Source organism: Stenotrophomonas sp. A3_2 (assembly GCF_036624925.1).
In the GTDB taxonomy this organism is placed as follows: domain Bacteria; phylum Pseudomonadota; class Gammaproteobacteria; order Xanthomonadales; family Xanthomonadaceae; genus Stenotrophomonas; species Stenotrophomonas hibiscicola.
The window spans coordinates 1-84,991 of the sequence record NZ_JAZKVY010000333.1 but is presented as its reverse complement, the minus strand read 5'-3'; the positions used below and the strand labels follow the sequence as shown (position 1 = coordinate 84,991).

Sequence of the window (84,991 nt, the reverse complement as noted above, 5' to 3'; positions counted from 1 at the left end):
GGGGAGCCCGGCCCCCCCCCCGGCCCGCCCCCCGCGGGGGGGTGCGCCCATCCCGCGGGGCGGGCCCCGGCGCTACCCGATGAATTGCAGTTCGGCGGTCATTTCCCTGCAACGCCGCTGCGGCCCAATACGCCCACGCGGCCTGGCCGTGGGAAGGGACCGGACCGGCCTCCCCACCCTGGGCCCGACCAACTTTCCATGGGCGAGGGTGTCATGCGCAATCGAGTGACGCGGCGGTACTTCCAGCAGTTGTTCGCGCTGTACGCCGGTTTCGTGCAGTCGCGCTGAGGCCGCGATGCGGTAGCGCCGGGCAATGCCCGGCGAACGTAAAGTGCGTTGGGGCTCAGCGCCGCTTGCCGCGGCGCGCTGGTGCCGGCGGCGGTGCATCCGAACGCGGCTTGGCATACTGCGTCCACAGCGCAGGCAGTGCCTTGCCGGTGTGCTTCTGCCACAGCGCCGGTGCATAGCGGCCGTCGCGCAGGGCCTTGTCCAGTGCCAGCACCAGGCCCGGATGTTCGGCGTCGGCCCATTTCAGAAACGCACCGGTGACCCGGTAGCCGCTGTCGAAGTTCTGCCCCTTCTCGACCTTGCCCGGCAGTGCCCAGCCCGCAGCGGCATTGTCCATGCCGTAGCGGTCGCGTGCGTAGTCGGCGATGCCCTCCACCAGCCAACCCGGCACCCGTGCGTCGCCATAGCCCGGATAGCCCTGCACGATGTGCATGGCCTCATGGGTGACCAGGTCGATGTCGTTGGGGTGCTGCGCAAGCCAACCCGGGTTGATGGTGATCGTTGCGGCCTGGTCCTTGTCACCGACGAAGGCGATGCCGGTGTAGGCCGGGTCGATCACGATGCGCACCATCGCCGGCGCAGCCGGGTGGAAGTCCGCACGTTCGCGCAGGTAGGCGAAGAAGAACGTATCGATCACCCGCTTGCGCTGCGGCGCGGCCAGGGCGCCACGGGCGTCCTGGTAGTTCAGCGTCACGCCGTCGCGGGTCAGCTGCGTATCGAACGCCTGGGTCTGGCCGAAACTGGAGAAGGACAGGGCAACAATGGCCAAGGGCAGAAAACGGAAGCGCATGCCGCTCATTGTACGGTGCCGGCCGCCAGCAGTTCGATCTCCGCCAGCGGCAGTCGTCCCGGTGCCGCCAGGCGCAGGCGGTATTCGCTGTAGCGACCGGGTTTTGCAATGCGGAATGGACGGGTCTGGCGGGCGGATTCGAAGTCTTCGCCGCTGCGCTGGTCGAGCACGGCCCAGCTGCCGCTGCCGTTGCGCGCCTCCAGTGTCCACTCACCGCCCTGGATACGGCTGTCACCGCTGGTCAGCGTGTACATCGTCGGGGTGCCCTCAGCCAGGCCGGTCAGCGCGATGGTTGCACCGCCGCCCAGGCCCACCGTCGTGCCGGCATCGTCATCGACCAGCGCGGGCAGGGCGCGGCCATCGGCCAACGTCGCCTTCGCGCCGCTGCCGAGCAGGTCGTGCAGCAGCTGCGGGCGCTGGCCGCGTGCGGTCAACGAGCGCGGCACATCATCCACGCCACTGCCCCAGCGCGAGGGACGGGGGCCCATCACGAAGTCGAGGGTCGCGCCCTTGGCGATCAGCTCGTGCGGCACCCAGGTCTTCGTCCACGGTTTGCCGTTGATCGTCAACGACTGCACGTAGACGTTCTCACGCGAGTTGTTGGCCGCGTTCACGGTCAGCACGGCACCACCCTGCAGTTCCACGCGCGCATGTTCGAAGGCTGGCGAGCCGATCACGTACTCCGGTGCGCCCATGCGCAGCGGGTACAGGCCCAGCGATGCCAGCACGTACCACGCCGAGGTCTCGCCGTTGTCCTCGTCACCGGGATAGCCCTGGCCGATCTCACTGCCCACATACAGCCGCGACAGGATCTCGCGCACATGCTGCTGGGTCTTCCACGGCTGCCCGGCGTACAGGTACATCCACGGGATGTGGTGCGCCGGCTGGTTGCTGTGCGCGTACATGCCCATGCGCACGTCGCGCGCTTCGGTCATCTCGTGGATGGTGCCGCCATAGGAGCCGGCCAGTGCCGGGTCGGCGGTTTCCGGCGTGGCGAAGAAGGCATCCAGCTTCGCCGCCAGCTTGTCGCGGCCACCGTACAGCGCGGCCAGGCCTTCGCCATCGTGGGCGGCGGTGAAGGCGAAGGTCCAGCCATTGGATTCGGTGTAGTCGTGGCCCCATACGCGCGGGTCGTAATCCTTGGCGTCCACGCGCCAGCGGCCATCGGCCTTGCGGCCCTGGAAGAAGCCGGCGGCCGGGTCGAACATGGTCGCGTAGCTGGCGGCGCGATAGCGGAAGTACTCGGCCTCGGTGCTGTAGCGCTCGCGTGCGGCCGGCGTGGTCGCGCGCTTGGCCAGAGCGTCGGCCATGTTGGCGATGCCGAAGTCATTCAGTGCGCCTTCCATCGTCCACGACATGCCTTCGTGCACGTCCGCGCTGGCGTAGCCACGGAAGGTCGAACGGTCCATGCCCTTGCGGCCGACATGACGGTCGGGCGGGACCACGGTCGCGTTCTTCAGCGCGGCGGCGTAGGCCTCGGCCGGATCGAAGCCGCCGATGCCCTTCAGCCAGGCATCGGCGAAGGCCACGTCCGAGCTGGTGCCGACCATCAGGTCGGCGTAGCCCGGCGACGACCAGCGCGCGATCCAGCCGCCGGCGCGGTACTGCTCGATGAAGCCTTGCACCAGCTGGCCGGCATCGTCGGGCGTAAACAGCGCATAGGCCGGCCAGGTGGTGCGGAAGGTATCCCAGAAGCCGTTGTTGACGAAGACCTTGCCGTCGCGCACGGCCGCATAGCTGCGGGTCGCGCTGCCATCGGTGTTGTCATCGCTGGCGCTGGCCTGGTTGGCGTAGCGCCAGTCGGGTAGGGCCGCGCTGCCCACGTTTTCATGGCCGGAGTTGGGGTACAGGTACAGCCGGTACAGGCTGGAGTACAGCGTGGTCTTCTGGTCGTCGCTGGCGTTGCCGATGTCGAAACGGGCCAGGCGCGCGTCCCATGCATCCTGCGCACGGCTGGCCACGCTCTCCAGCGTATCGGCAGCGCTGATTTCCAGTGCCAGGTTGTGCCGCGCCTGCTCGACCGAGATCAGCGAGGTGGCGATGCGCATCGTCACCCGCCGGTCGCTGCCGGCGTCGAACTTGATGTAGCCGGTCGGGCGGCCGGTGTCGAGGCGGCCGCTGCTGCGCCACGGCTTGTCGAAGCTGGCCACCACGTACATGCGGCTGGCACCGTTGGACAGGCCGCTGCGCGTATCGGTGTAGCCGGACAGCGTCTGCGTGGCGGCGTCCAGGGTCAGGCCACCACGCGCATCGACATTGTCGAACAGCAGGTTGGCGTCGCCGCCCTCGGGGAAGTCGAATCGGAACAGTGCGGCATGATCGGTCGGCGCGATGGCGGCAGCGATGCCATTGTCAAAGCGCACGTCGTAACGGTACGGGCGGGCGCTTTCGTGGCGGCGGTCGAACGACAGCGCGCGTTTGCGGCGGTCGGCGTCCGGCGCGCCACGGCTGGCCGAAGGCATCACCTGGAAGGTCTGGCGGTCGCCCATCCACGGGCTGGGCTGGTGGCTCAGTGCCAGCGCCTGCAGCTGCGGGCGGTTCTGCGCATCGTTCTGTTCGTTCCAGCGGTACAGCCAGTTCAGTGCGCCGGCGTCGGTCACCGGGGTCCAGAAGTTGAACCCGTGCGGCACCGCCGTGGCCGGGAGGTTGTTGCCGCGCGAGAACGTTCCGTTGGCCTGGGTGCCGCGTGTGGTCAGCACCCAGTCCGAGACGCGCTGCGGCTGCTGGCGCGGTTGGGCATCCAGGCGCACGTCATCAATCCAGCCAGAGACCGGCGCGCCCTCGGCACTGGCTACCTCCAGCTCGATCGCCACCACGCGGCGGCCCTTCAGCGTGGGCACGTCGCCCAGCCGCACTGCCTTGCGGGCCCATTGTTGCGGGTACAGCGTCTTCGATTCGCCCTGCGCGCGCGCGCCGATCGCCACGCCATGCTGGTCGCGTGCCGCACCGGCCGAAACGCGGCTGCCATCGTCCAGCAGCAGGTCCAGCGATACATAGGTCGAGGCGACGGTGTCCTTGCCGACGATTTCCGGCAGCACCAGCCACGACAGCGTGGTATCGGCCTCGATGGGCAGGTCGGCCTTGAACAGTTCGCGCCGCGCGCTGCCGCCTTCGCTGCTGTAGCGCAGCGCGTGCAGGCCGCTGTAGCCGGCGTTGCGCTTGGCGGCGTAGGGCGCGGCCGGTCCATTGCCGATCGTGACCTGTAGCGCACCGGTGGCCTGCGCCGGTACAGGTTCGCCCGGTTCGAACGAGGTCTGCAGCCCCTGCGCCCGCGCCGGCATCGCAGTGGTCGCACAGGCCAGGGCCAGGGCGAGCGGAAGCAGGGCGCGGCGCGGATCGGACAGGGTCATGCAAGGGTCTCCCGGAAGGGCTGGCGGCGGGCGAACCCGCATCGGCGGACACCACGGACAGCATCGCTCCGCCCGCCAGGCTGGCAGTGGAAGAGGCGATGCCGGTCCGGTGGGGGCGGGCCATGCGATCGGGTTGGATTGGGTGGGTCGGGGTGCGACCTGGCCCGATCCTGCAACAGCCACCGCGCGCTGGCAAGTGCCATTTAGTTCGATCCAAATGCGGGAAATATCGCTGGAGTCGATTCTGGCGAGCGAACCTGCCGGAACGACCGCGAAATCCCCGGAGTCGCCGCCGCCCGGCGTGCGGTGGGGAGATGCGAGGCATCGGCGGCGGCGTGCAAAGGCGCGTTGCGGGGCAATGTCGTTGCGGCCCAGATGCTAGAATCACGGGCCTCGCAACCCGTTCACCGAATCCGCCATGAGCCATACCGCCACCGCGCCCGCCAACGCCGAGAAGCGTTACACCGTGCACCGCAGCGATCTGCCGTTGAGCTGCCCGACCCCGGAAATGGCGCTGTGGAACTCGCATCCGCGCGTGTACCTGCCGATCGAAGACGAGCCCAACGGCGAAGCGCAGTGCCCGTACTGCGGTTCCGTGTTCGTGCTGGCCGACTAAACGGCGGCCCCTTCGATGCGCCGATTGACCGTGGTGCAGTTGCTGCCGGCGCTGCACTCCGGCGGTGTCGAGCGCTCGACCCTGGAAATCGCTGCGGCCCTGGTCGCTGCCGGCCATCGTGCGCTGGTGGTCTCCGCCGGTGGCCGCCTGGTGCAGCCCCTGCTCGATAGCGGTGCCGAGCACCTCACCCTCGACATCGGCCGCAAATCGCTGCTGACGCTGCGCCACCTGCCGACCCTGCGCCGCCTGTTCGCTGAAGTCGGCGCGGACATCGTGCACGCCCGTTCGCGGCTGCCGGCATGGCTGGGCCTGTACGCGATCCGTGCCATGCCCGCCGCCCAGCGCCCGCACTGGGTAACCACCGTGCACGGGTTGAATTCGCCCAGTCGCTACAGCGCGGTGATGACCAGCGGTGAACGCGTGATCTGCGTGTCCAACACCGTGCGCGACTACGTGCAGCGGCACTATCCGACGGTACCCGAAGCGAAGCTGCAGGTGATTCCGCGCGGCGTCGATGTCACACAGTTTCCGCGCGTGGCCAGCGCCGACCGCCGGCCACGACTGGCGCTGGCAGCCGACTACCCGTGGCTGGCGCAGGTTGGGGGCCCGCTGCTGCTGCTGCCGGGGCGGGGCACCCGGCTGAAGGGACATGCCCATGCGCTGCAATTGCTCGCCGATGTACGTGCAGCTGGTGTGCCGGCACAGCTGTGGATGCTGGGCACCGATGAACCGGGCCGCGAAGCCTACGTGGCCGACCTGTGCCGGCAGGCCACTGCCTTGGACGTGACCGACGCCGTGCAGATCAGCACGCCGACCGCGCGCATCGCCCAGGCCTATGCGGCCAGCGATCTGGTGCTGCAGCTGTCGGACAAACCGGAAGCGTTTGGCCGCACCGTGGTCGAGGCGCTGTCGGTCGGCCGTCCGGTGCTGGGCTGGGATCATGGTGGCGTCGGCGAACTGCTTCGGCAGCTGCAGCCCGCTGGCGCGGTGCCGCTGGGCGATGCACGCGCGTTGGGTGAACGTGCGCTGGCCCTGCTGGCGCAGCCGCCGTCCCTGCCGACCCGCATCCCGTTTACGCTGCAGGCCATGCAGCGCGATACCCTCCGCCTCTATGCCGACCTCGCTGGCTGACTCCGCCGTCACCGTGCGCGACGACCGCGCCGGGCGCTGGGCGCCGTGGTGGGTGCTGACGTACGTAGCGCTGTGGCCATTGCCGGGCATCGCGGAGACCGTGCTGGGCCTTGGCGCGGTCTACGCCGCCGCGCGCATGGTCATGCGCCGCCTGCAGCGCCGCCCGCATCTGTTGAGCACGGCAGCGTGGGCGCTGACCTCCATCCTGTTCCTCGGCTATTGGCTGCCGCAGGCGTTCTCGGCGTTTGATGCAATCGATCCGGCAGCGTCGTGGACGAAGGCGGCTGCCGGCCTGCGCTACCTGCCCTTCATGTGGCTGGTGGCGATCGCGGTGGCCACGCCGGAACGCAGGCGGCTGACCTTCGGCGGCCTGGCGCTGATCACCGGCGCATGGACGCTGGATGCGCTGGTGCAGGCGCTGGCCGGAACCAGCCCGTGGTTCTGGTCGCTTGAGCAGCTGAAGCTTGCGGTGAGTGGTCACGCGTTGTGCCCGGCCACTGAGGCAGCCGTGGTCGATCGCCTCAGTGGGGCACTCGGGCCGTGCAACCTGAAGTTCGGCCAGGTCCTGGCCAGTCTCTCACCGTTCCTGTTGTTGCCGCTGGCGCGTCGCTTTGGCAATCCGGGTTGGGTACTGGCCGCGGCGGCGCTGGGCTGCGTGCTGCTGCTGGCCGGCTCGCGCGCGTCGTGGATCACCTTCGCGCTGGTGCTGGCCTACAGCGGCGTGCGCCAGTTCGGTGTGAAGCGGATGCTGCTGCTGGCGCTGCTCGGCGTGCTGGGCGCCGGCGTGCTCACCGCAGGCGTGCCGCAGCTGCGCGAACGCCTTGCGCGTACCGCGATGGCGTGGGATGGAAGCGAACGCGGTGTCGACGAGGCACTGTCGGGGCGCGCGCGTATCTGGGAAGCCGCCGTCTGCATGATCGAAGAACACCCGTTCAACGGCGTCGGCGCACGCGGTTTCCGCGATGCCTATCCCGCCTGCGTGGCCGAAGAGGGGCTGGCGGTATGGGGGGATGCTCCCGCCCTGCACGCGCATCAGATCGTGCTGGAAATCCTGGCAGAAACCGGGGTGATCGGCCTGCTGCTGTGGCTGGCAGCCGTGGCCCAGGCCTGGCGGGCCTGGCGCTATGCACCGACGGCCGCGCGTGACCGGGCCCGCCCTGCGATGCTGGCGCTGGCGGTCACCGTGTTCCCGCTCAACACGCATCTGGCGTTCTATTCCGCGTTCTGGGGCGGCCTGACCGTGCTGCTCGCTGCCTTGTTCGCCGGCAGCCTGCTGGCCCGCGACGCAGATGATTCCCCGCCGGTGAAGTGACCGCGCATCCGCGCATGGTAGGGATCAACCATGGAGTCGATCAGTAGATCCACGCCATGCGTGGATGAGGCTTTCCCGACCTGAACACGGTGACATCTCCACTATCGGTGCCCCGGCAGTTCGCGCACGCTGGAGGCATGGCCAGCCCCAGACTTCGCTACGGTCGGTATTCCCGATCCGGCAACGTTTATTCATTGACCACAGCAACCCTCGGCCGCGAACCGTTGTTCGCCGATGCGGCAAACGTGGCGATCCTTATCGACACCCTGCGCTTCGTCGAGCGTAGGGGCTTCAGCCACAGCCTCGCCTGGGTGGTCATGCCCGACCATCTGCACTGGCTGATGGAGCTGCGCGGAGGAACCCTGGCCGAGTGTATGGCCCTGCTCAAATCACGCAGCAGCCGACTGCTGAACCGGCGATTGGAGCGACGAGGGGCGCTGTGGCAGCACGGTTACCACGATCATGCCGTACGCAGCGATGAATCCCTTCATGAGAAGGCGATGTACATCCTGGCCAATCCGGTCCGTGCGGGCCTGGCCGGCACGTTGGGTGAGTACCCGCACGCATGGTGCCGTTGGCCGTTGTAGGTGCCGGCACCCGGATGTAGAGCATCCACGCATGGCGTGGATCTACTTCAGAATGCTCCGCGTCATCAAATTCACGCCATGTGTGGACGAAACCCTCCCGCCCCACCATTATTTGTAGAAATCACTCCGGCCGCCGGGCTGGCGCTTGAAGCGGCGGTGGATCCACAGGTACTGGTCGGGAGCCTCGCGCACCATCGCTTCGATGGCCTGGTTGACCCGCGTGGTATCGGCTTCCACATCCTCGCTGGGAAAGTTCTCCAGCGGCGCGCCGATCTTCAGGAAGTACTTTCCGCCCTCGCGGCGGTGGAAGTACGGAATCACCGCGCAGCCGGTCATGCGCGCCAGCTGGTGGGTGGCCGTAATAGTGGACGCGGTATGGCCGAAGAACGGGACGAACACGGTGTCCTTGCCACGCATGTCCTGGTCCGGCGCATACCAGAGAAAGCCGCCCTTCTTCAGGTGGCGCACGGTCGCGCGGATGTCCTCGTTGGCGAACATCGCCTTGGCATAGCGCAGGCGGCCGAACTTCACCGCCCACTCGTACACCGGGTTCTTGTGCTTGCGGTACATGCCTGAAAGATCGACGTAGTCGCACAGCAGGCGGCCGCACATCTCCAGGGTCATGAAATGGCCGGACACCAGCAGTACGCCGCGGCCTTCGGCCTGCATCCGCCGCAGATGTTCCAGGCCTTCGATCTGCACCTGTGGGCGGATGCGGACGATGCTGCCCCACCACGCGCGGATGCACTCGAACACGCCCACACCCAGTGCGTCGAAGCTGTCGCGCACCAGGCGCTGGCGCCAGGCTTCGTCCTTTTCCGGGAAACACAGCCGCAGGTTGACTTCGGCGGCGCGACGGCGGCTGCCGAGCAGGCGCCAGCTGATCCAGCCCACGCCACGACCGAGCGCACGCTGCAGCATCCACGGCAGGCGGGCGATGGCGAAGGCGCCGAGCATGGCGGCGAACATCGGCCAGTTGCGGGGATCGCGCAGCGACGGACGGACGGCGGTGGTGGCATCGGACATGGCGCCATTCTACCAACCCGGCAGCGTGTCTTTCCCGGGGGGCTCCCGTATCCTTGCCGCATGCGCAAAGACCCTGCCGAATGGATCCTGCGCGGCCTGTACTCGGCCGTGCTCTACATCCTGCTGCCGATCACCGTGTACCACCTGGTCTGGCGCGGTTTCCGGGTCCGTGAATACTTCCGGCGCTGGGACGAGCGCTATGCCTCGTATCCGCAGCCGACCGGCCAGCCGCGGGTCTGGCTGCATGCGGTCTCGGTGGGCGAGGTCAATGCCGCCGCGCCGCTGGTGAATGCCCTGCGCCAACAGCGTCCGGACATCCGCTGGGTCATCACCACCATCACCCCGACCGGTTCGGAGCGCGTGCGTGCGCTGTGGGGGGACGCGCTGGACCACGTCTATCTGCCGTACGACGTGCCGGGCAGCGTCAACCGCTTCCTCGGCCACTTCCAGCCCAGCCTGGCGCTGATCCTGGAAACCGAGCTGTGGCCGAACATGCTGTTCGGCTGCCGCGACCGCCATATTCCGGTCTATATCCTCAACGCCCGCCTGTCTGCGCGTTCGCTGCGCGGTTACCGGGTGCTGGCGGCGCTGATCCGCCGTGCGCTGCGCACGGTCACCTGCGTGGCCGCGCAGTCGCAGGACGACGCCGCGCGCTTCGTGCAGCTGGGGGCGGCGCGGGAACAGGTGCAGGCCCTGGGCAACCTCAAGTTCGATATCGCCACGCCGGATGTGCAGGGCTTCGTCGAGCAGTTCCACGCCTGCGTGCCCGCCGGGCGCCCGGTGTGGATCGCGGCCAGTACCCATGATGGCGAGGAGCAGGCGGTGATCGACCTGCATCGGCGCCTGCGCCAGCAGCACCCCGACCTGTTGTTGCTGTGGGCGCCGCGGCACCCCGAGCGCTTCCCGAAGGTGGAGGCGCTGGCGCGCGAGCAGGGCTGGAGCGTGGCGACCCGTCGTGCGAAGCAATGGCCCGAGGCCGGCACGGGTGTATTCGTCATCGACACCCTGGGCGAGCTGATGCCGTTCTATGCCTGCGCGCAGGTTGCCTTCGTCGGCGGCAGCCTGCAGCCGATCGGTGGCCACAACCTGCTGGAACCGGCGGCAATGGGTACTGCGGCTGTGACCGGCCCCCACCTGCACAACTTCGCCGAGATCTCCCGCCGCATGCGTGAGGCCGGTGCCTTGCTGATCGGCGATGACGTGCAAGCGGTGGGTGACCTGCTGCAGCACCTGCTCCAAGACCCGCAGGCGCGCGAGGACATGGCGCGGGCAGGCTGCACGTTGATCAGCAATGGCCGTGGCGCTTTGCAGCGCACGCTGGCCCTGGTCGCGCCACATCTGCCGCCGCCGCGCGGCTGAGTCCACCGGCCGCACAGGCCTGCGCCCAGTCCGTCGACTGACGTGATCGACTGCATCAATTCTGCTTAGCGGGCGGAGTTCTGTCGCGACAGAACCGGGTGCGCGTCGCTGGGCGTGTCTGCGGTCACATCGCGGCGCGCACGGCAAGGATTCTGATATCGCCCTTCGGCGCAGGCTGCCAGCCTGCTGTCGACCGCGCTTGGACGGATATCAAGGGAGCTTGCGATGGATGGGGGCAGCAGGCCGGAGGGCATCGGTGATGCCCGGCCCGGCATGGAGCATCTTGCAGTGGTGGCGCTGACGCTGCTGCTGGGGGGCAATGTGGTCGCGCTGATCGGCCAGCACACGGCGGCCGAGGCTGGGCCGGCCATCGTGCTGAGCCTGTTGCTGGCCGCACTGGGTACGATGCCACTGCTGTATTGCCTGCACGCCCTCAACCAGCAGCTGCCGGCTGTCGATGGCCTGCAGGGAGTGTTGCGTGCGTGCTGGGGCCGGGCATCCGCCGGTGTGCTCGGCGGCGCGCTGTTGTTGGAACTGGTGGCGACCATGGGTGGCGTGGCGCAATCGCTGGCCCGTCATCTGCGTGCACTGCTGGCCTATTGTGGCGTCGAGGCCGACTACGCGGTGCCGGGTCCGCTGATGGCCAGCCTGGCGGTGCTTCTGATTGGTGTGGTCGGGTTGCTGCCGTGGCGACGAATGGTTCTGGTGGCGTGTGCGCTGTTGACGATGAAGATCGGGACCGGCCTGCTGCTGGTGGCACTGGCAGCCCGTTACATGCACTACGCGCACTGGATTCCCTGGCTGCCGGAGGCGACGGCTCCCTATCGCTTTGGGCTTGGTGGTGTATTGGCGGCGAGCGTGCCGCTGCTGGGTGCGTTCGCCAGCGTGGGCCTGGCGGTTGGATTTCCCGGCTTGGGCGGGCAGGTGAAGGCGCGCCAGTCGCGGCTGCTGGCGGGCATGCTGCTGCTGGCCATGCTGTTGCTGATCGTGGTCGCTGCATTGCAGGCCGGGCTGGTCGAGTTCCCTGCATTGGACAGCACGCGACCGCTGGCGGTAGCCCTGCAACCGCACCCGCAGCTGCAGTGGCTGATGCCGTTGCTGCCGCTGGCCGGCGCGGCCGGATTGGCCGCGCTGCTGCTGGTGCTGCTGCGGGTGGGCCTGTGCTTGGCGATGCAGCTGTGGCCGGCACGGCATGACGAAGCAATCGGCATGCATGTGCGGGCGGTGCCGGTCGCGTTGATTCTGTCAGCGGCGGTGCTGGCTTTCGGCGTGCCCGCGGGCATCCTGCCGGTGCTGCCCGGCCCGGTCGTGCTGGTGGTGATGGCCGCCCTGTGCCTGGCCGTACTGCGCGGGCAGTCACCGTTGGCACGTGGCCTTGCGCTGCTGGCGCCTGTGGCCGCCGGACTGTGCATGCTGGCCGCCATCGGGTGGCTGCGGGCCTGGCCCGGCTGATGGCCGTGCATCGCGCACAAAAAAGCCACCCTCGCGGGTGGCTTTTCGTTGCCGGCAGGCGACGGCTCAGTGCGTCGTCGTTGCCGGATTGCCCGCGTCCTGGGTCAGCAGGCGGTTCACGTCCTGCAACTCGGCCACGTCCAGTGCGCCCAGCGACTGGCTCAGCAGCAGGCGGTTCTGCAGGAAGGTGTAACGGGCCTGGGCGTAGTCCAGCTGCGCCGAGAACAGGATGCGCTGGTTCTGGATCACATCCAGCACGGTACGGGTGCCGACCTCCAGGCCGACCTGCGAAGCGTCGTACGCGCTCTGCGCCGAGACCACCGCCAAGCGGCGGGCTTCCACTTCGCTGATGCCCTGCACCAGGGTCTGGTAGGCATTGCGGGTATTGCGGTCCAGGGCACGCTTCTGCTGCTCGTAGCCGTCCTGGGCGATGTCACGCTGGGCCAGCGCCTGGCGCACGCCGGACTGGGTGGCACCACCGGAGAAGATCGGCACGCTCAGGGTCAGGCCGATGCTGTTGGTGCGTGCGTCCGGCGACAACGAGCCGGCGCCGGTGCTGTCGCCCCAGGTCGCGCTCTTGCCCCAGCTGCCGCCCAGCGACAGGGTCGGGTAATGGCCACCGCGGGCAGCCTGCACGCCAGCTTCGGCCGCACTGACCTTCAGCTCCTGCGCCTTCAGCGCCGGATTCTGGGTGGTGGCCTGCTGCACCAGCTCATCGATGTTGCCGCGGTTGGCCGGCACTTCCGGGCGGAAGTCCGCCGGCAGGCCACGCAGGTTGGTCACCGGCTGGCCGGTCAGTTCGGTCAGGGCCTGGTAGTTATCGGCCAGGGTGTTCTGCGCAATGATGGTGTTGGCACGCGCCTGGTCGTACTGGGCGCGTGCTTCGTGCACGTCGGTGATCGGCGCCAGGCCCACTTCCAGGCGCTTGTCGGCGAAGTCGAACTGCTTCTTCGCGGCCGCTTCGTTGGTCTGCGCGGCGTTCAGCGATTCGATCGCCACCAGCACGTTGAAGTAGGCCGCCGAGGTGCGCACGATCAGGTTGTCGTTGGCCGATTCGAGGGTGAAGTCCGCCGCCTTGCTCAGCTCACGCTGCGAGCGCAGGTTGTTGATCTGGGTCCAGTTGAACAGCGTCTGGCTGCCGTCGATCGTGTAGGTGCGGCGCTTGTTGGTGAACGAGCCGGAGTTGGCGTCGGCGTTCGGCTCGCTGCGCGTGCGGTTCAGCGCGGCCTGGCCGTTGATCTGCGGCAGCAGGGCGGCACGCGCCTGCACGGCGCCTTCCTTGTCGTACAGCCGGGTCGATTCGGCGGCCGACAGCTGCGGATCGCCGTTGCGGGCCATTTCGTAGACCTGCAGCAGGTCGGCGGCATGGGCGGACAACGGCAGCAGGGCAGTGGCCAGCGCAACAGCGAGGGATCGGCGGATCATTGCGGCTTCCTTGGACTCAGAGGTGGAACTGGGGGGCCGGGGCGGCACCACGCAGGTAATCGATATCGGTCTCGAACAGGGACTCGGAGCTGCCGTCGGCCTTGACCAGCAGGGCCTCCATCGCCGGCGAGCGGCCGTGGATCACGAACAGGCGGCCACCCGGACGCAGCCACGAGGCGAACTGTGACGGCACCACGTCGACCGCACCAGTGACACAGATCACGTCAAAGCGGCGTTCGGTCTGCCAGGACAGGGCATCGGCCACTTCCACGCGGACGTTGCTGCCCAGGCCGGAAGCGTCCAGGCGGGCACGCGCGGCGGCGGCCAGCTCCGGGTCGATTTCCAGGCTCAGCACATCGCGCGCCAGCGCGCCGATGCAGGCGGCCAGGAAGCCGCTGCCGGTGCCGATTTCCAGCACTTCGTCACCCGGCTGCAGGTCCAGCGCCTGCAGGGTACGGCCCTCGATGACCGGCTTCATCATCTTCTGGCCGTGGCCTATCGGCAGTTCGACATCGGCGTAGGCCAGTGCCCGGTGTGCATCGGCGACAAAAGCCTCGCGCGGCAGGCGGGCCAGGACGTCGAGCACCTTGATGTCCAGCACGTCCCAGGGACGGATCTGCTGTTCCACCATCAGTTCGCGGGCGTGGGCGTAATCAATCGTCATGAGGTTCAAATCCAGCGCAGTGGGCCGGCCATTTTACCGGTGCCGGAGGCCGGCGGCGCGCCCAGAGCATCAGCTGCCGGGGGCCGGGGTCGCAGTGCCGGAAGTCATCGCGACCTCCGGTTCGTTCAGTTTTGGTTATTCAGCTGTTCCGGCCCCTCGCGGCGCGTAGGCGCGCAGGAAGAAGTCGATGCTGGCGGTCACGTGGGCAAGAGGGTCGCATTCCACCGGTGACAGTGGCATGCCGCACATCATATGCATGTGCACTTCGCCCTTGACCAGGGTCAGGAACTGCTCGCCAGCCAGCGAATAGTCGGTGATTTCCAGCTCGCCGCGCTCGGCGCGTGCCCGCAGGAAGTCAGCCAGGGCCTCGCAGGTACGTTCCGGTCCTGCCTTCCAGAACAGCTCGCGCAGGCGTTCGTCGGTCTCCGGCGCCATCATCATGCGCTGGATCGAGATCGCCGCGTCGGAGGTGATCAGTTCGAAGAAGGCCAGACCGATGCCGATCAGCTGGTCGCGCAGCGGGCCGTCCGTGTCGGCCACGAACAGGGCATCGGGCAGCATTTCAATGCACTTTGACTGCACGGCCTCGGAGAACAGGGTCTCCTTGTCGCCGAAGTGGCTGTACACGGTCAGCTTCGAGACGCCGGCCTGGGCGGCGATGGTGTCCATGCTCACGCCGGTATACCCCTGTTCGATGAACAGTACCTTGGCTGCTTCAAGGATCGCCGCGCGCTTGCCCAGATCCTTGGGGCGCCCGGGTCCGGCGGCCTTGGCAGCAGGCTTGGCCGACGGCTTGCGGGAAGTGGAAGAACTCATCGCAACAATACTAGACCAAGCGGTTCGATATTTATACTATACCGGCCGGTTTATTAAATTGGGCCGGCAGTCGCGGCTCCCCCTTGTTGCAACCCTGTGTTTTCAGGACGTTGACCGATGAAGATCGTGCGCTGGATGGGCGGTATGGTGTGGGTGGCTGCGCTGGCAGCCTGTTCGGGACAGGAACAGGCGCCGCAGGCGGCCGTGCCGGTACTGGTGGTTCACCCCGGCGAACAGGCCGGACAGGCGCCGGCGGCATTCCCGGGCACGGTGCGTGCCCGCCAGGAAAGCCCGCTGTCGTTCCGCGTCGGAGGCAACCTGGTCAAGCGCCACGTCGATGCCGGCCAGCGGGTGAAGAAGGGCGACGTGCTGGCCGAACTGGACGTGGCTGACTTCGCGCTGCAGGCCCGTGCCTCACAGGCGCAGCTGGCTGCGGCCGAGGCCGACCTGGTGCGTGCCCGCGATGACCTCAAGCGCTACCAGGTGCTGGCCGACCAGCAACTGGTCAGCCGCTCGCAGCTGGACCAGCAGTCCGCGGCGTTCAAGGCCGCGCAGGGCCAGGCCAATGCGGCCCGCGCCAACCTCGATGTGCTGCGCAACCAGGCTGACTACGCGCAGCTGCGCGCGCCGGCCGATGGCGTGATCGCCAGCCGCGAGGCCGAAGCCGGGCAGGTGGTGTCCGCCGGCCAGACCATCTTCAACCTGGCCGCCGATGGCGGCCGCGAAGTGCTGATCGACCTGCCTGAAGCCACCATCCGCGACTACGCGGTCGGCCAGCCGGTCGAGGTGGAACTGTGGAACCGCCCGGGCCAGCGCCTGCCCGGTACGATCCGCGAGATCGCCGCCGCCGCCGATCCGCAGGCACGCACCTATGCCACCCGCGTCAGCCTGGCCGCCGATGCGCTGGCCGATGTCGAACTGGGCCAGAGCGCGCGCGTCTACAGCAGCGCCGGTCGCCACGGTACCCTGCAGCTGCCGCTGGGCGCGCTGCAGCGCGGTGCCAACGGTGCCGCCAGCGTGTGGGTGGTCGATCCGGCCAACAGCACGCTGAAGGCCGCCTCGGTCACCACCGGTGCGTTTGGCAGCGAGACCGTGCCGGTGCTGTCCGGCGTGAACGCGGGTGACTGGGTGGTTGCCGCCGGTGGCCACCTGCTGCGAGCGGGCCAGCCGGTGATCGCCGTGGACCGGCAGAACCGCCCGGTGCTGAAGCCGGCCGCGCCGGCCGCTGCCGCCAAGGCCAGGGAGTAAGCCGGTGCGCCGCTTCAATCTTTCCGAGTGGGCGCTGGCCAATCGCCCGCTGGTGCTGTTCGCGATGCTGGCCTTCGCGCTGATCGGCGCGTGGTCGTACAAGCACCTGGGCCAGTCCGAGGATCCACCATTCACCTTCAAGGCGATGGTGGTGCGCACGCTGTGGCCGGGCGCCACCGCCGAGCAGGTCTCGCGCCAGGTGACCGAGCCGATCGAGAAGGCGCTGATGAACACCGGCGAGTACGAGTTCATCCGCTCCTATTCGCGCCCCGGCGAATCGCAGGTCATCTTCATGGCCCGCGACAGCCTGCGTTCCAGGCAGATCCCGGACCTGTGGTACCAGGTGCGCAAGCGCGTGGGCGACATCCGTGCGACGCTGCCGCGCGAGATCGTCGGCCCGTTCTTCAACGATGAGTTCGGCGACACCTACGGCAACATCTATGCGTTGACCGGCAAGGGCTTCGACTACGCGGTGATGCGCGACTACGCCGACCGCATCCAGCTGGAACTGCAGCGCGTGCCCGATGTCGGCAAGATCGACCTGGTCGGCCTGCAGGACGAGAAGGTCTGGATCGAGCTGTCCAACACCCGCCTGGCCACGCTGGGTGTGTCGATGCAGCAGGTACAGCAGGCGCTGGCCGACCAGAATGCGGTCACCGGCACCAGCTTCTTCGAGACCGCCACCGATCGCGTGCAGCTGCGCGTGACCGGCCAGTTCAACGACATCGAAGCAATCCGCCAGTTCCCGATCCGTGCTGGCGACCGCACCGTGCACCTGGGTGACATCGCCGAGGTCAAGCGCGGCTTCGCCGATCCGGCGTCGCCGAAGATGCGCTTCATGGGCGAAGAGGCGATCGGCCTGGCGGTGGCGATGAAGGATGGCGGTGACATCCTCAAGCTCGGTGCCAACCTTGATGCCGAGTTCCAACGGCTGCAGAAGACCCTGCCGGCCGGCATGCAGCTGCGCAAGGTGTCCGACCAGCCGCAATCGGTGGAAGAGTCGGTCGGCGAGTTCGTGCAGGTGCTGACCGAGGCGGTGGTGATCGTGCTGCTGGTCAGCTTCTTCTCGCTGGGCCTGCGCACCGGCCTGGTGGTGGGCGTCACCATTCCGCTGGTGCTGGCGATGACCTTCTTCGTCATGCACTACTTCGACATCGGCCTGCACAAGATCTCGCTGGGCGCGCTGGTGCTGGCGCTGGGCCTGCTGGTGGACGATGCGATCATCGCGGTGGAGATGATGGCCACCAAGATGGAGCAGGGCTACGACCGCCTGCGCGCGGCCAGTTTCGCTTGGGAATCGACTGCGTTCCCGATGCTGACCGGTACGTTGATCACCGCAGCCGGCTTCCTGCCGATCGCCACGGCGGCATCGAGCACCGGTGAATATACGCGTTCGCTGTTCCAGGTGGTGACCATCGCGCTGGTGGTGTCGTGGATCGCGGCCGTACTGTTCATTCCCTACCTGGGTGACAAGATGCTGCCGGACCTGTTCAATCCGCAGCCGCCCAAGCCGGGCAGCCTGTCCGCGCGCTGGCATGCCAAGCGCCAGCAGTGGGCCGACCGCTACCCGGCGCTGGCCAACCTGATTGCGCCGCCGCAGCATGGGCACGACCATGATCCGTACCAGCGCCCGTTCTATCGCAGCTTCCGCCGCTTCCTCGATACCTGCCTGCGCCATCGCTGGTGGGTGATCGCCGCGACCATCGCCCTGTTCGTGTTCTCGCTGATGATGTTCCGCTTCGTGCCCCAGCAGTTCTTCCCGGACTCGACCCGGCCGGAGCTGATGGTGGACATCGAGCTGGCCGAGGGCGCCTCGCTGCGCTCGACCCAGGCCCAGGCCGAGAAGCTGGAAAAGCTGCTGTCCCGCCGCGAGGGCATTGCCAACTACGTGTCCTATGTGGGCACCGGTTCGCCGCGCTTCTATCTGCCGCTGGACCAGCAGCTGCCGGCGACCAACTTCGCCCAGTTCGTGGTGTTGGCCAAGGACATCAAGGCGCGCGAGAGCACCCGCGACTGGCTGCTGCACGAGGTGATCCCGAAGTTCCCGGACGTGCAGATGCGCGTGACCCGCCTGGAGAACGGACCGCCGGTCGGCTATCCGGTGCAGATGCGCATCTCCGGCGAGCACATCGAGAAGGTGCAGGCGATCGCGCGCCAGGTCGAGGCCAAGGTGCGGGAGAACCCGCACGTGATGAACGTCAACCTGGACTGGAGCGAGCCGAGCAAGGTGGTGCGCCTGGTGGTCGACCAGGAGCGCGCCCGTGCGCTGGGCGTTAGCAGCGCCCAGGTCAGCCAGTTCCTGTCCAGTTCGTTGGCCGGGCAGTCGGTGAGCGTGTATCGCGAAGGCAATCGCCAGATCGAGATGCTGCTGCGCGGGCCGGCCGATGAGCGCAACCAGCTGGAGCTGCTGTCCAGCCTGTCGATGCCCACCGCCAACGGTGGCAGCATCACGCTGTCGCAGGTGGCGACGATGGAGTACGGCTTCGAGGACGGCATCATCTGGCACCGCAACCGGTTGCCGACGGTGACCGTGCGCGCCGACATCAGTGATGGCATGCAGGCGCTGGACGTGGTTCATCAGATCCTGCCCACACTGGATGGCATCCGTGCCGAGCTGCCCAGTGGTTACCTGCTGGAAACCGGCGGTACCGTGGAGGATTCGGCACGTGGCCAGAACTCGATCAAGGCCGGCATGCCGCTGTTCCTGGTGGTGGTGGCCACGCTGCTGATGCTGCAGCTGCGCAGCTTCTCGCGTGCAGCGATGGTGCTGGTGACCGCGCCGCTGGGCATCATCGGCGCGACCCTGTTCCTGCTGCTGTTCCGGGCGCCGTTCGGCTTCGTCGCGCTGCTGGGCACGATCGCGCTGGCCGGCATGATCATGCGCAACTCGGTGATCCTGATCGACCAGATCCAGCAGGACATCGATGCCGGGCATGACCGCTGGCATTCGATCATCGATGCCACGGTGCGCCGTTTCCGCCCGATCGTGCTGACCGCGCTGGCGGCGGTGCTGGCGATGATTCCGCTGTCGCGCAGCGCGTTCTACGGCTCGATGGCGATCTCGATCATGGGCGGCCTGATCGTCGGTACGGTGCTGACGCTGGTGTTCCTGCCGGCGCTGTATGCGGCGTGGTTCCGGGTGAAGCCGGACGAATCCGGGGCGTAACGCCGACCGGGGTCGGATCCCTCTTCCTCCGGGAAAAGGGTCTGGCCCCACCCATGCCGGTTGGTCCCTTCCCAGGTGGGGGCCAACCTTGGTTGGCACGGATGCCCCATCCACGCATGGCGTGGATCTACTGCAGCTGCAGGCCGGCCCTCAAGACCGGCAGCAGCCATTCGATGAACACCTGAACACGCTGCGCGCGGTGTTGCCGATGCGGTTGCAACAGCGTCACCGGCAAGGGCTGCGCCACGTGCTGTGGCATCACCTCCACCAACGCGCCGGATTGCAGTTCGGCCTGCACGTCGTAGCGCGGAATCTGCAGCAACCCCAACCCCGCCACACAGCACGCAATCGATGCCTCGGCGCTGTTCACACGCACCCAGCCGGGCATCGGCAGCGTGCGCAGTTGGCCGCCGTCCTGCCACTCCCACGATTCCACCCGTGCCGTGGTCGGCGACGCGTAGTTCACCGCGCGGTGCTGCGGCAGGTCGGCAGGATGCTGCGGCACGCCGTGTTCGCGCAGGTAAGCGGGCGCGGCGACGTTGACGAAGTCGAGCTGGCCCAGCGTGCGCGCCACCAGGCTGGAATCGCCCAGTTGACCGACCCGCAGCACCGCATCGCAACCGTCCTCGATCAGGTTTACCGCGCGGTCGGTCATGCCCAGGTCCACTTCCACCTGCGGATACTGCGCGAAGAATTCGGGCAGCGCCGGTGCGATGATGCGGCGGCCGATGCGGCTGGGCACGTCGATCTTCAGCAGACCGACCGGTTGCGCATCGTCTTGACGGAACAGCGATTCGGCGTCCTCGACCTCGGCGATCAGGCGCAGGCAGCGGGCATGGAACACGTCGCCATCATGGGTGGTGGACACCCGGCGGGTCGAGCGCTGCAGCAGACGGGTGCCAAGACGCTGTTCGAGCTCGGCCACCGCCGCCGAAACGGTCGAGCGGGGCAGGCCGAGCTGGTCGGCGGCGCGGGTGAAGCTGGCGCACTCCACGACCCGGGTGAAGATGCGGAAGCGATCGATCCGGTCCATTGTTCGCTGGCTCTGGAAAGTTAAGTCAATGTGGCGGGCTTTATCCGCTTTTTCTGCACGATATCGTCGTCAGGGCAGGGTTGCCACCCCGGGTAGCCCCCTCCCGAGACCGAAGCCATGACCGAGCATTCCCTCAAGGGCAAGACCGTGCTGATCGCCGGTGGCGCCAAGAACCTGGGCGGCCTGATCGCCCGCGACTTCGCCGCACAGGGCGCCAAAGCCATCGTCATCCACTACAACAGTGCCGCTACCCAGGCCGATGCAGAAGCGACTGTAGCCGCAGTGCAGGCCGCCGGCAGCAAGGCGGTGGCCCTGCAGGGCGACCTGACCTCGGCGGCAGCGATGGAGCGCTTGTTCGCCGATGCCGTGGCCGCAGTCGGCCGTCCCGACATCGCCATCAATACGGTCGGCAAGGTATTGAAGAAACCGCTGCTGGACATCAGCGAAGCGGAGTACGACGAGATGAGCGCGGTCAACGCCAAGGCGGCGTTCTTCTTTCTCAAGGAAGCCGGCCGCCACGTCAACGACGGTGGTCGCATCTGCACCCTGGTCACCTCATTGCTGGGTGCCTACACGCCGTTCTATTCCAGCTACGCCGGTACCAAGGCGCCAGTCGAGCACTTCACCCGCGCGGCGTCGAAGGAGTTCGGTGAGCGCGGCATCTCGGTGACTGCGATCGGGCCCGGCCCGATGGACACGCCGTTCTTCTACCCGGCCGAGAGTGCCGATGCGCAGGCGTACCACAAGACCGCGGCCGCGCTCTCGGCGTTCACCCGCACCGGGCTGACCGACATCGCCGATATCGTGCCGTGGATCCGCTTCCTGGTCACCGATGGATGGTGGATGACGGGGCAGACCATCCTGGTCAATGGTGGGTACACCACCAAATAATGCAGCCACGCCAGGCGTGGCTGCCTGCTACCTGTAGAGTCGAGCCATGCTCGACTGCTGTTGCATGAGCCGAGCATGGCTCGGCTCTACAGGTATTGCCCGATGGGTCAGCGCAGCTTGGCGAGCACGGCGTCGGTGGCAGCGGCGGTACTCACCGCCTGGCCCTTGGCGGCCAGATCGGCGGTGAACACGCCATCGTCCAGCACGGCGTGCACTGCAGCTTCCACCGCCGCAGCCTCGGCTTCCAGCCCCAGCGAATGGCGCAGCAGCATCGCGGCGCTGAAGATCGTCGCGTACGGATTGGCGATGCCCTTGCCGGCGATGTCCGGGGCCGAACCGTGGATCGGTTCGTAGATGCCGACCGCACCCGGCTCACCCAGCGAGGCCGACGGCAGCAGGCCGAGCGAGCCGGCCAGCATCGAGGCTTCGTCGGTGAGGATGTCGCCGAACATGTTCTCGGTGACGATCACGTCGTACTCGCGCGGCTTGGCCAGCAGGTGCATGGCCATCGAATCGACCAGCTGGTGCTCCAGCGCCACCTCCGGGAACTCCTCGCGGCCGATGCGAGCGGCCACGTCACGCCACAGGCGCGAGGTCTCCAGCACGTTGGCCTTGTCCACCGAGGTGACCTTGCCGCGACGCTGCTGCGCCAGGCGGAAGGCACTGCGCAGCACGCGTTCGATCTCGGCCACGGTGTAGCGGCACAGGTCGCTGGCGCTGTCGGCGTCGCGGGTCTTGTCGCCGAAGTAGATGCCACCGGTCAGCTCGCGCACCACCACGAAGTCCACGCCCTGCAGCAGCTCGGCCTTGATCGGCGAGGCATGCAGCGCGGCTTCATGGGTACGCACCGGGCGCAGGTTGGCATACAGGCCCAGTGCCTTGCGGATTGCCAGCAGGCCCTGTTCCGGACGCACCTTGGCGTTCGGGTCGGACCACTTCGGGCCGCCGACCGCGCCCAGCAGCACGGCGTTGGCGGCCTGGCAGGCTTCCAGGGTCGACGCCGGCAGCGGTTCACCGTGGCGGTCGATGGCAACGCCACCGATGTCGTGCTCGCTGAAGGTGAAGGTGTGGTTGAAGCGCTCGGCGACGGCCTTCAGGACGGCCACTGCCGCGGCGGCCACTTCCGGGCCGATGCCATCACCGGGCAGGACAACAATTTCAGCGTGCATGCTCACTCTCGTAACGTTCGATTTCAGGGACACGGCCCAACAGATACCCCAACTGGTCCACGCCTTCCAGCAGGCAGGTCTGCGAGAAGCCATCCAGCGGGAAGGAATAGACGCGGCCATCGGGCGTGCGCAGTTCGCGCGCAGCCACGTCGATGGTCAGCGCATCGTCCGGGCGCTGCATCAGCGCCTGCACGTCGGCCTCGTCCAGCACGATCGGCAGCAGGCCGTTCTTCAGCCCGTTGCCGCGGAAGATATCGGCGATCTCGCTGCTGACGATGGCACGCAGGCCCAGGTCGGTCAGCGCCCACGGCGCATGTTCGCGCGAAGAACCGCAGCCGAAGTTGCGGCCCGCCAGCAGGATGCTGCGGCCGGCGTTGTGCGGCTGGTTGAAGGCGAAGTCGGCCACCGGCGAACCATCAGCCTGCCAGCGCCAGTCATTGAACGCGTTGCGGCCCAGGCCGGCACGCTCGGTGGTGGACAGGAACCGTGCCGGGATGATCTGGTCGGTGTCAATGTTGGTCTGGCGCAGCACCACGCTGGCCGAGGTCAGGGTACGGAAACCGGCCATCACGCCACCTCCTGTGCGAACAGTTCGCGGGTATCGGCCACGTGCCCGTTGACCGCGGCCCACGCCGCGCTCATCGGCGAAGCCAGCAGGGTGCGCGAACCGGGGCCTTGGCGGCCCTCGAAATTGCGGTTGCTGGTGCTCACGGCCAGCTGGCCGGGCGCGACCAGATCGCCGTTCATGGCGATGCACATCGAACAGCCCGGCTCGCGCCACTCGGCCCCGGCAGCGCGCACGATCTCGTGGATGCCCTCGGCCTCGGCCTCGCGCTTGACGATCTCCGAGCCCGGCACCACCAGCATGCGCACGCGGTCAGCGACGCGGCGGCCGCGCAGGACCTGCGCGACTTCGCGCATGTCGCTCAGGCGGCCATTGGTGCACGAACCGACGAACACCACGTCCACCGGCGTACCGGCCAGCGCCTTGCCCGCCTGGAAGTGCATGTAGTCCAGGCCCTTCTGTGCGGCGGCATCGTTGGCCGCCGGAATCGGCGCGTCCACTGCGATGGCCGTGCCCGGATGGGTGCCCCAGGTCAGGGTCGGGCGGATGTCGGTGGCGTCGATGCGTACTTCGCTGTCGAAGCGCGCGCCGTCATCACTGCGCAGCTGCTGCCAGCGCGCCACCGCAGCCTCGAAATCGGCGCCCTTTGGGCCGCGCGGGGTGTTGGCGACGAAGTCGAAGGTGACCTGGTCGGGCGCGACCATGCCGGCGCGTGCACCGGCCTCGATCGACATGTTGCACAGGGTCATGCGCTGTTCCATGTCCATCGCTTCGATGGTGCTGCCACGGAACTCGATGACGTGGCCGGTGCCGCCGTTGACGCCGATCACGCCGATGATGTGCAGCACCACGTCCTTGGCGCCGACGCCGGGCGCCAGCGGGCCATCGACGGTGATCGCAAAGGTCTTCGCCTTGCGCTGAAGCAGGCACTGCGTGGCCAGCACATGGCCGACTTCGCTGGTGCCGATGCCGAACGCCAGCGAACCGAAGGCCCCGTGGGTGGATGTGTGGCTGTCACCGCAGACGATGGTCATGCCCGGCTGGGTGAAGCCCTGTTCCGGCGCGATCACGTGGACGATGCCGCGATTGTCCGAGGCCATGTCGAACAGCTCGATGCCGTGCTCGGCGCAGTTGCGTGCCAGCGTGGCGACCTGTGCCTCGGAGGCGGCGCTGGCATAGGGTAGCGTGCCGTCCGCGGCGGCCGGCAGGGTCGGCGTGGAGTGGTCCATCGTCGCCTTGGTGCGGTCCGGGCGGCGCGGCGACAGGCCGCGCTCGCGCAGCTCGGTGAACGCCTGCGGCGAGGTCACCTCGTGGATCAGGTGCAGGTCGATGTACAGCACGGCGGGCGCGCTGTCGGATTCGGGAACCACCACGTGGGCGTCCCACAGTTTGTCGTACAGGGTGCGGGGAGCGGAAGTCATGCGTATGCCTGGCAGAAGTACGAAATAGCGAACATCAGTAAAGAAGGCGGAACGGTCAAGTCAGCGACGGCGGGCGAGCACGCGCAGCCGCACATAGTCCGCCAGCGGCTGGCCGGCGGCGTTGCGCGGCAGCTCGGCCAGCAGCGCGCTCGCGGCCTCGCGCACCGTAGCGCGTGCCTCGGCTGGCAGGTCGTCCAGCAGCGGCGCGGCGAACACGCGCAGCCAGCCGGCCACGCCGGTCGGCAATGCCGTTGGGCGCGGCGTGCACTCGATCAGCTGCACCTGGAAGCCATGCTGGCGCAGGCGGTCGGCGTAGGCATCGGCCGTCGGGAAGTACCACTGGAAGGCGCTGGCGCCATGGCCGTGCGCCACGCGTGCGGCCTGCACGGCCGCGATGATCGTGGCCACGTTGCCATGGCCGCCGAACTCGGCGACGAAGCGGCCACCGGGGCGCAGGGCGCGGCGCACGCCTTCCAGCACGCGGTCGGGAGTGCCCATCCAATGCAGTGCCGCGTTGCTGAACACTGCATCGAACTCGCTGTCGAACGACAGTGCGTGGCCGTCCATCACCTGGGCATCGACACCGCGCGCGCGGGCGGCGATCACCAGTTCCGGCGAGGCATCCACGCCGTGGATGCGCGCACCGCTCAGCGCCAGTTCGGTGCTGAGCACACCATCGCCACAGCCCAGGTCGAGGATGCGTTCACCCGCGCGCGGTTCGAGCAGGCGCGAGACCGCGCCGCCGAGCAGAGGCACGAAGCCGGCATCGATCGCATAGTCCCGGGCATTCCACTGCTGGCCAGCGGCGCTGGCCGGGGTGGGGGTGTCGAAGGCGCTCATGGCGGGTTCCTCAGGCGGTGGCGGGGGTGGGAACGTCGGTGCTGCTGTGGGCGGCGGCCTGGCGCTGGCGCAGCAGACGATTGGCAACATCCAGCCAGGCCAGCGCGGAGGCTTCGATGATGTCCTTGCTGGTGCCGGTGCCGTCGTACTCCACGCCCTCGTGGCGCACGCTCAGGTTGGCTTCGCCACGCGCATCCGCGCCGATGCCGACGCTGTGCACGTGGTAGCTGTCCAGCATCAGCTGCACGCCGGTGGCGGCCGACAGCGCGCCGAACAGCGCATCGACCGGGCCGTCGCCCTGTGCGGTTTCGGCCACGCGGTTTCCGTCCGGGTCGGACAGTTCGACCAGCGCGTTGGCGCGGCTGCCCACATCGCTGATGGTCATCGAGGCCAAGCGGTAGCCCTGTGCATTGGAGCCGCCCTGCATCAGCGTCTGCAGGTCGGCATCGGTGACCACGCGCTGCTGCTCGCACAGGCCCTTGAACTGCTCGAATACCAGCTTCAGTTCGTCTTCGTCCAGCCAGAAACCCAGCGCGCGCAGGCGCGCTTCGACGGCGGCGCGACCGCTGTGGCGGCCCAGCACCATCTGCGAATCCTCCCAGCCCACGTCTTCCGGACGCATGATTTCGTAGGTGCCGCGATGGCGCAGCATGCCGTGCTGGTGGATGCCCGATTCGTGGGCAAAGGCATTGGCACCGACGATGGCCTTGTTGCGCTGTACCGGCATGCCGACCAGGCGCTGCAGCAGCTGCGAGGTGCCGACGATGCGCGGGGTGTTGATCGAACTGTCCTGCTCGTAGAAGGCCTGGCGCACCTTCAGCACCATCGCGATCTCTTCCAGCGAGCAGTTGCCGGCGCGCTCGCCGATGCCGTTGATGGTGCACTCGACCTGGCGCGCGCCACCTTCGATGGCGGCCAGCGAGTTGGCCACGGCCAGGCCCAGGTCGTTGTGGCAGTGCGCGCTGAAGATAACATTGGCGGCGTTCGGAACGTCGGCCACGCCGGCGATGACCTGCTGGAACATCGCGCGGATTTCTTCCGGCGTGGTGAAGCCGACGGTGTCGGGCAGGTTGATGGTGGTGGCGCCGGCGGCAATGGCCACGCGCGAGACTTCGATCAGGTAGTCCAGCTCGGTGCGGGTGGCATCCTCGGCCGAGAATTCGACATCGTCGATGTACGAGCGTGCCAGCGATACATGCTTGCGTACCGATTCCAGCACCTGCTCGCGGGTCATGCGCAGCTTGTGCTCGCGGTGCAGCGGGCTGGTGGACAGGAACACGTGCAGGCGCGGGTTGGCCGCAGCTTCCAGGGCACGCGCCGAGGTCTCGATATCGGCCTGCAGGCAGCGCGACAGCACCGCCAGGCTCAGGCTCGGGCGGCCCAGCTCACGGCCGATCAGGGCCATCGCCTCGCGGTCGGACTGCGAGCTGGCCGGGAAGCCAGTTTCGATGACGTCCACGCCCAGTTCGTCCAGCGCACGCGCCATCACCAGCTTCTGCGGCGGGCTCATGCTGCAGCCGGGGGACTGCTCGCCGTCACGCAGGGTGGTGTCGAAGATGCGGATGCGCGGGGTGGTAATTCGTTCGATGGTGGTCACAGGGAAATCTCCTCGACAGCGGGCGTTGCGGCTTGCAGGTGGGAAGGGGAAGAGGTGGGGGAGGACGGCGCGCTGGCCCTGGCGGGCGAGCGGGGTGTTTCGCTGCGCCGTCGCCGCGGTTTGCGCGGCGGGCGCGGCCGGATGTCGGTGAGCAGGCCGGCCAGCACGCCGGCATCGATGTTGCCGCCGGACACCACCGCGCACTTGCGGCGGCCGGCGACGCGGCGGCCGGCAGCCAGCGCCAGCGCGCCGGCGCCCTCGGCGATGATGTGTTCTTCCAGCGCCAGCCGCACCAGGGTTTCGCGCAGCTCGGCTTCGCGCACGATCACCACGTCGTCCAGCAGCGAGGTGCACAGGCGGCGGGTCAGGAAGCCGGGGATCTTCACCCGCACGCCGTCGGCCAGCGAGGCGACGGGGGCGATCTCGCGGGCATCGCCGCGGATCGCACGTGCCATCGAATCAACGCCTTCCACCTGCGCGCCGACCACGCGCACGCCCTGTGATTTCAGTGCCAGTGCAACGCCGGAGGCCAGGCCACCGCCACCGATCGGCACGATCACCACGTCCGGCGCGTGCGCGGCCAGCTCGATGCCCACCGTGCCCTGGCCGGCAATCACATCGGCATCGTCGAACGCGGACAGGAAACGGTAGCCGTGGCGCTGCGCCAGTTCGACCGCGAAGGCGTAAGCCTCGTCATAGCTGGTACCGTGCTGGCGCACGGTGGCGCCCCAATGGGCGACGCCGGCGATCTTGGTCGCCGGCGCGCCATGCGGCATCACCGTGATCGCCGGCACGTCCAAGCGATAGGCCGCCCACGCAACGCCCTGGGCGTGGTTGCCGGCCGAAGCGCAGATCACCGGGCGGGTGTCGCCGCGCTCGCGACCGGCCAGCAGCGCGTTCAACGCGCCGCGCACCTTGTAGGAACCGGTGCGCTGCAGGTTCTCCAGCTTCAGCCAGGTACCGAAGCGCTCGGCATGGTGCAGCGGGGTGGGCGGCAGGAAGCGGCGCAGGCGGGCCTGCGCTGCCAGAACGTCGGCAACGCTTACGTCGCCGACATCGCTTTCCTGGCTGGCATCAGCGGCCGGCATGGGCCACCAGCGCGGTGCCGAAGACCGCCGCGTGCGGGCACGGGCGGCGAAGAAGACGCCTCCGTACCGGCACCGTGGTCGCTACGGTACGGGTGTTCATGGCGATACTCCTTCCACGGCGGTGACCTGTACGGACACGCAGTCGTAGATCTTCTCGATCTGCCGGCACAGCGTTTCCGCCGGGCGCTGGCCATCCACGACCAGCTGCAGGTGCCAGCGGCCATCGTCGGCAGCTACCGGCGCGCCGCTGATCGCACGCGGCGCGAAGCCGCGACGTTCGGCCATGCCGATCACGCGCAGCAGCGCGCCTTCGGCCGGGTGCAGCACCAGGTCAAGCCGGTATTGCATTGGGGGTCTCCTGGCGGGCATGGGCGGGGTTGCTTTCCAGCATCGTGCTGTTGGCGGTGTTCGGCGGCACCAGCGGCCACACGTTGGCGCGTGCATCGATGGCCACGTGCAGCAGGGCCGGGCCCGGCTCGGCCAGCAGCGCGGCCAGGCCGCCTTCCACGTCGTCGCGGTTGTCGATGCGGGTGGCGGCGATGCCGAACACCTGCGCCAATGCCACGAAGTCCGGGTTGTCGGACAGGTCGATCTCGCTGTAACGCTCGGCGAAGAACAGCTCCTGCCACTGCCGCACCATGCCCAGCGAACTGTTGTCCAGCAGCACGATCTTCACCGGCAGGCGGCAGCGGGCGATGGTCGCCAGCTCCTGCACGTTCATCATGAAGCTGCCATCGCCGGACACCAGCACCACGGTGCGGTCGGGGCAGGCAAACTGCGCACCCATCGCCGCCGGCAGGCCGAAGCCCATGGTGCCCAGCGCGCCGCTGGTCAGGTGGTTGCGCGGGTGGTTGAAGCGGCAGTGCTGGGCCACCCACATCTGGTGCTGGCCGACATCGCAGGCGATCACCGCATCGGCCGGGGCCAGCTCGCTCAGGCGCTTCAGCAACGCCGGTGCGTAGATGTGCTGGCCCGGTGCGTCGTAGCGTGCGGCGAAGCGATCGCGATGCTGCGCACAGCGCTTGCGCCACGCCTCCTGGTGGGCCTTGGGGGAGGGGAAGGCCGCACGCAGGGCGCGGATGGCGTGACCGACGTTGCCAGGCACGGCGACATCGGCGCTGCGCAGCTTGGAGATCTCGTAGGCGTCCGCATCGATGTGGACCACACGGGCGAACGGGGCGAACTCGGCCAGCTTGCCGGTGGCACGGTCGTCGAAACGCGCCCCCAGCACCAGCAGCAGGTCGCTTTCCTGCACCGCCATGTTGGCCGCGCGAGTGCCGTGCATGCCCAGCATGCCCAGCGACTGCGGATGGCTGGCCGGCAGGGCACCCAGGCCGCGCAGGGTCATCACGGTGGGGATGGCACTGGCCTCGACGAAGTCGCGCAGGTCCTGCACGGCATCGCCCAGCGCGATGCCGCCACCGGCGTAGACCACCGGCTTCTCGGCTGCGGCCAGCGCGGCGATGGCCTCGGCGATGGCGGCCTCGGCCGGCGCCGGCGGCGGTTCGACGCTGCTGGGCACATGCGCCGGCAGATGGCTGGCATCGGCCAACTGCACATCCTTGGGCAGGTCGATCAGCACCGGGCCGGGGCGACCCTCACGGGCAATGCGGAACGCATCGGCCACCACGCGCGGCAGGTCATCGACGCTGCGCACCAGCCAGCTGTGCTTGACGATCGGCATCGTCAGGCCGAACACATCCAGTTCCTGGAAGGCGTCGGTGCCCAGCAGCGGCGTGCCGACCTGGCCGGTGATGCAGACCATCGGTACCGAATCGAGCATCGCATCGGCAATGCCGGTGACCAGGTTCGAGGCGCCCGGGCCGGATGTGGCCACGCAGACGCCGACCTGGTTGCTGGCGCGGGCGAAGCCGTTGGCGGCCAGAGCCGCGCCCTGCTCATGGCGTACCAGGATGTGCTTCAGCGACGAATCCACCAGCGCGTCGTAGAACGGCATGATGGTGCCACCTGGATAGCCGAACAGCGTGCGGACGCCTTCGGCCTCCAGCGCCTGGGTCAGCCAGCGCGCGCCGTTGGGCGGCGCGCTGCGATGTGTCGAAGAGTTCATGGGGGAACCTTGCAAAGCGGGTGGGGGAGGGCCGCGCGTTTACGCGGCCTGTCCTTGCAACCAGACCATCTTGGCGCGCAGTTCCTTGCCCACCTTCTCGATCGGGTGCTCCAGGTCGGCCTGCTTGAACCTGTTGTAGTTCGGCAGGCCCGCTTCGTACTCGGCCACCCAGTTCTTGGTGAAGGTACCGTCCTGGATGTCCTTCAGCACTTCCTTCATGCGTGCCTTGGTGCCGGCATCGATCACGCGCGGGCCGCTGACGTAGTCGCCGTACTGCGCGGTCTCGGAGATGAACTCCAGCATGCGCGAGATGCCACCTTCGTAGAACAGGTCCACGATCAGCTTCAGTTCGTGCAGCACTTCGTAATAGGCGATTTCCGGCTGGTAACCGGCTTCCACCAGGGTCTCGAAGCCCGCCTGCACCAGCGCCGAAGCGCCACCGCACAGCACCGCCTGCTCGCCGAACAGATCAGTTTCGGTCTCTTCCTTGAAGGTGGTCTGGATCAGGTTGGCGCGGGCGCCGCCGAGGCCGGCTGCATAGGCCAGGGCGTACTCAGCCGCCTTGCCGCTCTTGTCCTGGTAGACCGCCCAGATGCACGGCACGCCGCGGCCGATTTCATACTCGCGGCGGACCAGCGCGCCCGGGCCCTTGGGCGCGACCAGCACCACGTCCAGGTCCTCGCGCGGCTTGATCATGTCGAAATGAACGTTCAGGCCGTGCGCGAACAACAGCACCGCACCCTGCTTCATGTTCGGTGCCAGCACGTCGTCGTACAGCTTCTTCTGCACCATGTCCGGGGTCAGCACGGCGACCAGGTCGGCGTCCTTCACTGCATCGGCAGGCGCCTTGACGGCGAAGCCATCGGCCTGCGCCTTCACCTCGGTCGGGCCGCCCGGACGCAGGCCTACCACCACGTCGAAGCCGGATTCGCGCAGGTTCAGTGCGTGGGCGCGGCCCTGGCTGCCGTAGCCGATGACGGCGATCTTGGTCTGGGGCAGGTCGTTGGTGCTCATGGGGGAGGTTCCTTGCGGTGGGAAGAAAAAAGAACGGCCGGTCGTCGAGGTGACGTACCGGCCGGTCAGGGGAAAGCGGTGGAGGAGGCGCTGCGCATCGCACAGGCACAGCCACCACGAGGCGTGGTGGTGGTCTGGGGCCGGGCGTTGCACTGAGCGTTGGTCATGGTGGTTGCGTCTGAAACCAGGTCCTGAAATGAAAAAACCCGCACCGGGGCGGGTGCGGGTTTTGATGAGTTCCGGTGTGTTTGTTGCTTACACGCTGGCTCGTCCCGCACCTGGTGGCTGGGTAATAAGTACGAGCACAAGAATCGAACGCAGCGAGGCGGCGCCGGTGTCGGCGGCTTCAATGTGGGTTCGCAGTGGCGTGTTGTGATGCAACATGTGATCGAGAGAAACACAGCCGTTTTGGCGGTGTCAACCCTCGCGCCGGTTTTTTTATCGGTTTCCAGTGAATCCAGCGCAATCGCTTGCGGCACAAGAATGGTTGCTGCTGAAAGTGTTTCGGTGAACCCGAATTCACTCCTTTCTGGGCGGTTTTTGCGCGGAATCCGTTGGATTCTTCCACCCCAGGATCAACGTCCATGACGTCTGTCCGATACCGCGTGAAGGCCGCAGCGGCGAAGATCGGGGAACCACCCGTCCATCGGAACCCGACCGTGTCCCGACGCCTTGCCCGTTCCCTGATCGCCGCCGCCGTGCTGGCTGCCGTGCCCGCGCTGTCCTTTGCCGCCGACCGCATTACCGGCCACACCTTCGCCACCCGTTCGGAGGTGATCGCCCCCCATGCGATGGCCGCCACCTCGCAGCCGCTGGCCACCCAGATCGCGCTGGACGTGATGAAGGGCGGTGGCTCGGCGGTGGATGCCGCCATCGCGGCCAACGCAGCGCTGGGCCTGATGGAGCCCACCGGCAACGGCATCGGCGGCGACCTGTTCGCCATCGTCTGGGACCCGAAGACGCAGAAGCTCTATGGCTACAACGGCTCCGGGCGCTCGCCGAAATCGCTCACCCTGGCCGAGTTCCAGCGCCGTGGCCTGAAGGACATCCCGGCCACCGGCCCGCTGCCGGTGTCGGTACCTGGCGCGGTCGACGGCTGGTTCGCACTGCACGATCGCTTCGGTCGCAAGCCGATGGCCGACAACCTGGCGCCGGCCATCCGCTACGCCCGCGAGGGCCACCCGGTGGCCGAAGTGATCGCCTACTACTGGGACCGCTCGGTACCGAAGTTGTCGCAGTACCCGGGCTTCAAGGAGCAGTTCACGATCAACGGCCACGCCCCGCGCAAGGGCGAGATGTGGAAGAACCCGAATCTGGCCAGCACGCTGCAGAAGATCGCCGATGGCGGACGCGACGCCTTCTACAAGGGTGACATCGCCCGCACCATCGGCGCCTATTTCAAGGCCAACGGTGGCTACCTGAGCTATCAGGACTTGGCCGAGCACCACGGTGAATGGGTCGAGCCGGTCAGCAGCAACTACCGTGGCTACGACGTGTGGGAGCTGCCGCCGAACAGCCAGGGCATCGCTGCGCTGCAGATACTCAACGTGCTGGAAGGCTACGATTTCTCGAAGATCCCGTTCGGTTCACCGGAGCATGTGCACCTGTTCGTTGAAGCGAAGAAGCTGGCCTTCGCCGACCGTGCACGCTTCTACGCCGACATGGCATTCCAGCCGGCACCGGTGCAGAAGCTGATCTCCAAGGAGTACGCCGCGCAGCGCCGCGCGCTGATCTCGATGGACAAGGCGTTGAAGGAAGTGCAGCCGGGCACACCGAAGCAGCTGGAGGAGGGCGACACGATCTACATGACCGTGGCCGATGCCTACGGCATGATGGTCTCGCTGATCCAGTCCAACTACCGCGGCATGGGCAGCGGCATGGCGCCGCCGGGGCTGGGCTTCATCCTGCAGGATCGTGGCGAGATGTTCGTGTTGCAGAAGAATCATCCCAACGGTTATGCGCCGGGCAAGCGCCCCTTCCAGACCATCATTCCGGCGTTCATTACCAAGGGTGGCAAGCCGTATGCCAGCTTCGGCGTGATGGGCGGCGCGATGCAGCCGCAGGGCCACGCGCAGATCGTGATGAACCTGGTGGACTTCGGCATGAACCTGCAGGAAGCCGGTGATGCGCCGCGCATCCAGCACGAAGGCTCGACTGAACCGACGGGTCAGGCCACGGCGATGACCGACGGTGGTGAAGTGAATCTGGAAACCGGCTTCCCGTACGAGACGGTGCGCGCGCTGATGCGCAAGGGGCATCGCATCGTGTTCGCCGATGGCCCGTATGGCGGGTACCAGGCGATCATGCGTGATCCCGAGACCGGGGTTTACTACGGTGCTTCGGAGAGCCGCAAGGATGGGCAGGCGGCGGGGTATTGAGGTTTTCCGGCCACCGGGCTGGGCCCCCTCTGCGGTGGTGAGGGTTTCAGTGATGCTTGGTTTGGCCGGGCGGGTGGATTGTCTGGGGGCCGCTGCAAGTACGTCCATGTAAGCTCGGTCGCCGCTTGCTCGTGTGCACTGTCCTGCGCACACGGCAAGACCGGGGTTGGGCATCCGGCCCAACCCGCCCGAGGCATGCCTCGGGCCCATGCGGCTCACGCCCCCAGCCAACCCACCCGCCCGGCCACGGACAGTTTCCTGCGGCCGCCACCTCAGGAAGAGAAAGAAGAAGATCAAGAGCAAAGGCAACAGCAACAGCCGCGCGCTGTGGGTTGGGGTCGGACCCGTTTTCCGAAGGAAAACGGATCCGACCCCTTCTTGTTTTCCGATACACCTGATCCATGCATGGCGTGGATCTACTGCCGTCACCGGGAAATTGTCGGAGGCGGTGAGGGGGCCGATGGCGGGACCGTCCACGGCATGGATGCCGTGGCCGAGCCTACAGGGACGTACTTGCGGCGTGTCCCGCCATCGGCCCCCTCACCGCCAGACCAGCAGAAATCCAGAGCCGCTTTTGAAGTTGTTGTTGCCGTTGCTTGAAAAAAGCGGTGCAGCCGCAGGCTGCAAAACCCCCTCAATCCTGATCGTGCGCGCGCGCTGCCTCCGCCTGGGTTTCCTCCTGCGCCGCCATCTCGCGTGCAATCCACGCATCGATCATGTGCCGCTGGCGCTGCGCCTGCCGCCGCTCCCGGGTGTATTCCTGGTCCAGCACCCGGTACAGGGACACCATCACAAGAAGCATCAGCAGCGCGAACGGCAGCGCAGCGATGGTGATCATGCCCTGCAGCGCCTCCAGTCCCCCTGCCAACAGCAAGGAACCCGCCACGAGCGCAATGCCGACACCCCACGCCACTTTGTGCTTGCGCAATGGCTCGCCCGCGTCGTCCGTGGACATGCTGGCCAGCACAAGTACCGCAGAATCAGCCGAGGTCACGAAGAAGATCATCAGTAGCACCAGCGCAATGCACGACAGCAGCAACGGCAGCGGCATGCTGTCGAACATGGTGAACAGCACCGTTTCATAGCCGTTGCCCAGTGCCTGCAGCAGGTCGGCCTGGCCGAAGATCTGCATCCAGATCGCGGTGCCACCGAACACCGAGAACCAGAAGAAGCCCAGCAGCGTCGGTGCCAGCACCACGCCGATCACGAACTCGCGCACGCTGCGCCCGCGCGAGATGCGCGCGATGAACGAACCCACGAACGGTGCCCAGGAGATCCACCAGGCCCAGTAGAAGATCGTCCAGTCCGCGACCCAGGTGCTGGACGAGAACGGTGACATGCGCAGGCTCATCGTCACCAGCTGATTGAGATAGGAGCCCAACGTCGTCGTGAAGGTGTTGAAGATCGCGCCAGTCGGGCCGAGTACCAGCACCAGCGCGAGCAGCAGTGCAGCCAATGCAAGGTTGAAGTTGGACAGCCATTTCATGCCGCGGCCGACGCCGCTGAGCGTGGACGCCATGTACAGTACGAAAGCCACTGCGATGATGGTCAGCTGCAGCGGCACGCCCGCCTGCACGCCGAACACGCGTTCCACGCCGGCCGCGATCTGTACCGTGCCGAAGCCCAGTGCTGTAGCCACGCCAACCGCGGTGGCGACGACCGCGGAGATGTTGACCATATGCCCGATCCAGCCACGATGGTGACGGCCGATGATCGGTTGCAACATATCGCTGATCTGGCCACGGCCGTTGCGGTTGAACTGGAACCAGGCCATTGCCAGGCCGATCAGCGCATAGATGGCCCAGGGGTGCAGGCCCCAATGGAAGAACGCATAGCGCATGGCGGCGCGCGCGGCGTCCATGCTTTCGGGCGCCAGCCCCTCCGGTGGCTTGCTGAAGTGCGAAATGGGCTCGGCGGCGCCCCAGAACACCAGACCGATGCCCATGCCAGCGGCGAACAGCATCGACATCCAGCTGGCCCGCGAGAACTCCGGTTCGGCGTCCTCTCCGCCGATGCGCAGGTTGCCGAAGCGGCCGAAGGCCAGGTACATCAGGAATACCAGGGCCAGGAACACGACCAGCAGGTAGAGCCAGCCGATGCCGCGGATGAGTTCGCCGAGGATGCTCTGCACCACGGTATTGAAGGGACCTGGTGCAACACCGGCGAGCAGCACCAGCAGCAGAACCAGTGCAATGGAAACGCGAAACACCATGAAGGGGCTTCTCCGATCAAGGGATTGAGGGGAGCGAGCAGAGCTTGCTGCGAGGGGCCGGCGACATGCAGCACAGACCGGGCAGGGGCCGCGAAGGCGGCGAGGAAACACCGGCCGCAGCGGCACGATGCGCGTGCACGTTACTGAATGCGATGTCACGGTTCTGTTAATACAGAAACAGCGGATCCACGCCGTGCGTGGATGGAACAGCCATGGGCTACAGCACGTTCTGTGCTCTAATGCACACCAAGAAGCGGGGGTACCGGGCCATGTGGCCACGGTTGAGACAGTCCCTTGGAACCTGATCCGGCTCATACCGGCGTAGGGAAGCTTTGCAGTGCAGCCATGCCCGGATTCCGCCCAAGGACCGTCCGCGCGGGGTCGCAGTGCGCCGCCGCTTCGTCCCTGACCTTCCTGGACGATGCCCGATGAACGCACAGCTCTCCGCCCTGCAGCAACAGGCCCAGCAACTCTCCGAATCCGTGACCCGGCCCATTCCCGGATCGCGCAAGATACACGTGGCCGGCTCGCGCCCGGATCTGCTGGTGCCGATGCGCGAGATCGCGCTGACCCGCACGCCGACCCTGTTCGGCGGCGAAGAGAACGCACCGGTCACGGTCTACGACACGTCCGGTCCGTACACCGATCCGGAGGTGCGCATCGATCTGTCGGCCGGTTTGCCGGCGCTGCGCCGCGGCTGGGTGGAGGAACGCGGCGATACCGAACAGCTCGAAGGACTGAGTTCTTCGTTCGGCCGCGACCGCGAGCATGACCCGAAACTCGATGCCGTGCGGTTCCCTGCGCGCAGCCTGCCACGCCGTGCGCGAGCCGGCGCGAACGTCACCCAGATGCACTATGCGCGGCGCGGCATCATCACGCCGGAAATGGAGTTCGTCGCCATCCGCGAGAACCAGCGGCTCGACGCGGTCCGCGATGCCGGCCTGCTGCAGCAGCACCCGGGCGAGTCGTTCGGTGCTTCAATCCAGAAGGTGATCACACCCGAATTCGTGCGCGACGAGATCGCACGCGGCCGCGCGGTGCTGCCCAACAACATCAACCATCCGGAAAGCGAGCCGATGATCATCGGCCGCAACTTCCTGACCAAGATCAACGCCAACATCGGCAACAGTGCCGTGTCCTCCGGCATTGCCGAGGAAGTGGAAAAGCTGGTGTGGGCGATCCGCTGGGGCGGTGACACGGTGATGGACCTGTCCACCGGCAAGCACATCCACGAAACCCGCGAGTGGATCATCCGCAATTCGCCGGTGGCGATCGGTACCGTGCCGATCTACCAGGCGCTGGAGAAGGTTGACGGCCGTGCCGAGGCGCTTACCTGGGAGATCTTCCGCGACACGCTGATCGAGCAGGCCGAGCAGGGCGTGGACTACTTCACCATCCACGCTGGCGTGCTGCTGCGCTACGTGCCACTCACCGCCAAGCGCGTGACCGGCATTGTCAGCCGGGGTGGCTCGATCATGGCCAAGTGGTGCCTGGCGCACCACAAGGAGAATTTCCTCTACACGCATTTCGAAGACATCTGCGAGATCATGAAGGCCTATGACGTGACCCTCTCGCTGGGTGACGGCCTGCGCCCGGGCTGCATCGCCGATGCCAACGACGCCGCGCAGTTCGGTGAGCTGGAAACGCTGGGTGAGCTGACGAAGATCGCCTGGAAGCATGATGTGCAGACCATGATCGAAGGCCCCGGCCATGTGCCGATGCAGCTGATCAAGGAGAACATGGACAAGCAGCTGCGCGAGTGCGGCGAGGCGCCGTTCTATACGCTGGGCCCGCTGACCACCGACATCGCGCCGGGCTACGACCACATCACCAGCGCGATCGGTGCGGCGATGATCGGCTGGTTCGGCACGGCGATGCTCTGCTACGTGACGCCGAAGGAGCACCTTGGCCTGCCCAACCGCCAGGATGTGCGCGACGGCATCATGGCCTATCGCATTGCCGCGCACGCAGCCGACCTGGCCAAGGGGCATCCGGGCGCGCAGGTGCGCGACAACGCGCTGAGCAAGGCACGTTTCGAGTTCCGCTGGGAAGACCAGTTCCACCTCGGCCTGGATCCGGAGAAGGCCAAGGAGTTCCATGACGAGACGCTGCCGAAGGATGCGCACAAGCTGGCCCACTTCTGCTCGATGTGCGGCCCGCACTTCTGTTCGATGAAGATCACCCAGGATGTGCGTGACTACGCCGAAGCCGGCATGAAGGAGAAGTCGGCGGAGTTCCGCGCGGCCGGTGCCGAGGTCTACCGCCAGGGGTGATGCGGAAGCGGGGGTGCCGGCCAGCGGCCGGCACTACCGCTCATCACGCCGCTCCCGGCTATCCTCCGCCCATCTTCCTGGGGAAAGGACGCCATGCCTGTTGCCATCACCACCCGTTGGCTGGCCATTGCCCGCCGTCATCCTTCGGCCTGGCTGTTGGGCGCCCAGCTGATCGCGGTGCTGCTGTACCCCGCGCTGGATGACACCGCTGCGGGCCGCGCGGCGCTGGGCATGTTCGGCATGGCGGTGCTGGGCCTGGCATTGTGGGTGGTGCAACGCAGCCCGCTGGGCACCTGGCTGGCACTGCTGCTGGCCATTCCCTCGGTGGTGTTCTCGCTGGCCGGTGCACTGCTGGACCGCACTGCGCTGCTGACCACCGCGCAACTGCTGGAGAGCCTGCTGTACTTCTATACGGCCGGTGCGCTCATTGCCTACATGCTCCAGGACCATAAAGTCACCCGCGATGAACTGTTCGCCGCAGGCGCCACATTCACGCTGCTGGCCTGGGCCTTCGCATTTGCTTTTGCCGTGTGCCAACAATGGTATCCGGGCAGTTTCCAGGGCTCCGGCGGCGGTGCACAGCGCACCTGGATGGAACTGCTTTATCTGAGCTTCAGTTTGCTCTCGGGTGTTGGCTTGAGCGACGTAGTACCCCTGCATCCGCAGGCGCGTGCCCTGGTCATGCTGGAGCAGTTTTCAGGCGTGATGTACGTGGCTTTGGTGGTTTCGCGACTGGTTGGATTGACCATGCTGCGGCGCGTGTGAAAATGAACGCCAGATAAAAATTCCGCGCCCCGCAGGGCGCGAATGGTGCAGCAAATTATGTGAATGCGTCGGCGAGAGAGAGCCTGGATGTCGACCACGCGATAGGCGAGGTAACCCGCATAGGCTAGTATTCGCCCGCTTCATTGTTTTTGCGGTATGCGCCGATGCTGTGTGCGGAATCTGGCTTTTTGTTGTCCCCGGTTGGGGGCGGTATTGCTGGTGAAACCTGCCCAGGCCCGTCCCTACTGTATCCCGGAAAATGAACAGCAGCGAAATCCTGCCGCCCGAGGCTGACCGTATCCAGGTTGGCGAATGCGTCGTCACTTTGTCCTCGCGAGAGGTCGAAGTTGAAGGTGCGCGTCGTCCGCGCCGGCTGACGCCGAAAGCGCTGGGTGTGCTGCGCGTTCTGCTGCGGCAGCCCGGCCGCGTGGTCACCCGCGAGGAGCTGTTTGCCGAAGTGTGGCCCGACACGCTGCCCACCAATGACGTGCTGACCCAGGCCGTCACGCAGCTGCGCAAGGCATTCGCCAACGACGACGACAACGGCCAGACCTATATCGAGACCATCGCCAAGAGCGGTTATCGGCTGCTGGTGCCGGTGCAGGTGCTGGAGGCGCCTGAGGCTGCCGTGGACAGCGGCGAGCTGGCCGATCTTCCGTTGCCGCCCGCGGACGCCGGTGGCAGGGCCGCGGTCGGTACGGTGCCGGTGCCGGGGCTTCGCCGGGCGTGGCGACGGGTCCGGCGCCAGGTACTGTTGGCAATCGGCATATTGATGCTTGGCACGGTGATCGTGCTGACGATGCTGCTGTTGCGGCAGCCGCCGGAAGCCAGTTCACCGGTTGATGCGGCCGTGGAGAACGGCGTTCGCGTGATCGGCAGCCCGCAGCGGCCTTACCGGCTGATCACCGCGACCAGTGGTTTTGAGACGTATCCAACACTTTCGCCCGACGGTTCCCAGGTGGCCTACGAAGGGGCCAACGACGACGGGGGGGACGGCGGTGCGATCAAGGTGCAGACCTCGGGCAATGCGCCCGCGCGCCAGTTGCTGACGCCTCCGGCCGGTGCCAACGACCGTTTCCCGAGCTGGTCGCCGGATGGGCGCGAGATCGCGTTTGCACGATTCAGCGCCGGAGGCGGCTGCCAGGTGCTGATCGCCAGTGCCACAGGTGGTGCCGTGCGCCAGGCAACCCGCTGCGACGGCACCGAGCTGCTCAGTTTTGACTGGACCCCGGATGGCCGGGGGCTGGTGTTCGGCAGCATGGTCGGACGCTATGCGCATCGCGGCATCCGCGTGCTGGATCTGGCCAGTGGCCAATGGCGTGAGCTGGATTACCGCGTCGATGCCGATGATTTCGACTATGCGCCGCGCTACTCGCCAGACGGTAAGTGGCTGGTGTTCGTGCGCAATCCGCAGATGGGTGATCTGTGGCGGATGCCCGCCGGCGGCGGTACCCCCGAGCAGCTGACCAATGAAGCGGCCGAGCAGCGAGGCTGGGCCTGGCTGGGGGATGGGCGCACCATCGTGTTCGGCCGTCGCGTGGACAGTGAAGTTCGCCTGTACTACCTCGACGTCGAGCGCCGCACGCTGCGCGACGCTGGCCTGGATGATGCGCAGTGGCCTGCGGTATCCCGCCATGGCAACGTGCTGGCGTTTGTCCACCGGCGGGCGCAGTTCGGCGTGTTCAAGGTTCCGATCGAGGGAGGACGTGCGGAACGACTGTTCGCGTCCAGTGGCCGTGATGGTCAGCCGATGGCCGCGCCCGATGGCCGCCAGCTGGCCTTCACCTCCGATCGCTCCGGCAGTTTCGCCTTGTGGTGGGCTGACATGCAGCGGCCGGACTCGCTGCGGCTGATCGAAGGCCTGCGGCCGGAGGCCCGGCAGGCACCGGACTGGGCCGCCGACAGCCGGCACCTGCTGGTGGTTGGCCGCGATGACCATGGACGTACCGTGGTCTACGAAATCTCGCCGCGTGATGAGCGGCTGCAGCCACTGCCGGTGCCCGCCGAACAACCGCTGCAGGCGCTTTACGGGGCCGGCGATGACCAGCTGCTGGTGGTGGAGCGGGATGCCGACCAGCGCACGCGCTTGAGCCTGTTCGACCGCAGCTCTCACCCCTGGCGCCGGCTGGCCAGCATTGATGGGGTGTCGCAGGCACGTTTTGATCGCGCCAGCGGACGGGTGCTGTTCACGCGCCTCGCCGCTGGTGGGCTGTGGTCGGTCGATCCGGCACTGTCACCGGCCAGTGTGCGGCAGATCACTGAAGACCTGCCGAGTCGGTGGCGCTATCGCACCTGGACCGTCGTGGGGAACGGTGGCATCGGTTACCTCGGCACGTCCACGCAGTGCGGCACGACCCTGGTCCTGATCCAGGACGGTACCGAAGTGCCGGAACGCTGCCTTGATCCGCAGCGGCTCAGCGCGGGCAATGGACTCAGTGCCAGCGCCAACGGGCGCGATCTCTACGTGGCGCTGGCGGTCAGTGACGGCGCTGACATCGGCATCATGCGGCTGCCCGAGCAAGCCCCGGCGCTGTTCCCTGCCTTCTCCAGAATGTTGATTTTGAAGAAGAATTTCTCTTCGTAATTTTTTCGTGTGGTTCTCGCCACGAATTCGTGGCGATCTCGGCAGTCTTTCCTGACGAGGTCCCACCAGATTGGGCAAAACGGAGGCCTGTACTAGGCAAATCCGTGGTGCCCCCATGCGTCAACTCTCGCTGGCCGATCGCGGCCAAACCATCTCCCTCGACAAGGCCCTGGACGACGTCGCGCCGACCTGCCTGGGCGTTGCCCGGCTGGGCAGTCTGCAGACCGCAGGCAGCAGCTTCACTGTGTGGATGCAGGTGCGCGGCAGTTCCTGGGTGGAAGCCAAGGAAGGACGCTTCCGTTTGCGCCAGGGCGAGTGGATCGCCTTCGAGAAGGAATCGCGGCCGCTGGTGCAGGCCGGTCGCAACGGTTTGTGCCTGGGCCTGAACCTCACCGTCGAAGCGCTGCGCGTGCTGGCCGAGATGGCCGACTGTGGCCTGTATGCCGGGCGTGGTCGCATGAACCGCGGCGATGCACGTGTTGCGCTGCGCCTGTGGCGCGATGCGCTGGCCAGTGGCCAGCCGGCGGAGGCATTGCGCCCGCTGCTGCTGCATCTGGCGGGCCTGCAGCGCGGGCTGGCCGACAACGTGCAGCGTTGCCCGGGTCGCTCGCGCAGCCGCAAGCGCCAGGTGTTTGGCCGCATGCAGCGCGCCCGCCTGTACCTGGAAGGCAACAGCCACCGCGTGGTGCGCATCGGTGAACTGGCTGAACTGACCAACTTCTCCAGCTGGTATCTCTCCAAGACCTTCCAGAGCCTCTACGAGGAAAGTCCGCAGTCGCTTTCGGCACGGTTGCGCCTGGAACGGGCGGCCGATCTGTTGCGCGATACCGACATGATGGTGGGCGAAGTTGCTGCCGCCAGCGGTTTCGACAACTGCTGCAGCTTCGCCAGGGCCTTCCGCGCCCGTTACGGGCAGTCGGCTTCGCGCTTCCGTGAGAACGGCGGGCTGCTGCCGCCACATTCTGCAAACTCTCCGGTTGGGTCGCGCAAATGCAGCGTCGCAACGCAATCGTAACGTGCTGGGGCGTTTTAACACGCTACTAACACGTACCTTGGAGAGATTGATGAACGTTCGTATTCCTGCAGTGCGGCTCGGCTTGTTGCCGGCCGGCATTGCGCTTGCCTTGGCACCGTCCTTCGCTTCGGCGCAGGACGCAGCTGCCGGCGGCACGACCGACCTGGACCGCATTTCGGTTACCGGTTCGCGCATCCGCCAGGCGAGCATGGAAACCGCGCAGCCGGTCATCGCGCTGCAGCGCGCCGACATTGAAAAGCAGGGCTTCACCAGCGTTGCCGACATCGTGCAGAACCTGTCGGCAACCGGCTCGCCGGCGATCAGCCGCGCCGATGCCCTGAGCTCGGGCGAAGAAGTCGGCGGCCAGTACGTTGACCTGCGCAACCTCGGCCCGCAGCGCACCCTGGTACTGCTGGACGGCAAGCGCATGGGCGTCAGCTCCGGCGGTTACACCGATCTGGCCTCGATCCCGACCTCGATCGTCGAGCGCGTGGAAGTGCTGACCGACGGCGCATCGGCCATCTACGGCTCCGATGCCATTGCCGGCGTGGTCAACATCATCACCCGCAAGAACTTCGATGGCCTGGAAGCCAGCGTCTACCGCGGCCAGTACGGCCAGGGCGACGGTGACAAGGAAACCTACAACTTCGTCTACGGCATGACCAACGACCGTGGCTCGTTGACCTTGGGTGCCGAGTACAGCGACGAGAAGCCGGTGCTGGCCAAGGACCGCCGCTTCAGCGCCTATGCCAACGGCCCACGTCATCCGTTCCCGACCGAAGATGACGCCAACGGCTGGTCGGCGATCACCGAGAAGGGCGTACTGGTCAACGGCGGCAAGAACTACGTCGTGAACCCTGGCGCCGATCCGACCGATTTTGCCAACTACCATGAGCTGACCAACGCCGACCTGTCCAACCCGACGCAGCAGATGTATCTGTCGACCGGGATCAAGCGTCGCTCTGTGTTCGCCAACGGCCAGTACGATTTCACCGACAACATCCGCGGTACCGCCAACGTTCTGTATACAGAACGCGAGGCGCTGCAGCAGATCGCCGGTTACCCGTACCGCTCCAGCGCGTATGGCACCAAGCTGTCCAAGGACAGTGCGTTCAACCCGCTGGACCAGGATGTCGACTTCATGCGTCGCACCTGGGAAATGCCGCGCCAGACCAAGTCCGAGCTGAATACCTTCCGCTTCTCGGCCGGCCTGGAAGGCTCGTTCGAGTTCGGCGATAAGTACTTCGACTGGGATGTCGGTTACGTCTACAACCGTAACAAGGGCACCAAGACCGGCACCGGCAACCTGTTCATCCCGAACGTGAAGAATGCCGTCGGCCCGTCGTTCGTCGAGAACGGCGTTGCTTACTGTGGTGCCCCGGGTGCGGTCATCGCCGGTTGCACCCCGTGGAACCCGCTGCTTGGTTATGGCATCGACGGCGCTGGTTCGCTGTCCAACCCGGATCTGCAGAAGTATCTCTTCCTGCCGACTCACGACACGTCGCTGACCACCTCCAAGGTCTACAGCGCCAACCTGTCCGGCGCGCTGTTCACCCTGCCGGCCGGTGACCTGTCGTTTGCAGCAGGCTACGAGCACCGCGAAGAGCAGGCCGAATACAACCCGGATGCGCTGCTGCAGTCGGGCCTGAGCACCGACCTGGCCGGTGCGTCCACCGCCGGTGGCTACAAGCTCAACGAGTTCTTCCTCGAGCTGAACGTGCCGATCCTGGCCGACCTGCCGTTCGCCAAGGAACTGTCGGTCGACATGGCCGGCCGTTATTCGGATTACAACACCTTCGGCAACACCTTCAACAGCAAGTTCGGCCTGAAGTGGAAGCCGATCGATGACCTGCTGGTGCGCGGTACCTACGCCACGGGCTTCCGTGCGCCGACGGTGGCTGACCTGTACGGCGGCACCTCGCAGACCTTCGACAAATACACCGATCCATGCGACACCCTGTTCGGTGCCGCGGTACGTAACCCGCAGGTTGCCGCGCGCTGCGCCGGTGCCGTCCCGGCCAACTTCCGCCAGGAAGCATCCGGCGGTATCGATGCCACTGGCCCGGGGTCTCAGTCCAACTACGCCTACCTGTCCGGCTCCAATGCCGAACTGCTGCCGGAAACCTCCAAGACCTGGACCGTCGGCCTGGTGTACAGCCCGAACTTCGTACAGGGCCTGGACATCAGCCTGGACTGGTGGAAGATCCGCATCGACAACGTGATCGCGGCCGAGTCGGTTACCTCGATCCTCAACCAGTGCTACATTCTGGGCAACGCCAACGCGTGTGATCGTGTCACCCGCGATCCGGAGAATGGCTCCCAGGTGACCGACGTCACCCGCACGCTGATCAACGGTGGTTACCAGGAAACCGCTGGTTACGATCTGGGCATCAAGTACCGCCTGCCGGAGTTCTCCTTCGGCAACATCATCATCGACTGGAAGACCACCTACGTCGATTACCTGGAGTACAAGCGCGACAACGAAGAGCAGACTGCCGTCGAGCAGCACACCGGCTGGGGCACTGGCGACTGGGGTGGCAACTTCCGCGTGCGTTCGAACCTGAACATCGATTGGAGCCTGGGCAACTTCGGTGTCAACTGGGGCATGCGCTACTACTCCGGGCTGAAGGAAGAGTGTTCCTACGACCGCACCGGTGGCGCCGAGTGTAACAACCCGGACTTCTCCTCGGCCTACACCCTGGCCATTCCGGTCCGCAACACCGGTTCGAACACCTTCCACGACCTGCAGGTGCGTTACAACACTCCCTGGAACGCCACCATCTCGGCAGGTGCCAACAACGTGTTCAACCACGAGGGCCCGGTCATGTACAGCCAGCCGAACTCGAGCTTCTCGTACTACGGTGGCTTCGACATCGGTCGTTTCTACTACATGAAGTACACCCAGCGCTTCTGATCCATCGAAGCGTCACAGCAGAAAGAGGAGGGCGGGCCGCAAGGTCCGCCCTTCTTGTTTGTGCGCTGCACCGACTGAGGAGATCCACGCCATGCGTGGATGGTTCTTCAGGCACAACGGAAAAGGCAGGCCATCCGGCCTGCCTTTCATTCCCTGCGAACTCGCCCTGGGCGGTGCCTCAAGCCTCGCTGGGTACCAGTCCCATCAACGCATTGGCATGCTCCCGCCACTGCGGCAGCCTGTTGAGAACACCTGCGCGCTGCAGGTAGTCCTCGTCCACCGGATCACCATTGACCAGTGCCAGTGCCACGTGCACTGCGCCGGTCACCCAGAAGCTGCGTGTATTGGCACGCTGCGGCTGCAGATGGAACGCGACCGCTTCGATGATCGGCATCGGCAGGCCCCACAGGCCGAGCAGATAGGCACCGGCTTCGGCGTGGCCCGGGCGGGTGTCACCGGTCAGCGATGGTTCGCTGCGCTCGTTGCGCACGCCGGGCAGCAGCAGGCCGATGTCGGCCAGCAGCGCGGCGGTCGCGCCCAGTTCGGCGCTGGATTCGGGCAGCAGGCGTGCCGCCAGCCGCGAGGCGAGCAGGGCGCGCTGCTGTAGTGAATTGCGCTCGGCCGTGGACAGTGTCGGTGCCGAGAACACCTCGCTGGCCAGTACCAGATCGCGCAGCGTCGACAGGCCGAGGCGGGTCACGGCGGTGCGCAGGTCGGCGATGGTGCGGCCCTGGCTGAAGAACGCCGAGTTCGACAGCTGCAGCACCTTGGCCGCGATCGCCGGATCAGCGGCCACCAGCTTGGCGACGTCGGCGCTGTCGGCGTCGTCGTCATGTTCCAGTGCCTGGGTCAGGCTCAGGTACAGGTGCGGCGGCGAGGGCAGCTTCTCGATACGGCCGATGGCGTCGCGCAGGCGCGGGCTGTCCAGCACTTCACGCAGCTCTTCCAGGCTGGTCAGCGCTTCCAGCAACACTTCCGGTGCCAGCGGCAACGGCAGGAAGCGGTGGGCCACGCCGATCAGGCGTGCCGGCGGCGGCCGGTTGCCGTGCTGGGCGTCCACCAGCGCAATGCGGATGGTTTCCGGGCGCAAGGTCCGGATCTGGCCCAGCAGCGTGGTGGCATTGAGATCCGGCAGCTGCGGGCAGACGATCACCGCATCCACGCCCTGCGTGGCCACCGCGGTCATCGCGGTCTGGCCATCGGTGGCGGTCAGCGGCTGCCAGTCTTCCCCAAGATCGGCAATGAATTCGGTCAGCTCAGCCGGCAGGCTGGCTGCATCCCCAACAAGCAGAATACGCACGACACATTCCCCTGGCTGTCTCGACGATGGATGTCGACGACGTGTGAAGTGACGCAATTTACCTAATACGGCGGCAAGAGTGATGTGCCGTCGTCATGAAACGTGACCCGCATCGCTCCGGCGGGGTGCCGCCGGAGCGATCCGGGTCAGGCTCAGGCCTTGCTGTCGAGATGGCGCTGGTGCGCCTCGATCAGGATCTGCTTGGCCTCAGCGGCGCCGCCCCAACCGTCGAGCTTGACCCACTTGCCCTTCTCCAGGTCCTTGTAGTGCTCGAAGAAGTGGCCGATGCGCTCCAGCCAGTGGCTGGACACCTGGGCGATGTCTTCCACGTGGGCGTAGCCACTGAAGATCTTCGACACCGGCACGGCCAGGATCTTCTCGTCGCTGCCCGCCTCATCGCTCATCTTCAGCACGCCGACCGGACGGCAGCGCACGACCGAACCCGGCACCAGCGGCAGCGGCAGCACCACCAGCACGTCGGCCGGATCGCCGTCGCCGCACAGGGTGCTCGGCACGTAGCCGTAGTTGCAGGGGTAGCGCATCGGGGTGGACAGGATGCGGTCGACGAAGATCGCGCCGGTTTCCTTGTCCACTTCGTACTTCACCGGCTCCGAGTCCTTCGGGATCTCGATGATGACGTTGATTTCTTCCGGCGGGTTCTTGCCGGGCGAGACGAGTTCCAGACCCATGGTCGTGCTCCAGGTGGGGGATATAGACGGATAGCCCCCCATTTTATGCCTTTGCCGGGCGCTGTGCAGGGGAGGGGGCTGACGGCAGGGCGAGGAAGGCGCCGACCCGGCGGGCCGGGGTTGACCGATGGGGCCGGGCGGCGCGCGCGCGCAGGCTGGATGTACCTACCCGAGGAGTTCCCGCATGAAACCATCCGCCTTGTCACTCGGACTGTTCTGCACGCTGCTGATCGCGCCCGCCGCCCACGCTTTTCCCTACGTGGACCTGATCGACTATCCGCACCAGGAAGCCAACTGGGACCGCTTCTTTGCCCTGGAAGGGCGTCTGCAGCACGGGTTCGACGCGATCTGCGGCGACACCTTCTGCGAGGGTGAGTACAGCGACATCCGGGCGCTGCGCCTGCGCTGTTCGGTGGACGCGGTGCGCGGCACGGTGCATGAGTGCCTGTGGGCATTTGCCGCCAGTGACCTGGCCGTCTCGCGGAACGACGGTGCGATCGTAGCCCGGCAACCGACCTGGTTGTGCCCGCTGCCGCTGGTGCCTGGCACCCCGGTGGAGGCCTTCCATGCAGCGCTGGCGGCCCGTAATCCGCTGCATGATCCGTTGCCCGGCACGTCGGAGAGCACCTATGACGGGCTGACCGGCTGCATCCACTGATGCGAACGTGACTGATTCTCATTAACGGAGTAGCATGCGCGGCGCCTTCCGTCTGTCGTCCCGTTCTGCGCATGTCCTCCAATGCCGCCTCCCTTACCGAACTGCTGATCCGTGAGCGGCCGGCACTGCTGCGCCGGGTGCAGCGCATCCTCGGCGGCGACAATGGCGCCGAGGATGTGATCCAGGCGGTGTGGTTCAAGGCCCGTGGGGTCGACGACAGCCAGGCCATCGACAACCCGCGGGCCTATCTGTACCGGCTGGCCGCCAACCTGGCCACCGACCACGGCCGCGAATCGACCCGGCGCAACCGCCTGCTGGCCGACCACTACCTGTGGGGGCCGGACGAGGTCATCTCGACCGAGGAACAGGCCATGGCACAGGACGAACTGCAGCGGGTGCTTGATGCGGCGGGGCACCTGCCGGAGCCGACCCGCACCATCTTCCGGCTCAACCGCCTGCAGGGCCTGACCCAGGCCGAGATCGCCCGCCGTCTCGGGGTGTCGGTGACGACCGTCGAAAACCATGTGCGCACCGCCCTGCAGCGCCTGGCCTGGGCACGCAGCGGCCGATGATGGCCCCGGCTTGGGGCTGGCCCTCGCTGAAACGTCTTGATCACTGGACCGTGGATGCGGTCTAGTTCCTCCGCCCGCGCTTGAATGCGCCTGTCCGCCAGCCGATGAGCCCGCCGAACACGCTGCCCGCCGCCAATGACGATGCCCTGGCCGAACAGGCCCGGGGCTGGATCGCGTGGCTGGCCTCGGGTGACATCGGCGAAGGGCGCATGCACGAGTTCGAGCGCTGGCTGGCACAACCCGGGCACCGCCGTGCCTTCGAACACGAGCGCGCGCTGTGGCGCAGTGTCGGGCCACGCCCGCAGGTCCAGCCCGCCGAACGCCTGCGGCCGCATCGAATGCGCTGGGCGATGGCCGCTGCAGCCGCGCTGGCGATGCTGGTGGCATGGCCGGAGGCCTGGTTGCGGCTGCAGGCCGACCATCGCAGCACGCACGTCGCGCAGAACGTGCAATTGCCCGATGGCAGCCGCGCAGTGCTGGATGCGGACAGTGCGATTGCCGTGCGCTTCAATGCACATGCACGCGAGATCGAGCTGCTGCGTGGGCGTGCCTGGTTCGAGGTCAGCCCGGATGCGCAGCGACGTTTCAGCGTGCGTGCGGGCAACGGCGTGATCGAGGACATCTCGACCGCGTTCACCGTCGCGCGCGGCGATGACCAGGTTGAAACCCAGGTCGGGCAGGGCAGGGTGCGCGTGGCCAGCCCGGCCGACGGTGGCTGGACTTATCTGCAGGTGGGCCAGCGTGCGGTCTATGGCGAGCACAGCGGCGTGACGCGCCTGCGGGATGTGGCTGCCGACAGCGTCGGCGCGTGGCGGCAGGGCGAGCTGCTGCTGGAGCAGGCCAGCGTCGCCGACGCCGTGCAATGGGTGGGGCGTTATCGCGCCGGCCCGACCTTCGTGCGCGGCGATCTATCGCAGCTGCCGGCGGTAAGCGCGGCGTTGCGCATCGACCGCCCGGAACAGGCGCTGGATGCGCTGGCCGCGACGGCTGGATTGCAGGTGACCCGGCTGCCGCTAGGCGTCGCCATCGTCCATCGGTAGATCCACGCCGATGCCCCGGTGCCGACCAACGGGCGGCACCCACCACTACAACCAGCCACGCAACCGTCGGCACCTACCACTGCAACCTGCCGCGCAACCGTCGGCACCTGCTTCGGCTGCAAATCCCCTTGGGGTTGCCGCGCGCCCAACCGTCTTACCCCGCGAACGTACCCGCCGCCGCCACGTACGTCGCCGTGTCCGCCCGTGTTGCGGATGACGCCGCGTTCGCGGCACCGATTACCTGACAGGTTCCTCCATGTTCGACTCCCACCGCCCCGGCCGCGTGCTGCGCCCGTCCCGTCTGTGCATTGCCTTGCTGGCTGCCGCCCTGGCCAGTGCCACGCCGCCCGCGCTGGCACAGAGCGACCGAGCCGACCACGCCGCCGTACAGCGCTTCGACATCCAGGCGCAACCACTGGAAGAAGCGCTGCGCAGCTACATGCGCCAGTCCGGCGTGCAGGTCGTGTACCCGGCCGCTCTGGCCCGGGGGGTGACGTCGCGTGCGGTCAGCGGCAGCATGCCGGCCAGCGAGGCGCTGCAGCAGCTGCTGCAGGGCAGTGGCCTGGCAGTGCGCCGGGTCGGTTCCGATGCAGTGACCCTGGAAGCGGCGATGCCGGTGCAGGCCGGCAGCGGCGTGATCGTCACCGACACGCTCAGCGTGGCCGGCGACCGCGTCGACAGTGGCGCGGGCAGCGACGAGGCACGCCTGCTCGACAGCTATCGCTGCGTCGGTTCCATCACCCCGCTCAACCGCACGCACTTGGAGCGCTTCCGTGGCACCTCCAACGGCGACATCGTCAAGGGCGTGGCCGGTGTCACCGCCGGCGATCCGCGCGTTGGCAACGGCTTCGACGTCAACATCCGCGGCACCCAGGGCCAGGGCCGCGTGCCGGTGATCATCGACGGCGGCCAGTCCAGCATGGATACCTACCGTGGCTATGCCGGCCAATCGCAGCGCACCTACCTCGACCCGGACCTGATTTCCAGCCTGACCATCACCAAGGGCCCGAGCCTGCAGGCCAATGCCTCCGGTGGCATCGGCGGCGTGGTCGAGATGGAGACGCTGAAAATCGATGACGTGCTGCGCGAGGGGCGCGACTTCGGCGTACGCGTGCGTGGCGGCCTGGCCAACGCCAGCGCCAACAACCTACCGTCCTATAGCGCCGCGCCACGTTCCGACCGCAGCGCCACCGGCAGCCAGTTCTTCAACGTCGCTGCAGCCGGTCACTGGGACCGCTTCGATCTGGTGGCCGCCTATGCGTACCGCGACAACGGCAACTATTTCTCCGGCAAGCACGGCTACGATGATTTCCCGCAGACCCGTCGCACGCTGGCGCCGCTGAATCCGGCGCGTACCGAAGTGTTCAACACCTCGGCGCGCTCGAAGTCGGCGCTGCTCAAGGGCACCTGGCGCATCGACGATGCGCAGACGCTGGAAGCGGGCTACCGCCGCTACGAAGGCACCGCCGGCGAGATCATGGCGTCGCAGATCATCCGTGTGGATCGTGACCGCATTCCGCAGTGGGATCCGGGCCATGTCGACATGGACAGCTACAGCCTGCGCTACCGCTTCAATCCGGACAGCGAGCTGATCGATCTACGCGTCAATGCCGCATACACCGACACCGACAGCGTGATGTACAACAGCCTGACCGGCATCACCCCCTGGTACTTCGATCGCCGCACCGAGTGGTACGACGCGCCCAGCTTCAGCGGCGACCCCGGCTACAAGGATGCCTACCGCAATCCGCTGCGGCAGAAGCGCTTCGGACTGGATGCCAGCAACACCTCGATGTTCGATACCCGCGCCGGTGCGTTCACCCTCGACTACGGCCTGTCCTACAGTGACGAAGACATCGCACCGGGCAGCTCGGGCCCGGTCATGCACGATGACCTGGTCAACAACCGTTTCCTGCGCAATGCCGAGCGCAAGGAATACAGTGCCGTGGCCTCGCTGAAGTGGCAGCCCGATGAGCACTGGGAACTGCTGGCCGGCGGCCGCTGGAACCGCGTGGACGTGCACGACCGCAACCGCCTGGCCACGCCCGATGCCTATGAGGTGCAGGGCCAGTACCGCTACACCGAACTGCTCAATGGCAACCCGGCGCTGCCGTCGTGGCGGGCCAAGCGCATCGCGCTGCTGAACTGGTATCCGGATGCCAACGGCAACTTCACCCAGGAATCGCTGCTGGCCTCACCGTACAAGAAGGGCACGGTGGCCGACATCGGTGGCTGGAACTTCTACGACGCCGGCAAGGCGCAGGACCTGGAAGTGCCGGTCAGCTGGACGTGGTCGCAGCCGATCCGCCGCCGTGACACCGCGTTCTCGCCGACCGCCAGCGTGGCCTACCGCTTCAGCGAAGACACCATGGTCTACGTGAAGTACGCCGAAGGCACCAAGCTGCCGAGCCTGTTCGAGACCACGCTGGGCCTGTTCACCGCCGCCAAGCCAGTGGGCGAGTTGAAGCCGGAGCGCGCGCGCAGCTGGGAAATCGGCGCCAGCACCATCCGCTACGACCTGTTCGCCGCCGGCGACCGCCTGGCGCTGAAGCTGGCGTACTTCGATACCCGCATCGACGACCTGATCACCCGTGACTACCGCACGCTGTCGGCGGGCCTGATCCGAAACGTCGACCAGTTCAAGGTCTCGGGCATGGAGTTCCAGTCCAGCTATGACAGCGGCAAGGTATTTGCCGATCTGTCCGCGCACTACTACTTCAAGGCCAAGACCTGCGCGCCGGACATCGCCGCCGAGCGCCGTGCCTACGGGGCGCAACGCAGGAACGGCGAGCTGGCCAACACGCCCGACTGCGTGGACGGCGGCTTCGAGGGCTCGTACACCAATACCCAGAACCCGCCGCGCTACATGGTCAACCTGACCCTGGGCTCGCGCCTGTTCGAGGAGCGCCTGACCTTCGGCACCCGCGTGGTCCACAACGCCGGCCCGATCAGCAAGCTGGACAAGGACTGGAACGTAGGGCTGTCGGCGATCCAGCAGCTGTACCGGCCAACCACGCTGGTGGACCTGTTTGCCAGCTGGAGCTTCAACGACCAGCTCTCGGTGGAAGCCGGCGTGGACAACCTGACCGATCGTTACTACCTGGACCCGCTGGCCCTGGGCGTGATGCCGGCGCCGGGCCGCACGGCCCGGCTGGCGTTGACCTGGAAGTACTGATCGGTCGCGTATGAGCGGTGGGGTCGGACCGCCCTCGGTGGGTGCGGACCTTGGTCCGCACCGCTTCCGCCGTGCAATCGCCAGCGCCCCGCCGCGCCCGGCGTCTACTTACAGCCCGGTCGCGGCCTTCACCGCATCTTCGTGCAGCGACTCGTTCAGCTCGTCCACCACGGTGGTCCATGCCGCATCGGCCTGCAGCGACTCGGACAGGAACTGGCGCTGCGCATCGTTCCAGTACGGCGCCTCGACCACTTCCACATCGGTGGCCAGCTGGTGCTCGCGGATGAAGCGGGCGATGCCCTCGGCGCTGGCGTCCAGGCCCAGCTGCAGGAACAGGTTGGTCATGCGCGGTTCGGTGGTGATCATCGTCGGTTTCTGCGGTAAGAAGGGATGCGCCATTATCGGCGCACATAGCCTTGGGGAAAGCCCCGTGGCAGACGTCTACAGCACGACGACCCCCTTGGCATCCCCCATGAACGCACACATCGCCCCTGAAGAAAGCCGCAGCCTGCGGCTCAAGGCCGCCACCCGCGACAGCCACGGTGCCCTGGACAAGCGCATCATGGCCGGCGACATCTTCGCCGACCGCAGCAATTTCGCCCGTTTCCTGCGCGTGCAGTATCGCTTCCACCGCAGCATCGATGCGCTGTATGCCAACCCTGCGCTGGACGCACTGCTGCCGGACCTGGGCGAGCGCCGCCGCCTGACCCAGGTCGCGCGCGACCTGCAGGACCTGGAGCAGACCCTGCCGGGGGCTGACATCGCGGCGTTGCCGTCCGATCTGGAACTGCCCGCCGCGTTGGGGTGGCTGTACGTGGCTGAAGGCTCCAACCTGGGCGGCACCATTCTGTACAAGATGGCCGCCAGGCTCGGCCTGGACCGTGATTTTGGCGCCCGCCACCTGGCCGCGCATCCGGATGGCGCGGCGCGCCACTGGCGTGAGTTCACCGCTGCGCTGGACGCGGTACCGCTGAGTGTCGAGCAGGAGCAGCAGGTGATCGATGCCGCCGACGCCGCGTTCCGCAGCGTGCACGGCCACGTCGAAGTGGAATTCGCCTGATGCGCGGCGCGCGCCCACAGGTGCAGCGCTGATGCGCTGGCTCTGGTTCGCGCTGGGCTGGCTGATGGTCGGGCTCGGGGTGATCGGCGCGTTGCTGCCGGTGATGCCGACCACCATCTTCCTGATCCTGGCCGTGGGCTGCTTCGCGCGCAGCTCGCCGAAGTTCGAGCAGCGCCTGTTGGCGCATCCGCGCTACGGCCCATCGCTGCGGTTGTGGCGCGAGCAGGGCGCGGTATCGCGCAAGGGCAAGGCGTTTGCCAGTGCCGGCATGGCGCTGGGCTTTGCCCTGTTCTGCTGGGGCGCGCATCCGTCCTGGCGCCTGCTGTTGGGCGTGGGCCTGTTCTTCGCGGTCAGCGCCGGCTACGTGCTGAGCCGACCGGCCCCCCGGCTGGAGCCCCATCCGGTCGTGGAAGTGGACGACGCCAATGATCCGCGCGGGGCCCGTAGTCGCGCAGCGACCCCTGATGCTGACGGAAGCCGAGATGATGCTGCCTGCTGACCTGGCCCCCGTGGCCGCCCCCGCATTGACCCCGTGGGGCATGTACCTGGCCGCCGACGTGGTGGTGAAGGCCGTGATGATCGCGCTGGCACTGGCGTCGCTGTCCACCTGGACCGTGCTGTTGGCCAAGGGCTGGGAGCTGACCCGCCAGGCCCGGCAGCTGCGCGCGGCGCGCGCGCTGTTGCTGCAGTCGGCACAGCTGCCGCCGCAGAGCGGAGAGGCAAGTCTGCAGCAGGGCACCGCACTCGCCATGCTGGACGCCGCCCGCACCGAACTGCGCCTGTCGCAGGATCTGGATAGTCGCGACGGCATCAAGGAACGCATCGCCTCGCGCCTGGACCGCATCGAACTGGAGACCGCGCGCGTGCAGCGGCGCGGCATCGGTGTACTCGCCAGCATCGGCGCGGTGGCGCCCTTCGTCGGCCTGTTCGGCACGGTGTGGGGCATCATGAACAGTTTCATCGGCATCGCACACAGCAACACCACCAACCTGGCGGTGGTTGCGCCCGGCATCGCCGAGGCCTTGCTGGCGACCGCACTCGGCCTGGTCGCGGCGATTCCCGCGGTACTGGTCTACAACCATTTCAGCCGCGTGTTGGCCGGCCTGCGGGGCCTGCTCGGCGATCTGTCCCGTGCAGCAGCTGGTTTCGCGCGATCTTGATCGTGCCGCGCCGCGTGCCGCAGCGGCACCGCTGCGCGCGGTGCACTGAGGCGCGACGATGGCGATCAGGACCGGGTCCGACCGCGACGACGCACCGGAAGAAGCACACGAGATCAACGTCACGCCCTTCATCGATGTGATGCTGGTGCTGCTGATCATCTTCATGGTAGCCGCACCGCTGGCCACCGTATCAGTGCCGGTGCAGCTGCCGGCCAGCAGCGCCAGTGCCACGCCGCCCGAACAGGCGCCGGTGTATGTGACCGTGCAGGCCGATCTGTCGCTGCGCGTGGGCGAGCAGGCGGTGGCGCGTGACGGGCTGGCCGCTGCATTGCAGGTAGCCACCCACGGTGACACCTCGCAACGCCTGTTCCTGCGTGCCGATACCCGCGTGCCTTACGGTGAACTGATGGCAACGCTGGATGCGCTGCGTGCGGCGGGCTACCTGAAGGTGGCACTGGTTGGACTGGAGCAGGGCGCGCGATGAGCGGACTGCGGCGCTGGGCGACCAGCCTGGCGATCGTGCTGCTGGTGCATGCGTTGCTGGTCAGCGTGGCCTGCTGGTGGGCGGCGCGCGCACCGGCGGTGGCCGCCGCAGCGCCGCCCGCTGCATTGATGCTGGAGCTGGCGCCGATGGCACAGGCGCCTCCGGTGCCGCCGCGCGAGGTTGCCACTGGGCCGCTGCAACAGCAACAGCAGCGACAGGCGCCGAAACCGGCCCTGCGTGAGCAACCCAAAGCACCGGTGCAGCCGCAGGGTGACCTGCCACCGCCGCGTACGCCGGAGCCGACGCTCTCGCCGGACACCGCCGAGGCCAATGTCGCGCAGACCAGCGCACCGCCGCAGGTGGCGGCCGACGCGGCCGCACGCTACACCGCACCGCAGACCACCGCCGGCGAGCGCAGTCGCGCCGAGGCCACCTGGGAGGGGCGCCTGCTCGGGCATCTGCAGAAGCACCGGCGCTATCCACGCCAGGCCGAGCGGCTGCGTCAGCAGGGCGTGGTCTACGTGCGTTTTGCCGTGGCCCGCGACGGTGTGGTTTCGGCGGTGGTGCTGGGCCGCAGCAGCGGCTTCGCGTTGCTCGACCAGGAGACGCTGGACACCGTGCAGCGGGCCAGCCCGGTCCCGGCGCCGCCGGCCGAGGTGCCTGGCGGCCCGGTGCAGGTGATGGTGCCGGTGTCATTCTTCCTGCGCGGGCGCTGACCGCCATCGGGGTCGGATCCCTTTCCGCAGGACAGGGCTCTGACCCGAGCCGGAATTCAAGGCAGCGCGCAGGCGTTATGCTCGCGCACGACCGTCAATGGACGCGCGGAGGTTGGCATGACGACACGGACGTTACGGGTGCTGGCCTGGTGCAGCGTGTTGCTGGCTGCATGCCTGGCCGTGCTTTCGCTGGCACCGTTCACGCCGGCGATCATCTTCGCCTGGCCCTTGCTGGTGTTCGCCGCCTTCTGCATCTGGCGTGGCGCGTGGCTGCCCGGCGCACTGTGTGCGTGGCTGGCTTCGCTCGCTTTCATCGGCAGCCCGCTCAGCCTCTTCGATGGCTGGGACCGGCCGATCTATGCCTGCTGGATTATCGTCGTGGTGCTGCTTGTCATCCGATGGATGAGGCGGTCGCGGCCGTAGCGTCGAGCCTGCTCGACGCTACGGGTTCATGCATGGCGTGGATCTACAACAGAGGCACCAGCAGCAGCGCCACGATGTTGATGATCTTGATCAGCGGATTGATCGCCGGGCCAGCGGTGTCCTTGTACGGGTCACCGACGGTGTCGCCGGTCACGGCGGCCTTGTGTGCCTCGCTGCCCTTGCCGCCGAAGTGGCCGTCCTCGATGTACTTCTTGGCGTTGTCCCAGGCGCCGCCGCCGGTGGTCATCGAGATGGCCACGAACAGGCCGGTTACGATCGTGCCGATGAGTAGACCGCCGAGTGCGCGCGGCCCCAGCAGCAGGCCGACCACCACCGGCACCACCACCGGCAGCAGCGAGGGCACGATCATTTCGCGGATCGCCGAGCGGGTCAGCATGTCCACCGCCTTGTCGTACTGCGGCTTGCCGGTGCCCTGCATGATGCCGGGGATCTCGCGGAACTGGCGCCGCACCTCTTCCACCACTGCCCCCGCCGCACGACCGACCGCTTCCATCGCCATCGCACCGAACAGGTAGGGAATCAGGCCCCCGATCAGCAGGCCGATGATCACCGTGTGGTCGCTGAGGTCGAAGCGGAATTCCTGGCCGGGGTTGGCGGCCTGCAGGTTGTGGGTGTAGTCGGCGAACAGCACCAGTGCGGCCAGTGCAGCCGAGCCGATCGCATAGCCCTTGGTCACTGCCTTGGTGGTATTGCCCACCGCATCCAGCGGATCGGTGATGTCGCGGATCTCCGAGGGCAGCTCGGCCATTTCGGCGATGCCGCCGGCGTTGTCGGTGATCGGTCCGTAGGCATCGAGCGCGACGATCATGCCAGCCATCGACAGCATCGCGGTGGCGGCGATGGCGATGCCATACAGGCCACCCAGCGCGAACGCACCCCAGATCGCAGCACACACCGCCACCACCGGCAGTGCAGTGGACTTCATCGAGATGCCGAGGCCGGCGATGATGTTGGTGCCGTGCCCGGTGGTCGAGGCCTGCGCCACGTGTTGCACCGGCTTGTACTGAGTGCCGGTGTAGTACTCGGTGATCCACACGATCAGCCCGGTCAGGACCAGGCCGATCAACGCGCAGCCGTACAGTGGCATCGGTCCATGTACGTTGTCACTCATCAGCCCGGTGGTGATCGGGTAGAACGCGATCGCGGCCAGCACGCCGGAGACGATCACGCCCTTGTACAGCGCGCCCATGATCGAGCCGCCAGGCTTCACCTTGACGAACAGCGCACCGATGATCGAGGCGATGATCGACACACCGCCCAGCACCAGCGGATACAGCACGGCATTGGCGCCCGCCTCGGCCAGCATCAGGCTGCCCAGCAGCATCGTTGCGATGACGGTGACCGCATAGGTCTCGAACAGGTCGGCGGCCATGCCGGCGCAGTCGCCGACGTTGTCACCGACGTTGTCGGCGATCACCGCCGGGTTGCGCGGGTCATCCTCGGGAATGCCGGCTTCCACCTTGCCGACCAGATCGGCGCCGACGTCGGCGCCCTTGGTGAAGATGCCACCGCCCAGACGCGCGAAGATCGAGATCAGCGACGAACCGAACGCCAGACCGACCAGCGCGTGCAGCGCCTGTTCCATCGGCAGGCCCATCCGCAGCAGCAGTGCGTAATAGCCGGCCACACCCAGCAGGCCCAGGCCGACCACCAGCATGCCGGTGATCGCACCGCCGCGGAAGGCGACGTCCATCGCCGCACTGATGCCATGGCGCGCAGCCTCCGCGGTGCGCACGTTGGCGCGCACCGACACGTTCATGCCGATGTAGCCGGCGGCGCCGGACAGCACCGCGCCGACCGCGAATCCAATCGCGGTATACCAGCTGAGGAACACCCCGACCAGCACGAACAGCACCACGCCGGCGATGCCGATGGTCAGGTACTGGCGGTTGAGGTAGGCACGCGCACCTTCCTGGATCGCGGTGGCGATCGCGACCATGCGCTCATTGCCGGTGGGTTGGCGCAGGATCCAGCGCGCCGAGACGATTCCGAACAGGATCGCGAGAATGGCGCAGCCCAGCGCCAATGAAAGCCCGTGACGTTCCAGCATTAGACCCCTCCGCAGAATGGATGTAGGCATCCAGTGGCGATGAACGGCACCACGAGGGGGACGACGGGCTGCAGCCTGGAACCAACCCGTACCGACCTTGGCGGTCGTCCGACGTATGGCGGTGTTCAGCATTCCCTGGTGCCCGCAGTATGCGTTCGGCGCACTGTAGAGTCGAGCCGTGCTCGACTGGCTTCCAGAGGCCATGCTCGACGGGCTGCTGCGAGCTGCGGCGCATGCCGCCAGTCCATGGGCGTGATTCGAGAACCGCAGGCCTTTGCACCCCGTTAAGCCAGCCTCTGCAAGCCTGCGCACAGTCCCGTAGGAAATCCCCCATGCGCCTGTCCCTGTTGATGCTTGCCGCCCTGGTCCCGGCCGTACCGGCACTCGCCGCGGAAACCCCGGAGCTGCAGCGCGCCGTGGGCGCTCCCCAGGCAGTGGGCGCAGTGCACACCCTGCGGCAGATCCCCGAGGCCTGCGCGCGCCTGGAAGGTGCCTTCACCGGCCAGGCGGCCGAGCCGTATCGCTTTGCGCCGGTGCGGACCAGCGAACAGTGCCAGCCACGCGCGCGCTTCGTCGATTACACCAAGGCGCAGCCAAGTGCGGACAAGGGCTGGAAACTCAACGATGTGATCCGCGTGCCGAGCGCGGCGTGCCCGGCCCAACAGGCAGTGGTGCGGGTGTGGCGCCTGCCGTCGAGCAACAAGGTCGAGCTGGACGGCCAGGGCCAGTCGCGCATCTATCTGGAAGAGGCGAAGAAGCAGGCGGCTGCCGGCCAGATTCCGCAGGTGACGATGTTTGCCGCGCAGCTGCAGATGGAAGGCAAGGCCTGTAATTGATACAGGTGGGTGCCGACCGTTGGTCGGCACCGATGCCGCATCCACGCATGGCGTGGATCTACTGCGGCGCGCCATCATTCTCCGGCCAGCGTCGCCCCGCGCGCCACCAGCAGCTCGCGAAGCGCCTTGCGGTGGCAGTGCGCCTCATCCTCGCAGTAGCACCCCACGCTGAGGTCGCTGTGCTGCGACATCGCAGCCAGCAGGTCCAGCGCGTGGGCCGCATCCGGGGACTTCATCTCAGCCTTGTAGTGGCGGAAGAACGCGTTCCAGTCGGCGGCCGTTTTCGCCTCGTGCGCCTGCTTCACCAGTGCCGCGCTGGGTGACAGGGTCGGGAACCAGACGTCGTACCAGTCCTGCCGCGCGAACTCGCTGCGCGGCACGCCGCGCGGCGGGCGCCGCACGGTACCGATACGCAGCCCCTCGCCGGGTTGGCGTGGCGTTCCCAGTCGAACAACGCGCAAGGCCATGATGATCTCCAGGCGGGGCGTCCATCATCCTGCGATGCTCGTGCGCCAGGCGTGAACCACTGTGGAAAGGAAAAGGCCCGGGCGCCTGCGCACCCGGGCATTTTACCCATGCCTGCAGCAATCAGTTGCCGCGGCAGTCCTTCAGCCACAACACACGTCCCACCTGGTCATAGCTGTCGACCACGCCGGTCAGCGTCACTTTCTCGCGCGGGCGCAGGGCCAGCGCATACGCGGCCTGGTTGGCTGCGAACGAGCAGGAAATGGCCACGCGCTCAAAGTCGATGCTGCCATCGCTGGGCAGGTCGAAGCTGGTGTTGTAGGTGCCGCCACTGCGCAGCACGGTGGTGATGCGACCGGTGATGGCGTAGGTCTTGCCCTTGTAGCGCGGCTCGACCGCGGCCGGGTTGTCCTTGTTCTGGTTGCGCAGCTGGAAGCCGAAGCGGTCGGCGGCAATCGTTACCACCGACGCCTGCGGAGTGGCCTTGGCTGCCTGTTCGCCAGCCTTGCCCGGCTTGACCTGGTTGAGCAGCTTGCACATTTCTTCGCGCACGCCGTCGGCCGAGGCAATGGCGCCCTTGTTGACCTTCACCACCATGCCGACCGTGCCCTGGCCGCCTTCGGAAGTGGCGCTGATGATCATCGGGATCGGCTTGTGGGCCAACGATTCCGGCTCTTCGATCAGCATCGAGCCGCCTTCCACGTCCTCGCTGAGGACATCCATGTTGGCGTTCTTGGCGATCACCCGCATCTGGCCGATGGCACTCGCCACGGTCAGGTCCGGATGGGTGACCGATGAAGTGAAGGTCGTGCCGACGAAGGGATTGCCCTTCTTCTGGAAGTTGCTTTCGCAGGTCGCAGCGAAGGCGGGTGCGGCGGCACCGCACAGCAGCGCGGCGATCAGGATCGGGTGCTTCATGGTTACAGTCCTTGTGAAATGGCAGCACAGGCCCGGGCCACGTGGCCGGGCAGCGTCGAATCTGGCTTGCGGCGGCCCCTTTGCCCCGGGCCGGAGCCCGATTGTGGGGCGCTTCGGTGGTCTCCGCAATGCGCCCTGTGCTCCGCACAGGGCGCAGGTGCACCTCAGCCTTCGAAGGCCGGCAGCTTCTGCTTCACCGCCACGTTCTTCAGGGTGACGTACTTCGGCAGGCCATCGGTGCCATACGGAAGCGGCGCTTCGCCCTTGATCAGCGGCGACAGGTAGGCGCGCGCCTTGGCGGTGATGCCGAAGCCGTCGCGGCGGATGAAGCCGGCGGGCATCTTCTTTTCATGGTTGGCAATCTTCGACAGCGGCGCCGCTTCGATCTTCCAGCGGTAGGGCGCGTCGCCGCTGCGCACGATCACCGGCATCACGCCGTTCTGGCCCTTGAGCGCCAGCTGCACCGCAGCCCTGCCGACCGCCTGCGCCTGCTCCCAGTCGGTCCTGCTGGCCAGGTGGCGGGCCGAGCGCTGCAGGTAATCGGGCAGGGCCCAATGCACCTTCATGCCCAGCTGGTCCTTGACCCGGCCGGCCAGGTGCGCGGCCACGCCGCCCAGCTGCGCGTGCCCGAATGAATCCTTGCCGCCGCCGGCGTCGGCAACGAAGCGGCCATCGGCGGTGGCGATGCCTTCCGACGCCACCACCACGCAGTAGCCGACGCGCTCGACCACGGCCTTGACCTTGGCCAGGAACGCCGCCTCGTCATAGGCGCGTTCGGGCAGCAGGATGATGTGCGGCGCCTCGTCATCGCCGTTGCCGGCCAAGCCGGCGGCCGCGGCCAGCCAGCCGGCGTGGCGGCCCATGGCCTCGTAGATGAAAACGCGGGTGGAGGTCTCGGCCATCGCCGCCACGTCCAGCGCCGCTTCGCGCACCGAGACGGCGGTGTACTTGGCCGCCGAGCCGAAACCGGGGCAGCTGTCGGTCACTGCCAGGTCGTTGTCGATGGTCTTGGGCACGCCGATGCAGGTCAGGTCGTAGCCGGAGGCCTTGGCCAGCTGCGAAACCTTCAGCGCGGTGTCGGCCGAGTCGTTGCCACCGTTGTAGAGGAACCAGCGCACGTCATGCGCGCGCAGCACCTCCAGCAGCCGGTCGTAGCGGGCGCGGTCGGCGTCCAGCGATTTCAGCTTGACCCGGCACGAGCCGAAGGCGCCGCCCGGGGTATGGGCCAGCGAGCGGATCGCGGCCGCGCTCTCCCTGCTGGTGTCGATCAGTTCCTCGCGCAGGGCACCGAGGATGCCGTTGCGGGCGGCCAGGACCTTGATGCCCTTGGCCCGGGCCTGCTCGATCACCGCCGCCGCCGTGGCGTTGATGACCGCAGTAACACCGCCGGACTGGGCGTAGAGGAGGGTACCGTTGCGCATGCGTCTACCTGCTCGGGGGAAAGGACATTGCAGGGACATTACCCGGATGCGGTAAAGTGGCGCTATTGCGGTGCAGCGATACCGGCCCGTCCGGGACGCGAACCTTCTTTGTTTTCAACACGTTGGAGTCAGGTCAATGCGATTGGTTCTGTTGGGACCGCCCGGTTCGGGCAAGGGGACACAGGCGACGCGCCTGAAGGAAAAGCTGGGGATCGCCCACATTTCGACCGGTGACATGCTGCGCGCGGAAATCGCCGCGGGCACGGAACTGGGCAAGCAGGCCAAGACGGTGATGGATGCCGGCAACCTGGTGTCGGACGACATCCTGCTGGGCATGCTGGAGTCGCGCCTGACCCAGGCTGATGTCGCCAAGGGCTTCATCCTCGATGGCTACCCGCGCAATGTGGCCCAGGCCAATGCGATGGACGGCCTGCTGGCCAAGATCGGCCAGCCGCTGGACGCGGTGGTGCAGCTGGACGTGCCCACCGAACTGCTGGTGGACCGCATCGCCGGCCGCGCCAAGGAGCAGGGCCGCGCCGATGACAACCCGGAAGCGGTGCGCCAGCGCCTGCAGGTCTACAACGAGCAGACCGCCCCGGTGGTGGACTTCTACGCTGGCCGCGGCACCCTGGCCCGGGTTGACGGCGTCGGTGAGCTGGACGAGATCGAAGCCCGCATCCTGGCGGCGATCAACGCCTGACCCGGCGGGGCCGGCGTGCTGCCGGCCGCACGGGTGCAGAAAAAAACACAGGCCTGGTCCGTGAGGATCAGGCCTGTGTCGTTTGATAGGCGCCAGCAGAGGGCTTGCTCAGGGCCCCGCAGCATGAGCTCCCTTGGGGATGGCCTCTTGGGGAGTAGGACCGGTTCGGGTACTGCGGCTGGCAGTTCGAATTGTGTCCGGGTTCACAGAACATCGCTATCGGGATTTCCCTGACAGATGATTGGAGTTTCCTCACATCCTGTGTAGGACTTGTCTTACCCAAGAGCGGACATTGGCCCTATACAGCCGTCATCGGTCACAATCCTCGGTCATGAGCAGCGTACATATCCTTGCAATTGCCGGCACCTTCATGGGCGGCGTGGCCGCCCTGGCGCGGGAACTGGGCCATACGGTCAGCGGCAGTGACCAGGCCATCTATCCGCCGATGTCCACCCAGCTCGAGCAGCTGGGTATCACCCTGGACCAGGGCTACCGCGCCGACAGCGTGCCACCGGGCACCGACGACGTGGTGATCGGTAACGCACTCTCGCGCGGCAATGCCGCCGTTGAGGCCGTGCTCGACGCCGGCCAGCGCTATATCTCCGGTGCGCAGTGGCTGTCCGAGCAGGTGCTGCCGGGCCGCGACACGCTGGCCGTGGCCGGCACCCACGGCAAGACCACCACTACCACCATCCTCACCTGGCTGCTGGAAAGTGCCGGTCGTTCTCCCGGTTTCCTGATCGGCGGCGTGGCCGAGGATTTCGGCGTCTCCGCCCGCCTGGGCCAGGGCCGTGAGTTCGTGGTCGAGGCCGACGAGTACGACACCGCCTTCTTCGACAAGCGCAGCAAGTTCGTGCACTACCGGCCGCTGGTGGCCATCCTCAACAACCTTGAATACGACCACGCCGACATCTTCCCGGACGTGGCCGCGATCCAGCGCCAGTTCCATCACCTGGTGCGCACGGTGCCGGCGCGTGGCCGACTGATCGTCAATGGCGAGGATCAGCATCTGGCCGAAGTGCTGGCGATGGGCTGCTGGACCCCGGTTGAGCGCTTCGGCTTCGATCCATCGCTGGAGTGGCATGCGGAACTGCTGGCTGCCGATGGCAGCGCGTTCCGCGTGCACCACCGCGGGCAGGCACTGGGTGATGTGCAGTGGTCGTTGCTGGGCCGCCACAACGTGCTCAACGGCCTGGCGGCGCTGGCAGCCGCACATGCGGTGGGTGTTGCGCCGGCCGAGGTGATCCCGGCGCTGGCGCGCTTCCGCAGCGTCAAGCGCCGCATGGAAGTGATCGGCAGCCACGAGGGCATCACCGTCTACGACGATTTCGCCCACCACCCGACCGCAATCGCCACCACGCTGGAAGGGCTGCGCGCCAAGGTGGGCGATGCGCGCATCGTGGTCGCGATGGAGCCGCGCAGCAATTCGATGCGGCTGGGCGCACACGCGCAGGCGCTGGCCCCCTCGCTGGCGCTGGCCGATGAAGTGGTGTTCCTGCATCGCCCGGAACTGGCCTGGGATGCCGCTGCGGTGATCGCCGCAGTGCGCGGCCAAGCGCACGCGGTGCCCGATACCGACGCGCTGCTGGCGCAATTGCAGGCCAGCGCGCGCAGGGGTGACCACGTGGTGTTCATGTCCAACGGTGGCTTCGACGGCGCACCGCGCCGCTTCCTTGCCGCGCTGCAGGCCCGATGAGCGTCGACGCTTCACTGCCGCTGTTTCCGCTGCACACCACGCTGGTACCAGGTGCAGCGGTGGGCCTGCGCGTGTTCGAACGGCGCTACCTGGATCTGGTGCGCGACAGCGGCCGCAGTGGTGAGGGCTTTGGTGTCTGCCTGATCCTGGACGGCCAGGAAGTGGGAGCCCCGGCAACGCCGGCCGCGTATGGCGTGCAGGTACGCATCGAAGACTTCGATGTCGGCGCCGACGGCGTGCTGCAGTTGCGTCTGCGCGGCACTCGCCGCTTCCATGTCGAGCGCACCCGTGTGCGCGACAACGGGCTGGTGGTGGCCGATGTGCGCTGGTGCGAGGAAGACCCCGACGACGAACTGCGGCCGCAGCATGCGCTGCTGGCCACGGTGCTGGGGCACATCATCGAACAGGCCGGCGAGGCCTATGCGCCGGCCAACCCGGCGCTGCTGGACCAGGCCAGCTGGGTCGGCTGGCGGCTGGCCGAGCTGCTGCCGCTGAGCGAGCAGCAGCGGTTGCAGCTGCTGCAGTTGGACGACCCGCACCAGCGTTTGCAGCAGTTGCTGGGCTGGATGCCGTAACAGCCTGCCCCGGGTGGTGTGCGCCCTGGTGCACACGCTGGGGTATGCGGGGAATGCCATCCACGCATCGCGTGGATCTACTGTAGAGCCGAGCCTATGCTCGGCTTGATGGTTCCCGCGAAGGCAGCCGAGCATGGGCTCGGCTCTACAGTGGGTGGCTGCGTGCCGGTGCCGGTCAGGGCGTGGTGGTCTTCAACCGCAGCACCGGCAACCCGGTTTCGCTGTGCACATCCTCGCGCTGCGGCAGGTCCTGCACGGCGTCCTTCACCGCGTTCAATGCCGGGTCGACGCCGCGCAGTGGATGCCACATGCCGATCCATTCGAAATGGCGCTGGTAGCGCAGGGTCTGCGCACTGCCCAGCCACAGTGGCGTATTGCCCGGCTGCAACTGTGCAGGGGCTGGCCACAGGCGCAGTACGTAGCGCTCATCGCGATGTGCACCCTGGCGCACCATCAACAGCGCTTCCACGCGGGTGTCCAGCGTCGCCGGCAGCACCGGCAGGTCATCGGCGCCGGTGTTCTTGTCCAGCATCAGCAGCGCCTGCTGCCAGCCGGCCTGCTCCTGTCGCTTCCAGCCGCGCGCTTCCAGTTGCGCCTGCAGCGGTGCCAACGGACCGGCCACCTGCACGTCCAGCGGCCAGCGCTGGTCGTCGTCGAACTCGTTGCGGCGCGCCGGCAGCGTGGCCCAGTCGTGCTGCCACCAGGCCTGCGTGTCCATTGCCTGCGGGGCCGGCAGGGTCGGCTCGAAGCGTTCCAGCTTCACCGGGATATTGCGCGGTGCGTACCACATCGCGGCGACGGCGAAGACGCCATAGAACAGCCAGGCCACCGGTTTCACCCAGAACGAGCGGTTGAAGCGGCGGCGGTAGGCGATGCCCAGCACCAGCAGCCAGAACGTGCCGAACAGCATGCCGCCGATCACGTCGCTCAGCCAATGCGCACCCAGGTACAGGCGCGAGAAGCCGATCAGGCTGACCACGATGCCCGACACCAGGTACGGCCAGACGCGGGTACGGCCGGGCATCTCGCGGGCGATCAGCACCGCGAAGAAGCCGAAGGTGATGGTGGCCATCGTCACCGACACCGACGGGAAGCCGAAGCCGCTGCTGGCGTCGACCGGGCGCACCACATCGACGGTAGCGCCGAGCAGCATGGTCAGCGCCAGGCCGAACGCCAGCGCGGCCAGCCAGTGGGCGGCCGCCATCCAGCGCCGGCGCCAGATCAGGTAGCCCATCGCTGCAGCGGTGGCCGGCAGTAGTACCTGCCAGGCGCCCAGCGACGCCAGCGCGGCCATCGGGTAATCGGCCAGCGGGTTACGCAGCGCCAGCATGGCCTGGTGCACCAGCAGGTCGATCGCCAGCGGCTCGCCGTGCGCGACCACCACGGTCAACAATGCGAACCAGCCCCAGCCCAGTACCAGCAGCATCAACGCCAGCATCGCCAGCGGCACCGATTCACGGCGCTTGGGATCAAGCACGCCGACGGTATAGCGGCCCAGCGTGGGGTGGCGGTTGGACCAGTCCAGCAGGCGTGCCAACCAGTTGTCCATGCGCGCGGCCGACCAGCGGTAGCCGTACAGCACGATGGCCCAGACCAGGCCGAGGATCACCGCCAGCAGGCCGACCACCACCACCAGCCGACCGGCCACCGCCGCCACCGCGTCATAGGCCTCGCCAAGAATCCAGCCGGGGGCCAGGAACAGGACCGCCCATGAAATGCTGGCGATACCACTGGCCTGTACATAGCGGCTGGCTGGCATCTTCATCATGCCCGCGATGGCGGGCACGAATGGCCGGATCGCGCCGACGTAGCGTGCCACCAGGATGCTCTTGAAGGCATTGCGGCGGAACAGGTTTTCGCCGCGGTCGAGCAGCTGCGGGTAACGGCTGAACGGCCACACGCCGCGCAGGCGGTCGCCCCAGCGGCGGCCGATCCAGTAACTGATGCCATCGCCGGCAAACGCACCCAATGCCGCAGCCGCCACCGCGTACGGTCCGGAGATCTGGCCCAGGCCGATGAACACGCCCACCGCGAACAGCAGTGGCAGCGCCGGCACGATGGCGCCAAGAATGATGACCGCATCGCAGAAGGCGATGAGGAAGATAACGGCGCCCGCCAGCACGGGGTGAGCGGCAATCCACGCGAGCGTGGCGTCGATCCATGAAGAGTCCATTGTCCGATTATAGGGGCGTGAAGGTGACTGGTTCCCAGCCGCTTGGTGACCGTTTGCAACCAGTGCCATCGCCTAGAATGGGCCCATGCCGCATACGCCCGACGCTCAACCGCATGCTTTGAAGGCCGACAGCTTCGGCCGGATCCTCCTTGTGAAAGGGCCCGATGGTCCCTTTGTGCGCCGTGATCTTGGTGCCACGCCGCTGTGGTTGCGGCTGCCTGCATGGTGGCTGGCCCGCCGCGAGGCCCGCGCGCTGCAGCACATTCACGGCATGGCCGATGTGCCGCAGCTGCTGGCCTGGAATGGCCATCACCTGGATCGCAGCTTCATGGCCGGCGACGCCATGTACCAGCGCCCACCGCGCGGCGACCTGGCCTGGTTCCGTTCCGCGCGCCGGCTGCTGCAGCAGCTGCATCGCAACGGCGTGGCCCACAACGACCTGGCCAAGGAGGCCAATTGGCTGGTCACTGAAGATGGACGGCCGGCGCTGATCGACTTCCAGCTGGCGGTGATCGGCAACCCGCGCTCGCGCTGGATGCGGCTGCTGGCGCGCGAAGACCTGCGCCACCTGCTCAAGCACAAGCGCATGTACTGCCGTGAATCGCTCACCCCGGTGGAGAAGCGCGTGCTCAAGCGCACCTCGTGGGTGCGCGAACTGTGGTTTGCTACCGGCAAGCCGGTCTACCGCTTCGTCACCCGCCGCATCCTGCATTGGGAAGACAACGAAGGGCAGGGGCCAAAGCCGTGAGCCGTGTGCAGGTGTTGACCAGCCCGCCGAGTGTGGGCAGCGTCTTGCACCCACAGCTGGCTGGTGCCGACTTCGTGCACGCCTGTCAGGCCACCACCCGGCGCGACGGGCGTACCGCACTGCAGGCCTACCGCGACATGGCGGCGACCATTCCCGGCTGGTTCGATGGGCTGATGGCGCTGCGCAACCACGGCATGCGCCTGCTGGGCATGAAGCATCTGGGTTCGTTGCGTGCAGTGCAGGTTGTTGAAGATCCTCAACCCGGCCAGCGGCTCGGCATCTTCACCCTGCAGTCGATGGATGACGATGCCATCGTGCTGGAAGACGACGACCGCCATCTTCGCGTGCAGCTGGCGCTGCAGTGGCAGGGCGACGTGCTGGAAGTGGCGACCGTGGTGCATACGCATAACGCCTTCGGGCGCACGTACATGCTGCCGGTTGCGCCGGTGCACCGGTTGATCGTGCCGCATCTGCTGAAGAAGCAGGCGCAGGCGTACCGGTAGATCCACGCCATGCGTGGATGTGGTTTGTGATCTGCGGGCTGCTCAACGGCTAAACGGCTCATTGCCCAGTGCCGCATGAATGTCGATTGCATCGGCAGCAGAAGACTCGCGATATCCAAACCAGGGACAATCCGCGAGAGAATGATCGAGGTGATGCATGTGGTATTGCGCGCACGCAATTTTCTATTACGAGAGCAAAGGGCAGGAATCGTTCCTGGTGCATGAGAACGTGTACCTGATCAGTGCCGACAACGATGAACACGCTCTTGAGAATGCAGAAGCACTTGCTTCCGGGTATGAGGATCTGACCGGCCGCCTGGTGGGTGAAGACGGTAGGGCGTATCTTTATCGTTTCGCCGGAATCCGCAAGCTGATATCAGTGGCGATTGATCAGGACTCTGCCGAGGGGCGCCTGCACTCTGGCGTGGAGGTCACGTACTCCGTCATGGCGGTGGACACGTTGGATCAGGTGAAGCAGCTTGCCCGTGGTGATGGCGTGGCAGTGCTGTACCAGGAATAGAAATGTAGAGCCGAGCCATGCTCGGCTGCATTCAATGAGCCGAGCAGGGCTCGGCTCTACAGAGGCCGGTGGCCTTACGGCGTTGCCGGCACCACCTGCTGGCCGATGAAGTTGCGCTTGGCGTCGAAGTCGTAGGCGATCTGCAACTGCCCGACATCCGGGCAGGCGTGGCAGTCGCGCAGCGGCGTGCGGTACAGCAGGCGGATGCCACCATTCTCCAACGGCGAGGCGCCGGCCGACTGCGCCGGTGCGAACGGCGTGGCTTGCGGGTTGGCCTTCAGCAGTTCCTGCACAGTGGGGTCGGCACGCAAGGTGTCGTCCAACTGCACGGCATCCACATCGATGCGCTTGCCGCTGGCATCGACCAGGCGGGTACCTTCATTGGTGTTGGCGCGGAACGGATACTCGACCGTGGCAATGCCCAGTCCTTCGTTCTCGTGCCACGCGGTCACATAGGCCAACTCACCGCCGGTGGACAACTGCTCGGCGGCGGTGATGGCCTCGGCACTGGCGCCACCGGCGCGCATCGCGTCGCGAAGGCAATCCCGGGTGGCCGCGTTCTCGCCCTGGCGGCAGGCGTTGAGGTCGCCATCCCAGACCACCGCCTCGCTCCAGCGCATCTTGCCGTCGGCGGCGGCCTTCTCCGCGCTGGGCGTGTCACCGGCGGGTGGCTCCTTGCCGGGTTCCGGCGAACGGCCCTGGCAGGCAGTCAGCAGGGCAAGCCCCAAGGCAGGCAGCAACAGGCGGGAACGGCGCATGGCGTGTACCTCGTGCGTTGTCTGGAGGCCCGAGTATCGTCAAGGGCGGGTGAACTCCGCGTCGGCGCGGCATACTAGCGGCTCATTGCATACGCTGGAGTGCGGAACGTGGGCAGTCTGCAGGGCAAAACGCTTTTCATCACCGGTGCCTCGCGTGGCATCGGCCTGGCCATCGCACTGCGCGCCGCGCGCGACGGGGCCAACGTGGCGATCGCGGCCAAGTCGTCGGTGCCGAATCCGAAGCTGCCGGGCACCATCCACACCGCCGCCGAAGCGGTGACGGCTGCAGGCGGGCAGGGCCTGGCGCTGAAGTGCGACATCCGGGAGGAAGAGCAGGTGCAGGCGGCGGTGGCGGCCACGGTCGACACCTTCGGTGGCATCGACATCCTGATCAACAACGCCAGCGCGATCTGGTTGCGCGGCACGCTGGATACGCCGATGAAGCGTTTCGACCTGATGCAGCAGGTCAATTCGCGCGGCAGCTTCCTGTGCACGCAGGCCTGCCTGCCGTACCTGCTGCAGGCGCCGAACCCGCACATCCTGACCCTGGCGCCGCCGCCGAGCCTGGAGCCGAAGTGGTGGGGCGCACATACCGGCTACACGCTGGCGAAGATGGGCATGAGCTTCGTCACCCTGGGCCTGGCCGCGGAATTCGGCCCGCAGGGCGTGGCGGTGAATGCGCTGTGGCCGCGCACCGTCATCGCCACCGATGCGATCAACATGATTCCGGGCGTGGATGCGGCTGGCTGCCGCACGCCGCAGATCATGGCCGATGCTGCGCACGCGGTGCTGGTGCGCGAGGCGGCGGGTTTCCACGGCCAGTTCCTGATCGACGATGACGTGCTGGCGCAGGCGGGTATCACCGATCTGTCCGGCTATGCGGTGGATCCATCGCGTCCGTTGTTGCCGGATCTGTTCCTGGAGTGATCGCGCGTCGCCGGCAGAGGCCGAGGGCTGCGACCTTCGGCCTGCTGCGTTAGAATGCGCGGCTGTAATCGTTTTCAACAAGGACGTGAACCCATGTCACGCACTCTTTCCGTCGCGGCGCTGGCCGCTTCGCTGTCGATTGTCCTGGCTGCCTGCGGCAGCAAGGCGCCTGCAACCACTGGCGACGCCGGCCCTTCCAGCACGCCCGACGCCAGCGCGGCGCCGTCCGACGCACAGCAGCAATTGACCGCCAAGCTCAACGCCTACATCGGCTGCTTCAACACGCTTGATTCGAAGACCCACGGCAGCATCGAGTCCTATACGCGCTGGATCAAGGACGTCGAGGCCGGCCCGACCGGGCGCGAGACCCAGGTGTACGGTCCGTTCGAGATCAGCGACTACGACATGAAGCAGTGCGATGGCCCCGTGACCGAGGCGATGGCTGCCAAGCCGGCGCTGGCCGAGCTCGATGCCGCTGCTGGCCATTACCAGCAGGCGCTGAAGGCATTGGTGCCGATCAGCAAGGAGGCGCACGACTACTACGATCGCCAGGACTACGAAGATGACCGGTTCGCCAAGGGCAAGCAGCTGCATGCGCCCTTGATGGCCGCCTTCAAGGAGTTCGTGGCTGCCAGCGCAACGTTCAACGCCGAGCTGGAGCGCCAGAACGACGCCGCCCAGCGCGAGCAGCTCAAGGCGCTGGAACAGGCCGAGGGGCGCACGCGCGAGTACTACCGTCTGGCGATGATGCTGGAAGCCAAGGCCATCATGGATCTGATGAGCGAGGACGATTTCGACCAAGCCAAGGCGCGCGAGCGTCTGGATGCGTTCAACCGCATTTCCGACGAAGCGCATGCGAAGGTGGCTGATCAGGAGCCGGGCAAGCTGGACTGGAACAGCTTCGAGCGTGAGGCCGAGAACTTCCGGCGCGAAGGCAAGGAGCGGCTGAAGCGCGTCAGCGAGAACACGCCCTATACCGATTTCGAACGGCGCATGCTGGATTCGCCCTCGATGGCGCCGAGCGGCTCTGCCAGCAAGCTGATGCAGGAGTACAACTCGCTGGTTTTCCAGAGCAACCGCCAGTAAGCGAGAAGCTCAACGCGCTATTTTTGTCGCGATCGAGCAGGTTGATCGCGACATGACACGCCCCGCAGCCCCGAATGCCAGCACCTTCCCGAGGTGCTGGAGCGCGCGCTCGCGCCATGCAGGACGATGGCTGCAGTTTTCACTGGTGCAAGGAACTGATTTGAACGCATCCACACGCCTGATTCCCGTTCTCCTGCTCGGCGCGCTGGCCGGCTGCAACAGCCCGGCGGGGCTGGCGGTCGCCGACCCCGGGCTGGAGAAGGTGAACGCCTACATCGAGTGCTACAACGGCGTCGAACAGCCCATCCACGAAGGCTTCCAGACTTACACGGGCTGGATGAAGGACCCCAAGGCGGGGCCGACCGGCAAGGAAGCGCAGCCGCGCTCACCGGGCAAGCTGTTGTCGCACCGCGTCGAGTACTGCGGCCAGCCGCTGACCGAGGCGCTGGCAAAGACCCCTGCCACGCCGCTGGATGCACCCGCGCGACAGTACCAGCAGGCATTCCAGGCACTGAACACCCTGATCGAGCGTGCCGATGGGTACTTCACCCGCGAGGACTATCGTCGCGATGGTGGCGATGGGATGCGCAGCCAGCATGCCCCGCTGATGCAGGCCTATGCTGATTTCTTCAAAGCCAGCGAAGCGATGGATGCGGCGCTGGAAAAGAACGAGAACGATCGCCGCGCCGCCCAGCTGAAGCAGATCGAGGAAAGCGAAGGCCGCTCGCTGGCCTATTACCACCTGCGCCTTGTCGGCGATGGCAAGCAGCTGGCGATGGCGTTCCAGAGCGACGCACCGGACGTTGCGGCGTTGCGCGGCCAGCTGGCCGACTATCAGGCGCTGGTGACGGAAATCCAGAACAGTGGTGTCGGCAAGGACGACCCGATGTGGGGCCATGTGCAGCGTTCGGCCGACAAGCTGGTGCGTACCGCTGGTCGCGGTGTCGAGCGTCTGGAGCAGGGCAAGCCGATCACCGCCGATGCGTTGGCCGCCGAGCGCAAGGCGTCGGGCAGCTGGCTCACCACCGATCCTGAAGGGGCACAGTCGACGATCCTGGACGCCTACAACGACCTAGTGACCACCAGCAACCGCATGCGCTGAGGGCGATCCACACAGGGCGTGGACCCGTCCACGGCGGCACCGGGCCATGCCCGGCGCGCACCCTGCGGGGTTGGCAGTGCCGGCCGCTGGCCGGCATGTGCCTCAATGGCTGAATGCGTCCGGCAGTTCACCGCCGCACTTGCGGCAGTGCCGCGCATCCGGTTCATGCCCCTCCAGCCCGCAATGCGGGCAGCCGCGGGCATCACGGCGCGCGGCCAGTTCGGCCTCGCGCATGGTGCTGGCCAGTTCGGCGGTGTAGATGCCGGTGGGCACGGCGATGATGCTGTAGCCGATCAGGATCAGCACCGAGGTGACGAAGCGGCCGAGCACGGTCTGCGGCACGATGTCACCGAAGCCGACCGTGGCCATGGTCACCACCGCCCAGTACATGCTGGCCGGGATGTTGGTGAAGCCGTGTTCGGGGCCCTCGATCACGTACATCAGCGCACCGGCGATGATGGTGATGGTGATCACCGTGAACAGGAACACCAGCACCTTGCGCCGGCTGCGCCACAGTGACGTCATCAGGACGCCGCTTTCCTCGATGTAGCGGGTCAGCTTGAGGATGCGGAACACCCGCAGGATGCGCAGCGCGCGCACCACCAGCAGGCTCTGCGCACCCGGGATGAACATCGACAGGTAGGCGGGCAGGATCGACAGCAGGTCGATGATGCCCCAGATGCTCACCGCGTAACGCAGCGGGCGCCTGACAACCGCCAGGCGCAGCAGGTACTCGGCGGTGAAGATGATCGTGAAGCCCCATTCCAGGATGTACAGGCCGGTGGACCATTCGGCATGCAGGTGCTGCACGCTGTCGATCATCACCACCAGGATGCTGGCGACGATCGCCACCACCAGGATCAGGTCGAAATTGCGCGAAGGGCGGGTGTCATGGCGGTAGATGATGTCGAACCACCGACGGCGCCAGCCGGTCTCGGTGGCGGGGTTGAGCTGGGGGGCGGAAAACGGTCGCATGGGCGCATTGTGCCGCAGGGGTTCCGGCGCGAGAATGGGCGTTCCTGAACCCTGCCGACTGCCATGACCGCCGCGACCGATCCGCTGATTTCCCTTTCGCACTACTACCTGCCGGTCTACAAGCCCCGCCAGGTGGTACTGGAGCGCGGCCAGGGCGCCCGCGTGTGGGACAGCCAGGGCCGTGAGTTCATCGATCTGGCCGCCGGCATCGCCGTGTGTGGCCTCGGCCACAACGATCCGGACCTGGTGGCCGCGCTGGTCGAGCAGGCCGGCAAGCTCTGGCACACCAGCAACGTGTTCTACAGCGCGCCGCCGCTGCACCTGGCCGAGGAGCTGGTCAAGGCCAGCCGCTTCGCCGAGCGCGTGTTCCTGTGCAATTCCGGCGCCGAAGCCAACGAAGTGGCGATCAAGATGGTCCGCAAGTGGGCCTCCAGCCAGGGGCGCCCGGCCGACAAGCGGGTGATCATCACCTTCCGCGGCAGCTTCCACGGTCGCACCCTTGGCGCGGTGACCGCTACTGCCCAGCCGAAGTACCAGGAAGGCTACGAGCCGCTGCCCGGTGGCTTCCGCTACATCGATTTCAACGATGAGGTGCAGCTGGAAACCGCGATGGCCGCCGGTGACGTGGCGGCGGTGATGCTGGAGCCGATCCAGGGCGAGGGCGGTGTGATGCCGGCCAAGTCCGGCTTCCTCAAGCGCGTGCGCGAACTGTGCGACCAGCACAACGCATTGCTGGTGCTGGACGAGATCCAGGCCGGCATGGGCCGCACCGGCACGCTGTTCGCGCACTGGCAGGACGAGGTGGTGCCGGACATGGTCACCCTGGCCAAGGCACTCGGTGGCGGCTTCCCGATCGGTGCGATGCTGGCCGGCCCGAAGGTGGCCGAAACCATGCAGTTCGGTGCGCACGGCACCACCTTCGGTGGCAACCCTCTGGCCGCTGCGGTCGCACGCGTTGCGCTGCGCAAGCTGGCCTCGGCGGAGATCGCCGCCAATGTCAGCCGCCAGTCGAAGGCGCTGCGCGATGGCTTTGCGCGCATCAACGAAGAATTCGGCGTGTTCAGCGACGTGCGTGGCCGCGGCCTGATGCTGGGCGCGGTGCTGGGCAAGGACTTCGCCGGCCAGGCCGGGGCGATCCTCGACCATGCCGCCGAGCAGGGCCTGCTGACCCTGCAGGCCGGCCCGGACGTGCTGCGCTTCGTGCCGTCGTTGAACATCACCGACGAAGAAGTGGCCGAAGGCCTGAAGCGCCTGCGCGCGGCGATTGCCGCGTTCATCGCCGCGCGCTGAGGCCGGCAGTAATAGCTGTAGAGCCGAGCCCATGCTCGGCTGCTGTTCCTGCGATGAGCCGAGCATGGGCTAGGCTCATCAGTGGTTCACGCAATCCGATAGCGCTTCAACACCTTGCCCAATCCCCGGCCATCGCGCACGGTTTCCGCGTGCAGGCCGGCAGCGCGCGCGCCACGCACATTGGCGAACAGGTCATCGACGAACAGCGCGCGCGAAGGCGCCACGCCCAGCGCTTCCAGCGTGCGCAGAAACACCGCCGGCGCAGGTTTGCGCAGGCCGAACTCCGCACTGCAGAACACGCGGCCCTGCAGCGCAGGGAACAGTTCCGGTAGCAGGGTGGGCAATGCCTGCTGCATCAGTGCGCCGTTGTTGGTCAGCACCGCGATTGGCAGTTGCAGGGCCTGCAATCGTTGCAACACGGCCGCCTGAGGATGGCTGGCGGCCCGTCGCGCCGCGGTCCATGCAGCCACATCGACAGTCGTGCCCAGAAGCTCTCCCAGCTGCGCCAGATAGGCCGGGCCATCAAGCGTGCCATTGTCATGCGCTGCTTCCAGTCCGCTGTCATACAGCGCGGCCTGCACGGCGTGCGTCGGAACATCCAGCGCCTGCGCCAGATACAGCACGCGCTGCGCGCGCTGGTACTGCACCAGCACGCCATCCACATCCAGCAGCAACAGGTCGATCCGCATCGGCCGAGCATGCCATTGCGATGAGTGCGCGGGAAACCCTGGAGCTGCCATGCGACAGACGGTCGCAGCCGGGCGGGCATAGGCCTGCCTAGAATGGCGCTCGAATCCGCAGGAGATGCAACGATGAAGGCTTGGGTGGTGGCAGTGGGACTGGGCGCGCTGATGCTGGCGCCGTCGGCGATGGCGCGGGTGTGTGCGGTGAGCATCGACAGCACCGACCAGATGAGCTTCAGCAGCCGCGAGATCAAGGTCGCCGCCGACTGCACCGCCGTAGACCTGACCCTGCGCCACACCGGCAAGCTGGCCGCTACCGCGATGGGCCACAACTGGGTGCTGACCCGCACTGCCGATTACCAGCCGGTGGCGATGGCGGGCATGCGCATGACGCTGGCCGACAGCTACCTGCCGAAGGCCGACAAGCGCGTGCTGGCGCACACCAAGGTGATTGGCGGTGGTGAGACCACGCGTGTGCGTTTCTCTACCCAGGGCCTGCAGAAGGGCGGTGACTACACCTTCTTCTGCTCGTTCCCCGGCCACTTCGCGATGATGAAGGGCAAATTCGTCTTCGGTTGAAAAAAGGGGACGGAGGGGATTAAGTCGTTTGTGCACAAACGACTTAATCCCCTCCGTCCCCTTTTTTGCGATCAGCCCTTGGCGGCCTTGAACGCCACGCGTGCTGCGGCCAGCGTCGCCTCGATCACGGCATCGTCGTGGGCGCTGGACAGGAAGCCGGCCTCGTACGCCGACGGGGCCAGGAACACGCCCTGCTCCAGCATCGCGTGGAAGAAGCGGTTGAACGCCGGGATGTCACAGGCGGTGGCCTGCGCATAGGTCTCCACCTTCTCGCTGGTGAAGAACAGCCCGAACATCGCACCCACGCAGGTGGTGGTCACGGCCACACCGGCGTCGGCGGCGGCCGCTTCCAGACCCGCACACAGGCGTGCGGTGCGCTCGGCCAGGTCGGCGTGGAAACCCGGCTGCTGGATCAGCTCCAGCATCGCCAGGCCAGCGGCCATTGCCACCGGATTGCCGCTCAGCGTACCGGCCTGGTAGATCGGGCCGGCCGGGGCGATCTGCTGCATCAGCTCGCGACGACCGCCGTAGGCGCCCACCGGCATGCCGCCGCCGATGATCTTGCCGAAGGTGGTCAGGTCCGGGGTGATGCCGTAGTGCGCCTGCGCACCGCCGAGGGCGACGCGGAAGCCCGTCATCACTTCGTCGAAGATCAGCAGCGCGCCATGTTTCGTGCACAGCGCACGCAGGTGTTGCAGGTAGCCCTCGCGCGGCGGGATGCAGTTGGCGTTGCCGACCACCGGTTCGATGATCAGGCCGGCGATGTCGCCACCCTGCTGTTCGAACAGGGCGGTGGCCGCTTCGAAGTCGTTGTAGGGCAGGGTCAGGGTCAGTTCGCTCAGCCCGGCTGGGACGCCCGGCGAGGTCGGCACGCCCAAGGTCAGCATGCCGCTGCCGGCCTTGACCAGGAACGAGTCGCCGTGGCCGTGGTAGCAGCCTTCGAACTTGACGATGCGGTTGCGGCCGGTGGCGCCACGCGCCAGGCGGATCGCCGACAGCGTGGCCTCGGTGCCGGAGTTGACCATGCGCACCATCTCGCACGATGGCACCAGGCGGGTGATGGTTTCGGCCATGGTGACTTCGGCCGCGCACGGCGCACCGAAGGACAGGCCATTGTCGATCGCCTTCTTCACCGCCTGGCGCACGGCCGGGTGGTTGTGGCCGACGATCATCGGGCCCCAGGAACCGACGTAGTCGATGTAGCGGTTGCCGTCGACGTCGTACAGGTAGGCGCCATCGGCGCGTTCGACGAAGAACGGCTCGCCGCCGACCGACTTGAACGCGCGCACCGGCGAATTGACGCCGCCCGGCAGCAGCTGCTGGGCGCGGGAGAACAGGGCGTGGGACTGGTCGTGGTTCATGGGGCTTTCCTGGGCGTTACGCGAACTGGGCGAGGAAGGCGCGCTGGGTCGCGACCGGGTCCTGCGCGGCGTAAATGCCGCTGACCACGGCCACCAGGTCGGCGCCGGCGTCGATGATGGGACCGACATTGTCCGGCGTCAGCCCGCCGATCGCCACCCGTGGCACGCCCAGTGCGGCGCTCTGCCGCAGCAGGTCGGTATCCGCGCGGCTGGTGGTGACCTTGGTAGTGGTAGGGAAGAACGCGCCGAAGGCCACGTAGCTGGCACCGGCGGCCACGGCCTTCTCGGCATTGGCCAGCTGGTCGTAGCAGGAAGCGCCGATGATGGCCTCGGCGCCGAGCAGCGCACGCGCGCTTGGGATGTCACCGTCGGTGCCGCCCAGGTGCACGCCAGCCGCGCCCACCGCCTTCGCCAGCGCCGGGTCGTCGTTGATGATCAGCGGTACGCCGTAGTGTGCGCACAGCGCCTGCAGCGCGATTGCCTGCTCCTGCCGGAGTGCGTCGCTGGCGGTCTTGTTGCGGTACTGCAGCCAGGTGGCGCCAGCGGCCAGCAGCGGCGCGGCACGGGCCAGCAGGCGCGCGGTATCGGGCTCGTCCGGGGTGATCAGGTAGACGCCGCGGGGCGCCGGGGAAGCAGAAGTCATCGATGGCTACCGGTGAGTGGACCGCGATGGGACAATGGCGGCCCGTGAATCCAGCCGTGATTATCCGATGAGCGATGCCACCCCCACCACCTTGCGCACCTGGATGTGCGTGGTCTGCGGCTTCCTGTACAGCGAAGCGGAGGGTCTGCCGGAAGAGGGCATCGCGCCGGGCACGCGCTGGGAGGACATTCCCGAGACCTGGACCTGCCCCGATTGCGGGGTGACCAAGGCCGATTTCGAGATGGTCGAAGTCGATTGACTGGAGGGCCACCCGGCCCATCCGGTGGGTGTGGACCGTTGGTCCACACACCGGCGCCCTCAATGCAGCCGCGGCATCGGCCCGCCGAGGTCGATCAGCTTCTCGCGCAGCCACTGCGCATCGCTGGCCTCGGGATTGCGCTTCAGGTACTGCCCCAGGTCATGGCGGGCACCGGCCAGATATTCCAGCTGCAGATAGGCCAGGCCGCGGTCACGCAGCGCATCGTCCTGCTCCGGGGCGAGCTTCAGCAGGCGGTCGGCACTGCGCGCGGCGCGATCCCATTCGCCGGCCTCGGCATACACGCCGTGCAGGTTGCGCAGCATGCGCATCAGGATCGCGCGCGCCGGCGCCGGGTCGAGAATCTGCGCCAGCACCTGGTCGTCGGGCATCTGCCCGCCCAGGTGTGACTTGGCGCGTTCGCGCAGTTCGTCCACGTCCAGCGGGCGACCACCATTGAACGGGTCCATCACCAGCACGCCGTCGTCCACCGGCAGGCGCACCAGGAAGTGGCCGGGGAAGGACACGCCGTCGAGCGGGATCCCCAGCCGTCGCGACACTTCCATCTGCACCAGCGCCAGCGAGATCGGGTTGCCCAGCCGCCGCTCGAACACCTGGTTGAGATAGCTGTTGCGCGGATCGTAGTACTTGTCGTGGTCGCCGCTGTAGCCCAGCTCGTCGAACAGGTGGCGGTTGATCGCCGCCATCTTCAATGGACTGTTGTCGATGCTCTCCACTTCCGAGCGGAGGTGGTCGACGTGGCTCTGGATCAACGCGTCGTAGGTCGACGGCTGCAGATCGGGGTATTCATCGCGCGCGATCAGCAGCGCGGTCGGCAACAGTGGCAGCGCCTCGTCTTCGAGGTCGGCCAGTGCATCCCAGTCGGGGAGTGTGATCCGGTCCTGCATGGCCACAGACTGGCGTCATTCGCAGGCGGTTTCAAGCGGTGTCGCGTGAAAAATCCGGGGTCAGATCCCTTTCGCGAGCGAATGGGATCTGGCCCCTGCAGGGTTGCTGGCCAGCGGCCGGCACTACTGCGCGTGCCGGGCGCAGCCCGGCCGCACCTTACTTTTCGATGCCCGGGCCGAATTTCAGCTCCGTACCGTCCTTCAACTGCAGCTTCTCGGCCTGGCCGGCGTTGAGCTCCAGCACGTAACGTGCCGGGCCACCGCTGGGGTAGGGCGGGCACATGTCGCCGGCCGAGCACGGCGGCACATCACGCTGCTGGCTGACCAGCCTGCGCTGGCTGTCGAAGTACAGGATGTCCAGCGCGATCCTGGTGTTCTTCATCCAGTACGCCTGCATTTCCTCGCGGTCGTGGATGAACAGCATGCCGTGGTCGGCCGCCATCTGGTCGCGGAACATCAACCCGCGCGCGCGGGTTTCATCGTTGGTGGCCAGCTCGACCTGGTAGCGGGCGCCATCCAGTTCGACCCAGTGGCGGGCCGCGTCGGTGGCGCAGCCAGCCAGGGCCAGCAGCGGGAGCATCAGCAGCGAACGCAACAGCGACATCGTCAGGATCCTTCGAAAGGGTCAGAGCACGACCGGCGGCTCGCCGCCGACGATCACCACATCGGCGCGGCGGCGCGCGAACAGGCCCACGCAGACCACGCCCGGCAGTTGGTTGAGCTCGCGCTCCAGCTTTTCCGGATCGGTGATCTGCAGGTTGTGGATGTCCAGGATCTGGTTGCCATTGTCGGTCACCACGCCTTCGCGCCAGGTCGGCTGGCCGCCGGTCATGTCGCGGATCTGGCGGGCGACCAGGCTGCGCGCCATCGGGATCACTTCCACCGGCAGCGGGAATTTGCCGAGCACCGGCACCTGCTTGCTCGGGTCGACGATGCAGATGAAGCGCTCGCTGGCCTCGGCGATGATCTTCTCGCGGGTCAGTGCGGCGCCGCCGCCCTTGATCAGGCACTTGTTCGGATCGCACTCATCGGCGCCGTCCACGTACAGCGACAGGTTGCCGCTGTGGTTCAGCTCGATCACTTCGATGCCGTGCTGCTTCAGGCGCGCGGTGCTCTGCTCGGAGCTGGACACGGCGCCCTTGATGCGGTGCTGGATGCGGGCCAGGGCATCGATGAAATAGGCCACGGTGGAACCGGTGCCGACACCGACGATCATGCCGTCTTCAACGTACTCGATGGCTTTCTCGGCGGCCAGGCGCTTGGCTTCGGACATGGGAGAACTCTCAGGCAGGGAATCAGGATTTCTTTTCCAGCGACAGCAGCAGCTTCCACTGCGCGGCGGTCACCGGGAACACCGACAGGCGGTTGCCCTTGGCAACCAGCGGGAAGCCTTCACCGAGCTCTTCGGCGTGCAGCTTGATCTCGTCCAGCGCGATCACCTGCTTGAGCTTGCGGTCGAAGGCCACGTCCACCAGCATCCAGCGCGGGTTCTCGCGCGTGCTCTTGGGGTCGTGGTAGTCGGATTTCGGATCGAACTGGGTGTCGTCCGGATAGGCCGTGCTGGCCACCGTGGCCAGGCCGACGATGCCCGGCACCTTGGTATTGGAGTGGTAGAACAGGATGCCGTCGCCCACCTGCATGCCATCGCGCATGAAGTTGCGCGCCTGGTAATTGCGCACCCCGTTCCAGGGTTCGACCTTGACCTTGGCCAGGTCATCGATGGAGAAGGCGTCCGGTTCGGACTTCATCAGCCAGTAGCGCTTGCGGGCGGTCATGCGTTCACGGGGGCAGCGGAGGGGAACAGGGTGCCGTCTTCGGTGCAGATCGCATCCACGGGCACGTCCCACGACGCCACCGGCAAGGACTCGACCTGCTGCACCGCGAACGCAGCACCGACCAGCCAGGGCGGCGCCGGCCGGTCGTGGCGGAAGGCGAAGCTGCGATCATACCAGCCGCCCCCCATGCCCAGCCGCCGGCACTGCGTGTCGAAACCCACCAGCGGGGCCACCACCAGCGCCATCTGTGCTGGTTCCAGGGTGTCTTCCAGCGCCACGTCCGGCTCGGGAATGCCGTAACGGTTGCTGGTCAGCGGCTGCCCCGGCCGCCACGGCGCGAAGCGCAGCACGTCACCGGCCAGCACCGGCAGGCAATAGGTCAGTCCTTCGGGCAACTGCAACTGCCAGCGGTGCAGGGCGATTTCGCCATCCAGCGCCCAGTAGCCGGCCACGGCGCCTTCGCGCGGGGCAAACGGCAGGGCGAGCAGGGCATCGGCCAGCGATTCGGCGGCGGCGATGCGCGCAGCTGCGGAGAGTTCACGGCGGCGTTGCCGCAGGTCGTGGCGCAGGGCCTGGCGCGGGTCGGTCATGGCAGCGTGCGGCAAGGATCAGCCGTCATTGTGCCGGAAAGAACAAGGGCGACGCCCGAAGACGCCGCCCTTGCTGGAATATTGCATTCTCCGCAATGTCGATGCATGCGAAACGACCTTGAACCCGGGGGCTCAAGTGGGAACGCTGGAGAACCATCGGGCTTCCCGCTACAAGGCGGACCTGCACTCCCGGCGCTGTCGCGCTCCCGGTGTCGTTCTTAAGGGACAAGGCGAATGTTTGCACATGCCGTCGAGTACCGCAGAGAACGCGTGGTCATTATAGCCAGCGCGCCGGATCTGGATAGGCCGTTCGTCGGCAACAGTACGTGCCAATTCAGATATGAGAAGACGCGTTGTGCACGGTCTTCAGGTGCCGCCGTCGATGGCGCGGTCCAGCCGCCGGTTCAGGTCCGCCAGCGTCTGCTGCAGGGCCACGGCCTGGCGGGCGTTCTCGTCGCGCAGCAGCTGCAGTTCGTGGGCCAAGTTCAGCGCGGCCAGCACGGCGACACGGTCTACGGCGGCCATGCGGTTGCTGCCGCGGATCTCGCGCATGCGCGCATCGAGCAGGCGCGCAGCCGCCATCAGGCTGTCGCGTTCGTCGGCGCCGACGCCCACGGTGTATTCACGATCGAGGATGCGGACGCTGACCGGTTCGGCGCTCATGTGTGCTGCTCCAGGGATTTGAGCCGGCTGATCATCGCTTCCACCCGCGAGCGCGCCTGCTCGTTCTTGGCCAGCAGCGTCGAGCGCTCGGCCACCAGCTGTTCCTGCTGGTGGCGCAGGCTGCGGTTCTCCTCGGCCAGGCGCTGGTTGCGTTCAAGCAACGCTTCCACGCGGGCGGCGAAGTCCTGCAGCTGGGCAAGGGGGTCGGCGGGTTCCATGCAGGCACGATAGGCAAGCCGGGCAAGGGCGGTCAAGCGCTGTCGCAGCAAGGCCGGAGGGCTACCGGGAGGATGCCGCCGGGTTGCTACACTACGGGGTCTCACGGGCGCGCGCGTGCGCGCTCCGGGTTTCCTTTCCGAACGAGCCGCACGATGACCGAACTTCCCTCCGTCGACGACGTTACCCGCGCCAGCCAGGAGCTGGGCCTGGGCGCCACCGCTGCCGAGCTGCATGGTGCGCTGTGTGGCTGGCTGGCCGCCGGCGGTGCCCCCGGCAACGACTGGCCGGCGCGCGTGCTGGCCGACGACAACCTGCCGCCGGTGGCCGCCGACAGCGTGCTGGGGCAGCTGCTGCAGGCCACCATCAAGCAGCTGGAAGACCGTGACTTCGCCTTCGAGCTGTTGCTGGCTGACACCGACGAGGTGTCCGCACAGGCCGATGCCATGTTCAGCTGGACCCGTTCCTTCCTGGGTGGTTTCGGCCTGGGCAGCGGCGGCCGTCGCCCGGCCCTGTCCGAAGAGGGTGAAGAAGCGCTGACCGACATGGCCAGCCTGGCACGCGCCTCCAGCGAGGATTTCGAGGCCGGCGGCGATGATGACGACGAAGCGCTGTCGGAGATCGAGGAATTCATCCGCGTGGCGGTGCTGCTGCTGCACGGCGACGTGGTGCTGGCCTCGCGCCACCGCCAGCGCCTGAACTGATGGACATCAAGCAGCGCACCGGCATTGCGGCCGGCGAATACAAGCGTCGTCGCCGCCAGCTGATGGACATGGCCGGCGAGGACGCGATCCTGGTGCTGCCAGCCGCGGCCGAAAAGGTGCGCAGCCTCGATACCCATTACCCGTTCCGGCAGGATTCGGATTTCCAGTACCTGAGCGGCTTCCCGGAGCCGGAAGCGGTGCTGGTGCTGATTCCGGGCCGACGCCACGGCGAGGCCATCCTGTTCTGCCGCGAGCGCGATGCCGAGCGCGAAGCCTGGGATGGCAGCCGCGCCGGCCAGGAAGGCGCGGTGGCCCAGTACGGCATGGACGATGCCTACCCGATCGACGATCTGGACGACATCCTGCCGGGCCTGCTGGAAGGGCGCTCGCGCGTGTATTACCACTTCGGCCGCGACGCCGACTTCGACCTGAAGCTGATCGGCTGGGTCAACCGCGTGCGTTCGCAGGTACGCCACGGTGCGCAGCCGCCACATGAGTTCCTGGAGCTGGGCCACCTGCTGCACGAGCAGCGTCTGTTCAAGTCCGGCGCCGAAGTGGCACTGATGCACCACGCCGCACAGATCAGCGTGCGTGCGCATCTGGCGGCGATGAAGGCCGCCAGGGCCGGCATCCACGAGTACGAACTGCAGGCCGAGCTGGAACGCGTGTTCCGCGCCAACGATGCGGTGCCCGCGTACTGCAGCATCGTCGGCGCCGGCCGCAATGCTTGCATCCTGCATTACCGCGACAACAACGCGCGGTCGCGCGATGGCGAGTTGGTACTGATCGATGCCGGTGCCGAGTACCGCGGCTACGCCAGCGACATCACCCGCACCTTCCCGGTGAACGGCCGCTTCAGTGCCGAGCAGCGCGCGCTGCACGACCTGGTCGGCGAGGCGCAGGCGGCGGCGCTGGCCCAAGCCAGGCCGGGCGTGCCCTACGAGGCCGGCCATCTGGCCGCAGTGCAGACCTTGACCGAGGGCCTGCTGCGGCTGGGCCTGCTGAAGGGCACGCTGGAAAAGAACCTGTCCGAGGGCCTGTACCAGCGCTTCTACCGGCACAAGACCGGGCACTGGATCGGCATGGACGTGCACGACGTGGGCGACTACCGCTTGGCCGGTGACTCGCGTCTGCTGGAGCCGGGCATGGCGTTCACCATCGAGCCTGGGTTGTACATCGGCGTGGATGACACGGCGGTGGAGCCGCGCTGGCGCGGTATCGGTATCCGCACCGAGGATGACGTGCTGATCACCGACGATGGCCATCGCGTGCTGACCGAAGGCCTGGCGCGCAGCGCCGACGAGATCGAAGCGGTGATGGCGGGGTAAGGGGTGTCCTGGGGGGGGGGGGGGCCGCCCCCCCCCCGGGGGGGGGGGGGGGGGGGGGGGTGGGGGGGGGCCCCCCGCGGCCGCCCACTCGGGGGGGGGCCGGGCCGCACCCCCGGCAGGACACCCCTTACCCCGCCATCACCGCTTCGATCTCGTCGGCGCTGCGCGCCAGGCCTTCGGTCAGCAC

The 84,991-nt window shown here is 67.1% G+C and carries 76 protein-coding genes, 1 other RNA gene, 1 pseudogene and 1 riboswitch; of the genes and pseudogenes, 40 read left to right on the top strand and 38 right to left on the bottom strand.

Annotated features, from left to right (window positions below; translation table 11 throughout):
• Positions 1–343: 343 nt before the first annotated feature.
• Both R5H29_RS16170 and R5H29_RS16165 read right to left on the bottom strand, forming a co-directional pair.
• A complete protein-coding gene (locus R5H29_RS16170; RefSeq protein ID WP_332329458.1) occupies positions 344–1,087 on the bottom strand; it encodes a basic secretory protein-like protein in 744 nt (247 codons plus the stop codon).
• Positions 1,084–4,428, bottom strand: a complete 3,345-nt coding sequence (locus tag R5H29_RS16165) for a GH92 family glycosyl hydrolase (RefSeq protein WP_332329457.1) — start codon at positions 4,426–4,428, stop codon at positions 1,084–1,086. The genes R5H29_RS16170 and R5H29_RS16165 overlap by 4 nt, the downstream gene beginning before the upstream one ends.
• 418 nt (positions 4,429–4,846) lie before the next feature.
• On the opposite strand from R5H29_RS16165, the gene R5H29_RS16160 reads away from it, so the two are divergent.
• The 4 genes from R5H29_RS16160 to R5H29_RS16145 all read left to right on the top strand — a co-directional run bounded on the left by R5H29_RS16160 (position 4,847) and on the right by R5H29_RS16145 (position 8,074).
• Positions 4,847–5,044, top strand: a complete 198-nt coding sequence (locus tag R5H29_RS16160) for a zinc-finger domain-containing protein (protein ID WP_005410967.1) — start codon at positions 4,847–4,849, stop codon at positions 5,042–5,044.
• A gap of 15 nt (positions 5,045–5,059) precedes the next feature.
• The gene (locus tag R5H29_RS16155; RefSeq protein WP_332329456.1) at positions 5,060–6,175 is read left to right on the top strand and encodes a glycosyltransferase; all 1,116 of its coding nucleotides are present in this window, start codon (positions 5,060–5,062) and stop codon (positions 6,173–6,175) included.
• Positions 6,156–7,487: an O-antigen ligase gene (locus R5H29_RS16150; protein ID WP_021204349.1), complete on the top strand. Its 1,332-nt coding sequence runs from the start codon at positions 6,156–6,158 to the stop codon at positions 7,485–7,487. The genes R5H29_RS16155 and R5H29_RS16150 overlap by 20 nt, the downstream gene beginning before the upstream one ends.
• Positions 7,488–7,624: 137 nt before the next feature.
• Complete coding sequence (locus R5H29_RS16145) at positions 7,625–8,074, top strand: REP-associated tyrosine transposase (protein ID WP_332329455.1); 450 nt, start codon at positions 7,625–7,627, stop codon at positions 8,072–8,074.
• Between the two features lie 108 nt (positions 8,075–8,182).
• On the opposite strand, the gene R5H29_RS16140 is transcribed toward R5H29_RS16145, so the two are convergent.
• Positions 8,183–9,100, bottom strand: coding sequence for an LpxL/LpxP family Kdo(2)-lipid IV(A) lauroyl/palmitoleoyl acyltransferase (locus tag R5H29_RS16140; protein ID WP_332329454.1), 918 nt, complete (start codon positions 9,098–9,100; stop codon positions 8,183–8,185).
• A gap of 60 nt (positions 9,101–9,160) precedes the next feature.
• Here R5H29_RS16140 and waaA point away from each other — a divergent pair, with 60 nt between their 5' ends.
• Together waaA and R5H29_RS16130 are read left to right on the top strand one after the other, a co-directional pair.
• Positions 9,161–10,459, top strand: coding sequence for a lipid IV(A) 3-deoxy-D-manno-octulosonic acid transferase (waaA, locus tag R5H29_RS16135; RefSeq protein WP_332329453.1), 1,299 nt, complete (start codon positions 9,161–9,163; stop codon positions 10,457–10,459).
• Between the two features lie 225 nt (positions 10,460–10,684).
• Positions 10,685–11,911: a hypothetical protein gene (locus R5H29_RS16130; protein WP_058983544.1), complete on the top strand. Its 1,227-nt coding sequence runs from the start codon at positions 10,685–10,687 to the stop codon at positions 11,909–11,911.
• 66 nt (positions 11,912–11,977) lie between these two features.
• On the opposite strand, the gene R5H29_RS16125 is transcribed toward R5H29_RS16130, so the two are convergent.
• The 3 genes from R5H29_RS16125 to R5H29_RS16115 all read right to left on the bottom strand — a co-directional run bounded on the left by R5H29_RS16125 (position 11,978) and on the right by R5H29_RS16115 (position 14,816).
• Positions 11,978–13,336, bottom strand: a complete 1,359-nt coding sequence (locus R5H29_RS16125; RefSeq protein ID WP_005419128.1) for a TolC family outer membrane protein — start codon at positions 13,334–13,336, stop codon at positions 11,978–11,980.
• Between the two features lie 16 nt (positions 13,337–13,352).
• On the bottom strand, positions 13,353–14,000 hold the full coding sequence (locus R5H29_RS16120) for a protein-L-isoaspartate O-methyltransferase (protein WP_019662052.1): 648 nt from the start codon (positions 13,998–14,000) through the stop codon (positions 13,353–13,355).
• Between the two features lie 135 nt (positions 14,001–14,135).
• The gene (locus R5H29_RS16115) at positions 14,136–14,816 is read right to left on the bottom strand and encodes a TetR/AcrR family transcriptional regulator (protein ID WP_019662051.1); all 681 of its coding nucleotides are present in this window, start codon (positions 14,814–14,816) and stop codon (positions 14,136–14,138) included.
• Positions 14,817–14,933: 117 nt separating this feature from the next.
• Between R5H29_RS16115 and R5H29_RS16110 the strand changes: the two genes are divergently transcribed.
• Positions 14,934–16,064 (top strand): efflux RND transporter periplasmic adaptor subunit, encoded by a 1,131-nt coding sequence (locus R5H29_RS16110; RefSeq protein ID WP_134731361.1) that lies wholly within the window; start codon positions 14,934–14,936, stop codon positions 16,062–16,064.
• A gap of 4 nt (positions 16,065–16,068) precedes the next feature.
• Positions 16,069–19,230, top strand: coding sequence for an efflux RND transporter permease subunit (locus R5H29_RS16105; protein WP_111104247.1), 3,162 nt, complete (start codon positions 16,069–16,071; stop codon positions 19,228–19,230).
• A gap of 127 nt (positions 19,231–19,357) precedes the next feature.
• Here R5H29_RS16105 and R5H29_RS16100 read toward each other — a convergent pair whose 3' ends face one another.
• Complete coding sequence (locus tag R5H29_RS16100) at positions 19,358–20,263, bottom strand: LysR family transcriptional regulator (protein ID WP_134731357.1); 906 nt, start codon at positions 20,261–20,263, stop codon at positions 19,358–19,360.
• Positions 20,264–20,380: 117 nt separating this feature from the next.
• On the opposite strand from R5H29_RS16100, the gene R5H29_RS16095 reads away from it, so the two are divergent.
• Positions 20,381–21,154: an SDR family oxidoreductase gene (locus R5H29_RS16095; RefSeq protein ID WP_019662047.1), complete on the top strand. Its 774-nt coding sequence runs from the start codon at positions 20,381–20,383 to the stop codon at positions 21,152–21,154.
• Positions 21,155–21,261: 107 nt separating this feature from the next.
• Here the strand turns inward: R5H29_RS16095 and leuB are convergent, their stop codons facing one another.
• From leuB to ilvC, 9 genes are all read right to left on the bottom strand, one after another.
• Complete coding sequence (gene leuB / locus R5H29_RS16090; protein ID WP_021202145.1) at positions 21,262–22,323, bottom strand: 3-isopropylmalate dehydrogenase; 1,062 nt, start codon at positions 22,321–22,323, stop codon at positions 21,262–21,264.
• Positions 22,313–22,891: a 3-isopropylmalate dehydratase small subunit gene (gene leuD / locus R5H29_RS16085; RefSeq protein WP_332329452.1), complete on the bottom strand. Its 579-nt coding sequence runs from the start codon at positions 22,889–22,891 to the stop codon at positions 22,313–22,315. Before leuD ends, leuB begins: the two co-directional genes overlap by 11 nt.
• Positions 22,891–24,309 (bottom strand): 3-isopropylmalate dehydratase large subunit, encoded by a 1,419-nt coding sequence (leuC, locus tag R5H29_RS16080; RefSeq protein WP_019662045.1) that lies wholly within the window; start codon positions 24,307–24,309, stop codon positions 22,891–22,893. Before leuC ends, leuD begins: the two co-directional genes overlap by 1 nt.
• A gap of 60 nt (positions 24,310–24,369) precedes the next feature.
• Entirely contained in the window at positions 24,370–25,149 is a 780-nt protein-coding gene (locus R5H29_RS16075) for a methyltransferase domain-containing protein (protein ID WP_332329451.1), read from the bottom strand.
• A 10-nt stretch (positions 25,150–25,159) separates the two neighbouring features.
• A complete protein-coding gene (locus R5H29_RS16070) occupies positions 25,160–26,746 on the bottom strand; it encodes a 2-isopropylmalate synthase (RefSeq protein WP_332329450.1) in 1,587 nt (528 codons plus the stop codon).
• The gene (locus R5H29_RS16065; RefSeq protein WP_332329449.1) at positions 26,743–27,834 is read right to left on the bottom strand and encodes a threonine dehydratase; all 1,092 of its coding nucleotides are present in this window, start codon (positions 27,832–27,834) and stop codon (positions 26,743–26,745) included. Before R5H29_RS16065 ends, R5H29_RS16070 begins: the two co-directional genes overlap by 4 nt.
• A gap of 96 nt (positions 27,835–27,930) precedes the next feature.
• The gene (locus R5H29_RS16060) at positions 27,931–28,182 is read right to left on the bottom strand and encodes an ACT domain-containing protein (RefSeq protein ID WP_005410947.1); all 252 of its coding nucleotides are present in this window, start codon (positions 28,180–28,182) and stop codon (positions 27,931–27,933) included.
• Positions 28,166–29,902 carry an acetolactate synthase 2 catalytic subunit gene (gene ilvG / locus R5H29_RS16055; RefSeq protein ID WP_058983527.1) on the bottom strand — a complete coding sequence of 579 codons (1,737 nt, stop codon included), beginning with the start codon at positions 29,900–29,902 and terminating at the stop codon, positions 28,166–28,168. Before ilvG ends, R5H29_RS16060 begins: the two co-directional genes overlap by 17 nt.
• Before the next feature lie 39 nt (positions 29,903–29,941).
• The gene (ilvC, locus tag R5H29_RS16050) at positions 29,942–30,916 is read right to left on the bottom strand and encodes a ketol-acid reductoisomerase (RefSeq protein ID WP_332329448.1); all 975 of its coding nucleotides are present in this window, start codon (positions 30,914–30,916) and stop codon (positions 29,942–29,944) included.
• Between the two features lie 659 nt (positions 30,917–31,575).
• On the opposite strand from ilvC, the gene ggt reads away from it, so the two are divergent.
• The gene (ggt, locus tag R5H29_RS16045) at positions 31,576–33,294 is read left to right on the top strand and encodes a gamma-glutamyltransferase (protein WP_332329447.1); all 1,719 of its coding nucleotides are present in this window, start codon (positions 31,576–31,578) and stop codon (positions 33,292–33,294) included.
• 634 nt (positions 33,295–33,928) lie between these two features.
• Here the strand turns inward: ggt and R5H29_RS16040 are convergent.
• Entirely contained in the window at positions 33,929–35,506 is a 1,578-nt protein-coding gene (locus tag R5H29_RS16040; RefSeq protein ID WP_332329446.1) for a BCCT family transporter, read from the bottom strand.
• Positions 35,507–35,751: 245 nt separating this feature from the next.
• A riboswitch (TPP riboswitch) is annotated at positions 35,752–35,852 on the top strand.
• Positions 35,853–35,934: 82 nt separating this feature from the next.
• Here R5H29_RS16040 and thiC point away from each other — a divergent pair.
• The 5 genes from thiC to R5H29_RS16015 all read left to right on the top strand — a co-directional run bounded on the left by thiC (position 35,935) and on the right by R5H29_RS16015 (position 45,057).
• A complete protein-coding gene (gene thiC, locus R5H29_RS16035) occupies positions 35,935–37,779 on the top strand; it encodes a phosphomethylpyrimidine synthase ThiC (protein ID WP_332329445.1) in 1,845 nt (614 codons plus the stop codon).
• A gap of 93 nt (positions 37,780–37,872) precedes the next feature.
• Positions 37,873–38,544: an ion channel gene (locus R5H29_RS16030; protein WP_019662036.1), complete on the top strand. Its 672-nt coding sequence runs from the start codon at positions 37,873–37,875 to the stop codon at positions 38,542–38,544.
• Positions 38,545–38,803: 259 nt separating this feature from the next.
• A complete protein-coding gene (locus R5H29_RS16025; protein WP_134735219.1) occupies positions 38,804–41,128 on the top strand; it encodes a winged helix-turn-helix domain-containing protein in 2,325 nt (774 codons plus the stop codon).
• 115 nt (positions 41,129–41,243) lie between these two features.
• On the top strand, positions 41,244–42,143 hold the full coding sequence (locus R5H29_RS16020; RefSeq protein ID WP_019662034.1) for a helix-turn-helix transcriptional regulator: 900 nt from the start codon (positions 41,244–41,246) through the stop codon (positions 42,141–42,143).
• Positions 42,144–42,192: 49 nt separating this feature from the next.
• A complete protein-coding gene (locus tag R5H29_RS16015) occupies positions 42,193–45,057 on the top strand; it encodes a TonB-dependent receptor domain-containing protein (protein ID WP_171952672.1) in 2,865 nt (954 codons plus the stop codon).
• A gap of 178 nt (positions 45,058–45,235) precedes the next feature.
• On the opposite strand, the gene R5H29_RS16010 is transcribed toward R5H29_RS16015, so the two are convergent.
• The gene (locus R5H29_RS16010; protein ID WP_134731345.1) at positions 45,236–46,357 is read right to left on the bottom strand and encodes an HDOD domain-containing protein; all 1,122 of its coding nucleotides are present in this window, start codon (positions 46,355–46,357) and stop codon (positions 45,236–45,238) included.
• 152 nt (positions 46,358–46,509) lie between these two features.
• Complete coding sequence (ppa, locus tag R5H29_RS16005; protein WP_005410935.1) at positions 46,510–47,046, bottom strand: inorganic diphosphatase; 537 nt, start codon at positions 47,044–47,046, stop codon at positions 46,510–46,512.
• A 184-nt stretch (positions 47,047–47,230) separates the two neighbouring features.
• Here ppa and R5H29_RS16000 point away from each other — a divergent pair, with 184 nt between their 5' ends.
• The 4 genes from R5H29_RS16000 to R5H29_RS15985 all read left to right on the top strand — a co-directional run bounded on the left by R5H29_RS16000 (position 47,231) and on the right by R5H29_RS15985 (position 52,491).
• Positions 47,231–47,704: a hypothetical protein gene (locus R5H29_RS16000; RefSeq protein ID WP_026347269.1), complete on the top strand. Its 474-nt coding sequence runs from the start codon at positions 47,231–47,233 to the stop codon at positions 47,702–47,704.
• Positions 47,705–47,775: 71 nt separating this feature from the next.
• On the top strand, positions 47,776–48,276 hold the full coding sequence (locus R5H29_RS15995; protein ID WP_014038389.1) for an RNA polymerase sigma factor: 501 nt from the start codon (positions 47,776–47,778) through the stop codon (positions 48,274–48,276).
• A 104-nt stretch (positions 48,277–48,380) separates the two neighbouring features.
• Positions 48,381–49,316: a FecR domain-containing protein gene (locus R5H29_RS15990; RefSeq protein ID WP_332329444.1), complete on the top strand. Its 936-nt coding sequence runs from the start codon at positions 48,381–48,383 to the stop codon at positions 49,314–49,316.
• 256 nt (positions 49,317–49,572) lie between these two features.
• Complete coding sequence (locus tag R5H29_RS15985) at positions 49,573–52,491, top strand: TonB-dependent receptor domain-containing protein (protein WP_332329443.1); 2,919 nt, start codon at positions 49,573–49,575, stop codon at positions 52,489–52,491.
• Between the two features lie 108 nt (positions 52,492–52,599).
• Here R5H29_RS15985 and R5H29_RS15980 read toward each other — a convergent pair whose 3' ends face one another.
• Positions 52,600–52,857, bottom strand: a complete 258-nt coding sequence (locus R5H29_RS15980; RefSeq protein ID WP_006390068.1) for a DUF2789 domain-containing protein — start codon at positions 52,855–52,857, stop codon at positions 52,600–52,602.
• A 106-nt stretch (positions 52,858–52,963) separates the two neighbouring features.
• Here R5H29_RS15980 and R5H29_RS15975 point away from each other — a divergent pair, with 106 nt between their 5' ends.
• The 6 genes and pseudogenes from R5H29_RS15975 to R5H29_RS15950 all read left to right on the top strand — a co-directional run bounded on the left by R5H29_RS15975 (position 52,964) and on the right by R5H29_RS15950 (position 56,334).
• Complete coding sequence (locus R5H29_RS15975) at positions 52,964–53,551, top strand: biliverdin-producing heme oxygenase (RefSeq protein WP_019662027.1); 588 nt, start codon at positions 52,964–52,966, stop codon at positions 53,549–53,551.
• Positions 53,552–53,582: 31 nt separating this feature from the next.
• The gene (locus tag R5H29_RS15970) at positions 53,583–54,050 is read left to right on the top strand and encodes a YbaN family protein (RefSeq protein ID WP_332329442.1); all 468 of its coding nucleotides are present in this window, start codon (positions 53,583–53,585) and stop codon (positions 54,048–54,050) included.
• Positions 54,037–54,760, top strand: a pseudogene (exbB, locus tag R5H29_RS15965) (tonB-system energizer ExbB). The gene R5H29_RS15970 and the pseudogene exbB overlap by 14 nt, the downstream one beginning before the upstream one ends.
• Positions 54,761–54,769: 9 nt before the next feature.
• Positions 54,770–55,195 carry a TonB system transport protein ExbD gene (gene exbD / locus R5H29_RS15960; protein ID WP_019662024.1) on the top strand — a complete coding sequence of 142 codons (426 nt, stop codon included), beginning with the start codon at positions 54,770–54,772 and terminating at the stop codon, positions 55,193–55,195.
• Complete coding sequence (locus R5H29_RS15955; protein ID WP_332329441.1) at positions 55,192–55,911, top strand: energy transducer TonB; 720 nt, start codon at positions 55,192–55,194, stop codon at positions 55,909–55,911. The genes exbD and R5H29_RS15955 overlap by 4 nt, the downstream gene beginning before the upstream one ends.
• Before the next feature lie 117 nt (positions 55,912–56,028).
• On the top strand, positions 56,029–56,334 hold the full coding sequence (locus R5H29_RS15950; RefSeq protein ID WP_332329440.1) for a hypothetical protein: 306 nt from the start codon (positions 56,029–56,031) through the stop codon (positions 56,332–56,334).
• A 43-nt stretch (positions 56,335–56,377) separates the two neighbouring features.
• On the opposite strand, the gene R5H29_RS15945 is transcribed toward R5H29_RS15950, so the two are convergent.
• A complete protein-coding gene (locus R5H29_RS15945; RefSeq protein WP_019662021.1) occupies positions 56,378–58,405 on the bottom strand; it encodes a sodium-translocating pyrophosphatase in 2,028 nt (675 codons plus the stop codon).
• A 332-nt stretch (positions 58,406–58,737) separates the two neighbouring features.
• Between R5H29_RS15945 and R5H29_RS15940 the strand changes: the two genes are divergently transcribed.
• Positions 58,738–59,241 carry a hypothetical protein gene (locus tag R5H29_RS15940; RefSeq protein ID WP_057502937.1) on the top strand — a complete coding sequence of 168 codons (504 nt, stop codon included), beginning with the start codon at positions 58,738–58,740 and terminating at the stop codon, positions 59,239–59,241.
• Between the two features lie 74 nt (positions 59,242–59,315).
• Here R5H29_RS15940 and R5H29_RS15935 read toward each other — a convergent pair whose 3' ends face one another.
• The 3 genes from R5H29_RS15935 to R5H29_RS15925 form a co-directional block, all read right to left on the bottom strand.
• Positions 59,316–59,708 carry a DUF488 domain-containing protein gene (locus tag R5H29_RS15935; protein ID WP_111098769.1) on the bottom strand — a complete coding sequence of 131 codons (393 nt, stop codon included), beginning with the start codon at positions 59,706–59,708 and terminating at the stop codon, positions 59,316–59,318.
• A gap of 121 nt (positions 59,709–59,829) precedes the next feature.
• Complete coding sequence (locus R5H29_RS15930) at positions 59,830–60,624, bottom strand: hypothetical protein (protein WP_332329439.1); 795 nt, start codon at positions 60,622–60,624, stop codon at positions 59,830–59,832.
• 164 nt (positions 60,625–60,788) lie between these two features.
• Positions 60,789–62,045 (bottom strand): 6-phosphofructokinase, encoded by a 1,257-nt coding sequence (locus tag R5H29_RS15925; protein ID WP_227844855.1) that lies wholly within the window; start codon positions 62,043–62,045, stop codon positions 60,789–60,791.
• A gap of 136 nt (positions 62,046–62,181) precedes the next feature.
• Here R5H29_RS15925 and R5H29_RS15920 point away from each other — a divergent pair, with 136 nt between their 5' ends.
• The 3 genes from R5H29_RS15920 (at position 62,182) to R5H29_RS15910 (ending at position 65,016) form a co-directional block, all read left to right on the top strand.
• The gene (locus R5H29_RS15920) at positions 62,182–62,745 is read left to right on the top strand and encodes an adenylate kinase (RefSeq protein ID WP_019662016.1); all 564 of its coding nucleotides are present in this window, start codon (positions 62,182–62,184) and stop codon (positions 62,743–62,745) included.
• A 331-nt stretch (positions 62,746–63,076) separates the two neighbouring features.
• A complete protein-coding gene (gene mpl / locus R5H29_RS15915) occupies positions 63,077–64,441 on the top strand; it encodes a UDP-N-acetylmuramate:L-alanyl-gamma-D-glutamyl-meso-diaminopimelate ligase (RefSeq protein WP_155030070.1) in 1,365 nt (454 codons plus the stop codon).
• The gene (locus R5H29_RS15910; protein WP_171952679.1) at positions 64,438–65,016 is read left to right on the top strand and encodes an LON peptidase substrate-binding domain-containing protein; all 579 of its coding nucleotides are present in this window, start codon (positions 64,438–64,440) and stop codon (positions 65,014–65,016) included. Before mpl ends, R5H29_RS15910 begins: the two co-directional genes overlap by 4 nt.
• A 175-nt stretch (positions 65,017–65,191) precedes the next feature.
• Here R5H29_RS15910 and R5H29_RS15905 read toward each other — a convergent pair whose 3' ends face one another.
• Entirely contained in the window at positions 65,192–67,189 is a 1,998-nt protein-coding gene (locus R5H29_RS15905; RefSeq protein WP_111098765.1) for a bifunctional DedA family/phosphatase PAP2 family protein, read from the bottom strand.
• Between the two features lie 85 nt (positions 67,190–67,274).
• Here R5H29_RS15905 and R5H29_RS15900 point away from each other — a divergent pair, with 85 nt between their 5' ends.
• The 3 genes from R5H29_RS15900 to R5H29_RS15890 all read left to right on the top strand — a co-directional run bounded on the left by R5H29_RS15900 (position 67,275) and on the right by R5H29_RS15890 (position 68,960).
• Positions 67,275–67,937: a serine/threonine-protein kinase gene (locus tag R5H29_RS15900; protein ID WP_308305427.1), complete on the top strand. Its 663-nt coding sequence runs from the start codon at positions 67,275–67,277 to the stop codon at positions 67,935–67,937.
• Entirely contained in the window at positions 67,934–68,440 is a 507-nt protein-coding gene (locus R5H29_RS15895; RefSeq protein WP_332329438.1) for a DUF2867 domain-containing protein, read from the top strand. Before R5H29_RS15900 ends, R5H29_RS15895 begins: the two co-directional genes overlap by 4 nt.
• A gap of 157 nt (positions 68,441–68,597) precedes the next feature.
• A complete protein-coding gene (locus R5H29_RS15890) occupies positions 68,598–68,960 on the top strand; it encodes a DUF4288 domain-containing protein (protein ID WP_155030066.1) in 363 nt (120 codons plus the stop codon).
• A 74-nt stretch (positions 68,961–69,034) separates the two neighbouring features.
• On the opposite strand, the gene R5H29_RS15885 is transcribed toward R5H29_RS15890, so the two are convergent.
• Positions 69,035–69,718 carry a hypothetical protein gene (locus R5H29_RS15885; protein WP_021203633.1) on the bottom strand — a complete coding sequence of 228 codons (684 nt, stop codon included), beginning with the start codon at positions 69,716–69,718 and terminating at the stop codon, positions 69,035–69,037.
• Positions 69,719–69,826: 108 nt separating this feature from the next.
• Here R5H29_RS15885 and R5H29_RS15880 point away from each other — a divergent pair, with 108 nt between their 5' ends.
• From R5H29_RS15880 to R5H29_RS15870, 3 genes are all read left to right on the top strand, one after another.
• The gene (locus R5H29_RS15880) at positions 69,827–70,645 is read left to right on the top strand and encodes an NAD(P)-dependent oxidoreductase (protein ID WP_332329437.1); all 819 of its coding nucleotides are present in this window, start codon (positions 69,827–69,829) and stop codon (positions 70,643–70,645) included.
• Between the two features lie 93 nt (positions 70,646–70,738).
• On the top strand, positions 70,739–71,731 hold the full coding sequence (locus tag R5H29_RS15875; RefSeq protein WP_019338775.1) for a YiiG family protein: 993 nt from the start codon (positions 70,739–70,741) through the stop codon (positions 71,729–71,731).
• Positions 71,732–71,891: 160 nt separating this feature from the next.
• On the top strand, positions 71,892–72,833 hold the full coding sequence (locus R5H29_RS15870; protein WP_155030064.1) for a YiiG family protein: 942 nt from the start codon (positions 71,892–71,894) through the stop codon (positions 72,831–72,833).
• A gap of 102 nt (positions 72,834–72,935) precedes the next feature.
• Here the strand turns inward: R5H29_RS15870 and R5H29_RS15865 are convergent, their stop codons facing one another.
• Positions 72,936–73,808, bottom strand: coding sequence for an ion transporter (locus R5H29_RS15865; protein WP_021203637.1), 873 nt, complete (start codon positions 73,806–73,808; stop codon positions 72,936–72,938).
• 63 nt (positions 73,809–73,871) lie between these two features.
• Between R5H29_RS15865 and R5H29_RS15860 the strand changes: the two genes are divergently transcribed.
• The gene (locus R5H29_RS15860) at positions 73,872–75,098 is read left to right on the top strand and encodes an acetylornithine transaminase (protein WP_134731315.1); all 1,227 of its coding nucleotides are present in this window, start codon (positions 73,872–73,874) and stop codon (positions 75,096–75,098) included.
• An 86-nt stretch (positions 75,099–75,184) separates the two neighbouring features.
• On the opposite strand, the gene R5H29_RS15855 is transcribed toward R5H29_RS15860, so the two are convergent.
• A complete protein-coding gene (locus R5H29_RS15855) occupies positions 75,185–75,787 on the bottom strand; it encodes an HAD-IA family hydrolase (protein WP_019662005.1) in 603 nt (200 codons plus the stop codon).
• A gap of 123 nt (positions 75,788–75,910) precedes the next feature.
• On the opposite strand from R5H29_RS15855, the gene azu reads away from it, so the two are divergent.
• Positions 75,911–76,360: an azurin gene (azu, locus tag R5H29_RS15850; RefSeq protein WP_021203640.1), complete on the top strand. Its 450-nt coding sequence runs from the start codon at positions 75,911–75,913 to the stop codon at positions 76,358–76,360.
• A 71-nt stretch (positions 76,361–76,431) separates the two neighbouring features.
• Here azu and hemL read toward each other — a convergent pair whose 3' ends face one another.
• On the bottom strand, positions 76,432–77,721 hold the full coding sequence (gene hemL / locus R5H29_RS15845) for a glutamate-1-semialdehyde 2,1-aminomutase (protein WP_019662003.1): 1,290 nt from the start codon (positions 77,719–77,721) through the stop codon (positions 76,432–76,434).
• 16 nt (positions 77,722–77,737) lie between these two features.
• Complete coding sequence (gene thiE / locus R5H29_RS15840; RefSeq protein WP_332329436.1) at positions 77,738–78,364, bottom strand: thiamine phosphate synthase; 627 nt, start codon at positions 78,362–78,364, stop codon at positions 77,738–77,740.
• A 34-nt stretch (positions 78,365–78,398) separates the two neighbouring features.
• Here thiE and R5H29_RS15835 point away from each other — a divergent pair, with 34 nt between their 5' ends.
• Entirely contained in the window at positions 78,399–78,623 is a 225-nt protein-coding gene (locus tag R5H29_RS15835; protein ID WP_021204573.1) for a rubredoxin, read from the top strand.
• A 59-nt stretch (positions 78,624–78,682) separates the two neighbouring features.
• Here the strand turns inward: R5H29_RS15835 and R5H29_RS15830 are convergent, their stop codons facing one another.
• From R5H29_RS15830 to R5H29_RS15795, 8 genes are all read right to left on the bottom strand, one after another.
• On the bottom strand, positions 78,683–79,528 hold the full coding sequence (locus R5H29_RS15830; RefSeq protein ID WP_019662001.1) for a SirB1 family protein: 846 nt from the start codon (positions 79,526–79,528) through the stop codon (positions 78,683–78,685).
• 157 nt (positions 79,529–79,685) lie between these two features.
• A complete protein-coding gene (locus tag R5H29_RS15825; RefSeq protein ID WP_014648292.1) occupies positions 79,686–80,132 on the bottom strand; it encodes a DUF192 domain-containing protein in 447 nt (148 codons plus the stop codon).
• A gap of 21 nt (positions 80,133–80,153) precedes the next feature.
• Positions 80,154–80,801 (bottom strand): ribose-5-phosphate isomerase RpiA, encoded by a 648-nt coding sequence (gene rpiA / locus R5H29_RS15820; protein WP_005419003.1) that lies wholly within the window; start codon positions 80,799–80,801, stop codon positions 80,154–80,156.
• 22 nt (positions 80,802–80,823) lie between these two features.
• The gene (locus tag R5H29_RS15815) at positions 80,824–81,303 is read right to left on the bottom strand and encodes an EVE domain-containing protein (protein ID WP_005410901.1); all 480 of its coding nucleotides are present in this window, start codon (positions 81,301–81,303) and stop codon (positions 80,824–80,826) included.
• Complete coding sequence (locus tag R5H29_RS15810) at positions 81,300–81,893, bottom strand: 5-formyltetrahydrofolate cyclo-ligase (RefSeq protein WP_021204571.1); 594 nt, start codon at positions 81,891–81,893, stop codon at positions 81,300–81,302. Before R5H29_RS15810 ends, R5H29_RS15815 begins: the two co-directional genes overlap by 4 nt.
• 83 nt (positions 81,894–81,976) lie before the next feature.
• Positions 81,977–82,162: non-coding RNA, 6S RNA (gene ssrS, locus R5H29_RS15805), on the bottom strand.
• A gap of 97 nt (positions 82,163–82,259) precedes the next feature.
• Positions 82,260–82,556, bottom strand: a complete 297-nt coding sequence (locus R5H29_RS15800) for a cell division protein ZapA (RefSeq protein ID WP_019661999.1) — start codon at positions 82,554–82,556, stop codon at positions 82,260–82,262.
• The gene (locus R5H29_RS15795) at positions 82,553–82,774 is read right to left on the bottom strand and encodes a TIGR02449 family protein (RefSeq protein ID WP_005410898.1); all 222 of its coding nucleotides are present in this window, start codon (positions 82,772–82,774) and stop codon (positions 82,553–82,555) included. The genes R5H29_RS15800 and R5H29_RS15795 overlap by 4 nt, the downstream gene beginning before the upstream one ends.
• A gap of 153 nt (positions 82,775–82,927) precedes the next feature.
• Here R5H29_RS15795 and R5H29_RS15790 point away from each other — a divergent pair, with 153 nt between their 5' ends.
• Both R5H29_RS15790 and R5H29_RS15785 read left to right on the top strand, forming a co-directional pair.
• A complete protein-coding gene (locus tag R5H29_RS15790) occupies positions 82,928–83,476 on the top strand; it encodes a UPF0149 family protein (RefSeq protein ID WP_019661998.1) in 549 nt (182 codons plus the stop codon).
• Positions 83,477–83,481: 5 nt separating this feature from the next.
• Positions 83,482–84,804, top strand: a complete 1,323-nt coding sequence (locus R5H29_RS15785; protein WP_332329459.1) for an aminopeptidase P N-terminal domain-containing protein — start codon at positions 83,482–83,484, stop codon at positions 84,802–84,804.
• The last annotated feature ends 187 nt before the right edge of the window (positions 84,805–84,991 follow it).

Bases quoted from the DNA above. Each gene is read 5' to 3' on its own strand.
- R5H29_RS16065 (WP_332329449.1), bottom strand. From the start codon at position 27,834: ATGCCGGCCGCTGATGCCAGCCAGGAAAGCGATGTCGGCGACGTAAGC.
- ilvG (WP_058983527.1), bottom strand. From the start codon at position 29,902: ATGAACTCTTCGACACATCGCAGCGCGCCGCCCAACGGCGCGCGCTGG.
- thiE (WP_332329436.1), bottom strand. From the start codon at position 78,364: ATGACTTCTGCTTCCCCGGCGCCCCGCGGCGTCTACCTGATCACCCCG.
- R5H29_RS16155 (WP_332329456.1), top strand. From the start codon at position 5,060: ATGCGCCGATTGACCGTGGTGCAGTTGCTGCCGGCGCTGCACTCCGGC.
- R5H29_RS15940 (WP_057502937.1), top strand. From the start codon at position 58,738: ATGCGCCTGTCCCTGTTGATGCTTGCCGCCCTGGTCCCGGCCGTACCG.
- R5H29_RS15885 (WP_021203633.1), bottom strand. From the start codon at position 69,718: ATGCGCCGTTCCCGCCTGTTGCTGCCTGCCTTGGGGCTTGCCCTGCTG.
- R5H29_RS16140 (WP_332329454.1), bottom strand. From the start codon at position 9,100: ATGTCCGATGCCACCACCGCCGTCCGTCCGTCGCTGCGCGATCCCCGC.
- R5H29_RS16120 (WP_019662052.1), bottom strand. From the start codon at position 14,000: ATGACGATTGATTACGCCCACGCCCGCGAACTGATGGTGGAACAGCAG.
- R5H29_RS15920 (WP_019662016.1), top strand. From the start codon at position 62,182: ATGCGATTGGTTCTGTTGGGACCGCCCGGTTCGGGCAAGGGGACACAG.
- rpiA (WP_005419003.1), bottom strand. From the start codon at position 80,801: ATGTCCGAAGCCAAGCGCCTGGCCGCCGAGAAAGCCATCGAGTACGTT.
- R5H29_RS15945 (WP_019662021.1), bottom strand. From the start codon at position 58,405: ATGCTGGAACGTCACGGGCTTTCATTGGCGCTGGGCTGCGCCATTCTC.
- R5H29_RS16170 (WP_332329458.1), bottom strand. From the start codon at position 1,087: ATGAGCGGCATGCGCTTCCGTTTTCTGCCCTTGGCCATTGTTGCCCTG.
- R5H29_RS15990 (WP_332329444.1), top strand. From the start codon at position 48,381: ATGAGCCCGCCGAACACGCTGCCCGCCGCCAATGACGATGCCCTGGCC.
- R5H29_RS15995 (WP_014038389.1), top strand. From the start codon at position 47,776: ATGTCCTCCAATGCCGCCTCCCTTACCGAACTGCTGATCCGTGAGCGG.
- R5H29_RS15790 (WP_019661998.1), top strand. From the start codon at position 82,928: ATGACCGAACTTCCCTCCGTCGACGACGTTACCCGCGCCAGCCAGGAG.
- ilvC (WP_332329448.1), bottom strand. From the start codon at position 30,916: ATGAGCACCAACGACCTGCCCCAGACCAAGATCGCCGTCATCGGCTAC.
- R5H29_RS16075 (WP_332329451.1), bottom strand. From the start codon at position 25,149: ATGAGCGCCTTCGACACCCCCACCCCGGCCAGCGCCGCTGGCCAGCAG.
- R5H29_RS15810 (WP_021204571.1), bottom strand. From the start codon at position 81,893: ATGACCGACCCGCGCCAGGCCCTGCGCCACGACCTGCGGCAACGCCGC.
- leuC (WP_019662045.1), bottom strand. From the start codon at position 24,309: ATGACTTCCGCTCCCCGCACCCTGTACGACAAACTGTGGGACGCCCAC.
- R5H29_RS16150 (WP_021204349.1), top strand. From the start codon at position 6,156: ATGCCGACCTCGCTGGCTGACTCCGCCGTCACCGTGCGCGACGACCGC.
- thiC (WP_332329445.1), top strand. From the start codon at position 35,935: ATGAACGCACAGCTCTCCGCCCTGCAGCAACAGGCCCAGCAACTCTCC.
- R5H29_RS16130 (WP_058983544.1), top strand. From the start codon at position 10,685: ATGGATGGGGGCAGCAGGCCGGAGGGCATCGGTGATGCCCGGCCCGGC.
- R5H29_RS15955 (WP_332329441.1), top strand. From the start codon at position 55,192: ATGAGCGGACTGCGGCGCTGGGCGACCAGCCTGGCGATCGTGCTGCTG.
- R5H29_RS16100 (WP_134731357.1), bottom strand. From the start codon at position 20,263: ATGGACCGGATCGATCGCTTCCGCATCTTCACCCGGGTCGTGGAGTGC.
- ppa (WP_005410935.1), bottom strand. From the start codon at position 47,046: ATGGGTCTGGAACTCGTCTCGCCCGGCAAGAACCCGCCGGAAGAAATC.
- R5H29_RS15830 (WP_019662001.1), bottom strand. From the start codon at position 79,528: ATGCAGGACCGGATCACACTCCCCGACTGGGATGCACTGGCCGACCTC.
- R5H29_RS15855 (WP_019662005.1), bottom strand. From the start codon at position 75,787: ATGCGGATCGACCTGTTGCTGCTGGATGTGGATGGCGTGCTGGTGCAG.
- azu (WP_021203640.1), top strand. From the start codon at position 75,911: ATGAAGGCTTGGGTGGTGGCAGTGGGACTGGGCGCGCTGATGCTGGCG.
- R5H29_RS15975 (WP_019662027.1), top strand. From the start codon at position 52,964: ATGAACGCACACATCGCCCCTGAAGAAAGCCGCAGCCTGCGGCTCAAG.
- mpl (WP_155030070.1), top strand. From the start codon at position 63,077: ATGAGCAGCGTACATATCCTTGCAATTGCCGGCACCTTCATGGGCGGC.
- R5H29_RS16015 (WP_171952672.1), top strand. From the start codon at position 42,193: ATGAACGTTCGTATTCCTGCAGTGCGGCTCGGCTTGTTGCCGGCCGGC.
- R5H29_RS15800 (WP_019661999.1), bottom strand. From the start codon at position 82,556: ATGAGCGCCGAACCGGTCAGCGTCCGCATCCTCGATCGTGAATACACC.
- R5H29_RS16030 (WP_019662036.1), top strand. From the start codon at position 37,873: ATGCCTGTTGCCATCACCACCCGTTGGCTGGCCATTGCCCGCCGTCAT.
- R5H29_RS16145 (WP_332329455.1), top strand. From the start codon at position 7,625: ATGGCCAGCCCCAGACTTCGCTACGGTCGGTATTCCCGATCCGGCAAC.
- leuB (WP_021202145.1), bottom strand. From the start codon at position 22,323: ATGCACGCTGAAATTGTTGTCCTGCCCGGTGATGGCATCGGCCCGGAA.
- R5H29_RS16025 (WP_134735219.1), top strand. From the start codon at position 38,804: ATGAACAGCAGCGAAATCCTGCCGCCCGAGGCTGACCGTATCCAGGTT.
- R5H29_RS16160 (WP_005410967.1), top strand. From the start codon at position 4,847: ATGAGCCATACCGCCACCGCGCCCGCCAACGCCGAGAAGCGTTACACC.
- R5H29_RS15815 (WP_005410901.1), bottom strand. From the start codon at position 81,303: ATGACCGCCCGCAAGCGCTACTGGCTGATGAAGTCCGAACCGGACGCC.
- waaA (WP_332329453.1), top strand. From the start codon at position 9,161: ATGCGCAAAGACCCTGCCGAATGGATCCTGCGCGGCCTGTACTCGGCC.
- R5H29_RS15935 (WP_111098769.1), bottom strand. From the start codon at position 59,708: ATGGCCTTGCGCGTTGTTCGACTGGGAACGCCACGCCAACCCGGCGAG.
- R5H29_RS16125 (WP_005419128.1), bottom strand. From the start codon at position 13,336: ATGATCCGCCGATCCCTCGCTGTTGCGCTGGCCACTGCCCTGCTGCCG.
- R5H29_RS15905 (WP_111098765.1), bottom strand. From the start codon at position 67,189: ATGGACTCTTCATGGATCGACGCCACGCTCGCGTGGATTGCCGCTCAC.
- R5H29_RS16060 (WP_005410947.1), bottom strand. From the start codon at position 28,182: ATGCAATACCGGCTTGACCTGGTGCTGCACCCGGCCGAAGGCGCGCTG.
- R5H29_RS15860 (WP_134731315.1), top strand. From the start codon at position 73,872: ATGACCGCCGCGACCGATCCGCTGATTTCCCTTTCGCACTACTACCTG.
- R5H29_RS15835 (WP_021204573.1), top strand. From the start codon at position 78,399: ATGGCGGCCCGTGAATCCAGCCGTGATTATCCGATGAGCGATGCCACC.
- exbD (WP_019662024.1), top strand. From the start codon at position 54,770: ATGGCGATCAGGACCGGGTCCGACCGCGACGACGCACCGGAAGAAGCA.
- R5H29_RS16115 (WP_019662051.1), bottom strand. From the start codon at position 14,816: ATGAGTTCTTCCACTTCCCGCAAGCCGTCGGCCAAGCCTGCTGCCAAG.
- R5H29_RS16000 (WP_026347269.1), top strand. From the start codon at position 47,231: ATGAAACCATCCGCCTTGTCACTCGGACTGTTCTGCACGCTGCTGATC.
- R5H29_RS16095 (WP_019662047.1), top strand. From the start codon at position 20,381: ATGACCGAGCATTCCCTCAAGGGCAAGACCGTGCTGATCGCCGGTGGC.
- R5H29_RS16165 (WP_332329457.1), bottom strand. From the start codon at position 4,428: ATGACCCTGTCCGATCCGCGCCGCGCCCTGCTTCCGCTCGCCCTGGCC.
- R5H29_RS15980 (WP_006390068.1), bottom strand. From the start codon at position 52,857: ATGATCACCACCGAACCGCGCATGACCAACCTGTTCCTGCAGCTGGGC.
- R5H29_RS15825 (WP_014648292.1), bottom strand. From the start codon at position 80,132: ATGTCGCTGTTGCGTTCGCTGCTGATGCTCCCGCTGCTGGCCCTGGCT.
- R5H29_RS15910 (WP_171952679.1), top strand. From the start codon at position 64,438: ATGAGCGTCGACGCTTCACTGCCGCTGTTTCCGCTGCACACCACGCTG.
- R5H29_RS16110 (WP_134731361.1), top strand. From the start codon at position 14,934: ATGAAGATCGTGCGCTGGATGGGCGGTATGGTGTGGGTGGCTGCGCTG.
- R5H29_RS15930 (WP_332329439.1), bottom strand. From the start codon at position 60,624: ATGAAGCACCCGATCCTGATCGCCGCGCTGCTGTGCGGTGCCGCCGCA.
- hemL (WP_019662003.1), bottom strand. From the start codon at position 77,721: ATGAACCACGACCAGTCCCACGCCCTGTTCTCCCGCGCCCAGCAGCTG.
- R5H29_RS15795 (WP_005410898.1), bottom strand. From the start codon at position 82,774: ATGGAACCCGCCGACCCCCTTGCCCAGCTGCAGGACTTCGCCGCCCGC.
- R5H29_RS15875 (WP_019338775.1), top strand. From the start codon at position 70,739: ATGTCACGCACTCTTTCCGTCGCGGCGCTGGCCGCTTCGCTGTCGATT.
- R5H29_RS15890 (WP_155030066.1), top strand. From the start codon at position 68,598: ATGTGGTATTGCGCGCACGCAATTTTCTATTACGAGAGCAAAGGGCAG.
- R5H29_RS15900 (WP_308305427.1), top strand. From the start codon at position 67,275: ATGCCGCATACGCCCGACGCTCAACCGCATGCTTTGAAGGCCGACAGC.
- R5H29_RS15985 (WP_332329443.1), top strand. From the start codon at position 49,573: ATGTTCGACTCCCACCGCCCCGGCCGCGTGCTGCGCCCGTCCCGTCTG.
- R5H29_RS15865 (WP_021203637.1), bottom strand. From the start codon at position 73,808: ATGCGACCGTTTTCCGCCCCCCAGCTCAACCCCGCCACCGAGACCGGC.
- R5H29_RS16020 (WP_019662034.1), top strand. From the start codon at position 41,244: ATGCGTCAACTCTCGCTGGCCGATCGCGGCCAAACCATCTCCCTCGAC.
- R5H29_RS16040 (WP_332329446.1), bottom strand. From the start codon at position 35,506: ATGGTGTTTCGCGTTTCCATTGCACTGGTTCTGCTGCTGGTGCTGCTC.
- leuD (WP_332329452.1), bottom strand. From the start codon at position 22,891: ATGGCCGGTTTCCGTACCCTGACCTCGGCCAGCGTGGTGCTGCGCCAG.
- R5H29_RS15950 (WP_332329440.1), top strand. From the start codon at position 56,029: ATGACGACACGGACGTTACGGGTGCTGGCCTGGTGCAGCGTGTTGCTG.
- R5H29_RS15925 (WP_227844855.1), bottom strand. From the start codon at position 62,045: ATGCGCAACGGTACCCTCCTCTACGCCCAGTCCGGCGGTGTTACTGCG.
- R5H29_RS15970 (WP_332329442.1), top strand. From the start codon at position 53,583: ATGCGCTGGCTCTGGTTCGCGCTGGGCTGGCTGATGGTCGGGCTCGGG.